The following is a 110,000-nucleotide window of genomic DNA, read 5'->3' on the forward strand; positions in this document are numbered from 1 at the left end:
CATGCTTTGACGAAGTCGTGGACGAACTTGTTGGTCAGATCATGCTGGCCGTAGACCTCTGCAAGTGCGCGCAGTTGGGAATTCGAACCGAACACCAGATCGACGCGAGTCGCGGTCCACTTCAGGTCGCCGCCCTCACGGGTGCGCCCCTCGAACAGGTTCTCGTCGCCATCGACCGGGTTCCAGACGATGCCCATGTCGAGCAGGTTCTTGAAGAAGTCGTTGGTCAGAGTACCCACGCTTTCAGTCAGCACACCCTTGGTCGTTTGACCGTGGTTGGCATCCAGCACGCGGAGGCCACCAACAAGCACGGTCATCTCTGGTGCCGAAAGCCCCAGAAGCTGGGCGCGATCCACAAGCAATTCCTCAGCCGAGACGCGGAAGTCAGCGGCAAGGTAGTTGCGGAAACCATCAGCCTTCGGCTCGAGCGGTTCGAACGACTCGGCGTCGGTCTGCTCCTGCGTCGCATCGGTGCGACCAACCGAAACCGGAACGGTCACATCAACGCCTGCCGCTTTCGCAGCCTGTTCGACAGCGGCAGCACCACCCAGAACGATCAGGTCGGCAATCGATACCTTCTTGTCGCCCTTCGCGTTGAACGCGGACTGCACGCTTTCGAGCGCCTTCAGAACACTGCCCAGTTGTTCGGGCTCGTTCACTTCCCAACCCTTCTGCGGTTCAAGACGGATACGGGCACCATTGGCACCGCCGCGCTTGTCCGAGTTGCGGAAGGTCGAGGCCGAGGACCAAGCGGTATAGATGAGTTCGCGCTGCGAAACGCCCGATGCGAGAATCTGCGCCTTGAGGTCAGCCACATCCGAATCGTCAATCGTCGGCGCGTCAGCTGCGGGTACCGGATCCTGCCAGATCAGGTCTTCGCTCGGCACTTCTTTACCCAGATAGCGCACCTTCGGCCCCATATCGCGGTGGGTCAGCTTGAACCAAGCACGAGCGAAGGCATCTGCGAACTCGTCCGGGTTCTCGGCAAAGCGGCGAGCGATCGGTTCGTAGATCGGGTCATAACGCATCGCGAGGTCGGCGGTGGTCATCATCGGCGCGTGCTTCTTCGACGGATCATGCGCGTCCTCGACCATGTCTTCGGGCTCGACATCTTTGGCGCGCCACTGCTTTGCGCCGGCGGGCGACTCGGTCAGTTCCCAATCGTATTTAAAGAGAACCTTCAGGTAACCCATGTCCCATGTGGTCGGGTTCGGCTTCCAAGCGCCTTCGATACCGGAGCCGGTCGCATGTGCGCCGACGCCGGTGCCGAAGCCGTTCGACCAGCCAAGGCCCATATGCTCCATAGGCGAACCTTCGGGGTCCGGTCCGATCAGTGCGGCGTCACCGGCACCGTGGGCTTTACCGAATGTGTGACCACCAGCGACCAGCGCGACGGTTTCTTCGTCGTTCATCGCCATGCGGCCAAAGGTGTCGCGTATATCACGGCCGGAAGCGACCGCATCGGGATTGCCGTCCGGACCTTCGGGGTTCACGTAGATCAGGCCCATCTGCACAGCGGCCAGCGGATTTTCCAGAACGCGCTCGCCCGAGTAGCGGCTGTTCTCGTTCTCGCTCAGCGCCAGCCACTCGGTTTCCGAACCCCAATAGATGTCTTCTTCCGGCTCGAAGATGTCTTCGCGTCCACCACCAAAGCCGAAGGTTTTGAAGCCCATCGATTCCAGCGCGACGTTGCCGGTCAGGATCATCAGGTCGGCCCAGCTGATTGCGTTGCCGTACTTCTGCTTGATCGGCCACAAAAGGCGGCGTGCCTTATCGAGGTTCACGTTATCCGGCCACGAGTTCAGCGGCGCGAAACGCTGGGTGCCCGAGGTCGAACCGCCGCGACCGTCACCGGTGCGGTAGGTGCCTGCGCTGTGCCACGCCATACGGATAAAGAGCGGGCCGTAGTGACCGTAGTCGGCAGGCCACCAATCTTTCGAATCCGTCATCAGATCATGGAGGTCTTTTTTCAGCGCATCGTAGTCGAGTGCGTTGAAGGCTTCTGCATAATCGAAATCGGCCAGCGGGTCGGACGCGGGCGCGTTCTGGTGCAGGATTTTCAGATTGAGCTGGTTCGGCCACCAATCACGGTTCGAACGACCGGAATGACGGGTGTGCTTTGCGCCGTGCATGACGGGGCAGCCTGCGGGGGTATCGTTACCGTCCATTTTGTCCTCCCAAGGGATCATCAATTCAAAATCTAGGATGACGGTAGCCGAGTCGCTCCATAATGATAATTTTGAAGTTCTATGCGCAGCGATTAGTAAAACTTATGGGTGGACAGAAACGGAAAAGCGGCACCGTTTCCGGCGCCGCTTGTCTCATCAATACCATTTTGCCATCGGAGGCAGGCTCATCAGAACCGCGTTGGCATCATGCCCCGTGGCGAGGCCGAATTTGGTGCCGCGGTCATAGACAAGGTTGTACTCGGCATAGAGCCCGCGGTGCTGAAGCTGGGTTTCCTTGTCCGCATCATCCCAAGGCGTATTCCGGCGCTTTTCGGTCACGGGAACAAAGGCAGGCAGGAATGCTTTGCCGATGTCTTGCGTCAGGGCAAAGTCGGCCTGCCAGTCGCCCGAGTTCTGGTCATCCATAAAGATGCCACCGACGCCGCGCGCGCGATTGCGGTGGGGAATATAGAAGTACTCGTCCGCCCACTCTTTCAGACGCGGATAGAGGTCTTCTCCATGCGGATCGAGGTGCTGTTTCTGTACTGCATGGAAATGTGCGGTGTCCTCGTCATACTCGATGCACGGATTCAGGTCCGAGCCGCCGCCAAACCACCAAGCGTTCGGGGTCCAGAACATACGCGTGTTCATGTGGACCGCAGGTGTGTGCGGGTTCTGCATGTGCGCAACGAGCGAAATGCCCGAAGCCCAGAAACGCGGATCATCCGCAATTCCCGGAACGCCGCGCGCCGCCATCGAACGCTGAGCCGCAGGGCCGAGGGTACCGAACACTTCGGAAATATTGACGCCGACTTTCTCGAAAACGCGGCCTCCACGCATGACGCTCATCAGGCCGCCACCAGCGTCGGAGCCGTCATCGGCGGAGCGCTTGGTCTCTGTCACTTCAAAACGTCCGGCGGGCTGATCCGCGAATAGGCCGGTCTCTTGCGTGTCTTCAAGATTTTCGAACGCAGCTACGATCTGGTCACGAAGGGTCCGGAACCATGCCGCTGCGGTCGCTTTTTCCTGCTCCATCATGTCGGTCATCGCCTCATTCTCCGTTCGATATTGAATATCAACGGCCCATATCAATTAAAACGTATGTCGACTACTGCTATGGAGTTCCATCATGAAGCGCTTACTGCTTCTCATCCCCCTCGGTCTCGCCGCATGCGCCAGCCCGCAAGAACGCTGCATCAGCCAAGCGCAGCGCAACCTCAACGTCGTGAACAATCTGATTACCGTCACGCGTGGCAATATCGAACGCGGCTACGCTATCGAGGAACGTCAGGAAGTGCGCACCGTGAATCGCGTCTGTTCGGACGAACTGGATAGCGGCGAGGTCGTGCGCGTACCGTGTCAGCAGGTCATCACCGAGGACGTCAACGTGCCGGTTGCGATCGACCTGAATGCCGAAACGGCCAAGCTGGAATCGCTGATCGACCGCCGCGACGCGCTACAGGCCAGCGTGGGTAGCGCCATCGCGCAATGTCAGGCGCAGTATCCCGAAACCTGATTAGTGGGCGGGACAGCCCACTGCGTCGATCAGGGTGCGCCCGCCATCTACGGTGATAATCTGGCCGGTGACAAAATCGGATGCGTCGCAGGCCAGATATTGCACCGCCTCGCAAACCTCGAGCGGGCTCGCGATCCGCTGGAGCGGGGTGTGGCGCAGGATGTCTTCGCGATAATCGTCGTGCTCTTTGAGCTTTCCCTTGAGGCTGGCGCTCATGACGCTGCCGAAGGCAACGGCGTTCACGCGCACACGGTTCGGCGCGAGTGCTACCGCCAGCGATCGGGTCATCTGGTCAGAGGCAGCCGCCGAAATCGAATAGGCCATCAGATCAGGGTGCGTACGGCGCGCGGCAATCGACGACAGGTTGATAATCGTGCCGACGGTCTCATCCTCGCGGTCTTCCGACAGCTTGATCATCTTACGAGCGACAGCCTGGCTCAGCTTCAGCGCGGTCAGCATGTTCTGTTCGAGCAGCATCATGACACTGTCATCATCAGGGCTCAGCGGATCGGTCGGCATCACCTGACGCGATGCGTTCACCAGAATGTCGATGCCGTCGAACGCGTCCATCGTCGCGGACAGCAGGTTCTTTACGTTCAGCTTCTTGCGCAGGTCGCCGGCAAAGATGCGCGCCGGACCATCGGGTTCGAAGTCGGACATAACCTCGCGCTGGAGCGCCTCTTCGTCCATGTCGGCGAACATGACATTCGCGCCCTGCTCGACGAAATGACGGCCGATGGCCAGACCGACGCCGTTGGCGCCACCGGTCACAATCGCGGTCTTACCTGCAAGAGAGAAGGACATCTGAAAACTCCGGTAGCCTGAATAACTTAGCGAATGGGCTTGGATGCAAGGAATAGCTTGAAAGCGCCGTCGCCGCCAATCTCTTCGACGTGACGGAATTTCTCGCGCAGCGTGACTTCGTAAGGAAGGTGACGGTTTGCGACCATCCACAGATTGCCCGACGGCGTGAGGTTACGCGCGGCGGCAGCGATGAACGCTTTGCCAAGTCCCGGATCACCTGCGCGGCCCGTGTGGAACGGCGGGTTCATGACGATGCCTTGGTAGGGCTGGCTCGCGGTCCACTTGGTCGCGTCAGCCCAGTGGAAATTCGCGCGGGCATCGGTGACGTTCATTTCGGCGCAATTCAACGACAGCGCTTCCGCTTCGATCAGGTCGAGCGACTGGACGTTCGGGCTCTTCAGCACTTCGCCAGAGAGATAGCCCCAGCCCGCACCGAAATCGGCCATGCGCGACGGCAGCTTTTCGGGCAGTGCCTTGGCCAGCAGCGCCGAACCACGATCAATCGCGCCATCAGAGAACGCACCCGCAGTGGTCCAGAACCCATGCTCGCCCTGCTGCGCGCCGGTGTCGACCCAGTCGGCGAACGCATCAGTGCCCTCGAACCAGAACATGCGGCCGTGTGCCTTGGTCACTGTCGGCAAATCGCCGAGGCGCTTGCGGCACTCTTTATATATGCTGTCGATACCATCGGTCTTTTGGCCGTCGACAATCACTAGGCCCGACTTCGAAGCCTCGGCAATCATCGCGCGGGCAAGGCCCTTTGCGCGCGGCACCACAACGATCGTCGTAGCGGCAGCACCATCACCGAGCTTGTAGCCCGCAGTTTCCCACGCTTCGGCGGCAGGTTTGAAACCGGTGTCGATGAACACGCGTTCGCGGGGCAGCTCGGCCACTTCATAGTCGACGTCAGGGCGCATGATTTTGATGTCGCCTTCCAGCAACGACAGAAGGCCCTCGGTCAGGGCCGTGGACAAACGGGAGCGGGACATATCGTCAGGACCTTACGGGACGCGAAGGCGTCACTCTTTTTCCATGGTGCATTGCAGCGGGTGCTGGTGCCGTTGGGCAAAATCCATCACCTGAGCAACTTTGGTTTCGGCAATCTCGTGCGAGAAGACACCGGCAACGGCGACGCCTTTCTTGTGCACGGTCAGCATCAGCTCGAACGCTTGGGCATGGGTCATGCCGAAGAAACGCTCGAGCACATGAACAACGAACTCCATCGGAGTATAGTCGTCGTTCAGGATCAGAACCTTGTAGAGCGGTGGACGCTTCGTCTTGGGGCGCACGTCAAGTTTGACGCCGAAATCGCCGTCGTCATCATCGCCATTCTGCGCCATCATCAAGATGTCAGCTGTCATGTTCTACCGTTATCTGGTGGGGCCATTGCGGATGTATATAGTCAGACATACCCATAAGAAAACCCCGCAGTTATTCAGGACACTTTCAAATGGCGCACAGATGGACAATCGCTTTCGATGCTGACGACACGCTCTGGCACAATGAGCGGTTCTTCAAACTCAGCCAGAAGAAGTTTGCTGACCTGCTTTCCGATTATGTGGAGCCGGACCACCTGCATGACAGGCTGCTCGCGGCGGAGCGCAAGAACATCGCGTTCTACGGTTTCGGGATCAAAGGCTTCACCCTGTCCATGATCGAAACTGCGCTCGAAGTGACGGAAGGCCGCGTTTCACAACACGTTATTCAGCAGCTTCTTGATAACGGACGTGAAATGCTGCGCCACCCGATCGAACTGCTTGAAGGCGTCGGAGAGACGATTCCCCGACTCGCTGCGGACTACGATCTGCTGGTCATCACTAAGGGCGACCTGCTCGATCAGGAAAGGAAGGTGGCCCAATCCGGCCTCGGAGACCACTTTTCTGCCGTCGAAATCGTCAGCGACAAAACTGCAGAGGTCTATCAGCGGATTTTTGCTCGTCATGACACCGCCCGCGTGATGATGGTCGGCAATTCGCTGAAATCGGATGTGATTCCAGCCATCGAGGCGGGCGCTTGGGGCGTCTATGTGCCCCATGAATTAACGTGGGAATACGAAAAAGCGGACGAACCCGACCACGCCCGATTCTGCAAAATCAGAAGCCTAAACGACCTACCCGATCTGATAGCCAAGCTCGGATAGATTGCAGACGCGATTTCGCCGCTTTGTCACATCTTGTGCCAATAGCTAACAAAACAACGAGATTTACGATTCTGCTACAATTGCGCCGTGCAGGCCGCTGAAAAAGGGGAGTTTGCGCAATCAGATCGCTGTGTTACGCTCACTGTTAATTACAGAGGTGCCACCAAAAATTCGGCACCCAGAGGCAGTAAAAAATGGTGAGCGACGTGGCAGGTCGTCCGAATATCCGGACCCTAATTGGGGTATTATTCCTTGGTGCATTGTGGCTTTTGTCCTTTGCGCCCCAACAGGCGAGTGCGGTTCCTAGCGCGCACTATGTAATCGACGCCCGCACGGGCGAGGTTTTCCAAACCTACAACTCCGATACGCGGCTTCATCCGGCGTCTCTGACGAAGATGATGACACTCTACCTCGCGTTTCAGGCGATGGAGCGTGGTGAGATTACGGCGGATACGCCGGTGACCATCACCAGCGCCGCGTCATCGGAGCCGCCGAGCAAGCTTGGCCTGCGTACGGGGCAGCAAATTCGCTTCCGTTACCTTGTACGCGCTGCGGCCGTGAAGTCGGCCAATGACGCTGCCACCGCGATCGGGATCGCGCTTGAGGGCTCCGAAGAAGCCTTCGCCGCCCGTATGAACCGCATGGCGCAGTCGATGGGCATGACCCGCACGACCTTCCGCAATGCAAACGGCCTCACGCAGTCCGGCCACCTGTCGACCGCTCGCGATATGTCTGTACTGGGGCGTCACGTCGTCTACGACTTCCCGCAGTATTACAACATCTTCTCTCGCACCTCGACCGACGCGGGCATGGCGACCGTTTACAACACGAACCGCCGCTTCCTTGGTGCGTATCGCGGTGCTGACGGCATCAAGACCGGCTTTACCAACGCTGCAGGTTACAACCTTGTCGCTTCGGCGCAGCGCGGTAACGTCCGCATCATCGCTGTTGTCATGGGCTCGACCTCGACTCCGGCCCGTAACGCCAAAGCAGCCGAGTTGCTGGATATCGGTTTTGCCCGTGCGCCAAGCAATGCTCGCATCGCGCGTCCGCCCCTGCCCGCCTATTCGCCGGGTAATGGTTCGGCCCCGATCGTGACGGCGAATGCCGCTGAAGCCGTCAACGTTCCGGCCGGCAAAATCATCCGCACCACCGGCGCAGTGCTTGTCAGCGCAAGGCCGGTTGGACGCGCAATGCCGAACACGCCGATGGATCCAGACGAGGCCCAAGCCGTCGCCCAAGCGCTCGCCGCTGCGATGGCCGTAACTGCAGAAGTCGCAGCGCCGACAGAAGTTGCCGAAGCTGTCGTCGAGCCTGTGCTCGAGCCGGTCATCGAAGCCGTCGTTGCTGGTCTGGAAGAAGCGCCAATGCCGCGTATTCGCCCTGCGCAGATCGTTCCGGCCGAGGAGCTGGTTCAGGTCGCTGCGGTCGAACCCGATGTTGCTACTGATCCGGCCGATATCGCCGCCGCCGTTGCTCAAGCGACCACCGTCGCCGCTGAAGAGCCGGTCGTCGTGACCCGCGTTTCGACGTCGGGTGGTCAGCACTGGGGCATCAACGTGGGCCGCTACAACTCGCGCTATGAGGCCGAGCGCATTCTGGTGCGTGTTGCTCTGAACGAGATGAGCAGCCTTGACGGTACGGTGCGCCGCGTCGTGCAAAGCCCGCGCGGCTTCGACGCGAACTTCATGGGCATGACCCGTGAACGCGCCGAACTGGCCTGTCGCCGCCTTCAGGCGCGCGACCAGACCTGCTTCATGGTTGGTCAGGCAGAATAAGAAGCGGCACGGCCGTCAAAGGCCGCCGCCATCAATTCGCGGGTGTAGTCGGTTTGCGGATTATCGAATACCGCATCCACTTCACCCGCTTCCACAACATCACCGTTACGCATGACCATAATCCGGTGCGAGAGCGCGCGGACGACGGTCAAATCGTGCGAAATGAACAGATACGCCAGTCCGTGCTTGCGCTGTAGATCGCGGAGTAGATCGACGATCTGCACCTGAACCGTGCGATCGAGCGCCGAAGTTGGTTCGTCCAGAACCACAAGCTTCGGACGCAGAACCATCGCACGCGCAATCGCAATACGCTGGCGCTGACCACCCGAGAATTCATGCGGGTAACGGTTCATCATCGCGGGGTCGAGGCCGACCTCCGTCATAATTTCCGCCACCATATCGTGCCGGCTGCGGGTCGGGTCGATTTTGTGGATGCCCAGTCCCTCGGCAATGATCTGTTCGACCGTCATACGAGGTGACAGCGAGCCGTAGGGGTCTTGGAATACGATCTGCATATCTGCGCGGAGCGGGCGCAGTTCGCGCTGACTGAGGCCATTCGTATCCTTGCCGATGAACGCGATGCGCCCCTTCGACTGGATCAAGCGCATGACAGCGAGCGCGAGGGTCGTCTTGCCCGAACCGGATTCGCCGACGATGCCGAGCGTTTCCCCTGCCCTCACGGTCAGTGATGCACTGTTCACCGCTTTGACGTAGCCAGCAGTGCGGCGAAACAGGCCACGTCGGATGGGGAACCAGATACGCAGTTCGTCAGTCTCTGCGATGACGGGCGCATTCTCCGGCACCGGTACAGGACGCCCCTGCGCTTCGGCAGCGAGGAGCATCTGCGTATAAGGGTGTTGCGGATTGCCGAAGACCTCTGCGGTCGTTCCGTGCTCCACGATCTCGCCGTCTTTCATCACGCAGACGCGGTCAGCTATTTTGCGAACGATGGTAAGGTCGTGCGTGATGAAGAGCATCGCCATGCCCTCCTCGCGCTTGAGCTCGTCCATAAGTTCAAGGATTTGCGCCTGAATAGTCACATCCAGCGCGGTCGTCGGCTCATCCGCGATCAGCAGGTCGGGTCCATTCGCCAGTGCCATCGCGATCATTACACGCTGACGCTGACCGCCCGACAGTTCGTGGGGGAAGCTTTTCAGACGAGACTCGGCATCTCGGATACCGACGCGGGTGAGCAGTTCGATGATGCGTTCACGAACCGCTCCGCCGCGCTTCCCTTGGTGAAGCTCGATCACCTCGCGCAGCTGCTTTTCGATGGTGTGCAGCGGGTTGAGCGAGGTCATCGGCTCTTGGAAGATGAAGCTGATGTCGTTGCCACGCACAGACTGCAGGGTCTTCTCGTCCGCCTTCGCCAGCTCCGTATCCTTGTACAGGATCGAGCCTTCGATCTCTGCGTTGTCAGGGAGCAGATCGACGGTCGACAGCGCGGTCACCGATTTGCCCGAACCGGATTCGCCTACAAGAGCGACAGTCTCACCCCGCTGGATATCGAACGACACGCCATGCACGGCGGGACGCAATTCGCCGTCCTGACGGAAGGCGATCTTGAGGTCGGAAACTCGAAGCAGCGGGGTCATTTGAATGTCTTTCGCGGGTCGAACGCATCGCGGACGCCTTCGAAGATGAAGACCAGAAGCGACAGCATGAATGCGAAGGTGAAGAAGGCGGTAAAGCCAAGCCAAGGCGCCCACGGGTACCGCTTGGCCTGAACCGTGAGGTGACCGAGCGATGGGGCCGAGCTGGGAAGGCCGAAGCCGAGGAAGTCGAGCGTCGCCAGCGTCGCGATCGCGCCGGTCAGCAGGAACGGCAGCATGGTGAGCGTCGCAACCATCGCGTTCGGCAGGACATGGCGGATCATGATCGTCCGGTCACGCACGCCAAGCGCGCGGGCGGCCCGCACATATTCGAGGTTCCGCGCGCGCAGGAACTCAGCGCGCACGACACCAACCAAGGCAGGCCAACTGAACAGCACGGTAATCACCACGAGCAGCCAGAACGATTTCCCTAGGATCGCAACAAGGATCATCATCACATAGAGCGACGGCATCCCACCCCAGATTTCGATAAAGCGCTGGAAGGTCAGGTCGAGCCAACCGCCGAAATAGCCCTGCACAGCACCGGCCAGAACACCGACAACGGACGAGATCGACACAACAACAAGCGCAAAGCTGATTGACAGGCGGAAACCGTAGATGACACGGGCCAGCACGTCGCGCTTCGTGTCGTCGGTTCCCAACAGGTTGTCCTTGCTCGGCGGAGCCGGAGCGACGCCTTGGGTATCCACGATGGTGTCGTACTTGTACGGAATAGGCGGCCAGATCATCCAACCCTTGGAGAAGTCAGTGACGTCCGGCGTGCCGCCTGCTTCGACCTCTTCATAGATACCTTCGGGATCGTCGAAACATTCATCGGCGCCGCCGGTCACGATCAGGCACTTTACTTCGGGGGACGAATAGACAGCCTCGGTCGGGAAATCGCCGTTGAAATCACGTTCCGAATAGAAGGTCAGCACGGGGCTGCGAAGCTCGCCGCGATAGGACACGAGGATCGGTTTGTCGTTGGCCAGAAACTCGGCGAACAGGCTGATGAAGAATAGTGTGCCGAGGATGATCAGCGACCATAGGGCACGGCGGTTGCGCTTGAAGTTGCGCAAGCGCCGTTGGTTCAGAGGAGAAAGACGCATGCGTTAGCCCCTCGACTCGAAGTCGATCCGCGGATCGATGAAGATGTAAGTGATGTCAGTGATAATCCCGACGAGCAGGCCCATCAGCGAGAACACGTAGAGCGTTGCGAACACCACCGGATAGTCACGGTTCAGCGTGGCCTCATAGCCCATGCGCCCAAGCCCATCGAGGCTGAAAAGCGTCTCGATAATCAGCGAGCCACCGAAAAACACCGAGATGAACAGCGCCGGAAAGCCGGAGATCACGATGAGCATCGCGTTTCGGAAAACGTGCCCGTAGAGCACCCGTCGCTCGCCAAGGCCCTTGGCCCGCGCCGTTACGACGTACTGCTTCTTGATCTCGTCAAGGAAGCTGTTCTTGGTCAGCAGGCTGAGCGTCGCAAACGCGGAAATCGTCGAGGCCAGAACTGGCAGCGTGATGTGCCATAGGTAATCGAGAGCCTTCCCAATCGGGCTCAGCTCTTCCCAATTGGAACTGGTGAGGCCCCGCAATGGGAAAATGCTGAAATACGAGCCACCGGCAAATAGAACGATCAAAAGGATCGCGAACAGGAACCCCGGCACCGCGTAGGCGACGATGATCATGCCCGACGTCCAGGTATCGAACGACGTTCCATCACGCACCGCTTTCTTGATCCCGAGCGGAATGGAAATGCAGTAGGCAATCAGAGTCGACCACAAGCCGAGCGTGATGGACACAGGCATTTTCTCCAGCACCAGATCGACGACCGAGATTTTGCGCGACCAGCTCTCGCCGAAATCGAAGCGGATGTAATCCCACATCATGATGAGAAACCGTTCGAGCGGCGGCTTGTCGAACCCGTAGCGGATTTCGAGCTCTTCGATGTACTTGGGGTCGATACCCTGTGCGCCAGGATAGGCGCTCGTCGCGGCCGTACCCGTTGCCTCGATCTCGAAATCGGCGGACCCGCCGGAAATATTGGCGAACGCATCGCCCATACCTTCAAGCTCGGCCAGCTTTTGTTCGATCGGACCACCCGGAAGGAACTGAATGACGGCGAAGTTGAGTACCATGATCCCGAGCAACGTCGGGATCATCAGCAAAAGCCGTCGGAAAATATATGCGCCCATTGATCTGCCTTACAGGCCGTTCCGCAGTGCGCCTGCCTCTTTTAGCGCTTGGCCTTTGTCAGCGTTGTACCACCAGAAGTCGAGATAGCCCAGATCGTAAGGCGGCAGCGGATCGGGGTGCTCGTACATGTCGTAGTAGGCGACCCAATAGTTCGGCAGGTACCAAACCGGCACGATATAAAGGTCCTTGCGCATGATCCGGTCGATTGCACGCACACCAGCGGTCATTTCATCGTAGCTGTCGGCGTTCTTCACGATTTCGATGATCTGGTCGACGGCCGGATTGCTGTAGTGCGCGGGGTTGAAGACATCGCCCGCGCCGTCGCTCCCGAAGCGCTGGCCAAGGCTCTCGCCTTCGATCAGGCCGACATTGTAACCGTCCAGTGTCATGTCGAAGTCGAAGCCACGGGTCCGCTCCATATACTGAACCGAGTCGATCTGGTTCCATTCGGCATCCACACCTAGGCGGCGCAGGTTGTCGATAAACGGCGCCACAACGCGTTCAATGGTCGGCGCGTAGCCGAGGAATTCAAGAGTGAGCGGTTGGCCGTCTTTTTCTAGCATACCGTTCGGGCCAGGTACGTAGCCTGCCTCCTCCATCAGCGCGAGCGCTTGACGCAGGTTGCGGCGGTCAAGTTGACTGTCGCCAGAAGTATGCGGCGTGGTGACTTCATCCGTGAGGATCGACGGGTCGATCAGGTCGGAAACCGACTCGAGGATTTCCAACTCGCGGCCTTCCGGCACGCCGTTGGCCTGAAGGTCGGTGCCTTGCCAGAAACTTTCACGCTGCGAAAACAGCCCGTACTGAAGGTTGTCGTTGGTCCAAGTGAAGTTGAACATCAGCGAAATCGCTTCGCGGACTTTCGGGTCCTGGAACTTCTCTTTGGTCAGGTTGAACACGAAACCGGTCGCGCTCGGGACGTTGCCCTTATCCAGCGCTTCCTTTTTCACCCAGCCGTTGTTGATGGCGGGGAAGTCGTAAGCCGTCGCCCATGAGAGCGACGAATTCTCCTGACGGAAGGTGAATTCACCTGCCTTGAACGCTTCAAAGGCAACGTTGGTATCGGCGAAGTACTCGACCCGGATACTGTCGAAGTTGTTGCGACCGATGTTCAGCGGCACGTCCTCGCCCCAGAAATCGGGGTTCCGCTCGTAGATGATCTGGTGGTTCACCTCGTAGCTGCCGACCGTGTACGGGCCGGTGCCGGGGCTGGTTTCAAAACGGGCCTCGTCGAGGCGGGCGCCGGTTTCCTCGTACCACTTCTTCGAGAAGATCGACGTCGCACCCATCTGTTCGATCAGACCGTTGCGCGGAGCGTCGGGGTTGAAGGTGAACTTGATCGTGCGATCGTCGATGACTTCGACAGTGTCGATCATCTTGCTGACGCCGAAACGATAGGATTCGGTGCCCTGCTCCAGCAGCAGGTTGAAGCTGAACTCGATATCCGCAGCAGTCAGCGGCGTACCGTCCGAGAATTCGACATCGTCGCGCAGGTGGAAGATCACCCAGTCCTTGCTCTCGGGGTACTCCATCGTGGTGCAGAGGTAACAGTACGCACCATCCGGATCGTCCGCAGTGCCAACCAACATGCTCTCGTACATCATCGACGACAGATAGCCGGGGGTGCCCTCTTGGGTCGCGTAGGGGTTCATGTTATCGAAACCGCCGGTCATCCAGACCGAGATTTCGCCGCCTTTGGGCGCATCGGGGTTTACGTAGTCGAGGTGTTCGAAACTCGGATCATCATAGACGAGATTGCCGTAGGTCGAGATGCCGTGCGTGGTGATGAGGTTGTCATCCTGCGCAAAGGCTTGGCTTGCGAAGGCGCCTGCGGCAAGCACGACGCCGCCAAGAAGCATGAGATGTCCGCTCTGCGTTGGTTTGGCGAGTGCAATCGAACTAGCGGCGCGGCGATGCTTCATAAACGTAATCCCTTGAAGAGTGGCGTTTGTCTGAGGCTACGGTCCGTCACACATCTGTTTCAAGCGATGATTACTGTTTGACACCTTGGATGAATGGAATTTGACCAATTCGTGATCCACGCAAAGCAAAAGGCCGCCCCGAAGGACGGCCTTTGTAAATTCTGTCAGCAGTAAAGCTTACTGGCCGATGGTCGACAGGTACGCGATCAGGTCGGCGCGGTCCTGGATTTTCGGCAGACCGGCGAAGCCCATTGCGGTGCCCGGTGCGAAGCCGCGCGGGTTCTCGATGAAGTGGCTCAGGTTTTCCGGGGTCCAGACGTCGACGACCTCTTCCAGCGCGCCCGAATAGGCGAAACCTTCGATGCTGTCGACCGGACGGCCAACAACGCCGTAGAGGCTCGGGCCGGTGCCGTTCACGCCTTCTTCGAGCTTGTGGCACGATGCGCACTTGCGGAAAACTTTTTCGCCAGCAGCAGCGTCGGCGCTTGCGAAGACTTCTTCAAACGACGGACCTTCTTCAGCCGGCTCATCCGAAGCACCGGTGTCGATCACATACGCTTGCGCGTGATCGCCATGGCCACCTTCGTTGGCGGTGTAGATTTCCTCAGCGGCCCAGCCGCCCAGCAGAAAAACAAGCCAGGCGCCACATACACCGCCCAGAACTTTGGTCATCGTCATTGTGTCGAACATGTCGCGTTCCATTCTGTTCGCAGTTTCGGGGCTATCTACATGGTTCCTGTCCACTCTTGCAAGCAATAGAACCGCGACTTATTGCCCAAAAAACAATATTGAGGGGCTGAGGAGGTGCACAAATGACCGGACGTATCGCATTTCAGGGTGAACTGGGCGCCTATGGCCATCAGGCCTGCGTCGAGACTCGTCCCGATTTTGAACCTTTTCCATGCACTTCGTTCGAGGACACCATCGAATCCGTCCGCAAAGGCGAGGCTGAACTCGGCATGGTCGCGGTCGAGAATTCGACCTATGGCCGCGTCGCTGACGTGCACCATCTGCTGCCGAAAAGCGGCCTGCATATCATCGATGAAGCCTTCGTCCGCGTTCATGTGAACCTGCTCGGAGTCAAAGGTGCCAAGGTCGAAGACGTGCGCGAGGCCCACGGTCACACGGTCATCCTTCCGCAATGCGCAGGCTTCCTGCGTGAACACGGTATCAAGCCCGTTGCCAGCAGCGACAATGCCCGCGCAGCTCGCGAAGTTGCGGAACTTGGCGATGTGAGCCGCGGTGCGCTCGCCAGCGAACTGGCAGCAGATATCTACGGTTTGAATGTTCTTGCGCGTCACATCGAGGATCAGGCCAACAACACCACCCGCTTCCTGATCATGGCGCGTGACGCCGATTTCCGCCGTCGTGGTAAGTTCGGAATGATGACCAGCTTTGTCTTCCGCGTCCGCAACATCCCCGCAGCTTTGTACAAGGCGATGGGCGGTTTCGCGACCAATGGCGTCAACATGACCAAGCTGGAAAGCTACATGGTCGACGGCCATTTCACCGCGACGCAATTCTATGCAGAGATCGAAGGCCACCCCGACGATCGCAATGTACAACTTGCGATGGAAGAGCTCGACTACTTCACCGACTACATCAAACTGATGGGTGTGTTCCCCGCCGCCGCGCGTAGATACGAGCGCAGCTAAGGGTTAGATGCCGGTGTAGGCCGTTTCGATGTCCTCGGCCACATCGGCAACCTTACTCTTGAAGCGGTGGGTCAGGTTGCCCTTCGCCAGCTTGAGCGACTGGAGCAAAAGACGCGCTGCCAGCGTGCGCGGAGACAGATCAACAACCAGCATCATACGGGTGCGCGACGGCGACAACGGCACCAGCTCCAACGTCGTCTGCCCATCAATCCCGCCGGATTCGAACTTGGCCGACATATGTGACGGCGCATCAAGGCGAGTCATCTCGATATGGGCGGAGCGTTCCTTGCTACGATAGCGGAAGTTCACGTCCCAAGCGGTGCCGACGTGCACGGTTTCACTGTCGTCGTTGCGGCGCAGATCAATTCCCCGACGCAGGATAGAACGCTCGAACATCCGGAAATCGGTGACACGTTCATAGACGTGCGCGATCGGAGCTTCGATGTCTTCTTTGGTCGAGAAACGCACCCTAGACCCTCTCTATAGGACTGAAAGATTTCGCGCAGATTGTGCTTAATCGTCGGTGGCCGCAAGCCAATTTGCCAGCAATCGACCTGCGATAGGCCCCTTGCGCGGAGGAGCAACCTCAGGGTGCTCCCCAGAGAACACCGATGCTAGTTCTTCGCGCGTTAACCACTTGGCATCAGCCAGTTCTTCGGGATCGATTCTGATATCGTCACTTGTCGCAACAGCCGTGCAGCCGATCATCAACGATGACGGGAATGGCCACGACTGGCTCGCGGCGTAATGGACTTCGCCGACCGTAATGCTGGTCTCTTCGAACACCTCACGGCGGACCGCCGCTTCGATGGTTTCGCCAGGCTCAACAAAGCCCGCGAGGACCGAGTACATCCTCTCGGGCCACGTCGCGCCGCGCCCCACAAGCACACGATCATTGCGTTCGACCATCATGATGACCACGGGATCGGTGCGCGGGAAATGTTGGGCACCGCAGGCGCTACAACTGCGCTGCCAACCACCCTTAACGGCTTCGGTCTTGTGGCCACACTTGGCGCAATACCCGTGGCTCCGCTGCCATTCGAGAACTGCCTTGGCGGTCGCCGCAACATCGGCCTCGAACGGATCGAGCACGGTGAGCATCGCCCGCATGTCGATAAATCCCTGCTCACTTGGGAGCAGCGGGTGGATCTGCCGCGAGTCATCAAGGAACGCGCCAAGCGCAGCATCTTCGATATCCGCAGGTTCCCACTTAGAGATATCAGTCGCGAACAGCGGCTGGCCTTCGGGGCGGCCCAGATAGATACAGTCCCCTTTGTCCTCGAAAATCTCGTGATCGACGGGCAAACGGACCAGCCTGCCCCCTTCTACGAGCGGCTTTCCACGCCACAAGGCGATGCTGCGCGCTTCGGCTTGAGTATAAATCACATCGGCCTGTTCGCGCTCTTCGGCAGAGCGGTCGAAGCCGTCACCGGCAAAGGAGAGAGGGTACATCATGGGAAATCTCTGCCACGGCGATTTGCCCAACTCAACGCCATTGTGCTCGCGTCAAGCTCAATTGCCCGTTCACTGCTCATCTGCGCTGTACCCACACTGCACAAAATTAGAGCGCAATGACGAGAATCAGCCTAGCATCAGTGCACAAGGCTCGAATTGTACCATCCGTTCAAATCTGAGCGTCGGCATGTGTGCAAACAAAAAGACTAGGCTGAGCCATCACGTCCAACAGCGGAGATTCCTGTGTTTCAGAAATCAATCATCTCACTCGCCGCGCTGACTGCCATGGCTGCTCCGGCGTTCGCGGAAACCAACATTCCTTTTGCGCTCGACTGGAAATTCGAAGGCCCGTCCGCACCCTATTTCCTCGCAGTCGACAATGGCACCTTTGCTGAAAAGGACCTGTCGGTGGAAATCTCCGAAGGCGCAGGTTCGCTTGACGCGATCCCGAAAGTTGCCACCGGTGCGTTCCCGCTCGGCTTTGCCGATATCAACTCGCTGATGCGTTTCCTTGACCAGAACCCCGGCGCGCCTGTCACCGCGATCATGATGATCTACGACGCGCCGCCGTTTGCAGTCGTTGGCCGCAAGTCGCTCGGCATCGAAGAGCCCGCCGACCTTGAGGGCAAAGTTCTTGGCGCTCCGCCGCCCGATGGTGCATGGGCACAGTTCCCGATCTTCGCCGCGCAGACCGGCCTCGACATGGACGCGATCACTGTGGAGCCGGTGGGCTTCCCGACCCGCGAGCCGATGCTGGCCGCTGGCGAAGTCGCCGCCGTTACTGGCTTCTCGTTCTCGTCGACGCTGAACCTCAAGCGCCTCGGTGTGGAAGAGGACGACCTGTCAGTGCTGCTGATGACCGACTACGGCGTGGACCTCTACGGCAACGCGATCATCGTGAACACCGACTTCGCTTCGGAAAACCCCGAGGTTGTGACCGCCTTCCTCGAAGCGATCGGTGAAGGCTGGAAGGACGCGATCGCCGACCCCGACGCGGCCATCGACGCTCTGATCGCCCGCAACCCTGCAGCAGACGCGGGCATTGAAAAAGAGCGCCTCGAAATGGCGATCTCGGACAACGTGAACACCGCCTACGTGCAGGAAAATGGCTTCGGCGGCATTGATGACGAGCGCATGGCGAACGCCATCGAACAGACCAAGACCGTCTACGAGTTCACCAACGCACCCGACGCGTCGCTCTATTTCGACAGCAGCTACCTGCCCGAGGGCGGGTTCTCGCTCGAATAAGATGGTTGCCCCCGTCCACGCGGCGGGGGCCTCCCCTGAATGACCAATCTCATTGAAATCAAAGACGTCCGTCACGCCTACCAAACGGCGAATGGACCGCTCCCCGTGCTTGACGGCCTCGATCTGTCGGTGCCCGAAGGCGAATTCTGCGCCGTTGTCGGTCCGTCCGGCTGCGGCAAATCCACGTTGACCCGACTGGTTACGGGGCTGATGAAGCCTGACAGCGGCGAGGTCTGGCTCCACGGCGAACTGGTAAAGTCCCCGCGTAAAACAGTTGGTATGGCGTTCCAGAACCCCGTCATGCTGGAGTGGCGGACGATCATGCAGAATGTCATGCTGCCGCTCGAAATCGTGGCGCCGTCCATGTCCAAAGCCGACCGCGAAAAACGCGCGATGGAACTACTGGAGCTCGTCGGCCTCGCCGGTTTCGAGCACAAACGCCCCAGCGAATTGTCAGGCGGGATGCGCCAACGCGCCTCGCTCTGCCGCGCCATCGTTCATAAGCCTGAAGTGCTCATCATGGACGAACCCTTCGGCGCGCTCGACAACTTCACCCGCGAAGACCTCTGGCAAACGATGCGCGACCTGCGCGCCAAGGAGCCCTTCACATGCGTGCTCATCACCCACGACCTGCGGGAAAGCGTGTTCCTCGGCGATCAGGTCGTCGTGCTATCAGGCCGCCCCGCCCGCACCCAGTACGTGCTGGATGTGACACTGCCTGCGGACCGGACCATCGACGTGCTCTATGAACCAAAATCGGGCCAGATGCTGCATACGCTCCGCGACCAGATCCGCATCGCACAGGGGCGGGAGGAAACACATGCGTAAGGTCCTCACACCGCTCATTGCGATCGTTGTTTTTCTACTGCTTTGGGAGTTCATCGTCTGGGTCAATGGCTGGCCGAACTACGTCATGGCCTCGCCCTCGGACCTGCCCGAAGCTTACGCCCGCTTCTGGAAGCTATTCCTAATTATGGGCTGGCAGACGCTCTGGCGGACGGTAGTCGGACTGCTGATCGCGGTTGTCGTCGGCACGCTGATCGGCATGATTATGGGCTTCTCGCGGATCGCTCGCGATGCGCTGTATCCGTTGCTCGTCGGCTTCAACGCGGTGCCCAAGGCGACGCTCGTGCCCGTGATCGCGCTGATTTTCATTGGCCAGCACGATTTCAACACGGTGTTGATGGCGTTCCTGATCAGCTTCTTCCCGATCGCCGTCTCGGTGGGCATTGGCCTTTCGACGCTGGAACCGGAGTACCGCGACATCCTGAGAGCGCTCGGCGCGTCGAAGATGACGATCTTCTGGAAAATCGCGCTGCCGAAAACGCTGCCGGAGTTCTTCGGCGCTTTGAAAGTCGCCGTCACACTGGCCTTCATCGGCACCAATCTGGTGGAGATCGTATCGCCCCACGGGCGTGGCCTCGGTGCTCTGTTCAAGTCGGGAGAGACCAACGCCAACTACCCGTTGATGTTCGCGGTCCTGATCGCCTTGGCGGTACTCGGCATCCTGCTTTATTACGCAGTTGTCGCGCTAGAGAAGATATTCGCCGGATGGGCCGAACGGCCCCAGTCCTAACGAAAAAGGGCGGCTCGAGAAGCCGCCCTTTCCATTCTTAGCCGCGGAGCGTCCCGCCCGTGGCCTTGGTCACTTTCTCGATGATCTTGGCACCAACGGCCTCGATATCCTTGTCCTTCAGCGTCGCATCCTTGGGCTGGAGGCGGACAGTAATCGCGAGCGATTTCTTACCTTCACCTAGGCTGCCACCGATGAATTCGTCGAACACGCGAACTTCTTCGATCAGCGCCTTGTCGGCACCTGCAGCGGCGTTGACCAGCGTCAGAGCCTCGACATCCGCGTCGACGATGAACGCAAAATCACGCTCGACCGCTTGCAGTTCGGAGATATCCATTGCCGGACGGCTGGAGGTCGCGTTCTTCGGCAGCGGGATATCCTGCGGGAAGATCGTGAAGGCCACGACCGGCCCTTTGAGGTCAAACTCGCTGATGATTTTCGGGTGAAGTTCACCGAAGACGCCGAGCGTCTTCTTCGGTCCGAGGCAGAAGCGACCATGACGACTGGGGTGGAACCAATCCGGACCGCCGCGCATGATCTGCATCTTTGCCGGAGCACCGATCGCCGCGAGGATCGCCTCTGCATCGGCCTTGGCATCATAAAGATCGACCGGACGCGATGCGCCGTGGACATCCTTCGGACCAGTCCGACCAACGAGGATACCCGCGATTTGCAGGTTCTGCTGGTTCGGCTCTACGCCGTGGAAGACATGACCGACTTCGAACAGCGCGAGGTCAGCGATGCCGCGCGCCTGATTGCGAGCGGCTGCACGCAGCAGGCCCGGCAGCAGGTCCGAACGCATGTGGCTCATGTCGGACGAAATCGGGTTCTCCAAACGGGTCACATCGGTGCCACCGCCAAACAGCTTGTCGGCCGCTTCGTCGATGAACGAATAGGTGACGCACTCGTTGTAACCGAGCGACGCAGCGGTGCGGCGGCCAGTCGAGGTGCGCACCTGCATCGGGGTAAGAACCGGCTTCGGTACGCCAGCCGAGGCACGCGAAAGCGGCTTGCCTTCAAGCTTGGTCAGCGATGCGATGCGGGCGACTTCTTCGACGAGGTCAGCTTCGCCCTGAACGTCCGGACGCCACGACGGAACGTGCGCCATATCCTTTTCCATGCGGAAACCGAGCGCGGTCAGCGTCTGGCGCTGTTCGCTTTCGGGGATATCCATGCCAACGAGGCTTTGAACGCGCTTCGAATCCAGCTTGTAAGCACGGCTGTGATCCGGAACGGCACCGGCTTGAACCAGCTCGGACGCTTCACCACCAGCGATGTCGACGATCATGCGCACGGCATGTTCGAGGCCCTCGGGCGTGAACTCCGGATCGACTCCGCGTTCAAAACGGTAGCGTGCATCGGAGTTGATCTTGAGCGCACGGCCCGCATAGGCGATCTGGATCGGATCCCACCACGCGCTTTCGACGAAGACATTGACGGTCTCGTCGGTGCAGCCGGTGACTTCACCACCCATGATACCCGCGATGCTCTCGACACCGGTGTCATCCGAGATGATCATGGTGCCGGCGGGGATGGTGTAGCTCTTTTCGTCGAGGGCAACGATCTCTTCACCACCCGCAGCGCGGTGAACGCGCAGGTTTCCGTTAACCTTGTCCGCGTCAAAGACGTGCAGCGGGCGGTTCAGGTCGTAGGTGTAGAAGTTCGTCACGTCCACGAGGAACGAGATCGGGCGCAGGCCGATAGCGGTCAGACGGTCCTGAAGCCACTGCGGCGACGGGCCGTTCTTCACGCCTTTGATCAGGCGACCACAGAACAGCGGGCAGCCGTCCAGCGTGTCGTCGTCAATGGTGACGTCGATGTCCGACTTGAATGAAGCCTCAACCGACTCAACTGAGAGCGGCTTGAGCTTGCCCAGACCACGCGCAGCAAGGTCGCGCGCAATGCCGCGAACCCCCAGAGCGTCACCGCGGTTCGGCGTGATCGCAATCTCGATGACCGGTTCGATCTTCGACGGGTCGTTCTGCGCGAGCCAGTCGACAAAGGTCTGGCCGACTTCGCCCGAGGGAAGTTCGATAATGCCGTTGTGCTCGTCCGACAGTTCCAGCTCGCGCTCGGAACACATCATACCGCGGCTTTCAACGCCGCGGATGTTGCCCACGCTCAGCGTCACGTCGATCCCCGGCACGTAGTCGCCCGGCTTGGCCAGAACGACGGTGATGCCTTCGCGCGCGTTCGGTGCGCCGCAAACGATCTGCACTTCGCCTTCGTCCGAAGCGACCTTGCAGACGCGCAGACGGTCTGCATCGGGATGCTGCTCGGCGCTGGTGACCTTAGCGATGGTGAACGACTTCAGCGCATCGGCGGGGTTCTCGACGCCTTCGACTTCAAGACCGAGGTCGGTCAGCGCTTCTTCGATTTCAGTCAGCGACGCATCGGTATCGAGGTGCTGCTTGAGCCAGGAAAGAGTGAATTTCATCGTAATATCTCCTTAGCGGCTCAGACCGCCGTGCAGGGTCGGCACGTCGAGGGCAGAGAAACCGTAGTGGCGCAGCCAGCGCAGATCGCTGTCGAAGAAGGCGCGCAGGTCGGGGATGCCGTATTTCAGCATGGCGATACGGTCGATGCCGATACCGAAGGCAAAACCCTGCCATTCGTTCGGATCGACGCCTGCGGCTTCCAGAACCTTCGGGTGCACCATGCCGGAGCCGAGGATTTCGAGCCAGTCGTCGCCCTCACCCACGGTGACCTTGCCGTCTTCCCACTTGCACTGGACGTCAACCTCAGCCGACGGCTCGGTGAACGGGAAGTGCGAGGCGCGGAAACGGGTCTTCACGCGCTTACCGAAGAAGGCAGAGAGGAATTCCTCAAGCACCCACTTCAGGTTCGCCATGCTGATGTCTTTGCCGATGGCGAGGCCCTCGACCTGATTGAACATCGGGGTGTGGGTCTGGTCGTAGTCGGCGCGATACACGCGGCCCGGTGCGATCACGCGGATCGGGGCGCCGTTCTTTTCAAGCGCACGGATCTGCACCGGCGAGGTGTGAGTGCGGAGCACCGGCGGTGCGTCGTTCGAACCTTCCGGCGTCTTCATATAGAAGGTGTCCATCTCGGCGCGGGCCGAGTGGTGGCTGGGGATGTTCAGGGCGTCGAAGTTGTACCAGTCGCTTTCGATCTGGGGGCCTTCGGCCACGGTGAAGCCCATATCAGCGAAGATCGCCATGACCTCTTCAGTCACTTGGCTGATCGGGTGGACCGTGCCTTGACGTGCGTGGCGCGACGGCAGCGTGACGTCGAGCCATTCGGACTTCAGGCGCTCTTCGAGCGCGGCATCGGCCAGTGCGGTTTTCTTTGCGGCCAGCGCGGCGTTGATCTCGTCCTTCAGCGCGTTCAGAGCGGGACCGGCAACCTGCCGCTCTTCGGGCGTCATCTTGCCCAGCTCACGCATCTTGAGGCTTACTTCACCCTTCTTGCCAACGGCGGCAAGACGGACTTCTTCGATGGCCGCCTCGTCCGAGGCATTGGCAATCAGGTCCAGATATTTGGCTTTCAGGTCGTCCATGACATGCCCTTTGCAACTTGCTTGGCTTGCAATTACCCCGCCTACCCCGAAGGCACAAGCATTGCGCCTTAAGCTGGGATGCGGACAAAGAAAAAGGCCGCCCCGCAGGACGGCCTTTTCAATCGTGTGCTAACGCGAGTGATTAGGCGGCCAGAGCGGCACGTGCCTTTTCAGCGATTGCGTTAAATGCTTCCGGCTCGTGGACGGCCAGATCAGCAAGAACCTTACGGTCAACTTCGATACCGGCTTTGGCCAGACCGTTGATGAACTTCGAGTAGGTCAGCGATTCGTCATATGCACGGACAGCAGCGTTGATACGCTGGATCCACAGAGCGCGGAAATTACGCTTGCGGGTCTTACGGTCGCGGGTCGCATATTGGTTGGCCTTGTCTACGGCCTGACGAGCGACTTTGAAGGTGCGGGAGCGGCGGTCATAATAACCTTTGGCCGCGTCAAGGACCTTCTTGTGACGACGATGAGTGACGGTACCACCTTTGGTGCGCGACATGGTTCAGGCCTCCTTAGCGGTCGTAGGGCATGTAGGACTTGACGATCTTCGCATCGGGTGCGGAGAGCGTCGTGGTGCCACGAGCGTCACGGATGAACTTCGTGGTGCGTTTGATCATGCCGTGGCGCTTGCCAGCCTGACCAGCTTTGACCTTGCCGGACGCGGTCACTTTGAAGCGCTTTTTGGCGCTCGATTTAGTCTTCATTTTGGGCATTTCCGTCTCCTTCGGAAGGTGCGGTTTACGCGCGACTCGGCATGCCACATAAGCCGGTCACACGGTTAGAGCGCGCCGTATAGGGCCGCTCGGCGAATTTAGCAAGAGCGTTAGTGGAGGAAACGCGCCACGACCCGCATAAAAGCTTCGGGCACTTCGTCCAACGTGTAGGTGTGGTTGTTCAGGGCGAGAACGACCAACGATCCTCCGGCGAACACCATGATCGATGCAGCTTTCGGAGCTCTTCCTTCGGAAAGCGCCCCCACAATGGGTGGGAGCGCGAGGCCTAACAAAATCAGGCCGACAACTAGTAATAAATCTGTGTCCATATCCACATTACCTAATGAATAAGGATACCTTATTCACTATCGGCGTTGTGGATCAAACGTTCTTCGCAAGGAGCAACGCGCAGGATGTTGGTCGAACCCGGCGTGTTGAACGGAACACCGGCGGTGACGATGATCTTGTCCGACTCTTCAGCGAAGCCTTCAGCCTTGGCTGCACGGATCGCACCGATGACGGCCGACTTGAAGCGGTCAACGCTGTCGGTCATCGCGGTGTTCACGCCCCAGCTCAGGCACAGACGGCGCGCCGTGCGCTCGAACGTGGTGAGGGCGATGATCGGAACGCGCGGACGTTCCCGCGACACGAGCAGAGCCGTGGTGCCCGACTGCGAGAAGCAGCAGATCGCGGCGATCTTGGTCTTTTCCGCGATTTCGCGAGCCGCCGAAACGATGCCGTCAGCAACGGTCTCGTGGGCGATGCGGCGCTGGGATTCAATGATCTCGATGTAGGTCGGATCCGATTCCACTTCGTTAGCGACGTTGTTCATGGTGGTCACAGCTTCGACCGGGAACTGACCAGCGGCCGATTCTGCCGAAAGCATGATCGCGTCTGCGCCTTCGTAGATCGCGGTCGCAACGTCCGAAACTTCCGCGCGGGTCGGCATCGGGCTTTCGATCATCGATTCGAGCATCTGGGTCGCAACGATAACCGGCTTGGCAGCAGCGCGGCATTTACGGATCAGGCGCTTCTGGATCGGCGGAACGTTGGCGACGGGCAGTTCAACGCCGAGGTCACCACGGGCAACCATGATACCGTCGGAAACCGCGAGGATGTCGTCGAATGCTTTGACGGCAGCCGGCTTCTCGATCTTGGCGAGGATAGCAGCGCGGCCATTGCAGAGCTGGCGTGCTTCTTCGACGTCCGACGGACGCTGAACAAACGACAGAGCCAGCCAATCAACGCCGAGGCTACAGACGAACTCGAGGTCCTTGCGGTCTTTCTCGGACAGCGCCGGAACCGGCAGCACGACGTCAGGAACGTTCACGCCCTTACGGTTCGAGATCATGCCGCCAACGGTGACTTCACAGTCAGCGAAATCACGGCCGCAGTCTTTGACCTTGAGGCGGATTTTACCGTCGTTCACCAGCAGGTTGGCACCAGGCTCGAGAGCGTCGAAGATTTCCTTGTGCGGAAGCTTCACGCGGGTGCTGTCGCCTTCTTCGTCCTTAAGGTCGAGGCGGAAGTCCTGACCGACTTCGAGCATTTCTTCGCCGTTCTTGAAAACACCGACGCGCAGTTTCGGGCCCTGAAGGTCGGCGAGAATACCGATCGCGCCGCCACAGTCTTTCTCGACCTGGCGGATGATATCGTAGCGCGCTTGGATCTCGCTGTGGTCACCGTGGCTCATATTCAGGCGGAACACGTCGGCTCCTGCCTCATGAAGTGCGCGGATCATTTCGTAGCTGCTGGAAGCCGGGCCCAGCGTAGCAACGATCTTTACGTTGCGGTGACGTTTCATCCCAAAGTCCTCGTATCTGCCGTGTGATAAGGTCCGTTAACGCTAACGCACCATTTGCGCCCCTTATTGCGCAAAAGCTGTTCGGCCTCAACTAGACTATTCGAACCTACGAAAATATGACACCACCCGCCTAGAGATGTGACCTCAAATCCCTACCTTACAGAGTGTCACGAACGTTATCCTTAAGCGGCAGTCCGCCAAAAGGCATCTCAGGAGGAGTTATCATGGACGACCAGACGCGCATCGAACTCGAAGCCGCAGCATTCCGCGCCCTGCGCGATCACCTGATGGAAAAGCGCACCGATGTGCAGAACATCGACATGATGAACCTCGCAGGCTTCTGCCGTAACTGTCTGTCGCGCTGGTACCAAGAGGCCGCAAACGAGCGTGGCATCGAAATGGACAAAGCCCAAGCGCGAGAAATCTTCTACGGGATGCCGTTCGAGGAATGGCGCGACCAGCACCAGACCGAAGCCGACGCAGGCAAACAAGCCGAATTCAAAGAGGCTTTCGCTCGCAACGTCGGTGACACGGCAAAATAGTTTAGCATTTTAGGTCAGGACGGATAGTTCTGGCCCTCTTTTTGCATAAGTGGACTCAAATGGGTCATTGAGCCGCCGTTACCGTTGCCAGAATAGATATATGGTAACGAACGATGCTGCTCACGTTGTTATTGGCTTCACTTGGCGTTGCGCTCTTCTCGAGCGCAATGGTCTTGGATTCCACGTCCGATGATAGCACGGACGACGGCGACGATGGTGACGGTTCGACCGAAACCGGAAATAACGAAGGTGACGACAACTATGTCGGCACCTCGCTTGCGGACAGCTTCTTCCTTGGCAATGGCGACGACACTGCGACGGGCGGTGACGGCGACGATATGCTTGCCGGCGGAAACGGGAACGACACGCTTTACGGCGGCACCGGCGAAGACACGATCAGCGGCGGCGCCGATGAAGATGTGGTCGCAGGGGATGGCGGCGACGATATCATCGCAGGTGACGGCGGGGATGACATCATCTCCGGCGGTGACGGCAATGACTTTATCGAAGGCGGCACAGATGCCGACACCGTCCACGGTGATAACGGTGACGACATCATCTACGGCGGTAGTGGCTACGACTGGCTGTACGGCGATGATGGTGACGACCGGATTTTCGACGTGTTCGGGCGCAATCACCTGTTTGGCGGCAACGGCGATGACGTGCTGCGTGGTGGACTGATGTCCACTCTGAACGGTGGCGCAGGCGACGACGTTCTGCACCTGATGGGTGCCATCGGCATCGGCGGCGAAGGCGCCGATGTGTTCTGCGTCGAGGACGTCCACGATGATCCGGCTTGGATCAAGGATTTTGTCCCGGCCGAGGACACCCTTATGATCGAGATGGAATCGCCCGAAACCGCCGACATCCGCCTCGTGACCGAAGGAGCGGCGACCGTCGTCTACAACGGCGATCAGATCCTCGCCGCGATCGAGGGTGGCGTCATCACCTTGGACCACATCACCCTCGTGGCCTTCAAATAAAAGGCCGCCCGAAGGCGGCCTCTCGATTATTTGGCGGTCTTGAGGCTTTCCTCAATGTAAATCTCGCGCAGGCGCAATGACACATCACCGGGTTTGCCTGTGCCGATGGCCGCGCCGTCAATCTCCACCACCGGCTGCACGAAGGTGGTGGCCGAGGTGATGAACGCCTCATCGGCTTCCTGCGCTTCGGCAATGCTGAAATCGCGCTCTTCGACTTTGAACTGGGCTTCTTCGGCGAAACGCAGAACAGCGGCACGTGTGATGCCGTGCAGGATGTCGTTCGACAGGGCGCGGGTGATGATGGTGTTGCCTTTGACGATGTAGGCGTTGTTCGAAGTGCCTTCGGTCACGACGCCTTCTTCGACCATCCACGCATCGTCGCAGCCCTTCTTCTTGGCCATCATCTTGCCCCACGACGGGTAGAGCAGCTGGGTCGTCTTGATATCGCGGCGCGACCAGCGCTCGTCGGGGATCGAGATGACTTTGATGCCGGTCTTGATCGACGGCATTTCAACGAGCTTCTTGGCGAAGGTGAACAGGACAATGCCCGACGGTACTTCGTCCGGATCCGGCCATGCGAAATCACGGTCAGCCGGTGCGCCGCGGGTGATCTGAAGATAGATGCCGCCCTCTTCGAGGTCGTTGCGCTTGACCAGCTCGCGGTGGATTTCCAGCAGTTCGTCCATGGTGACGGGGTTGCGCATTTCCAGTTCGGAAAGCGAACGCTCCAGACGTTTGGCGTGGCCGTCGAAATCAACAAGCTTGCCGTCGATGACGGAGGTTACTTCATAGACGCCATCCGCCATGAGAAACGCTCGGTCAAAGATCGATACTTTGGCTTCGGTTTCGGGCACATACTCGCCATTGACGTAGACGGTGCGGGTCATGGGATCCTCCGATAAAAGTGACGCCTAGCGTCATCGGGCAACCCTGACCCACCGTCAAGCCCCGTCAGGCGGCAACACCGAATAGACTGAGGTTTCGGTGACAATCTTGCGGGCGTCCTGTGCCAGCAGCGCGACCTGCGAATAGTAGTCGATCATCTCGCCTGCCATCTTCGCAATCTTCAGCAAGCTGGACTTTTCGGCGTCCGATAGCGGTCCGGCCTTTTCGCTATCCGCGACAACGAGGTTCCCGAGCTTCACGCCCTCATGCATGACGCCAACCAGCGTCAGACCTTTCGTGGTGGAGTAATTCCCGTTCACGCTATCCAGATCGTCCAGCACAAGCATGGCATCGGCAATGTCGAAGAACTCCGCATCGTGGATATGCGGCGGTAGCTCGCGCTCCCAGTGTTCCTTCACGATATCCCCATGCGCGCCGATCACGAACTCGACCGAACGAAGGTTCAAATAGAACGCCGCCCGCGACCGCCCCGTGGCGCGGCATGCAAGCGATGCCAGACGGTCAAAGGTTGCACGGCGGCCGAGGTTCAGTCCCTGCGGAACGCGAACCGAGTCGGTGGCTTTTAGAATGTTTCTGATAACAATCGATGGCATCTGCTCACCTACTCGCCAATGAAAACACGTCTTTGAGCATCAGCTTGAGGCTCGCCTTGGACAGAACAACTTCCGCCGCGATCCCAGCGAAATCGGTCAGCGTCAGTTGCAGGTCGCGATCGCCGAGGGCCTGCGGTCTGTTGTGATAGAGAAAGAACCCGCCGATCATCTCGCCCTCGACCATCACCCGGGCGCGGGCGGTGTAAGTGAAGCGCGCGATTTCGCCATTGAACAGCGGCGCGTTCGGGAAAACCTTCAGTGGCTCGTTCGTTTCGATGAAATTCTTGTACTGGACCGAATTGTAAATCGACCGCCTAAAGTTTGCAGCGGGCATCTTGTGCTGCCCGATCACGACGATGTCTTTGTCGTGCACCATCGCAACAGCGGCGGCGTCCATGCCGGTCAGATCACAAGCGAGGGCACATAAGTCATCGAGAACCTCGCTGGGCCCGAGATCGAGTTTCTCCAGCAGCGTCGGACCATCGATCCGGGTCAACAACTCGCGAAAAGTAGTACTCATAGCACTTATATTTCTAGCACATCTAAGGTTACAAAAATATCGGCATTAATATTTCACTGGTATAATAAGTTTCCTATTGCCAGAAAGTCGCGATATTAACGTTTTCCACATATCGAAAGTATCGACGCCTAGCCGATTGGAACTTTCGTCTCGTTCCCATGCTGCAATTGCAAAATGAACTTGCGCATGGCGCAGCAATTTAATAACCAAAATTTAAATGCCCACGCAACTTCATTACTTGGAGGAATTGATGTCGTTCCGAATTCAGCCCGCTGCTCCCGCTCGCCCGAACCGCTGCCAGCTCTTCGGACCAGCATCCAACACCAAGCTGTTCGCCAAAATGGCTGCGAGCGCGGCTGACATCATCAACATCGACCTCGAAGACTCGGTTGCGCCGTCTGACAAAGACATGGCCCGCGCCAACGCTATCGAAGCGATCAACACCGTCGATTGGGGCAACAAGTACCTGTCCGTCCGCATCAACGGCCTCGACACGCCCTATTGGTACCGCGACGTGGTCGATCTGATGGAGCAGGCAGGCGACCGCCTCGACCAGATCATGATCCCCAAAGTCGGATGTGCGGCCGATGTCTACGCCGTCGATGCCCTCGTGACCGCCATCGAGCGCGCCAAGGGCCGTACCAAGCCGATCAGCTTTGAGGTCATCATCGAATCCGCCGCCGGCATCGCCCACGTCGAAGAAATCGCCGCCTCATCGCCCCGCCTACAGGCCATGAGCCTCGGCGCTGCGGACTTTGCCGCGTCGATGGGTATGCAGACCACCGGCATCGGCGGCACGCAGGAGAACTATTACATGCAGCACGGTGAAAGCCGCCACTTCTCGGACCCGTGGCACTGGGCTCAGGCTGCAATCGTTGCCGCTTGCCGCACCCATGGCGTTCTGCCGGTCGACGGTCCGTTCGGTGATTTCTCAGACGACGAAGGCTACCGCGCTCAGGCCCGCCGCTCGGCCACGCTCGGCATGGTCGGCAAATGGGCGATCCACCCCAAGCAGATCGCACTGGCTAACGAAGTCTTCACGCCATCGGAAGAGGCCGTCACAGAGGCCCGCGAAATCCTTGCGGCGATGGAAGACGCCAAGGCGCGCGGTGAAGGTGCGACCGTCTACAAAGGTCGCCTCGTCGACATCGCGTCAATCAAGCAGGCCGAAGTCATCGTCCGTCAGTCGGAGATGATCGCCGCTCAGTAATTGCGAAGGGACACCGTCCCGAACACGCAAGCCCGCTGGCAGTCGGTCGCGTCGTGACCAATCGTGTCCGATACGACCGACATTGCCTCGCTCAGCCCCTCGAACCGTGGGTCGTCGCACTGGCTGTCAAAGGGGTACTCCCCTTCGTCGTCACCGAAATCGATCGCATCACAGCTGGTCGCCCGCATTGACCGCTCTGCATTCCAAAGCTCCAGATTGCCGTCGACATAGGCGTTGAGGCAGTCCGTGCGGTCCATGCCGACATTGCTCCAGTCCAGAACAGCAGCCATGCCGCGCCCGAAGAAGCGGCGGTCGTCGCACTCGCCATCCTTGGCCCACTCGCTTGTATCGTCGCCGAAGATGATGCCGTCGATCATCTCGAAAGCAGCAAGATCGTCAGTGCCAGGATCGGGCTTCATGGTAATGGTGCCAGCGTTGAACGCGTTCCGGCAATCGGTCGCGTCCGCCATGATGTCGTCATCAAGCAAAGGCGTCGCCGTCATGCCCGTGCCTTCGAAGCGGGGATCGTCACATTCGCCATCGTTCGCGAACATGCTCGAGTCACTGCCGAAGGCGACCTTGCCCTGCGCCCAAACAGGCGATGCGAGCATAAGCGAGCATATCGCGCCGGTAATGATACGTTTCATGACGTCCTCCCTTGCCGTATGGTGAAAGCCTGCCAAATTGCCTCTACGGGAACAACTTGTTCCTCGGCTTTATGCCCATTATCGGTAGCCGAGTTGCAAACCCCACCGATGCACCATTATATCGAACGCATTATAGCAGTCCGGAAGGCACCCGATGACCATCTACCTCGAGTTTGAAAAACCGCTCGCCGAAATCGAAGGCAAGGCCGAAGAACTCCGCGCACTGGCGCGCAATAATCCCGAGATGGATGTCGAAAAAGAAGCCGCCGGCTTGGACAAGAAAGCGTCCGACCTGCTTGCACAGCTTTATGGCTCGCTCACCCCTTGGCGCAAATGTCAGGTTGCGCGTCACCCCGAGCGCCCGCACTGCCGCGACTACATCGACGCGCTGTTCGACGAATACACCCCGCTCGCAGGTGACCGTAACTTTGCCGACGACCTTGCCGTCATGGGCGGCCTCGCGCGCTTTAACGGCCAGCCTGTCGTCGTCATCGGCCACGAAAAAGGCCACGACACCAAGAGCCGCATTGAGCACAACTTCGGCATGGCCCGCCCCGAAGGATACCGTAAGGCGATCCGCCTGATGGACCTCGCGGACCGTTTCGGTCTGCCAGTCATCACGCTCGTCGACACTGCTGGCGCATATCCGGGCAAAGGCGCTGAAGAGCGCGGCCAGTCCGAAGCTATCGCCCGCTCGACTGAAAAGTGCCTGTCGATCAAGGTTCCGATGATCTCGATCATCATCGGTGAAGGTGGTTCGGGTGGCGCTGTTGCTTTCGCGACCGCTAACCGCGTCGCGATGCTGGAGCACGCGATCTACTCGGTCATTTCGCCGGAAGGCTGCGCATCGATCCTCTGGAAAGATTCGGACAAGATGCGCGAAGCTGCCGAGGCGCTGCGCCTGACCGCCCAGAACCTCAACGAACTGGGCATCATCGATCGCATCATCAAAGAGCCGCTCGGCGGCGCGCACCGCGACGCGGACGCTGCTATTAACGCGGTTAAAGATACCATCGCGTCGATGCTGAAAGACATGAACGGCAAAGATGGCACCGAGATCCGCGATGCCCGCCGCAAGAAGTTCCTGAACATGGGTGCCAAGGGCCTCGCCGCCTAAGCAACCCGCAAACACGAAAAAGCCGCGCGATCCGAAAGGGCCACGCGGCTTTTTTGTTTTCAAGCAGAGCTTAGCGCGAAAGCTGGGTCCGCGCTTCAGCCATCAGTTTTTCAGAGTGCGTCTCGATCGTTTCTTCGAGCGTTGCCATGAATTCCTTCGTACCCAGACCCGGCTTGATGACCGGCAGGAATTCGACCACCGCCGTGCCCTTGCGGCGCATGATGCCGTGGGCGGGCCAGAACATGCCGACGTTGCAGGCCACAGGCACACAGTCAGTGCCCATTTCGCCGTAGAGCACCGCAGAACCAATCTTGTACGGCTTCTTGTCACCAGGCTCGACGCGGGTGCCTTGCGGGAAAATGATGAGCTGACCAGGATCGCGACGACCGGCATTGACCTCTGCCACCATTTTTCTGATTGCCGCGCCGCGCTTACCGCGATCAACAGCAATACAGCCCATCATCTTGCCGTACTGACCGACGATAGGCGCCCAGATCAGTTCCTTTTTCATGATGAACTTGCCGCGCGGAACGGCCGAGTAGATCAGGATGATATCGAGGAACGATTGATGCTTGCCGACGATGAGCACTTCTCCGGTCGGCGGGGTGCCACGGATTTCGGTGTTGAGACCGACCATCCACCGCGCGGACCAACGCACCCATTTGCACCATGCGTGGGCAGCAGCGAATGCGCCACGACGGTCAAAAAGCGCCCACGGCAGGAACACGATCGCGATGACCAACATCAGGAAATAGGAGATCACGATGAAAATGAGGGACCGAACCCACTGGATCGCGTTACTCATGAAAGTGCCCTCAACGTACGGAGCGCCGCCGAACGGGTCGCGAGAAACGCGACGACCGCAGCCAGCAGCGGAATGGAGGCAGGCGCGAACCACGACGCACCGCTGAAACTTAGTCCCGTCAGGAAACCGCCCGCGACATCACTGCTCGGGAGCAGCAGAACGGCCAGCGTCCCCGCAAGCGCGCCGATGGCAGAGCCGCCGAACGCGCGGATGGTAAAGCGGCGCACAAACGCACCTGCGATGTAAATGTCACGCGCACCGACGAGGCGCATCACCTTGATGACCTGGGCATTCGCGGCCAGCGCGGCATTCGCAGCAAGCGTAATCATCGCAGCCGTCGCCGTGGCGATGAGCGCAATCGACAGAATGGACAGCAGACGCAGGCGGTCGGCAGCAGCCACCAGCGGCTCACGCCAACGGGTGTGATCGTCAAGGATCGCGCCCGGCACCTCGGCTTGAAGTCGCGCACGGAGGCCGGTTGCGTCATAGCCCGCGCCCTCCTCCACAACTTCGATCAGACGGGGGATCGGCAAGGTGTCGATTGGCAGATCGGGACCAAACCACGGTTCCAGCAACGCCTGTTGCTCGGCGACATCCAACGCACGGGCACTTGCCACGCCGGGAGTTGTTTCGAGCAGGTTCACAGCCGCAGCGACCTGCGCGTCAAGTTGATCGGCAGGCGCCGAGATACGGAGCGTCGAGGTGCGCGCGAGCTCGGATGCCCAGCGGTCGGCCAACTGGCCAGCGGCCAGTCCGAGAGCCAGCGCAAACACGGCAAGGAACGCCATCGCACCCGAGGTGAAAACGGTCAGGTTCGCAGTGAAACCGGTCGGCGGGACCGAGCGGTCAGCCAGCGGATCACCTGCAAGCATCGAGAAATAGCGGCGGATCACTGCGATCATAGATCGACCCCCGCCACATGCAGACGCTGGTTCATCAGTCGCAGAACGCGGGCCTGCACCTGCATCTTGGACGCCTGACGGATCAGGTTCAGATCGTGCGTCGCGAGCAGGATCGTCTTGCCCATGCGGTTCAGCTCGACCAGCAGCTTCAGCAGACGCTGGGACATTTCCCAGTCGATGTTGCCGGTCGGCTCGTCCGCAATGATGACGTCCGGCGAAATGATGACCGCGCGCGCCAATGCGGCACGCTGACGTTCACCTCCGGACAGCTCTGGCGGGCGCTGACCTGCTTGGTTGCGCAGACCAACCCAGCTCAGCAGATCCTCAAGGTATTCACCCGCCTCATCCGCTCGTCCTGCAACAGTCAGCGGCAGAGCGACGTTCTCGGCCACGCTCAGGTGATCGAGGAACTGGCAGTCCTGATGGACCACACCAATGTTCCGGCGCGAGAGCGCGATGTCGTCACGCTGCAATTCGCGCACGTTCTTGCCGAACAGACGAACATGACCAGCGGTCGCGACCAGCTCGCCGTAGCAGAGCTTCAGCAACGTGGTCTTGCCCGCGCCAGACGGGCCGGTGAGGAATTGGAATGAGCCGGGGGCAAGTGTGAGCGACACGTTCGAAAACAGTTCAGCCCCGCCGTAAGAGTATGCGACTCGGTCGAGTTCTATCAAAGATTGGTCCTTTCGCCCCGGTGCCTGTGTCTTCTGCCTAAAAGATCGGCCGAATTCAATTGTCCCGACATCGGTTGGGCGTGGTTTTGCTTTTGTCCGCGCTTTGTGGTTGTTAGTAATGGAAGGAATTCAAGACCGTCCGCGTTCTCGCGGCAGATTGGGAAACTATAATGCGTCTGATTTGCCCGAATTGCGGAGCACAATACGAAGTACCCGATGACGTGATCCCTGACGGGGGCCGCGACGTCCAGTGTTCGAACTGTGCTCACACCTGGTTTGAGAAGCCGGGCGACTCTGAAACGTTCGAATTGTCCGAAGTTGGCATTTCGATCCCCGAGGTCGAGGTCGAAGAACCCGTGGCTCCCCCGCCGCCCGTTCCACCCCGTGCGACCGAGCGTCCTGTACCAGCTGCGCCGCCGGTGGCTCCGGAATACGATGATTATGAGGACGAGGATGAGGACGACGATTTCGTAGCGCCCTCCGGTCCGCGCCGTTCCATCGACCCAGATGTTGCCGAAATTCTGAAGGCTGAGGCAGAGCGCGAAGCGGAACGCCGCGCCGCCAGTCCCGAACCCGACGATTTCTTTGAAACCCAGACCGAGCTTGGCCTCGAAGAGCCGTCCTCGCTCGAAGAGCGCCGCGCTGCCGAAGCGCGCGCGAGAATGGCGCGTCTTCGCGGTGAGCAGCCCGTTGATGCAGACACGCCACGCCGTGACTTGCTGCCGGATATCGAAGAGATCAATTCGACCCTTCGCCCCGCAAGTGACCGCGCAGAGAACGAGCCTTCACCCACCGAAGCCGTTCAGGATCGCCGTCGTGGTTTCCGCACCGGTTTCTTCGGTATGATCCTGATCGCTGCTGTCGCGGTGACTGTTTACGTGCTGGCTGCGCAGATCGCGTTGTCGCTGCCAGTGGCTGAGCCTTACCTCGACAGCTACGTTGTGTGGGTCGACGGCCTGCGCAATGCGCTTGATGTCTGGGTTCAAGGGCTTCTTGCCGAAGCCGCCTGATCAGAATTGATCGAGTAGTCGCTGCAGATAGCTGCGTTCATCTTCCGAACGATTAAGCTCGCCTGCGCGGCGGCGGATTTCATCGAGGAGCTCGCCCGCACGGCGGTAGACATCCTCGTCCTGAAGCATTCCGCGATCCGTGTCCGAACGGCCCGACTGACCAAGCTGGCGACCCAACGGATCAGTGTTCTGAGCTTGCTGGTCACTGCCGCGCGTCGCACCTGCGCGGTCATTGCCTGAGCCCTCTTCACGCTCGCGGTTGTTGGTCAGCGCCTGACCAAGATTACGCATACCTTCGCGCAGACTATCGAGCGCTTCGGCCTGACGGTCCAGCGCTTCGGCCATGTCGTTGTCGCGGAGCGCCTGTTCTGCCTCGTCCATCGCACGGTCTGCATTTTCGAGCGAGCGGCGCATAATCTCGGCCTCTTCGCCGGTCAGCGCGGGCAGATTGCGGCGTTGGCGTTCGAGCATGTTGCGCAGGGCCTGCTGGCGATCCGCAAGGCTCTGCTCGCCTTGGCCTTCGCCCTGCTCGCCACCATCCTCATCCTGACCGAACTGCGGCTCGCCGTCCTGTGTCATTCCTGGATTGAACTGTTCTTGCAGATCGCGGAACGCGTCGTCGGACAACTCCTGCTGTTCCTGTAAGGTATCGCCAAGTTCTTCCATCGACCGCTCACCCTGCGTGCGCGGGCCGTCCTGACCTTCGCCCTGCTGGACCTGCATGTTGTCGATGAGGTCGTTGAGTTGCTGCATCAACTCCTGCGCTTCGGCCATCTTGCCTTCGGACATCAGCTCTTGGATGCGGTCCATGAGGGCGTTGATTTCGTCCTGCGTGAACGACATCGAATTGCCCTGCCCCTGATCTGGACTGTCGGTCTGATCCTCGGGGGTGCCTGCCTGCTCGGCCAGCATCTGCGTATAGGCTTCGGTTGCCTCGCGCAGTTCATCCATGAGTTCCTGAATTTCCTCGGGGCTGGCGCCATTGCGCATCGCTTCATTCAAACGCTCGCGGGCACGGTTCAGACGTTCCAGCGCATTCGCCAGAGAGCCCTCCTCCAGATCGACAGCAATGGCCCAAAGCTGAGCGGCCACGTCGTTCTGAACTTCATCGTTGAGGCCGCTTTCGATCCCGTTTTCGAGCATCACGATGGTATCGCGGATGGCGACGTAAGGCTCCATATCGGTGAACAGCTCCTCGGGCTTGGCCGATACAGCCCGCAGGATCTGAGCGACGCGCGGAGCATTTGCCTTGGACCAAAGCAGATCGCGGCGCATCTCGATCACTGACTTGGCGACAGGTTCAAAGAAGCGGCGCCCGGGGAGGATGATTTCTTGGGGCTCGGTCGTCGCGACGTTGCCAGCCGCATCCTCGGCCGCGATTTGCATGACCACGGGGAGGTTGGCGAACGGCTCTTCGCTGAAATCCTCGACCAGCGAAGCGTCGAAATCGCTGCGGTCGCCCGTGATCGGAAGCGGAATATCGACAATCAGCGGCTCACGCGGATCGGGATCGGTCAGCAAGCCGTGGTGGCGATCAAGACGGGACAGATCGAGCGTGAACGTCGCCGTCCCGCCGACCACACCGTAGTCGTCACCGGCATGAAACGGCTGGGTCATGACGCCCTTCGCGTCGACCTCCATCTCTCCATCCAGCACCACAGACGGAGCATTGTCGGGCAGAAGCGTCACATCCCAACTGCGGCCACCCTGCCCCGTGATATCAATCTTCCCGCCCTGCTGGACGTTGAACGACTGCTGTTGTTGCGATGCGGGCGGAACGTCGGACCCTGCGCGAGCAGAGACAGTTTCGGCCAGCGTCAGGTCGCCGATGTCGCCGTAGAATCTCACGGTGATTTTCGAACCCGCGAGTACTTCAATCCGGTCGCTCGTCAGGTCGGGCAGATAGAGCGTCGGCATTCCGGTATATGCAGGCGGCTCGATCCAACCCTCCCACGTCGGCCCCATCACGGCAGCGGTCGGCGTGCCGTTCTGCGCGATCTCGGCCACGGTGCCGATGCGCCAGACCGAACCGAACATCACGGCCACGAGGAAAAACAGCAGCGCCATGTAGCGCACGCCGAACGGATCACGCTCCGATACGCGCAGATCCGGCGACACAGGACGTGCCTCGCGGGTGCGGCGGAGCATACGTTCGAGGTGCACGGCCCAGACGGCTTTGGACGCTTCATCGGTGCTGCCGATGGCCTGCGCGTCACTCAGTGCAGAAATCGGGCGGCCTTCGAGCGCGCCGTCGACGCGGGCGATGGCTTCGGCCTCGGTCGGGAAATGGAACTTACGCCAACCAAGGTAGAGCGTCACTCCGAGCGCAACGATGCCCGTCGCGATGATGGCCCAGAAAGCCTCAAGTGGCAGAAAATCCTGCCAGCCGAACATCAGCGGCGCGAGAAGGAAGAAAGCCACCGTCCAGACCGGCCAGTACGAACGCACGATGCGCTCGGCCAAAAGGCCGATGCGGGTTGCGAGTACTGGCAAACGCAAGTGCGATAGACTGCGTGTTGGATCGGTCAGTGTGCTTACTCCGGTCGGTTCGCTCCGACCTTTAACACGTCAGAGCCACTCGGGAACGATATCGCGAGCGATCATCTCTTCATAGGTGGGGCGTCGGCGGATAACTGCAAATTTATCGCCGTCAACCAGCACCTCGGGGATCAGCGGACGCGAGTTATATTCGCTCGCCATCACTGCGCCATACGCACCGGCAGAGCGGAATGCGATCAGATCACCAGGGTTGAGGTCAGTCATCTCACGGCCCTTGGCAAAGGTATCGCCGGACTCGCAGATCGGGCCGACCACGTCGAAGTTGGTCTTCTCGGCGCCCGCAGCAGGCTCGATGACCGGCTCGATGTCGTGATGCGCGTCATACATCGCAGGGCGCAGCAGATCGTTCATCGCAGCGTCCACGATAAGGAAACGGCGGTCCTCGCCTTCTTTCACGTAGATGACTTCGGAGACCAGAAGACCCGAGTTGCCAGCGATCAGACGACCGGGTTCGATCTCGACCTCGCAGCCGAGGTGACCAACTTCCTCGCGGATGACCTGACCGAGGTCCATCGGCAGCGGCGGAACCTCGTTCGAACGGGTGTAGGGAATGCCCAGACCGCCGCCCAGATCGAGGCGGGTGATCTGGTGACCGTCGGCGCGGAGCGTTTCGGTCAGCTCCGCGACCTTGCGGTAGGCCAGACGGAACGGTTCGAGGTCGGTAAGCTGAGAGCCGATGTGCACGTCGATACCGACGACCTTCAGGCCCTCAAGTTCAGCAGCGCGGGCGTAGACTTCGCGGGCGCGGCTGATCGGGATGCCGAACTTGTTCTCTTTCTTGCCAGTCGCGATCTTGGCGTGGGTCTTGGCGTCGACATCGGGGTTCACGCGGATGGTGATCGGAGCGACCGTACCCAGCGACACCGCAACTTCGGACAGCGCCTCCATCTCCGGCTCGGATTCGACGTTGAACTGGCGAATGCCGCCTTCGATGGCGATGCGCATTTCTTCGCGGGTTTTGCCGACGCCGGAGAAAACGATCTTGTCGCCCGAAATACCAGCGGCCTTTGCGCGGAGGTATTCACCGATCGACACGACGTCGATGCCTGCACCTGCTTGGCCGAGCAGCTTCAGCACTGCGATGTTCGACAGCGACTTCATAGCGAAACAGACGAGGTGCTCCATGCCTTCGAGCGATTCATCGAAAACCTGAAAGTGACGCAGAAGGGTGGCCTTGGAATAGACGTAGAACGGCGTTCCGACCTCTTTGGCGATGTCGGTGATGGCAACGTCTTCGGCGTGCAGCACGCCATTCTGGTAGATAAAATGATCCATGAGACCCTCCGCGCTTCGGGACGTCTCATATCAAATCAGGCGGAAACCCCAAGCCCTTAGTTTACAGGGCGTGTCCGCATGAAAAGGTAGAGCGGCAGGCCGCAGCTCACACCGATGCAGAAGGTCGCGGGGATCGCGATCAGCGCGGACCAGTTGCGACGCACCGAGACCTCGGCCAGCACCCAGACCGTCAGGGCAATCGCGGCAATCGTCAGATCCCATGTGAGGCCCGTCGTCGCCTCGTTCACATACCACGCGTCGATCAGACCGCCGAGGCCCGTCTGGTTTTCGCGCATGTAGGTGATGAAGTGCTGCATGGGACGCACCGCGCCCCACACAGCCAAGACGATATAGACGCCGCGCAGCAGGGACATCAGCAGGCCACGTTCACCGAAACGGTGCCGTTGGTTCCGCCGACGTTGCAGGACGTGGCCAGCTGTCCGTTCTGGTTCACCGTGAGCCCGAGGTTCGCCACAGGGCGGATCGGGGCACCATCAGCACCGCAACCGGCGAGGGCGACAAGGGTCAGGACAGCGATAACGGTTTTCATCCAAGCAACTCTTTCCAGCGTGCGATCTGTTTCTTCACCTGAACGGGCGAAGTACCACCGTAGCTTTGACGCGACATGACCGATGCTTCAACGGTCAAAACGTCAAAGACGCCTTCGTTGATGTTATCGTGAACGGACTTCATGTCCTCAAGCGTCAGGTCAGGCAGGTCGCAGCCCTTGCCCTCGGCCATCGCCACAAGCGCGCCGGTGACGTGGTGAGCATCGCGGAACGGCATTCCCAGTTCGCGCACCAGCCAGTCGGCAAGGTCGGTCGCGGTCGAGAAGCCCGAAGCTGCCGACTTGCGCAGATTTTCACGCTGCGGCGCCATGGTTTCGACCATGCCAGTCATCGCAGCGAGCGACAGCATCAGGTTGTCGGCAGCGTCGAAGACCTGCTCTTTGTCTTCCTGCATGTCCTTGGAATAAGTCAGCGGAAGGCCTTTCATCACGGTCATCAGCGCAACGTTCGCACCGAAGATACGGCCGATTTTGGCGCGGATCAGTTCGGCGGCATCAGGGTTTTTCTTCTGCGGCATGATCGACGAACCGGTCGACCACTGGTCCGACATGACGACAAAGCGGAACTGGGCGGAGGACCAGATGACCAGCTCTTCAGCGAAGCGGCTGAGGTGCATCGCGCAGATCGAAGCGGCGGCGAGGAATTCGAGCGCGAAGTCGCGGTCAGACGTCGAATCGAGCGAGTTGGCCGACGGACGGTCGAAGCCCAGCGCCTCTGCGGTCATGTGGCGGTCAATGTTGAAGCCAGTGCCAGCCAGCGCAGCGCCGCCCAGCGGGCTTTCGTTCATGCGCTTGCGGGCATCGGCGAAACGCGAGCGGTCGCGGTTCAGCATTTCGACATAGGCAAGCATATGGTGGCCCCACGTCACGGGCTGAGCGGTTTGCAGGTGGGTAAAGCCCGGCATGACCCAGTCAGCACCGGCTTCGGCTTGGCCGATGAGTGCCTTCATCAGGGCTTCGAGCGCGCCATCGACAGCATCGCACTGGTCGCGAACCCAAAGGCGGAAGTCGACGGCGACTTGGTCATTACGGCTACGCGCGGTGTGCAGGCGGCCAGCAGGCTCGCCGATGACCTCTTTTAGACGCGCTTCGACATTCATGTGGATGTCTTCGAGAGCCTTCGAAAACTGGAAATCGCCTGCTTCAATCTCTGACAATACGGTGAGCAGGCCTTCCCGAATGGCTTCGGCATCTTTATCGGTAATGATGCCCTGCGCGGCGAGCATCGCGGCGTGGGCGCGGGAACCCTCGATGTCCTGTCGTGCCAGACGCTTGTCAAAATCGATGGAAGCGTTGATCGCCTCCATGATGGCGTCCGGTCCGGCGGAGAAACGCCCGCCCCACATCGCGTTCGAAGTCTTGGTCATAATCGGAGGTCCCATGCGGAAACTTGTGTCTGCGCTGCTTTATACGTCACTCGCGCTTGTTGCAAACGGCGCGCTGGCAGAAAGCACACCGCCAGTCGAACTCACTGGTGAGATGAGCGCGCTGAACTGGCACAGCGAGCCGCGTGAGCTCAGCGATGTGGCCTTCCAGAGCCGCGACGGTGCAGAGACTACTTTCGCCGATCACGAAGGCAAGGTGCTCGTCGTGAATTTCTGGGCTACGTGGTGCGCACCGTGCCGTGAAGAAATGCCGTCGCTGGCCGCGCTTCAGGACGAGATGGGCAGCGACGATTTCGAAGTCATCACCATCGCGACCGGACGCAACCCGCCCGCCGCCGTTGACCGTTTCTTCGAAGAGATCGGCGTCGATAGTCTGCCGATCTACATGGACAATTCGATGAAGGTTGCCCGTTCGATGGCCGTGCTCGGCCTGCCCGTGACGATTGTTGTCGACAAAGATGGCAATGAGGTCGCCCGCCTGACCGGTGGTGCGGACTGGAATAGCGCAGAGGCCAAGGCGCTCATTCAGGCGATGATCGACTGATTAGGCGTGACCCGCTTCGCTGGAAAGCGTGAGCGGGTTGATCCCCATGTGCTTAAGTGCGGCGCTCCATTTCAGGTCGTTCGCACGTCCGAAAACGATGTCGTCGCGCGCATCGCAGGTCAGCCAGCCGTTCTGGCCGATCTCTTCCTCAAGCTGGAGCGGTCCCCAACCGGAATATCCCAAAGCCAGCAGCGATGCCTTCGGCCCGTTGCCATGCGCCAGTTCGCGCAGAACGTCGGTCGTGCCGGTCATAGAAGTGTTTTCGTCCACCTCCAGCGTTCCGTGCTCCGAATGATAATCGGACGAGTGCAGAACGAATCCCCGACCATGCTCGACGGGCCCACCGATATGGACGCGCAGATCACGCGGCGCTTCGGCCTCGATCTGCAATTGCCCGAGAAGGTCTTTGAAACGGATTTCAGGCGCGGGCTTATTCACCACAAGTCCCATCGCGCCCTCTTCCGTATGGGCACACACATATACCACAGCGTTTTCAAAACGCGGATCACCCATGCCAGGCATGGCTACGAGAAGTTTCCCCGAAAGGTTTGTCGAAGCAAATTCCATACCCTGATGATGTGGTGCGAAAGGGCCACGATCAAGGGCGGCCTGTAATTAGTCTCGCTGCAACGTGACTTTCCATGCACGCTTCGCCGCGTAAATTGCATCTCATGAGAAACGCTGCTCTTTCCTTCATCACTTCTGTTCTGCTCGCGACGTCTGCCCATGCGGACGACCCGATTGCGCATATCGAAGTGCTGCCCGGCTGGACGACTCCAACCGGCACCTACATGACCGGTATCCGGATCAATCTTCAGCAGGGTTGGAAAACCTACTGGCGTGCGCCAGGGGATGCGGGCATTCCGCCGCTGTTCTCTTGGGCGGGGTCGGAGAATTTCGACAGCGTTTCGATCCATTGGCCCACGCCGGATGTGTTCGACTCGAACGGAATGCAGACCATCGGCTACCACGATTCGGTCGTCATCCCGCTGGAACTGGGCGCAACCGGTGGTCAGGTTCACCTCAAGGGACAGGTCGAGCTTGGCGTCTGTGATGACATCTGTATGCCCGTGCAGCTCAGCTTCGATGCGCTTCTGCCTGACGGCAACCGGCCCACGCCCGCGATCGCCGGTGCGCTGATGGATCGGCCCATGCCTGCACAGCGGGCGAACGTCGGTCTCGTGGAATGCGAGGCCGAGCCTAGCGAGGACGGCATCACCGTTACCGCGCACATCCCGATGCCCTCCGCTGGTGGCGAAGAAGTCGTGGTCATTGAAACACCCGATCCGCAGCTTTGGGTTTCGGAGACCGAAAGCTGGCGTGAAGGCCAAACCCTTGTCGCAGAAGCCGACATTGTCGCGCCGCGCGGACAACCGATTGCACTCGACCGTTCACGCCTGCGGTTCACCGTTCTTGGCAGTGACCGCGCTGTGGACATCAAAGGCTGCGCGGGAGTGGGCGGTTAAGCCCTCCTCCCTAGCGCAACGGCAGAGATGGCGTAGATCGCCAGCAGGCCGACACCCAAAATCGCAGCAAACAGTCCGAAGGCAGCCGCCGCACTCGCAGGCAGGCCAGCCAGTGGTGCACCCAACATTGCCGGAACAACGACCGCACCAAGCGCACCAAGCATCAGCAGGACTCCCAGAACCGTCGGCACCCAGATCCGCCGCGGTGCGCGGAGCGCATGGCGGAAGGATGATATCTGCCGCGAGATATCGGCTTGGATCGCCATGAGCGACGGCACGACAAGCAGCACCATCACCAACCCGAAGCTCAGGCCATAGACCAACGTGATCACCGTAGGCTTCAGGAACTGCGCATCGCTCGACCGTTCATAGAGCAGTGGCGCAAGGCCGAGTACCGTGGTCGCCGTTGTCAGCAGCACGGCTCGCAAACGATCCGACACACCGTCGATGATGGCAGGGAACAGGCCCCTCTCTTCGGCGTATTCATCGACAGTCGTCACCAGCACGATGGAGTCGTTAATCACAATCCCCACCATCCCGAGCAGGCCGACGACCGTGAACATGCTCATCGGTTCGGACCAGTGGTTATGTCCCCAGATCGTACCAACCAGAGCAAACGGGATAACCGACATCACGACGAGCGGACGGGTCCAGCTTGCGAAAATCCACGACAGGGTCAGGTAAATGCCCGTGAGGACAAAGATCAGACCGAGCCGCGCGTCGTTAAGGAACCGGTTTTCCTGCTCGCTCAGACCGCCGAGTGTCGCGGTGACGCCGTAGTTTGTCTCCAGTTTGGGCAGGATATCCTCGTTCATCGACAGTTTGACCTCGACCGCGCGGTCCGGATTTTCGTCGTCCAGATCGCCGGTGACAGAGATCAGCATGATCCCGTCTTCACGCTGCACCGTGCTGAACCCCGTTTCGCGACTGACCGTGACGATATCCGCAAGCGGAACGTAGTCACCCGACGATGCACGCATCATCATCCGGTCAAGGAAGTCTGCCGTCAGTTCATCTTCGGGCAATTGCACCGTGATCTGCGCACTGCGTGTCCCGTCCGGATATGTCGCTGCGGTGATACCCGACAGACGACGGCGCAATTCAGCCCCCAACTGGTCAATCGTAAAGCCCAGCGCCTGCCCCTGCGGGGTCAGCGTCAGGACCAGTTCTTCCTTGTCGTAGGACAGCGAATCCTCGAGCCCCGAGACTTCGGGGATCTGCCCCAGTTCGGTCTTCAGTGCCTCGGCAGCAGCCTTGAGCGTGTCGGCATCCGCGCCACCCAGTTCGACCTCGAGCGAGTTCCCACCCGGCCCTGCACCCCACGACCGGAAGCTGAGCGTTTCGGTCATCGGGCTCGTCTGCACCTCGGCCTGCAAAGCGGCAACGAACTCGCTGGACGACATTGGGCGTTCATCCTGACCAATCAGCTCGATGGTGATCGCGCCAAGCTGCCAGGTTTCCTTGTCCTCGGCCCCCGACAGACCACGACCGGAGTTCCCGCCGACCTCGGCTATGACGTATTTGATCGGGTTTACCCCGGTGTCAGCCTCATAGGTCTCCGCTACGGTATCGGTCGCGCGTTGAAGCTCGGCAATCATATCAAGCGTATCTTCACGCGTCGCACCGGCGAGCATGGCGATGTTGCCGCTGACCTGCCCCTGCTCTGGCGAGGAGAAGAACCGCCACTGCACGTCGCCGCGCACGAACACCGCAATCTGCGTGGCGAGCAGGAAAATCGCACCCGCAATAACAGCGTAGCGTGCCGTGATGACGGCAGTGATGATGCGGCGGAACACGTTGTCACGGAACCAGCCAAAGCCCGCATTCACCCATTTCGACGGCAGATCGTAATACCGCTCGCGCCCGCCGACGCTGTGCGACAGATGGTGCGGTAGGACGACGAAACATTCGAACAAGCTCGCGGTCAGAACGGCGACCACTGTGAACGGAATGTCGGAAATCAGGTCTCCGAACCGGCCGCTGATGATCATCAAACCGAAGAACGCAATGTTGGTCGTGATCGTCGCGGAGAACACAGGACTGAACATGCGGCGCGCAGCGTTCTCGGCGGCCACGACTGGCGGCTCGCCCAAACGGCGCGCACGGAAATCGGCGTGCTCGCCAACGACAATTGCGTCATCCACGATAATGCCGAGCGTGATAATCAGCGCGAAGAGCGAGATCATGTTGATCGTCAGCCCGCCCACATACATCAGCGCAATCGCAGCCAGCATCGACACCGGTATACCCATCGCGACCCAGATCGCGGTGCGGGCGTTCAGGAAAAGGAACAGCAGCAGGATCACGAGCGCGAGGCCCTCGGCACCGTTCACGAGCAGAATATCGAGGCGGGACGTAATCTGCTCCGCCCGCGTGTTCACCAAATCAATGCTGACACCCGCGGGAAGGGTTGGACGCATCGCTTCGGCCACATCCTCGACCGAGTGTTGCAGGCCGATGGCATCGCCTTGGGCGGTGCGCACTACGCCAATCTCGATCGCGGGATTATCACCGACATAGTAGGCGCGGTCGCGGTCAGGGCCTTGGACGGTGATCGTCGCAACATCCCCGATGGTGAGCTCGCTGTTGTCGTCTTCGGAGCGCAAAACGATGCCCGAAATGGCCTCGGCACTGCGTTTCTCAACACCTGTCCGGACACGACTGGCACCGGCGACATCACCAACAGGCGAGGCGTTCACCTCTGCCGCGATGGCGCTGGAAATCTCGCTCAGCGTCACGTCGTGCTGCATGAGCGATAGCGACGTGACCTCGATCACCGTCTCGGGTGCCGCGACACCTTGGATGGTGGTGCGGGTCACACCAGCCGCGAAGAGACGCGTGACCATTTCGTCCGCGAGCCGAGACAGCTGGTCGACACCGACAGGGCCGGTGATGATCACGTCGGTGACGCTGTCACGCCACGCCGATTGAGAAATTGTCGGATCTTCGGCCTCGTCGGGCAGGTTCGAAACCGAACTCAGCGCCGCTTCGACATCTTTCTCAGCCTGGTCCAGATCGTAACCCGGCTCGAATTCCATCGTGATGCGGGCAGACCCTTCCGAGGACCGCGAGCTCGTGCCGCTCACCCCGTCGACAGCAAGCAGGACGGGGTCGAGAACCTGAACAATGGCGCGGTCGACGTCTTCGGCCCCCGCACCGTCCCATTGGACCGACACGCGGATAGATTCGGTGACAACGTCAGGAAAAAACTGCGCGCGCAGGTTCGGGTAGGAGAACGCACCCGCCACGACCATGAGCACCATCAACAGGTTGGCAGCAGTCCGGTGGCGCGTGAAATAAGACAGGATACCGCCGGCACCCCGTCCCAAGATATCGGAACCCTTGGCCATCTCAGCCTCCCATCCGGCTTTCGAGCCGCTCTATGGTGGCGGCGGGGACGGACGGTTGTTCAAGCTGCGCGAGGATACCCGACTTCATCTCGTCCGGCATCTGGCTGGCGGTCACGAAGGCGACAAGCTTTGCGCGGCGCTCGTCATCGAGGTCGATCATCTCGGGCGCTTCGGCGGTTTCCTCGGCTGTGCCGCCAACCGGCTCCACCTTGATACCAGAGCCAAGGAGCGGCGAGCGGGTGGCAACAATCTGGCGACCCGCGAGGTCGATAGCCTCGATGATCACATCGTCGCCCTGACGGCGGAGCAGTTCGATAGCCACGAACTCCAGACGGTTTTCTTCGCCCAGCGCCAAAACACCACCATCCGAACCAACGGCCGTCGACGGGACGCTAGCCACATTGGTCAGATCGGGTTCGGTGATTTTGACGGAAACAAAGTCACCCGGACGCAGGCCCGGCGCGGGATCAAGCTGCGCGTAAAGCAATCGGCCAGTCTGGCCGTCGCCGACAGTGGCGCTTTCGCGTGTGATCCGACCAGTGGTTTCGAGCGAGAAGCCGGAGACCTCAAGCGCGACAGTCACCGACAGATCGAGCAGATCGCCATCGTCGCCTAGCAAACGGACGTATTGGGCGGTCGAAACACGGAAAGCGACCTCCAAAGCGGACGGGTCGATGAGTTCGGCAATCTGTTCGTTGGCTGTGACACGACCGCCTTGCAGCGCAGAAACACCCGAAAGCGTGCCGTCGAAATTCGCAGTGATGTCTGTGTCGGCGACGGTGCGCTCGGCCTCTGCGACAGTCAGCTTCACACGATCGAGCGAGGTCATCGCCTGATCCACGCGCGCCTCGGCTTGAGCGACGGAGTTGCGCTGGGACAAAACGGAGGATTGAGCGGAGGCAACGGCCAGTTCGGCAGTTTCCACATCGGCGGCGGTTGCGGTGCCGCGCTCCCGCAGCGCCTTGGCACGGTCCAGCGCGGCTTGACGAAGGTCGGCTTGGCCCTGCGCTTCGGTCAGGCTATCGCGGGCGATTTCCAGCGCGCTCTGGGCGTCGCGCAGTTCGGCCTCGGCGTCACGCTGATCGGCTTCGGCGCGGAACAGGTCAGACTCGGCATCGGTTGGGTCGATCTTGACCAGCAACTGGTCCGCCTCGACGCTTCCGCCTTCGACAAACGCCGGATCGGTCTCAATCACTGTGCCTGCGACGGGGCTCCGCAAAAGAAGCGTCCGCAGCGCACGAATTTCGCCGAAGACCGTCATTTCAGGAGCAATTGTTTCAGGCGTCACGGTCACGACATCGACCGAAGCGACCCTTTCGCGTTGACCGAACGATCGCGGTTCCTGCGCCATTTTCTCAGCCACGGCGAGCCGCAGCGTGTTGCCTGCCAAGACCAATAGGGCAAGCGTTAATCCCAATAAAAATAAGCCTGTAAGGCTCCTGCGTAGAAATCGCATATGTAGTGTTCCCGTCACTGACGTCGGCGGGACCGTGACAGGTCACCGGCCGAGCTCAAGTCTACATACGCGGGTTTACGTTATTTCCGTCGCATATGTTCATCGAGGCGCGGCATGATCTCGACAAAGTTACAGGGGCGGTGTCTGAAATCGAGCTGTTTGACCAAGATTTCATCCCAAGCATCGCGGCAGGCACCTGGACTGCCCGGCAATGCAAACAGGTAGGTGCCCTGCGCCACACCAGCAGTCGCACGGCTCTGGACGGCGCTGGTGCCGATTTTCTGCATAGAGACGATGGTGAACACCGTCCCGAAGGCGTCGATCTCTTTCTCGTAAACATCGCGGTGCGCTTCGACCGTCACATCGCGGCCCGTCAGCCCCGTGCCGCCGGTCGAAATGACGACGTCGATACCGTCGTCCACGCACCACGCTCGGAGTTGCGAGGCGATGGCGTCGCGTTCATCAGGCAGGATTTTGCGTGCGGCGAGAATATGGCCTGCCTCTGCAATGCGCTCCACCAGCGTATCACCCGAACGGTCATCGGCGAGCGAGCGGGTATCGCTGACGGTCAGCACCGCAATCCGCACCGGAATGAACTCTTTGGATTCGTCGATGCGGCTCATAGTCAGTCTTCCAGTCTTGCACTCAAATCGAGGAGGTCCGCCCAAGCTTCGCGTTTCGCGAGCGGTTGGCGGAGCAGATAAGCGGGGTGGAACATCGGCAGCACGGGTTTACCCAGCGCCTCGGTCCAATTGCCGCGAATTCGGGTGATCCCGCCTTTACCGAGCAGCGCCTGACAAGGCGTGTTGCCCATCAAGACGATGAAGTCGGGCGACACCAGTTCGACGTGCCGTTTCAGGAACGGCAGCATCATCGCAATTTCCTTGGCATCAGGCGTGCGGTTCGCAGGCGGGCGCCATGGCATCACATTGGTGATGTAAATCGACTTGGCCGGATCGGGCGAATTACGGGTCAGGCCGATGCACCCGAACATCTTGTCCAGCAGATGACCCGCGCGGCCCACGAACGGTTTGCCAGCGAGGTCCTCTTCGCGGCCCGGCGCTTCACCGATGATCATCACGCGGGCATCGGGATTGCCGTCGCAAAAAACAAAGTTTTTCGCGCCCAGCTTCAGTTCGCAATGCTCGAACGCCTGCATCGCATCGCCCAGTGCCTCGCGGGACACGGCAGCGGAAGCGGCAGCGGTGGCTTCCTGAGCGGGATCGACCTCCACGGGCTGCGGCGGAACTGGCGGACCCTTGGGCTTGGTCTCGACGACAGCCGGCTCTTCGACCTTTTCGAAACGATCAACGGGCGTGTCGAGAATAGCCTCGTCCACGCCAAGCTCGACCTGCCATTCCAGCAGGGCACGCGCTGTCCAGTAATCAACCGCAGAATCCATAGCGGCGACACTATTCTGTTTTTGAACCGATGTGCAGAGGCAAACGCGCCCGCGCCGCTTGCCGCCGCGTGGACCTGTTCCTATAAGCAGGCAGCCGCGCCATCGGAGGACAAAATGACTTTCAACGCTGCCCACCTTCTGGGAATCGAACACCTCCACCCGACGGAAATCACGACTTTGCTCGATCTGGCGGACACTTACGCCAACGACAACCGCGCGGGCGTCGCGCACAAGGACGTGCTCGCGGGCCTGACCCAAGTGAACATGTTCTTCGAGAATTCGACCCGCACCCAGTCGAGCTTCGAACTTGCGGGCAAGCGCCTTGGAGCGGACGTGATGAACATGTCGATGGCGACCTCTTCGGTCAAAAAGGGCGAGACGCTGATCGATACCGCGCTGACGCTGAACGCGATGCATCCCGACCTGCTGGTGGTGCGTCACGGCTCTTCGGGTGCTGTCGACCTGCTGGCGCAGAAGGTGAACTGCGCCGTGCTGAACGCCGGTGATGGTCGCCACGAGCACCCGACCCAGGCGCTGCTCGACGCGCTCACCATCCGCCGCGCCAAAGGCCGCCTCCACCGTCTGAACATCGCGATTTGCGGCGACATTGCCCACAGCCGCGTGGCGCGTTCCAACATCCTGCTGCTCGGCAAGATGGAGAACCGCATCCGCCTGATCGCTCCGCCGACACTGATGCCTTCCGGCGTACAGGAATTCGGCGTCGAGGTTTACGACGACATGCGCGAAGGTCTGAAGGACGTCGATGTCGTCATGATGCTGCGCCTTCAGAAAGAACGCATGGACGGCGGTTTCATCCCGTCCGAGCGCGAGTATTTCCACCGCTTCGGCCTTGATGCCGAGAAATTTGCCTACGCCAAGGAAGACGCTATCGTCATGCACCCGGGGCCGATGAACCGCGGTGTGGAAATCGACGGCACGATTGCCGACGACATCAACCACTCCGTGATCCAGACGCAGGTCGAAATGGGCGTTGCCGTCCGCATGGCCGCCATGGATCTGCTGGCTCGCAACCTCCGCGCCCGCCGCGCGGCAGAGCAACAGGACACGATGGTATGACCGACAACCCGCTCCATATCCCGAATGGCCACATCGGAACCGCTTGGGTTTTCACGGCCGACATTCCGGAGAGCGAGTTCGACGCATTCAAAGCCAATGGCATCGACGCGGCCACCGGCCAGATCATCGACACGGACTTTATCGAGCTGTTCGATCCCGCGAACCTCGCAGGCTACAGCTTGAGCCGCTATCTGTCCGAGGCGAACGGCCTGCACCACGAACAGGTTGCCGCTGATGCCGCGAAACTGGACGCCATCACCAAGCCTGTGCTGATCATCTACTCGTCGTCGCTCCGCGATGGCCCGCTGGATTTCGATCCGAAAGCACCGGTCGAGTTCGTGGGCCGCTACGACAACCAGCCGACCAAGCCCGTTCAGGCATCGATCACCGGCCAGCACGATACCGAAGGGTTCGGTGTCAGCGCGCCCGAAACTACCAAGAAGCCGAAATCCGATGCGCGGATAGGCGGAATGGTCGCAATGGCGGCGCTTGCCGTCATGGCTCTGCTGGTTATCCTGATGGTGTTCATCGCAGGATAAAACATGGCCCGGCGTCAGCACCACCAACACAATGCGGTTCTGGGCATGAACCGCACTTTCGCTCCGACGCTCCCGCTCGAAGATGGCGAAGTCGAGCTTGCACGCTATCAGGCTGACACAATGACCTTCTGGCGGTCGCAGGCGTGGATCGCGCTGTTCTTTTCGATACTCGCGGCTGGCATTCTGATCGGCATCGGCAATGCGTACTGGTGGACGGGCGTCGTTGGCGCGATGGCGGCAATCGGTGTGCGGACGCTCTACCTCGGTCCGGACGAGCGTAAGGACGTCTGGGTTCTCACGAACCGCCGCCTAATGGGGCCGATGAACCGCAGCACAACGCTCTCCAATATCAGCGCGGTCAACGTCATCTGGACCGCAGTGCAGGTCGTGACGATCACCGGCGACAAAATCCTGATCCGTTACCGCCCCGATCCGGCAGAGACCAAAGCCGAAATCGAGCGCGCTGCATCCTGACGCGGTGCCTCTGCGACCTTTTCACTGCCGCCGATAAGCGTTAGACCCCGCCTAACGGGCCGCCTGCCCGAGGGGTTGGACATGAACGATATTCTCTTCAAGAACGCACGCCTCATCGATCCGGTCACTCTCACCGACGAGAGCGGTTCGATTGCGGTCAGGAACGGAAAAATTTCCGGCGTCTATCGCGGAAACGAGGCAGACGATGTGACCGCTGCCGAAGTCATCGACTGCGGCGGCATGTGCCTCGCTCCCGGCATCGTGGATATGGGCGTGAAGGTTTGCGAACCTGGTGAACGCCACAAGGAATCCTACCGCTCCGCCGGACGTGCAGCGGCTGCGGGCGGTGTGACGACCATCGTGACGCGCCCAGACACGTCGCAACCCATCGACAACCCAGAGACACTCGAATTCGTCGCCCGCCGTGCGCAGCAGGACTGCAAGGTCAACGTGCTCCACATGGCGGCGCTGACCAAAGGTCGCGCTGGCGGCGAGATGACCGAAATCGGCTTCCTTCTGGATGGCGGCGCTGTTGCGTTCACTGACGTGGACAATGTCACGACCGACACCAAGGTTCTGACCCGCGCCCTGACCTATGCCCGCAGCCTCGGCGCGCTGGTCGTCGGCCACCCGCAGGAGCCGGTGCTGTCGAAGGGCGCTGCTGTGACGTCGGGCAAGTTCGCATCGCTCCGCGGCCTGCCTGCCGTATCCCCGATGGCAGAGCGCATGGGCCTCGACCGCGACATTTCCCTGCTGGAGATGACCGGCGCGCGCTATCACGCCGACCAGATCACCACTGCCCGCGCGCTGCCCGCGCTGGAGCGGGCAAAGCGCAACGGCCTCGATATCACCGCCGGTGTCAGCATCCATCACCTGACGCTCAACGAATTCGACGTGGCCGATTATCGGACGTTCTTCAAACTGACGCCGCCGCTGCGGAGCGAGGATGACCGTCAGGCAGTCATCGACGCTGTGGATAGCGGCCTGATCGACATCATTTGCTCTATGCACTCCCCGCAAGACGAAGAGTCCAAGCGTCTGCCATTCGAGGATGCCGCTTCGGGTGCCGTGGGTCTTGAGACGCTGCTCCCTGCCGCGCTGCGCCTCTACCACAACGAACAACTGACCCTGCCGAAGCTGTTCCGCGCCCTGTCGCTGAACCCTGCTCGCCGCCTTGGTCTGGCCTGTGGCCGCCTGCTCGAAGACGCGCCCGCCGACCTCGTGCTGTTTGATCCGGATGCACCGTTTATCCTCGACCGTGCGAACCTGAAATCCAAATCCAAAAACACACCGTTTGACGGCGCTCGGATGCAGGGTACTGTCGCCGGAACATGGGTTGCGGGTCGCCGCATCGTCGAGGAGTAAACAATGCCCACCTTCACCGAAGCGCCGCTCGTTCTGCTCCTCTGGGCTATTGTCGGCTACCTTCTGGGGTCCATCCCCTTCGGGATGATCCTGTCCAAGCTGATGAACCTCGGAGATCTGCGGAGCATCGGGTCGGGCAACATCGGCGCGACCAACGTCCTGCGCACCGGCAACAAGAAAGCCGCCTTTGCGACGCTGATCCTTGATGGCGGCAAAGGTGCGGTTGCCGTGCTTCTGGCGCGCGAACTGGCGGGTGACGGCGCTGCACAGATCGCAGCCTTCGCATCATTCCTCGGTCACTGCTTCCCGATTTACATCGGCTTCAAGGGCGGTAAGGGCGTCGCGACCTTCATCGGCATCGCTCTCGCGATTGCATGGCCCGTCGGTCTGCTGGTCTGTCTGACTTGGCTCGTTGTGGCCGTCGTGACCCGCTACTCGTCGCTTTCGGCTCTGACCGCTGCCACGCTTGCACCGTTCTTCGCTTACTTCCTCGGCTTCGGTCAGATGGTGCTGCTGTTCATCCTGCTCGCGCTCGTGATTTACGTGCGGCACAAGACGAACATCGAACGGCTCATGTCTGGTCAGGAAAGCAAGATCGGCAGCAAAGGCTAAACGAAAGGGCACCCGAAGGTGCCCTTTTTCATTAGTAGCGGTAGGCTTCGTAGATCTTCGTCAGATCGCCGCCCCAGTCACCGTTGTAGTGGTCGAGCAACTCGTCCGCCGGTGTCTTGCCGCTCTCCACGCTTTCTTTCAGCGCATTGAGGAAGTGGGTCTCGTCAGGGATCATGCCGTTCGCACCAGCACGGGCGCGGGCCTTCAGGCCACCTTCGGCGATCGAAACGACTTCGCGGGCTAGCTCATGCATGTTGATGTCGCCGACCTGCGCCTGAAGGCCCTGTTCGGACGCCGCAACGCGCAGAGTCTCGCGGGTCTCGGCATCCCAGCCTTTGACGATATCCCAAGCGGCATCCATCGCGGACTGATCGTACAGTAGACCGACCCAGAACGCGGGCAGCGCGCAGAGCCGACGCCACGGGCCACCATCGGCGCCGCGCATTTCGATGAACTTCTTCAGACGCACCTCGGGGAAGACGGTCGTCAGGTGGTCCGCCCAGTCCGACATCGTCGGCTTTTCACCCGGCAATGCGGGAAGCTCGCCCTTGAGGAAGTCGCGGAACGACTGGCCCAGCGCGTCGATGTATTTGCCGTCGCGGTAGACAAAGTACATCGGCACATCGAGCACGTATTCGACATAACGCTCGAAGCCGAAGTCCTCTTCGAACACGAACGGCAGCATCCCCGTGCGGGAATCGTCGAGGCCCCGCCAAACACGGCTACGCCACGACTTGTGTCCGTTCACCTTACCGTCGAGGAACGGCGAATTTGCAAAGAGCGCAGTTGCGAGCGGCTGGAGAGCCAGCGACACGCGCATCTTCTGGATCATGTCCGCCTCGGACGAGAAGTCGAGGTTCACCTGAACCGTGCTGGTCCGGTACATCATCTGTTTGCCGTGAGTACCGACGCGATCCATGTAATCGGTCATCAAGGCATAGCGGCCCTTGGGCATACGCGGCATATCATCATGCGACCAGATCGGCGCAGCGCCGAGGCCGATGAACTCCACACCGATTTCGTCCGCGATGCTTTTGACCTCGCGCAGGTGGGTGTTCACCTCGTCGCAAGTCTGGTGGATGTTTTCGAGCGGCGCGCCCGACAGTTCCAGCTGACCACCAGGTTCGAGGCTGACGTTCGCACCGTCCTTGGTCAGGCCGATAATGTTGTCGCCTTCAAAAACCGGATCCCAGCTATTGCGGGACTGAAGAGCCTCAAGCACGGCCTTGATCGAGCGCGGGCCGTCGTAAGGCAGCGGGCGCAGGTTGTCTTTGCAATAGCCGAACTTCTCGTGCTCGGTCCCGATTCGCCAGTCGGACTTGGGCTTGCAGCCGGATGCAAGGTACTCAGCGAGGTCTTCGTGACGCTCGATGAGGCCGCCGCCGGATTGGGGAATAGACATGGAAAGCCTCGATCGTTGGCTGTGTCGGGAACAAACAGGTGTAGTCAAACGGTGGCCAAGTCAACCCGACCGCCAGCCTTAATCGAGCTGCCTTTGCCGCGAACGCCACAGGTGAAAACGCCCCGCTTCGTCAGAAGACATAGCACGCAGGGCCGCGTCGTAGTCGAGCCCCTTGAGAGCGGAGAGCACATCAACGATCTTTTCGGCGCCCTTCGCGCTGGCCGGAACCACTAGACGCTCCCCGTCAGTCTGCAGGAAAACCCAGAGCGCTTCGCCTTCGGGCGTGACCTGAATGTCCACCGTAGCAAGGGCGTCCATCGCGATGGAGCCGCCGAAATGGCCGGACATCCATGTGATACGCCGTTCGTCGATTTCGACGATGCCAGGTCCCGAACCATTCGACTTGCTCGTGAGCCGCGCACGGCGGAGGCCCTCGACCAGCAGCCCGAGACCAGCCACCACGATCGCCACGCCAAGCCCCCGCATGATGCCGAAGCTGATCGTGATCCACCACACGCCGAACAGCACGATCGCGCAGCCGAACAATGCCTGTGCATATCGAGCGAGAAAGACGCGGACTTCGGGGCGCAGAAACTCAGACAATTTGCGGCTCTTTCATGATGAAGAGCGTGAAATCCCCGATACGCTCGAATCCGATGGCAATGTAAGCACGTGCTGCCGACTCATTGGCGGCAAACAGCGTTCCTTGGCGGACACCTTCGTTGCGGGCCCGCTCCATCAGAAGGGCCGTCACGCGCTTGGCATAGCCGCGACCACGATAGGCGTGCGGCGTGAACACACCGCCGACCTTCACGATATCGGTCAGCCGTGCGTTGAGGTTCGCCATTGCAACGGGCGTTTCGCCGTCCATGAGCACGATGTAGTCGCGGCCCGAAAGCGCCTTGAGGTAGGTCTGCCGCCCCTCCGCCATCGCATCGACCGGATCGCGACCTAGGACCTCTTGCATGTAAAGCGGGAACCAGTCCGCGACTTCGCTCGGCGCTTCGCTGATGTGGACCACGTGCGTGTCGCCATCGGGGATGACTACCTTGTCGAGGTCCAGAAGGAAGTGCGGCTCGTCGCGACTGACCAGCGTCGGTGCGTTCAGCCCGAGCGCGCCGATCAGCGGGCGGGCTTCATCGGTCGGGGCAAGAACGCCTTTGACCGTTTTACCGGCGAGCAGTTCGGGCTTCGGACCCGTCGGGCAACACGGCATCGCGTTACCTTCGTTCGACAGTGCGATGAGGTCGGTGATCTCACCGTTGGAACCCCGCACCAGATAGCAGTGCGTGCCATATGGCCCATCGGCACCGATCCCGTCATTGATCAGGTTCGCGAGCGGGAACATCGCACGGTGGGGCGCTTGGCTCAGGAACGCGACAATCTCCGGCACATCAGCTTCGGTCGCCTTCATTCCCAATCACCAAGGTGCTGTTGCCAAACGGTCAGCGCTGCCACTGCAGCAGTATCGGCACGCAGGATACGCGGGCCGAGGCTGACGGAATGCGCATAGGGCTGACGCTTCAGTCTTTCACGTTCAGCCTCGGAGAACCCGCCTTCCGGTCCGATGAGTATCGCCCAAGGACCACGCGGCACGTTGCCCAGCGCCTCCTTGGCACCGACCAGCGTTTCGTCACAGAACATCAGCTGTCGGCTCGCATCCCAGTGATCGAGCACTTTGGGCAGCTTTTGCAACTCCATCACCTCGGGCACGAAAGTCCCGCCGCATTGTTCGGCGGCTTCCAAGGCGTGTGCTTGCAGTCGTTCCTGATTGATGCGGGCAGAATTGGTGAACTCGGTCTGAACGGGAATGATCTTTGCCGCGCCCATCTCTGCCGCTTTTTCGACGATGAAGTCGGTGCGGTCCTTCTTGATCGGCGCAAAATAGAACCACAGGTCCGGCGGCATTTGCAGCGGCTTGGTCTGCACTACGCAGCGCAGCTTGCCGTTCTTCTTGCCAGCCTCGACGACCTCGGCATCCCATTCGCCATCCTTGCCGTTGAACAGCGAAATCACCGTCCCGGCATCGAGGCGCATGACGCCGAAAAGGTAATGCGCCTGCTCTTTCGCAAGCGGAACATCCAGGCCCTCAGCCAGAGGGCAATCGACAAAGAGACGTACTTTCGAAGCCATAGCTGGACAATATGTTTGCCCCTCCCCGATTGCCAGAGGCCAATGACAGCGCATTGACGATTTGCTCTTCACGGCGGGGTTGCTCTACATAGGACCGAATTTCGCAGTCACGGGGCAATCCAGATGTCGGAACAGAGCCAATCGCCGCAAGGCACGGTCGCGGACGCGGTCAAGGGAAACTGGGTCGATACCATCGCTCCGGCGTGGAGCCGCCCTTACCTCCGCCTCTCCCGTGCCGACCGCCCGATCGGGACGTGGCTGCTGCTTTTGCCGTGCTGGTGGAGCCTGCTGCTCGCCATGCTCAGCACCGATACGGCGAGCTGGTACGACCTCTGGATCGCTGTTGGCTGCGCTGCCGGCGCGTTCCTGATGCGCGGCGCGGGCTGTACGTGGAATGACATCACCGACCGCAAGATCGACGCGCAGGTCGCACGGACCCGTTCGCGGCCGATCCCCTCGGGACAGGTCACAACGAAGCAGGCGGCGGCATGGATGGCGATCCAGTCGCTGGTGTCGCTCGGCATTCTGCTGACCTTCCCGCCCTTCGCCATCGCGCTCGGCGTCCTGTCGCTCGGCCCTGTCGCGATCTATCCGTTCGCCAAGCGGTTCACTTGGTGGCCGCAGGTTTTCCTCGGCATCGCGTTCAACTGGGGCGCTCTCGTCGGATGGGCGGCGCATACGGGCAGCCTGAGCGCCGCGCCTGTGATCCTCTATTTCGCTGGCATCTGGTGGACGCTGTTCTACGACACCATCTATGCGCACCAAGACACCGAGGACGACGCGCTGATCGGCGTGAAGTCTACGGCACGTCTGTTCGGCGAACAGTCCGCACAATGGCTCCGCCGCTTCCTCGTTCTCACGGTGCTTTTCGCGATGGCCGCGACGATCCTCGCCACGCTTGATCGGAACCCGCTTTCGCTGGTGATCGCGCTCTGCGGTGTGTGGGCACTGGGGTGGCACCTGATGTGGCAGCTCACGCGCTTCGATCCCGAAGATAACGACCGTCTGCTCATGCTTTTCCGCTCAAATCGGAATGCGGGACTGATCCCTGTGCTGTTTTTCGCCTGCGCACTGCTCATTTGATTGAACTACCGCCTGTTGCGTCCTACACACCTTGCGGGACACTCAAGAACGGCAATTCATGCGGCTTTCTTCTATTCTCATCCGCGTCGCAACCTTCGGTGCAGCGGCACTCGTCGCCTATGTAGGCTCGAGCACCTCTGTCAGTTTGCTTGAAAAACGATCCGGCATGGCGGTGCAGGAAGCGCTGATCGACGCGAACATGGCGTGGTCGCGCGTCATTGCGGACGGCCTCCAGATCGTCATCGAGGGCGAAGCGCCGACCGAAGTCGCACGCCTCCGCGCTGTGACCGTTGCGGGCGGGGTCGTCGATGCGAGCCGCGTGATCAACAACGCCAGCGTTAAAGACACCAGCCGCGCCGTAGCGCCTGACTTCGCGATCGAGATGCTCCGTAACGAAAGCGGTGTGTCCCTAATCGGCCTCATTCCGGCTGATACCGATCGTGAGAGCCTGACCGACGACCTGCAAGACATGGCCGAAGGCGATCCGGTGACCGACCTGCTGGAAACGGCGGATTACCCAGTTCCGTCCAGTTGGCGCGCGTCGATGCACTTTGGCGTCCGCGCGATGGATATCCTGCCCCGCTCGAAGATTTCGGTGTCGGCTGGTCTGGTCCAGATCACCGCTAGCTCTGACAGCCCCGAACAACGTGCCCAGCTGGAACGCCGGATTCGTGCGATGAAGCCCGAGGGCGTCGCGATGCAGTTGAACATCACAGCGCCGCGTCCCGTGGTCAGCCCGTTCATCACCCGCTTTATCCTCGACACCAACGGCGCCCGCTTTGAAGCGTGCACCGCTGACACCGCCGAAGCGCAAGACATGATCCTGCAAGCCGCAGCCAACGCCGGTTTCGAAGGCCGAAGCGGGTGTACGCTCGGCCTTGGTTCGCCCTCGCGCCAGTGGGGCAATGTGGTATCCCAGTCGATCGAGGCGATTGCGTCGCTCGGCGGCGGCACCCTGACGGTGAGCGATGCCGATGTGACCATCGAAGCGCTGATCGACACCCCGCAGGACACCTTTGACGAAATCGTTGGCCGCCTCGAAAACCGCCTTCCCGAAGTGTTCGCGCTCAGCGCCACGCTGCCCGAGCCGGAAGTCGAATCCGAGACCGGTCCGCCGCAGTTCATTGCCGCGCTCACTGACGATGATGGTGTCACGCTCACCGGACGCCTGCCGAACGATCTGACCACGACGCTGGTGGAGAACTTCGCACAAGCCCGCTTCCCCGGCAGTGAGGTCGAGATGGGCACACTGACCGACGAAAACCTGCCGACCGACTGGCAGGTCCGCATTCTGGCCGGCCTCGAAGCTCTCTCGCGCCTGAAAGAAGGTTCGCTGACCGTCGAGCCGGATAGCATTGTTGTGTCGGGCACCACCGGCAACGAAGAGGCATCCGCCGATATCTCCGGCCTTCTCGTGAACAAGCTCGGACCGGACGCGGATTTCAGCATCAATGTCGAATATCTGCCGGAGCTTGATCTGGTCGTCGCCGGCCCTTCGCCAGAGCAATGCGTCCGCCAGATCAATATCGTGACTGCGAATCGCAAGATTACTTTTGATCCGGGCTCGGCCACGCTAACCGCCGAAGCGGGCGCGACGATGAACGATATCGCCGAGATTCTCAGCCAATGCATCGACCTCAGCATCGAGATCGCAGGCTACACCGACAGCCAAGGCCGCGAAGAAATGAACCTCGCGCTGTCGCAAGAGCGCGCCGAAGCCGTTCTGTCCGCTCTGCGCGCCCGCCGCGTGCCGACCTCTAGCTTCAATGCAATCGGTTACGGCGAGGCCGATCCGATTGCCGACAATGGCACCGAAGAAGGCCGCGAAGCGAACCGCCGCATCGAATTCCGCCTCGTGACCGAAGAAGAGGCCGAGGCCGCCGAAGACGGTGAAGCCACAGCCGAAGACAGCGCGGACGAAACCGCCGAAGAAACACCAGCCGAGCCCGAAGCGGCTGCAGAATAAAGGACGATCGCTGTGAACAGAACAGAACTCATTCTCGCAACCGCCATCATCCTTTTCGTGGCATTCGCTCTTGGCTGGTTCGCAAGCTGGCTGGTCAACCGCTTCACCCGCGTGACCCGTGCGGACATCGGCGAACTCGACCGCATGGCGCAGGCCCTGCACGAAGCCGAAGAGACCCGCGATCAGGCGATCACCTACATGCAGCAGCGTGAAGCGGACATGACGAACCAATTGGCGCAGACCGAGGCAGAGCTTCGTGCGGCGATGGAAGGTCTTCGCGATGCACGTCAGGAAGCTGCGGAACTACGTCAGCGCCACGAACAGGACTGATTAGCGCGGCGCAGCAGCGCGGCGCAGACGGTCGTTGATCGCTTGCCCTAGACCCCTTTCGGGAATGGGCGACACTGCGATGTTTTCAGCGTTCATCGCGTCCAGCTGATGCAGGCAGGCGAAGAGGTTCGCCGCGGCCTCAACAAGATCACCCGAGGGTGACAGGTTCAGGTCGGCGCCGGCAACGTCCCCGAACGCGAGCAGCGTTTCGCCGTCGCGTTTATCCGTTGCGTTGAGCCGCACAGCACCTTGCGGCGCGTAGTGTGACGCCAATTGTCCCGGCGCTACTATAGCTTCGCCCGCCACGCCCAGCTTGCGGCCAAGGCAGTCCTCGATCACTTCAACAGGTGTTCCGCCAGCGCGGAGTAAAGTCGGCTCGCCCACGCATCCGATGATCGTTGATTCGACGCCGACAGCGCAGGTGCCGCCGTCCACAACTGCTTCGATACGCCCCGAAAGTCCAGAAATCACATGTTGCGCAGATGTCGGACTGACGCGCCCCGACGGGTTCGCCGAAGGACCGGAGAGCGGCAGGCCACTTTCGCGCAGGACAGCTTGCGCGGCATCTCCATGAGGCACACGCACCGCCAAGGTCGACAGCCCCGCCGTTACCAGCTTGGAAATGCCTGCTTCGGCCTTTAGCGGCAGCACCAGCGTAATCGCGCCCGGCCAGAAGGCCGCCGCCAGACGCTCTGCATCCTCGTTGAATTCGACGTATTTCTTGGCCGCATCAACATCCGGCACATGGACGATCAATGGATTGAAAGACGGGCGCCCCTTTGCCTCGTAGATCCGCGCCACGGCGGTATCGTCGGTCGCATTGGCGAAAAGGCCGTAGACCGTCTCCGTCGGGAAAGACACCAGCCCGCCGTCCGCAAGGATACGGGCAGCTTCACTAATACCTTCGGAGTGTGGTGATAGGACGCGGGTATTGATCGAATTCATGACGTGGCGTTTCAGTTGCGAGGTCAGGGGGCTTGGATACCCTGTCGCGGCGTAAAGTGAAATAGACGTGACGCTGCCCCGTGGCGTCACCCCATCAGGACCGTCCGTCATGCCATACCGTAGCCCTGTCGCCGATTTCCGCTTCATCCTCGAAAACGTCGTGGACTACGCCAAGGTCAGCGAGACCGAAGCCTTTGCCGAAGCAACGAAGGACACGGTGGATGCGATTCTGGATGAGGCCGGAAAGCTCTGCGACAACGAGATCGCTCCGCTGAACCGGAACGGCGATCTGCACCCCGCCAAGCTGGAAAACGGCATCGTCCGCACGTCCCCCGGTTTCGCGCAGGGCTATCAGGCCATTGCCGAAGGCGGCTGGATCGGCATTTGTGCGTCCGAAGAAGAAGGCGGCATGGGTCTGCCCCTGACTATCGCGACCGCCGTCAACGACATGATGTCGGGCGCCTGCCTCGCGCTGCAGCTGAACCCACTGATGAGCCAAGGGCAGATCGAAGCGCTCGAAGCACACGCCAGCGAAGAGATCAAAGCGACCTATCTGCCGAAACTGATTTCGGGCGAGTGGACCGGCACCATGAACCTGACCGAACCGCAGGCCGGTTCGGACGTCGGTGCGCTATCGACCAAGGCAGAGCCGAACGGCGACGGCAGCTTCGCGATCACGGGCCAGAAAATCTACATCACTTGGGCCGACAACGACTTTGCAGAAAATATCTGCCACCTCGTCCTCGCCCGCCTCCCTGACGGGGTTCCGGGCACGAAAGGCATCAGCCTATTCATGGTCCCCAAGTTTATTCCGAACGAGGATGGCACGCTGGGCGAACGCAATTCGCTGCGCGTGGTGAGCCTTGAGCACAAGCTCGGCCTCCACGGATCGCCAACGGCTGTCATGAGCTACGAAGGCGCGACCGGCTGGCTCGTCGGGCCGGAGCATGGCGGTATGGCCGCGATGTTCACCATGATGAACAACGCCCGCCTCGGCGTCGGCACCCAAGGCATCGGCGCGGCGGAAGGTGCGTATCAAGCCGCCTATGCCTACGCGATGGAGCGCAAGCAGGGCCGCGTTGGCGGCACCGGCACGATCATCGAACATGCGGATGTACGCCGCATGTTGGCGACAATGAAGGCCGATATTTTTGTGGCCCGCTCGATTGCTCTGGCTTGCGGCGTTGCTATCGACATGGGCAACGCGACCGGCAGCGAGAAATGGAAAGCGCGCGCGGCGCTGCTCACCCCGATTGCCAAGGCGTTCGGCACTGATACCGGCATCGAAGTTGCCACCACGGGCATTCAGGTGCACGGCGGCATGGGCTTTATCGAAGAAACCGGCGCTGCGCAGTACCTCCGCGATGTGCGCGTGACCGCGATTTACGAAGGCACCAACGGCATTCAGGCGATGGACCTCGTGGGCCGCAAGATGATGGATGGCGGCGAGGCTGCGTTCCGACTGCTCGACGAGATCGAAGCGGGCGCGGACGAGGCCAAGGCCAATATGCCGGAAATGGCCGAGGCTGTGTGGCAGTCCGCTGAGGACCTGCGCGAAACAATCGAGTGGCTCGTAGCTCAGGATGTCGCCGACCGCTTTGCAGTAGCCGTGCCGTTCCTCAAAGGTTTTGCCCGCGTGCTGGGTGGCCACTACCACCTGACCGCCGCACTGGCCGGAGACCACGCACGCAAGCGTCTCGCTTCGTTCTACATCAAACGGATGCTGCCCGAGCACGTCGGCCTATTTGCCCACGTCCGCGAAGGCGCTTCGGATCTGATGGCGATCACGCCTGACGAGCTGGCCGTTTGATGCGGGATCACGCTCCCATCCGTTACCCGCACGAAGTACCTCCCGCTCCGGGCGAATGCGTCGAAGTCGCCGAGGGCGTTCTGTGGTTCCGCATTCCGCTGCCGATGGCGCTGGACCATGTGAACGTCTACGCGCTGGATGACGGGGACGGGTGGACGGTGATCGACACCGGCCTCGATACGCGCAAAACGCGGGGCATTTGGGACTCGATCCTGAAGGGCCCGCTGGCCGGAAAGCCCGTGCACAGGCTCGTCGTCACCCACCACCATCCCGATCACGTTGGTCTGGCTGGCTGGTTCGTGGAGCAAGGCGCCGAACTCGCGATGCCGCGCGTGGCTTGGCTGACCGCACGAATGCTGACGCTCGACGAGCAGCCCACCTACCCTGCCCGTACGCTGGATTTCTACAAGCGCAACGGGATGGACGAAGAGGTGCTGGCGAAACGCTCGGCTGAACGTCCTTTCAACTTTGCCGATGCCGTCACGCCTCTGCCACTCGGGTTCACCCGCTTGTCCGAAGGCGACACCATCACGATGGGAGGCCGGACGTGGGATATTCGCATGGGCAACGGTCACGCGCCCGAACACGCGACCTTCTGGAGCCGTGACGACAACATCGTCATCGGCGGCGACCAACTCCTCCCGTCGATCAGCCCAAATATCGGTGTCTACCCGACCGAACCCGATGCCGACCCATTGGGCGAATGGATCGAAAGCTGCGAACGACTCGGCCAGTCCGCGACTGATGACCAACTGATCCTCGGCGGGCACAAACTGCCCTACACCGGCCTGCCGCTGCGCCTCATCCAGATGGAAGAAAACCATCACAGTGCGCTGGACCGCTTGGTCAAGCACCTCGCCGAACCGCGTAAGGGTGGCGACTGCTTCGCGCCGCTGTTCAAGCGCACGATCAGTCCGGAGACCTATGGACTGGCCTTTGTTGAGGCCGTTGCCCACCTGAACCACCTGCTGTTTCAGGGCCGCGCGACGCGCCAAATGGATGACAACGGTGTCTGGTGGTGGAGTGCTGTCTAGCTTTCGCGGGACAGCGCGCTATCGTCTTGCGCATGAATGATCCCATGACCGATATCGACACCTCTGCCGAAATTGCCGAAAACGCATTTCTGCCGACCCTCTACGAAGTGCACGCGGGCGAGACCAAATCGGTCACGACCGCCGACGTGCCCGCCAATATGGGCCAAGGCGAGGCCAAGAGCCCTGCCCGTTGGGCCTACGAACGCCTCGCGCTCTACATCAAGAAGTTCGAGGAAACGCTGAACGCCGACCAAGAGATCGCGATGGGCTTTGCCGGATCGGACGCTGGCGTCCTACGGATCGAAGGCATGGGCTATTTCGACCCCGACATCCTGACCTTCTACGGCGAGACGTCGGACGGTGCGCGCACGCAGCTTGTCCAGCACGTCAGCCAGCTGAGCATGATGCTCAAAGCCATGCCGAAACAGAGCGAGAAAGAAGAGCCGACACGTATTGGGTTCGAGTTGATGAAATCCATCACAACAAGCAGCTAATGCGGCAATCGTACGGGATGACAGGTTCAATTGAATCGTCTATTGACCGCAAGCGAACAGAATTCAGGGATAGGAATCCGATCATGGCCGAACACGAACATGGCACCATGGACTACAGCGCTCAGGAAAAAACCTACAACGGTTTCATCAAATTCGCGACCCGCACCGGCATCGTGATCATCGTCGCGCTGATCGTGCTGACGCTGGTTAACGGCTGATCTTTTCAGAGGCAGGGGGCGCCTCAATGCACAGACGCTTTTTCGTACTTGGTGCGCCGCTGGCGCTCGCTGCTTGCGCAGCTGAACCTGTCTGGGCACCGGACGATCTTGTGCAGCGCATGCGCTACCGTCACGACGGTCCGCCCCGCCTCACGCTATTGACGATGCGCAACGTGGGCTCCGGCAAAGGTGCCCACTCCGCGCTGATGATCAACGCGCACGAACGGGTCATCTGGGACCCTGCAGGCTCGTTCAAGCATCCCTCGATCCCAGAGCGTAATGACGTCATCATCGGCGTCACCCCGCAGATCGAACAATATTACATCTCGTACCATTCGCGCGAGACGTTCTACACCCAGATTCAAGAAGTCGACGTGCCGCTCGAAGTCGCCGAAAAGGCGCTCCAGCTGGCCTATGCTTATGGCGCCGTGCCGAAAACCCAGTGTTCGACTGCGACAGGCCGGATTCTTCAACAGCTTCCCGGTTTCGAGTTCATCCGCCCCGTGATGTTCCCCGAAAAGCTGGCAGCGCAGTTTGCCGAAGTGCCGGGCGTGCGCACTCGCGAATATCGCGAGAGCGACTCGGACAACAACAGCGGCGTCCTGAACGAAATCGTGGTCAATCCCCAGCGTTAAAGCAGGTGGAGCCCCAGCTCGAACACCACAGCACCGACTACCAGTGACAGGATCACTTTACGCGTTGTGAGACCCACAACGACCGTGACCAATGCTGCGATCAGGCGCACGGGCTCTGTCTGCCCGCCTGTTGCTGATGGCCACAAAACGAGCGGTGCCACCATCGCAGGCAGGATCGCCACTGGTGTGAAGCGGAGCAGACGCGTGATGAACGGCGGGATCGGGCGATCACCAATCAGGCCGAGGAACGAAAAGCGGATAAGGTAGGTCCCGACGCCCAGAAGCGCGATGATCAGCCAGATTTTTGCGGGATCGTTCATCATGCTGCGCGGCGCTCCATCGCCATTTCACTAAGTGCGCCGACAAACATCGCGATGATGCCTGCGAGCAGAAGCCCCGTGCCCGACGGGAGGCCGCTGAAAACCAGACCGAAGATCACGGATGTCAGCGCGGTCAAGACCTGCGGCAGGGTCCGAAGCATCGGGCCGATCAGCGAAATAAAGGTGATCGGCAGCATGAAATCGAGGCCCCAGTCCGCGGGAATGCCTGAACCGATCAGTGCGCCGACGAGCGAGGCTGCGCCCCATGCGGGGATGATCGGAGTGGCCACACCAAGGAAGAACGCGGACTTTTCACGCGGGGTCCAGTCGGGGCGTTCTTCGTACTTTGCGATCGATACGGCGTAGGTCTGGTCGAAGTTGCCATAAGACACCAAAGCCCGCTGCCAGAGTGGCGCAGCGCCAAGGTGCGGAACCAGCGCCGCCGAATACATCGCCATGCGCAGGTTCACTGCCAGCGCAGCGGAGACGACCAGCGCAACACCTGCGTTGTCCGCCATCATGTGCAGCGCCGCGAATTGCGATGCACCGGCGATCACCAGCATCGTCATCGCCATCGCCTGCCCGAGCGCCATGCCCGCATCCAATGCGACGACGCCAAAGAGCATCCCAAACGGAATGATGACGAGGAAGAACGGGATGCCGCTTCGAAATCCTTCGAAGTAGGCCGCGCGGATCGGGGGTGTCATGGAGTGCCTGCTGGTTCGAAATTCCGGCAGACATTTGCGCGGTGCGCGGCCATTGGCAACCCCGCGTCAGCGCACAAATCAGTCGAACGAACCCGAGACGCGACCGAGCAGCATGAACGCCCTCGCTGTGCGGGTTTCGGTGAGTGACGCGATTTCCTGATCGGTCGCGGTTTCTTCGAAGCTTTGGAGCAGCTGGTCGAAGCGGCGCAGGAAGTGATGCGCCGTATCTCGGAAGATCGCATCGTTACGCATACGGGCCGATGTCAGCGCAAGCGACGAGCGATCACGAATACCGCCCAGCGCGGCGATGGTCTTTCCGCGCTCGCCCTTGGCAAAACGGCGCCACAGTTCGGGCCGTGCGCGGTCGGGGCGCATGTCATCCATGTATATGCCGTCGTGCGACAGAAGCGTGAGGATATCCTGGCTCGCGTGGACAACCTGACGGGCCTGACGGTCCTTCAGCGCGGCTCGCATCGCGGCGATGCCTTCTTTGTCGGCGTCGCTCTCGGGGAAGTTCAGCGCGCGAATGAGGTCTTTGTTCGAAATTGGCGGGTGCAGGTCGTCGATAGGCGTACCCAGCGCGAGCAGCGGCTGCGCTTCTTCGAGCGCGCCTTTGGCCAGCGGCAGGATCGGAGCGCCCGACGCACGGGCCGAGGTGAAGGTCGCGCGAACCGTCTCTTCCGTCTTCTGCGTCGCCTTCATCAGCGCATCGAGTTTCTTGTCGATATCGGGCTGTTTGATCTTCGTGCGGGCGTCGCGGTCCGTGACAAGTTCCTTGCGCAGGCCATCAACCGATTGGCGCAGAGCAGCGGCTTCGGATCGATAGATGCGGGCCGAACGCGCGGAGGCGAGGCCGACAAAGAGCGCGGCAAGCGGGGTGAGCAGCGTGACCGCGGTCAGCAAAAACTCTGCGCGATCAAACCCTTCGCCGCCATCAGGACCGAACACCAGAAAGGCACCCGCACCGATAAACCATAAAGCGCCGATCGCTATGGCAAAGCGTTCGGCGCCGGAAGTGTTGGGGGACTCGCCCGCGACAGGGAGCGAGTGATCTTTATCGGATAGCATCGCACCCTCCGCGCAGGCGGACCTTAGATGAAGGAGACTTTGAGAATCTCGTAGCTGCGATCACCGCCCGGAGTACGGACTTCGACGCTATCGCCTTCGTCCTTGCCGATGAGGGCGCGGGCGAGCGGCGATTTGATGTTCAGACGACCGTTTTCGATGTCGGCTTCGTATTCGCCAACGATCTGGTAGGTCTTCTCTTCATCGGTGTCTTCGTCGACCAGTTCGACGGTCGCGCCGAATTTGATGGTGCCGTTCAGCTTCTTGGGGTCGATGACCTCTGCCAGCGAAAGCACGCCTTCGAGTTCCTTGATGCGGCCCTCGATGAACGACTGCTTTTCCTTGGCCGAGTGATATTCGGCGTTTTCCGAAAGGTCACCGAGCGCGCGAGCTTCGGCAATCGCCTGAATGATCGCAGGGCGCTCGACGGATTTCAGGTTTTTCAGCTCTGCATCGATCTTGTCGAAACCGGCCCGAGTCAGCGGGATCTTTTCCATTGGGACCTCCGTCGTTTTTCTTGTGTAGTCCGCGTCATAACGTATTCGGGGAATAAAAAGTCAATAGCCCCCAAATGTACAGTGGTTTGGATCGGTTAAACGGGGCGACTAAAGTTTTGGCGGAAAACCGTACGTCGCGTTCAAGTGAACTGTTCCTATGTCGCATTGCAGCGATATTACGCCGTGTCGTGATTGCTTGAACGTTCGTCATGTAATAACTCCGAACGCAAGATTGTTACAAACAAACGGCCAGACGCGAATAAAGGGAACGGACATGACCGACATCGAACGCGAAACAATGGAATACGACGTTGTTATCGTCGGTGCCGGCCCTGCGGGGCTTTCGGCGGCGATCCGTCTGAAGCAACTCGACGCCGACCTGAACGTCGTTGTGCTTGAAAAAGGCTCGGAAGTTGGCGCGCACATCTTGTCGGGTGCTGTGCTGGACACCAGCGGCCTTGATCGCCTGCTTCCGGAATGGAAGTCGATGGGCGCGCCCATCACCACCGAGGTGAAGGAAGATAATTTCTATATGCTCGGCGAAGGTGGCGGCATCCGCATTCCGAACTTCGTCATGCCCCCGCTGATGAACAACCACGGCAAGTACATCGTCTCGATGGCGAACGTCTGCCGCTGGATGGCCGAACAGGCCGAAGAACTCGGCGTCGAAATCTTCCCGGGCATGTCGGTGTCCGAACTGGTTTACGGTGAAAACGGCGAAGTCAAAGGTGTCGTCGCAGGCGTCTTCGGCCTCGAAGCCGATGGCTCTTACGGTCCCGACACCGAGCCGGGCATGGAGCTGCACGGCAAATACGTGTTCCTGTCGGAAGGCGTCCGAGGTTCGCTGTCGAAAGAAGTCATGGCGAAGTACGAACTGTCGAAGGGCCACTGCCCGCAGAAGTTTGGCCTCGGCATGAAAGAAATCTGGGAAATCGATCCCGAGAAGCACAAAGAAGGCACCGTCACCCACACAATGGGTTGGCCGCTGGGCAAGCAGGCCGGTGGTGGCGCGTTCATCTACCACCTCGACAACAATCAGGTCTTCGTCGGCTTCGTGGTTCACCTGAACTACAAGAACCCGCACCTGTATCCGTACATGGAATTCCAGCGCTTCAAGCATCACCCGATGATTGCCGACCTGCTCAAGGGCGGTAAGCGCGTCGCTTACGGTGCGCGTGCTATTTCCGAAGGCGGTTTCCAGTCGATCCCGCAGACCGCATTCCCTGGCGGTGCGCTGCTCGGCTGCTCCGCCGGCCTCGTGAACGTGCCGCGCATCAAGGGCAACCACAACGCCATGCACTCGGGCATCGAAGCGGCCGAAAGCGCGTTCGCTGCGATCCAGTCGGGCCGTTCGGGCGATGTGCTTCAGGACTACGACACCCGCATCCGCGAAGGCGTTATCGGTCAGGACCTCAAGCCTGTGCGCAACGTCAAGCCGATGTGGTCGAAGTACGGCCTCCTCGGCGGTCTGGGCCTTGGCGGTCTGGATATGTGGACCAACAATCTGTTCGGCAAATCGTTCTTCGGCACCCTGAGCCACGGTAAAACCGACGCGGCGAGCACCGAAGAGGCCAGCAAGCACCAGCCAATCGACTACCCCAAGCCCGATGGTAAGCTGTCGTTCGACCGTCTGACCAACGTGTCTTACAGCTTCACCAACCACGAAGAATCGCAGCCCTGTCACCTCAAGCTCAAGGACCCGTCGGTTCCGATCGACGTGAACCTGCCGAAGTTCAACGAACCGGCGCAGCGTTACTGTCCGGCGGGCGTGTACGAAGTGCTCGAAGGCGAGAACGGACCGAAGTTCCAGATCAACTTCCAGAACTGCGTCCACTGCAAGACCTGCGACATCAAGGACCCGAGCCAGAACATCAACTGGACCGTCCCGCAGGGTGGCGACGGCCCGAACTATCCGAACATGTAAGGCGGGTCTCCGCCTTCACGATTGCGGGAAACCGCGTAGAGGACCCGTCGTCTGATTGCAGGCGGCGGGTCCTTTTACTAGGGTGCGGGCAAAGCCCACATTCGGATCAATGCATTGAACTTCCAGTATCTCCGCACCTCAGCTCTGGTCAGCGCCCTTGCCCTTCTCACTCCGGGTCTTGTGTCCGCGCAATCGGGCGAGCCTCTCGCTGGATTGGAAGTAAACGCGGGCGCTTACCTCGCAGCACGCGAAGCCGGCCTGAATGGTGACTTCGTCAGCGCGGCGGAGTTCTACCAGCGCACGTTGGAAACCGACCCCGATAACATCGCCCTGATGGAAAACGCACTTGCGAGCCTCGTCGGCGCGGGCCAATGGGATGCAGCAGCACCGCTTGCCGACAAGATGATCGGCGAAAACGATCCGAGCCAGATTTCGACCGTCGTATTTGTGGTCAACGCCATCAAGAACGGTGAGTGGGAAAAGATTACCGCGGCGCTCGACGACGGCATGACACTCAGCCCGCTGCTCGACGGCGCGCTAGAGGCATGGGCCGCCGTTGATCGCGGTCAGATGACCGATGCCATCGCCGTTTTCGACGAAATGTCGGACGACGGCAGCCTTGGGAGCTTTGGCAACTATCAGAAGGCCATGGCCCTCGCGATGGTCGGCGACTTTGAAGGTGCCGATGCCGTCCTGTCGGACGAAGCGAATGCCGATATCATGCGCAACGGCAGCGCGGTTCTGGCGCGGGCCCAGATCCTGAGCCAGCTTGGACGCGACCACGAAGCGGTGGCCATGCTGCGCAGCTGGGACCCCGCACAGATCGACGCCGAGGTTCAATCGCTCCTCGGCCGCCTCAATGCAGGCGAGACCCTGACGTTCGACCGCGTGACCTCGCCCGAAGATGCGATGTCCGAAGTGTTCCTGACGATCGGCTACTTGATCGAAGATCAAGGCAGCCCGACCCTGACGCTGATCTATTCGCGTGCGGCGCAAGAGCTGGCGCCTGGCAATACAGAAGCCATCCTGCTCACCGCGCGTCTGTTTGAATCGATGGGACAGCACGCGATTGCGACGCAGGTCTACAGCGAAGTGCCCGCGCAAAGCGCCGACTTCATGACTGCCGAACTGGGCCGCGCGGAGTCGCTCCGTGCTGCAGGCCGTCTTGAGACGGCAATCGAGGTGCTTCAGGCTCTGTCGCGCCACTTCCCCGAAGAGCCCTACCCAGCGACGATCCTTGGCGACTACTTGCGTGCAGGCAGTAAGTACGCCGAAGCGGAAGCTGCCTACACCAAAGCGCTCGACCTCTATGGTGAGACGCCTCTGAACCTGTGGTTCGTCTATTTCGCCCGCGGCATCGTGCTGGAACGGCAAGACAAGTGGGACGAGGCCGAAGCCGATTTCCGCACCGCGCTGGCCCAAGATCCGAACCAGCCGTCGCTGCTGAATTACCTCGGCTATTCGCTGGTCGAGAAGGGCATGAAGCTGGACGAAGCGCTCGATCTGATCGAACGCGCGGCAGCGATGCAGCCTTCTAACGGTGCAATCATTGACAGTCTTGGCTGGGCGCTGTTCCGCCTCGGCAAATACGAGGATGCTGCGCAGTATCTCGAACGTGCAACCGAACTCGAAGCGACCGATCCGGTCGTGACCGATCACCTTGGCGATGCGCTCTGGGCTATTGGCCGCAAGGTCGAAGCCCGTTTCCAATGGCAGCGCGCCCTATCTTTCAGCCCTGAAGAAGAGGAAGCAGAGCGTATCCGCCTGAAGTTGGAGCTTGGCCTTGATGCCGTGCTCGAGCAGGAAGGTGCAGCGCCGCTTCATGGCAATAGTGACAACAATTAAAACAACCGCCCCCGCGAAGATCAACCTGACCCTCCATGTGACGGGGCAGCGCGATGACGGCTATCATGAACTCGATTCGCTCGTGGTCTTTGCCGAGGTCGGTGACAACATCACCGCAACCCGCGCCGTGGACATGCGCCTGACGGTATCCGGCCCGTTTGCTGTTGGCGTTCCGACCGATAGCAGCAACCTGATGATGAAGGCTGCCGAGACGCTCCGCGAGGTTCGCGGCGTCAAGATGGGAGCGCATCTGCATCTCGAAAAGAACCTACCCCACGCGGCGGGCATAGGTGGCGGCTCGTCCGACGCTGCGGCTACGCTGAAACTGCTGGCGGAGCTTTGGGACGTGGAGCCGCTGGCGCCGGATCATCCCGCAGTCATTGCCCTTGGTGCCGACGTTCCGGTTTGCGCCCGCGCGCCGCAGCCGATCCGTATGCGCGGTATCGGCGACGACCTGCAGGACGGCCCGAAACTGCCCCGTGCTGCGATGGTTCTGGTCAATCCGGGCGTCGAAGTCCCGACCCCTCAAGCCTTTGCCGGACTGGAGCAGCGGAGCAACGCGCCGATGGCCGATATGCCGGATACGTATCTGCTGCCCGAGTTCCTCGAGTGGCTGAAAGGTCAGCGCAATGACCTGCAAGCGCCGGCCGAAAAGGTCGCACCTGAGATTACGCACGCGCTGAAGATGCTGAACCAGCAGCTCACCGTGCAGTGGGCAGGCATGTCGGGATCGGGCGCAACTTGCGTTGCACTGGTCAAGGATATGGGCGTCGCGCGTCAGGTCGCGCGCGCCATTCAGATCAGGGAGCAAAGCTGGTGGGTCGTCCCCACCCCGCTGCTTAGCTGATACGCGCGACCACGTAGTCTGCGAGGTCCGAGAGCATATCGCGGATCTCGTGCTCCGGCAGGTCGGACAGATGGCTTTTGGCCTTCTCCACCCATGCCAGCGCTTCGTCACGCACCGCATCAAGCGCGCCGTGCTTGCGCATGATGTCGAGCGCGATTTGCAGGTCTTCGTCCCGCTGCTTGCCCTTGGCAATCGTACGGGTCCAGAACGCCATTTCTTCAACGTCTGACTTAGCGACGGCTTTGATTAGCGGCAGCGAGAGTTTGCGTTCGCGGAAGTCGTCACCGATGTTCTTGCCAATGGCTTCGGTGCCGCCGTAGTCGAGCAGATCATCGACCATCTGGAACGCGATACCAAGCGCGTCGCCATAGGCGTATAGCGCATTCTCGACCTTCTCCTCGACGCCCGCAATCACGCCGCCCACTTGCGTCGCGGCAGAGAACAGCGCGGCGGTCTTGCCGCGAATGACCTTCAGGTAGGTGTCTTCCGAGGTGCTGAGGTCACGCGCAGCCGTCAGCTGGAGGACTTCGCCCTCTGCAATTGTCGCGGACGCATCAGCCAGAATACCGAGCACGCGGATCGAACCGGTTTCGACCATGATCTGGAACGAGCGAGAGAACAGGTAGTCCCCCACCAGAACCGACGACTGGTTGTCCCAAAGCAGATTGGCAGTCGGACGGCCACGACGCTGTTCGCTCTCGTCAACGACGTCATCGTGCAGCAGCGTGGCGGTGTGGATGAACTCCACCGTCGTCGCGAGATGGATATGGTACGGACCCTCGTAACCGCAGAGCTTCGCAGCGGCGAGCGTCAACATCGGACGCAGGCGCTTGCCACCCGCTTCGATGAGGTGAGCGGTCACTTCGGGGATGCGCGGCGCGTGTTCCGAGGACATGCGGTCGCGGATCATCACATTGACCGCGTCCATCTCTGCGGACAGTGCCTTAGCGAGACGCTCGTGCGGTTTGGTCGCGGTCACATCAAGGCTCATGCCGGGCTCCGTTGAGTCTATTGGCAAAGACGCGGAACGGCCTTACCTGTTGGATATGAAAGAGCTTCTTCGCACCACCGACCCGACGGTCATCGCTTATGCAAAAATGCTCCTCGCCGGCGAGGATATAACTTGCTTCGAGTTCGACGTAAATATGAGCGTCCTCGATGGAGGCGTTGGCATATTGCCGCGCCGCCTGATGGTGGCAGATGCCGATCATTTCATCGCAACTGCCATTCTTCGCGACAATGAGGTGGAACCGGGTTTGTGAGTTTCCCCGACGATCAGCTGACTTGTGACGATTTCCTCGGCGGCCGCGTACGTTTGTACCAGCCGAAACACGGGTATCGTGCAGGCGTTGATCCGGTGCTTCTGGCTGCTGCCGTTCCGGCAATTTCTGGCCAGCGCGTGCTAGAGTTCGGATGCGGATCAGGCCCCGCCTCGCTGTGCCTCGGCGCGCGGGTTGCAGGACTGTCGCTCGCTGGCGTTGAGTTGCAGGCAGAATATGCAGAGTTGGCCCAAAGGAACGCGGCCAACAATGACACTGCGTTCGAGGTCGTCAACGCTGACCTCCGCGCCCTGCCCGCCGATATCCGCAATCGGCAGTTCGACCATGTCATTATGAACCCGCCCTACTATGATCGCAGCGCCTCGTCGAAAGCGCTGGACGATGGACGGGACACAGGTCGTGGCGGTGATACGCCGCTCGCCGATTGGATTACGATCGGCGCCAAACGGCTCGCGCCCAAAGGATACCTGACCATGATCCAGCGGATTGACCGCCTCCCCGAGTCGCTCGCCGCTGCGCATCAATGCCTTGGCTCTCTTGTGGTCCGTCCGATCGCCGCACGCCTCAATCGTGAACCGTCACTGTTCATTCTCCAAGCACGCAAGAACGGCCGTGCAGCATTCCGCCTTTCCCCGCCATTCATTATGCACGACGGCCTTGAACACAGCAGTGATCGTGACGACTATAATAATATGGCAACGGAAATCCTACGGTTTTCCGGCACACTTCCCGTTACAATTTAAGATAGTTTCTCCGCATCGGTCAAAAATTGCCGAATGTTGCGAGATGTACGGTTTTCCGTGACAGATTTGTAAAACTGTGCTGCACTACCTCTGTCATATTCATTCAGAGGAGAAGACTATGAGCCTGACTTCGCACATCGCCGAACTGCGGAAAAAGCACCAGACTCTCTCGCAAGCTGTCGAGGATGCACAACGCAATCCGGCTGTTGATGCTCTCGAAATAAGTCGAATGAAAAAGCAAAAACTTGTCCTGAAACAGGAAATTTCGCGCCTCGGCGCCCACTGACTTCAAGTAGCGCTGGCTCTTGCCGCCAGCGCGGCCCCCGACGTGATGAGAATCGCAGCAACCAGAAGGGTCCACGAGGGGGCCGCTATCCCAGCCAGAATCAGTACAGCCGTCGAAAGGACCGGCGCAGCGTAGGAGGCGACACCAAGCAGTTGGATGTCGCCTTTTTTGACGCCCACATCCCAGACGAAGAAAGCGATTCCCACAGGGCCTATCCCCAGCAACGCGATGGACGCCCAAGTGATCGTGTCGGCAGGCCAGACAGTCTGCTCCAGCAAGAGGTGCAGCGGCACCGACAGGATGGATGTCGCGAGGCAGAATACGACGACGGATGCCGTGGGGATTTTGCCGAAGCTGCGGGAAATCACCGAATAGCCTGACCAGAACAACCCCGCGATGAAAGCGAGCCCGTATCCGGGAAGTGCCGCGCTATCAAAGGACGTCGCGCCGCTCGCGATGATCGTCGCCGCCCCTGCGAACCCCATGATCGCGCCCAGAATGTGCATCGGGCGCAGTTTTTCTCCCGGCAACATGCCCGAAAACAAGACGATCAGGAGCGGCCAGAGGTACGCGATCAGCCCCGCCTCCGCCGCAGGTGCCATGCGTAGGGCCGAGAAATATAGGAAATGGTACCCCGCCAGACCGACCGTTCCGATAGCGTAGACGTGGAACGGCACGGATCTGAGTTGCCCGACCGATCCCGTTGCGAGTAGCCACACCACACCGATCAGGCCGCCAACGGCAAACGTCATCGCGTTGAGCTGGATTGGCGGGACGGGCGATGAGCCGACCGTGAACAACGCCAGCAGCGCCCACAGCAGGACCGCGATGAAACCGATGGACGTGTAGGTGCGTTTGGACATGAAAAGGGCCGGTCAGTTGACCGGCCCAATGTGCCTAATTGCGGCGAATACTCAAGCGATCAGACGAAGAACTGGGCGCCGTTGGCCGAGATCGTCGAACCGGTGATGAAGCCAGCGTTGTCATCAGCAAGGAACACAACGCAGCGCGCAATTTCTTCCGGCTCGCCGAGGCGGCCAACGGGGATTTGCGGGATGATGCGTTCGTTCAGAACCTTTTCGTCGATCGCGCGAACCATTTCGGTGCCGATGTAGCCCGGGCAGATCGCGTTCACGGTGATACCGGCGCGAGCACCTTCCTGTGCCAGCGACTTGGTGAAACCGAGATCACCGGCCTTGGCCGACGAGTAGTTCGCCTGACCAGCTTGGCCCTTCTGACCGTTGATCGACGAGATGTTGATCACGCGGCCAAATTTGCGGTTGCGCATTCCCGGCCAGACCGGATGGGTCATGTTGAACAGGCCGGTCAGGTTGGTGTCCATGACTTCCTGCCACTGCTCACGGGTCATCTTGTGGAACATTGCATCGCGGGTAATACCGGCGTTGTTCACGAGCACATCGACCGGACCCAGATCAGCTTCGACCTTGGCGATACCCTCAGCGCAAGCGTCATAGTCTGCGACCGACCACTTGTAGGTCGGAATGCCGGTTTCTTCGGTGAATGCAGCTGCTGCGGTGTCGTTACCGGCGTAATTCGCCGCAACGGTGTAACCTGCCTCTTTCAGTGCTTTCGAAATTGCTGCGCCGATTCCGCGGGAACCACCAGTGACCAATGCAACGCGCGACATAGATATCTCCTTCCATCAATTCGTAATCTTGTTACTCGATACCACATCAGTTAGCAATAATATTGCGCCGCGATGCCGCATCAAAAAAGGGGCCCGGAAGTCCGAGCCCCTTTCGCGATTTAGTAGAACGAATTTGTTACAGCCGTTCAACACACATAGCGACGCCCATACCGCCACCAATGCAAAGAGTAGCGAGTCCACGCTTACCGCCGCGGCGTTTCAGTTCAAAAAGCAGCGTATTGAGAACACGGCAGCCCGACGCACCGATCGGGTGCCCAATGGCGATAGCACCGCCGTTGACGTTCACGATGTCAGGGTTCCAGCCCATTTCCTTATTCACGGCACAAGCCTGAGCAGCAAAAGCTTCGTTAGCTTCAACGAGGTCGAGGTCATCGACGGTCCAACCGGCTTTCTCGAGCGCCTTGCGCGAGGCCGGGATCGGACCGCAGCCCATGATGGTCGGGTCGAGGCCAGCGGTCGCGTAGGACACGATTCGGGCGAGCGGCTCGATGCCGCGCTTTTCGGCGTTGTCGGCCGACATCAGCAGGGTCGCAGCAGCACCGTCGTTCAGACCCGAAGCGTTTGCAGCTGTGACGGTGCCGTCCTTGGTAAAGGCCGGACGCAGCTTCTGCATCGACTCGATGCTCGCGCCATGACGGATATATTCGTCAGCGTCGACGACGATCTCGCCCTTACGAGTCACAATGGTGAACGGTGCGATTTCGTCGACAAACTTGCCTGCCTTCTGCGCGGCTTCGGCTTTGTTCTGCGAGGCGACGGCGAATTCGTCCTGCATCTCGCGGGTGATTTCCCACTTGGCGGCGACGTTCTCTGCGGTCTGACCCATGTGGTAGCCGTTGAACGCGTCCCAGAGGCCGTCCTTAATCATTGTATCGATCAGCTTCATGTCGCCCATCTTCTGACCCGAACGCAGGTTCTGGCAGTGAGTCGACATCGACATGTTTTCCTGACCGCCGGCGACGACGATCTCTGCATCGCCAAGCTGGATGTGCTGTGCACCAAGCGCAACGGCGCGAAGGCCCGAACCACACACTTGGTTGATACCCCAAGCGGCGCTCTCAATCGGAAGACCGGCGTTAATGTGTGCCTGACGGGCGGGGTTCTGACCCTGACCTGCGGTCAGAACCTGACCGAGGATCGTTTCGCTGACGTCGGCCTTGTCGATACCGGCACGTGCGACGACGGCCTCGATAACGGCCTTGCCCAGATCATGGGCGGGGGTGTTCGCAAACGAACCAAGAAAGCTGCCGACAGGCGTACGGGCAGCCGAGGCGATAACGACGTTGGTCATAGGAATTCCTCTCTTTTAACGGTCTGGGGCGGAGCGCCAGCCGGCGGCTCCTCCTCCGCTCGTCCGAAGTGTTAAAGTTCGGCGGTCGAGTAAGCAACAAAATTTCGCTGCACCGCAGCTTTGCGCCGCACGTCGACTGTCAGAGCTTTAGCCGCGGTACACCAAACAGATACCCTTGCAGGCAATCTACGCCAACAGATTGTAGAAACTGCGCTTCACTTTTGCTCTCAACCCCTTCGGCCACTGCCACCATATCGAACTGGTGCGCCACCGAAACCAGCGCTTTAACAAACGATTGATTGTCGGCGGAATTATGTACGTCACGGATGAAGCACTTATCGATCTTCACCATGTCGAAGTGGAAATCCTTGAGCCTGCGGAACGCGATCTCTCCAGCGCCGAAGTCGTCGAGGGAAAAGCAGACCCCATATGGCCGACATTCCTCAATGAAGCGGACCACGTTTTCGTGGAGCGACATGGCGGAGCTCTCGCTGATTTCGAGAATCAGGCGGCGACCGACTTTGTGAGCCTGAAGCCCATGAACAAGGATGTTACGCCATTTGCCGTCCGCGAGCGAACGGGCCGACATGTTGATGGCGATTTGCGTTGTCGGATTCTGCCTGAGCATTTCGATCCCGAGGCGAAGGGATGCGCAGTCGATGTCCCTCCCCAGTGCGGTTTCTTCGATGTCGGTCATAAAGTGACGCGCGGGGATCATGTGCCCGTGCCCGTCTTTGATCCGAATGAGCCCTTCGAAAAACGCGGTTACGCCCGTGTTATGCGCTGGCACGATCCGCTGGAACGCAAGCTGCGCCCTGTTTTCCGCCAAAGCAGAACGAACCATCGACGGGATATCCCGTTCCCACTCTGCCTTGACATATTCGAGCGGGTTTTGCGGCTGGCGGCTTTGGAATGACATCACTGGGTCCTCTGGATTGAGGGCAGGATGACGGGCGCGGCCTAACGGGCGGTAAATATCGGCGGGGTGCCTAAAATGCGAAGTACTTTACCAGCGGCCCAGCGCGTCTTCGTCTTCGTCGCGGGCCTCGACCCACGACTCGCCGTCTTTGGTGAGCTCTTTCTTCCAGAAGGGCGCACGGGATTTAAGGTAATCCATCAGGAACTCGGCAGCCTGAAATGCATCAACGCGGTGGCGCGAGGCCGTGGCGACCATCATGATCTGCGCTCCGGTTTCGAGACGACCGTAGCGGTGAATGACTAGCGCATCAGCGAGGTTCCAACGGCTTTGCGCTTCCTTGACGATTTTGGCGATCGCGCTTTCGGTCATCGCCGGATAGTGCTCGATCTCCATCGCTGTGAGACCGCCATCCACGTCGCGAACAACACCCGTGAAGCTGACAATCGCGCCAGCGCCTGCGACCTCGGCGGTGAAGGCGTTCAGTTCAGCGCCAGCGTCGAATTCATCGGATTGCACGCGAACGGTCATTAGCCACCTGTCATCGGCGGAAAGAACGCGACTTCCCTTGCGCCGGCGAGTGGCGCGTCAAATTCGGTTAGCTCTTGGTCGACAGCGACGCGCAGCGCGCGGAGGTCAGAAAACGCTAGCGCATACCGCTCTTCGCGCTGGCGAAGTTCATCGACCAGTTCGGCTACGGTCGTCGCATTCGTCTCGATTTGCTCTTTCGGCAGACCGATGCGTTCACGGACCCATGCGAAGTAAAGGACATCAATCATGGGGTCACTTTAGATACGGCATGGCTTTGCGGAAATAGTCCATTCCGGTCACAAAAGTGAGCGCAGCGGCAATCCACAGCAGCACAACGCCGATCCACCACGACGCGCTGGCGTAGGTCTCGAATGCCGGAGCCTCGATCGCGTGGTAGCGCAATGCACCGGTCGAAAAGAGGATCGCGATCGCGAACATTTGCGCGGTGGTCTTCCACTTCGCCAACTTGGTCACCTTCAACAGACCTGCAGTATCGCCGAGATATTCCCGCAGGCCGGAGACAAAAACTTCGCGGAACATGATGACCGTCGCGGGCAGAAGGAACCACGGGTCCATGCCGGAAAAGCCGGTGATGACCATCAGCGCGATCACAACCATCGCCTTGTCGGCAATCGGATCGAGCATCGCGCCGATCTTGCTTTCCTGCTTCCATGCGCGCGCCAGATAGCCGTCGAAAAAGTCGGTCACGGCCGCCACTACGAACAGCACGAGCGCGAACCAGTCCGCGAGCGGGCGGACGAAATACAGGAACATGATCGCAACGCCGGGGGCGGCGATCAGGCGCAATACAGTGAGAATATTCGGTAATGTCCAAGTCATAATGAAACCTTTAGCGCCTTGCCTGTGGCAGCGCCACAAGTTGCTGCACTGTAATCTAGCGCCCTTCGTGGAAATGCCCGTAAATCGTTTCTGCCATCGCGGCAGAGATGCCATCAACCGCTTTCAGGTCGGCAAGATTGGCACGGCTCACAGCCTTCGCACTGCCGAAGTGGGCGAGCAGAGCGCGTTTGCGCGTCGGCCCGATGCCCGCGATCTCGTCCAGCGGATTGGCTACAAAGCTCTTGGCCCGCTTGGCACGGTGCGTGCCGATAGCAAAACGGTGGGCTTCGTCCCTCAGACGCTGGATGAAATAGAGTACGGGGTCGTTGCGCTGCAGGGCGAACGGCTTTTCGCCGGTACGGTAGAACTCTTCCTTACCGTGGTCGCGGAATTCACCCTTCGCGACGCCGACCATATCGACGCCCTCGACGCCAAGCTCATCAAGGATTTCCTGAACGGCAGAGACCTGACCCGCGCCACCGTCGATCAGTAGCAGGTCGGGCCAAGTGCCGGACGTCCGCTCGGGATCTTCTTTAAGCAGACGGCTAAAGCGGCGGGTCAGCACTTCTTTCATCATGCCGAAGTCATCCCCTGGCGTTAGCGCATCGCCCTTGATGTTGAACTTGCGATACTGCGATTTCATCAGGCCTTCGGCACCGGCGACGATCATCGCGCCGACGGCGTTGGTGCCTTGGATGTGCGAGTTATCGTAAACTTCGATCCGCTGCGGGGCCTCATCAAGGTCGAATGCCTCCGCGATACCGCGCAGCAGTTTGGCCTGTGTTGCGCTTTCCGACATGCGGCGGGCGAGCGATTCTTTGGCGTTGCGCAGCGCGCCTTCCACCAGTTCCGCCTTCTCCCCGCGCTGCGGCACGACGACCTCGACCTTGCGCTTTGCCTTCTCGCACAGCGCCTCTGCCATCAGGTCGGGGTTATCGAGGCCGTGCGACAGGATGATCTGACGGGGCGGCTCGCGGTCGGAATAGAACTGGCCGACGAAAGCTTCCATGACCTCGGACGCGTCTTCTTCCCCGCTGATGCGCGGGTAGAAATCGTGGTTGCCCCAGTTCTGGTTCGCGCGAACAAAGAACACCTGCACGCACGCCTGACCGTTTTCAATGTGCAGGCCGATAACGTCGGCTTCCGCCACTGTGCGCGGGTTGATGCCTTGCGCGGTCTGGACCTGCGTCAGTGCTTTAATGCGGTCACGCATTGCAGCGGCGCGTTCGAATTCCATCGCTTCGGACGCTTCCATCATCTGCTCGGCCAGCGACTCCTGAATTTCCTTGGTCTTGCCCGACAAGAAGTTAGCGGCGTCCTTCACCGACTTGGCGTAGTCCGCCTCGCTGATGTAACCGACGCACGGCGCAGTGCAGCGTTTGATCTGATACTGCAGACAAGGACGCGTGCGCGCCTCGAACACGCTGTCGGTACAGTTGCGCAGCAAGAACACCCGCTGAAGCTGGCTGAGCGTCCGGTTCACCGCACCTGCACTGGCGAAGGGGCCGAAGTATTCACCTTTTTCCTTCTTCGCGCCGCGGTGCTTTTTGACCATCGGATAGGGGTGGTCGGTCACCAGCACGTTCGGAAACGACTTATCGTCGCGTAGCAGCACGTTGTAGCGCGGCTTGAGCTGTTTGATAAGGTTCTGTTCAAGCAGCAGCGCTTCGGTTTCCGTCCGCGTGGTGAGGAACATCATCGACGCCGTCTCGGAAATCATCCGCGCGATGCGTCCCGAATGGTTACCAGGACGCGAATAATTGGACACGCGGTTGCGCAGGTTCCGTGCCTTGCCGACGTAAAGAACACGGCTTTCCGCATCGAGCATCCGGTACACGCCGGGCGATGAATCAAGCAGTTTCAGGTATGCCGCGATCCGCTCGTAGCCTGTCAGTTGTTCTGTTTGCTCTTCACTCAAAACCGGACCTTTGATTCTGCGTTGGCGCTGCCACGTCCACAACTTCCCTTCAAGGGATATTACATCCACGGAATCTGTGGATAAGCCTGTGTGTTATCTATGGGCATCTGCAAAAAATCCTTGTTTTACTGATACCTCAGCGATTTGCCCAATAATTGGGCACCAAACTAAGGCACTGTTTTTAAATAAAAAATTTATTACAACAATGTAAACGTCTGGTTTTCCACGCCTTTGCACTCTTGCGAGTGTCAAGATGTCGACACGGTGCACAAGTTGTCACATATCCGTCTGGAATTGTCACTCGACGCCTTGGATATCAGGCGTTTTCCACCCGAGGTGCTGGCCCCCATCGACGCACAGCAGCTGGCCGGTATAGGCCTTGCAATCGATCAGAAATCCGAGCGCTGCAACGATATCCTCGGGGTCCGATCCACGCTCCAGAACAGTATTGCCGCGCTGGTTGCGGAAGTGGTCTTCGGACTGACGCGCGCCCTTCAACGTCGGACCCGGCCCGATCGCGTTTACGCGAATTTTCGGCGCGAGCCCTTGTGCTGCTGTTTGCGTCAAAGTCCACAGACCCATCTTGGCCAGCGTGTAGGTCGAGAACTCCGGCGTGAGCTTCTCAACGCGCTGGTCGACCATGTTTACCACCAAGCCTTTGGCAACGGGTTCGCCGTTCGCGTCAATTTCGGGATCGGGGATTTGCTTCGCCATCGCCTGAATGAGGATGAACGGCGCACGCAGGTTCGAGCCCATGTGGCGGTCCCAATGTTCGCGGGTCGCGGTATAGATATTGTCGTACTCGAAGATCGACGCGTTGTTGATCAGGCAGGTGATCGGACCGCCCAGCGCCTCTGCCGCGCGGGGCAGCAGCGACGCGGTTGCGTCCTCATCGAGCAGGTCGGCTTGGAGCGTGACAGCATTGCGGCCCTCGGCTCGGATGGCGTCAGCCGTCTCCTCGGCACCGTCGGAACTTGAGGCGTAATGCACAGCCACATCGTAGCCGCGCTTGGCCAGATAAATCGCCATTGCCTGCCCCAGACGGGCACCGGCACCGGTAACGAGAGCTCGCGTCATTGTTCCAACCTCTTTTTAAAGCAGAACCCAGATGTAGGTCACGTAGAGCGCCGTCAACACCGCGCCCCAGACCCTTCCGATATCTACGCGCATGAACACGAACGGGATCAGAACAAGCGAAGCCGCCAACATGACCCACAGGTCGAAGTCCAAGAACTCCCTGGCCACAGGGATATTGCCCGTCATCGCAGTGATGCCGAGGATCGCGCCGATGTTGAACATGTTAGAGCCGATGACGTTCCCGATGGCGACGTCTGCCTGCTTGCGGATAGCTGCCATGACGGTCGTTGCAAGCTCAGGCAGGGATGTGCCCAGCGCGACCAGCGTGAGGCCGATGACTGCGTCCGGTACGCCGAACTGCTCTGCCACCGCGATTGCGCCGTTGATCAGCAACTGCGCACCGATGGGAAGACCGACGATACCAGCGACGAGGAAGAACGCGATCTTGGCCCACGACATCTTGTCATCAGCGCCTTCGACCTCTTCGTCGTCGCGGTTATGCCGCGAACGGCGGGCGACACGGATCGAGTGCAGGATCGACACAAGCATGAGCACCGCGAGGATCACACCGTCCAGAAGGTTCAGCATACCGTCCCAGCACAGCGCGATGAAAATCACCGACATGCCGAGCATCTGGAGATAGCTGTTCCGCGTCCGCACTTCGCTGGTGTGCATCACGCTGATTAGCGCAGGCACACCAAGGATCAGCAGGACGTTCGCCACGTTCGAGCCGACGACGTTGCCAAGCGCAAGCTCGGGCACACCGGCGAACATGGATTGCAAAGACACCAAAAGCTCCGGCGCCGAGGTGCCGAAGCCAACGATGGTCAGTGAAACAATAAGCGGCGGGATACCAAGGCGAAGCGATGTATTGACCGCACCCTTGACCAAGGCGTCACCGGCAAAAACCAAAAGGATCAGGCCGGCGATCGTCATTATCCAGATCATATTATCCTCGTTTGCAGGGACAGGGTCCCTTGCCGATGCGGTAGCGCCCGCACGAGCGGCATTTCATGGATTCAAGTTTTCGCTGGCCCGGAAATTTCCATTTTCCGAACATCGACAGGACGATCATCCCGACGAGGAAGAGGGCCACGACTTTCAGCAGCATCAGAGGCCAAAGCGGGCGTAGGCGGCCCGCTCCTCGATGCCGCCGATAGCGTCAAAGGCGATTTCAGCTCCGAAGCGGCGAAGTATGGATTTCTTCTGCGAGTACCGACGGAATTTCACCTTGTCGCCAAAGCGCTGTTTCATCTCGGGCACGAGATGGCCAATGCCATCGACGAGGCCCTTTTCCACAGCGCGGTCGCCGATCCAGATCTCTCCGGTGAACAGGTCTTCATCAGGAAGCTTGCTGCCACGGCGCGATTTGACCCAGTCGATGAAAAACGCGTGGAGGTCCGTGAGCCAGCCTTCGAGGCGTTCGACGTCCTCGGGCTTTTCGGGCTTGAACGGATCAAGCTGGGATTTGGACTGTCCGGCCGTGTGCACGCGGCGCTCGACGCCGTGACGGCTGATGAAGTCAGACAGGCCAAAGCCGCTGGAGATCACGCCGATAGAGCCAACGATCGATCCACGGTCGATCAGAATCTCGTCCGCAGCGCACGCGAGCCAATAGCCGCCAGAGGCAGCCACATCTTCGACGAACGCATAAACGGGAATGTTCTTTTCTTCGGCCAACCGGCGGATGCGCGCAGCGATCAGCGAAGACTGCACGGGCGATCCGCCCGGCGAGTTGATTTGCAGAGCCACCGCAACGGGTTTGCCGCTGAACGCCTTTTCGATGATCGACGCCAGAGAAGCATCGTTCAGGCTGCGGCCCGAGGTGGCAATGGTGCCCTGTAGCCGCACGACGGCGACTACAGGATCTTTGTTCATAAACGGTATCCAGCGTCTCATGTTATCTGAGATAGGTGGACCCGCGAGGGCGGACAAGCGGCGTTATTGCCTAATCCGCCAACCCGTCCGGAAAATCCACGCAATTGCCGCGAGGCAAAGACCTGTGAACACCGCAATGGCCGCGAGCGAGATACCGACCGGCACGTCCGCTTGTTCGAAGAACGCCCAGCGGAAGCCCGAAATCAGGTAGTGGACCGGATTGAGCATGGTGATCGCCTGCCAGACCGGCGGCAGCATCGAGGTGGAGTAGAAGCTCCCGCCGAGGAACACGAGCGGCGTGATAATCAGCATCGGGATCAGGTTGAGCTGCTCGAAGTTGCCCGCCCAGATACCGATGATGAAACCGAGCAGCGCAAACGACAGACAGGTCAGCAGCAGGAACGCCACCATTGCAAACGGGTGCGCGATGGTTAGATCGACGAAGAAATATGACGTACCGAGGATGATCAGACCAATGATCAGCGCCTTGGTCGCCGCTGCGCCGACATAGCCCACGGTGGCCTCGAAGAAGTTAACTGGCGCCGATAAGAGCTCGTATATCGACCCTGTAAACTTGGGGAAATATATCCCGAACGAGGCGTTCGAGGTCGACTGCGTCATCACGCTGAGCATAATGAGGCCGGGCACGATGAACGCGCCGTAGGGCACGCCTTCGACCGAGTTGATACGGCTGCCGATGGCTGCGCCGAAGACCACGAAGTAGAGCGAGGTCGAAATGACGGGCGCTAAAAGGCTCTGACGGTAAGTCCGGAAGAACCTGGCCATTTCAAAGAAGTAGATAGAACGGATCGCCTGATAGTTCATGCGGCGTCTCCTTCGATGAGGCCGACAAAGATCTCTTCGAGACTGCTTTGACGGGTTTCGATATCGGACATTTGCAGTCCGGCAGTTTGCAGATCGTTCAGCAGCGAGGTGATCCCCGTCCGCTCTGCCCGCACGTCGTAAACGTAGCGCAGCGCGTTGCCGTCATTCGCCAGTTCGACATTGTAATGGGCGAGCGATGCAGGCACCTCGGCGATCGGAGCCGTCAGGTGGATGATCGCCTCTTTCTTGCCGAGGTGGGCCATCAGTTCGGCCTTTTCCTGAACCAGACGGATCTGGCCCTTTTCGATCACCGCGATACGGTCGGCCATCGCTTCGGCTTCTTCGATGTAGTGGGTGGTCAGGATGATCGTCACGCCTGTTTTGCGCAGCTCATCCACGACGCGCCACATATCCTTGCGCAGTTCCACGTCCACACCGGCGGTCGGCTCGTCTAGGAACAGCACACGCGGCTCGTGGGCGAGCGCCTTGGCGATGAGGACACGGCGCTTCATACCGCCCGAAAGCGCCATGATTTTCGTGTCTTTCTTGTCATGCAGACCAAGCTGGCGGAGCAGCTTTTCCACCAGCGCGTCGTCGTTCGGCTTACCAAACAGACCACGCGAGAAGCGGACTGCGTTCATGACGGTCTCGAACTGTTCGAGCGAGAGTTCTTGCGGGACCAGACCGATCTGCGAACGCGCCTGGCGGTAATCTTTGATGATGTCGTGACCACTGACGGTGACAGTGCCCGAGGTGGGACGCGTGATACCGCAGATGGTGGAAATAAGAGTGGTTTTACCCGCGCCGTTCGGCCCGAGCAGGGCGATAATCTCGCCTTCTTCAATATCGAGAGTTACGCCTTTGAGGGCTTCGAACCCAGAGTCGTAGCTTTTGCGAAGGTCGTTGACCTTAACAATCGGTGCCATTGATACAGCCCTTTCAGTTAGGCGCAGCAAAATAGCCCACGGAATGACCGCGGGCTACTGGCAGAATTGTGCGCTCTCGCGCAGAATGGTAGCTGAAGTTTACGACTTCTTCGCCTTGCGCACACCAGCAGCAAGATCGGCGACCATATGATTGACCGAAGTCGCGGTCGCGTCAGTGGCCTTGTTGCCGTCCGCAAAGGTCGAAGCGATCTGGTTCACAAGCGCGGTGCCGACCACAACGCCGTCAGCGTGTTCGCCCAGCGCGGCTGCGTGTTCGCCGGTTTTTACGCCGAAGCCGACAACGATGGGCAGGTCGGTGTATTTGCGGATACGGGCCAGTGCGTTCGACACGACCGAGTAGTCCGGCGTGGCCGAACCGGTGATGCCGTTGATCGACACGTGGTAAACGAAGCCCGAGGAGTTCTTGAGGATGACAGGTAGGCGCTCGTCATCGGCGGTCGGCGGAACGAGGCGGATGAAAGCAAGGCCGGCTTCCATTGCGGGAAGGCACAGTTCGTCATCTTCTTCGGCCGGAACGTCGACCACGATGAAACCGTCGACGCCTGCGTCCTTGGCATCGGCCACGAACTTGACGGGGCCGTAGCTGTAGATCGGGTTGTAATAGCCCATCAGGATGACCGGAGTGTCGGGGCATTCCTTGCGGAATTCCTTGACCAGTTCGAGCGTTTTTCTCGCGGTCTGACCGGCGTCGATCGCGCGGAGGCCCGCAGCCTGAATGGCGGGACCGTCAGCGACCGGATCGGTGAACGGAAGGCCGAATTCGACGATGTCGGCACCCGATGCAACGATGTTCTTGAGAACCGCCAGCGAGGTTTCCGCATCCGGATCACCTGCCATCGTGTAAGTCACCAGAACAGGACGATTTTCGGCGCGGGCCTTTTCAAAACAGGCGTCAATGCGGGTCGTCATAGCGGTCTCCATTCCCTCGGTCCCGAACGGCATTAGCAGGTTCGGGACGCAAAGGGAACGGGGTCAGAAGAACGCCTGCAAACCTGTCTGCGCACGGCCCAAAATAAGGGCATGAACGTCGTGTGCGCCCTCATATGTGTTCACCGTTTCAAGGTTCACCATGTGGCGCATGACGGGGAACGAATCCGAGATGCCGTTGCCGCCGTGCATGTCGCGCGACATCCGCGCAATATCGAGAGCCTTGCCGCAGTTGTTGCGCTTGATGAGGCTGATCATTTCGGGCGCCATCTGGCCTGCATCGAACAGCTGACCGACGCGCAGCGCGGCCTGCAAGCCGAGGGTGATTTCGGTCTGCATATCCGCGAGCTTCTTTTGATAGAGCTGCGTGTTCGCCAGCGGGCGACCGAACTGCTTGCGATCGAGGCCGTACTGACGCGCAGCGTGCCAGCACGCCTCTGCTGCGCCCATCACGCCCCAAGCGATACCGTAGCGCGCACGGTTCAAACAGCCGAACGGACCCGAGAGTCCCTCGGCGTTCGGCAGCAGTGCGTCCTCGCCAACCTCGACGTTATCCATGACGATCTCGCCGGTGATCGACGCGCGGAGCGACAGCTTGCCTTCGATCTTGGGAGCGGAGAGACCCTTCATGCCTTTTTCCAGCACAAAGCCTCGGATCTTGCCATCATGGGCATCGGACTTGGCCCAGACCACGAAGACGTCCGCGATGGGACTGTTGGAAATCCACATCTTCGCGCCGTTCAGCACGTAACCGCCGTCAGTCTTGGTCGCGCGGGTCTTCATGCCGCCCGGGTCGGAACCGGCGTCGGGCTCGGTCAGGCCGAAGCAGCCGATATATTCGCCGGTCGCGAGCTTCGGCAGATACTTCTGGCGCTGCTCCTCCGAACCGTATGCGTGGATCGGATACATCACGAGCGACGACTGCACCGACATCATTGACCGATAGCCGGAATCGACGCGCTCGACCTCGCGAGCCACAAGACCATAGGCGGTGTAAGAGGCCCCTGCCCCGCCGTATTCCTCGGGGATCGTCAGTCCGAGCAGGCCAAGTTCACCCATTTCGGTGAAGATCGCAGGATCGGTCGACTCGTTGCGGTACGCGTCTCGGACGCGCGGAGCGAGGTTATCCTGACAGTAAGCATGCGCGGTATCGCGGATCATCCGCTCTTCGTCGCCGAGCTGCTGGTCCAGAAGAAACGGATCACTCCACTCGAAACGATTGCTGTCCTTAACGCTTGCCATGATCACTCCTCCGACAATTTGATCAAACTTTTATCGGAGGAGTGTTTCTCTTTCAATCGTGCCGAACGGTTAGGCCGATTTGACGCGGCGCCGTGCGGCGTGGAGCAGCGGTTCGGTATAGCCTGACGGCTGCGCTTCGCCTTTGAAGATCAGATCACGGGCAGCATTGAAGGCCTCGCCATCGAACGACGGCGCCATCGGCGTGTAAGCGGCATCGCCTTCGTTCTGCGCATCCACCTTCGGAGCCATACGGCGCAGCGAATCCTCGACCTGCTCGGCGGTACAGATGCCATGCTTGAGCCAGTTGGCGAGGTACTGCGACGAAATCCGCAAGGTCGCGCGGTCTTCCATCAGGCCCACATCGTTGATGTCCGGCACCTTGGAGCAACCGATACCCTGATCGACCCAGCGCACAACGTAGCCAAGGATCGACTGACAGGCATTGTCCAGCTCGCGCACGACCTCATCGTCCGACAAGTTGCGACCCGACATGATCGGCGGTGTCAGCAGTTCGGCCTTGCTCGCCTTTTCGCGGCTGCGCAGTTCATCCTGCACTTTGAACACATCGACCACGTGGTAGTGCGTGGCGTGGAGCGTTGCGGCGGTCGGCGACGGCACCCAAGCGGTGTTCGCGCCCGACTTCGGATGGCCGATCTTCACCTCCAGCATCTCGGCCATGGCGTCGGGTTTCGCCCACATGCCCTTGCCGATCTGCGCCTGACCGGACAGGCCAGCTGCGAGGCCGGTATCGACGTTGCCCGCCTCGTAAGCCTTGAGCCACGGGGTAGCCGCCATCTCGCCACGCGGAATAACCGGACCAGCGGCCATGGACGTGTGGATTTCATCGCCGGTGCGATCAAGGAAGCCGGTGTTGATGAACACGCAGCGGTTCTTCACCTGCTCCAGACACGCGGCGAGGTTTGCCGAGGTGCGGCGCTCTTCGTCCATCACGCCCAGTTTGACGGTGTAACGCGGCAGACCGAGGATATCTTCGACGCGGCCATAAAGTTCGTTGGCAAACGCGACTTCCTCTGGGCCGTGCATCTTCGGCTTCACGACGTAGACGGAACCGGCCGGCGAATTCTTCGGGCCTTCGGATTTTTGCAGATCGTGCATGGCGCCGGCAACGGTTACCAGCGCGTCCATGATGCCTTCGGGCGTTTCCTTGCCGTCCAGCATGACCGCATCGGTGGTCATCAGGTGGCCCACGTTACGGACGAGCAAGAGCGAGCGACCCCGGACATTGAAGGTGCTGCCATCAGGCGCGGTGAAGGTGCGGTCGTCGTCCATCTTGCGGGTCATGGTCTGCCCGCCCTTCTGGAACGTCGCCTCAAGGTCACCTTTCATCAGGCCGAGCCAGTTGGAATAGGCCAGCACCTTGTCCTCGGCATCGACGCAAGCGACCGAGTCCTCACAGTCCATGATCGCGGTCAGCGCGGACTCCAGACGGACGTCCGAAATGCCCGCAGGATCATTCTTACCGATAGGTGAGATTCGATCCCGCTTGATCTCGATGAGCAGGCCGTTGGCTTTCAGCAACACCGAGCCTTCGGTGTGTCCGGCGAACTGCAACGGGTCGGCAAGACCGGTTTCATCGCCGCCAGTGGTGATCGAGAGCATCTCGCCGCGCACTTCCATCGCCTCGACGTCGGCCCACGAACCGCCAGCGAGCGGAACAACCTTGTCGAGGTGCTTGCGCGCCCAGGCGATGACCTTGGCGCCGCGCTCTTCGTCGTAGCCCTTGCCGGATGCCGCGCCCGGAATGGCGTCGGTGCCGTAAAGCGCATCATATAGCGACCCCCAGCGCGCATTCGCGGCATTGAGCGCGAAACGAGCGTTGGTGATCGGAACGACCAGCTGCGGACCAGCGAGCTTCGCGATTTCGGGGTCAACGTTGGTAACGTCGATCTCGACAGCATCCGGCTCCGCGACCAGATAGCCGATGTCGGTCAGAAACGCCTGGTAGGCGTCAGCGTCGAACGGATTGGCCTTGTGCCACTCGTCAATCTTGGCCTGAAGCGCATCACGCTGTGCCAAAAGGGCTTCGTTTTGCGGCATCAGATCGCGGAGCATCGCAGCATAGCCGCCCCAGAAGTCGTCGGCGGACACACCAGCCAACACTTTGTTTTCGATCAGTTCTGCAAGCGGCGCGGCAACAGAAAGGCCAGCGCGATCAACATATTCGGTCATGACGAACCTCCATCTTTGCCGCAGATGTAGCGCAGCGGGTGACAAAGGGGCACAAATCGAATTTAGTTTTCCACGATGTGGAAAAGTTATGCGATGGCGGAAAAAACCGGAGTGCAGGCAGTCGGGCGCGCGCTCGATCTTTTGAAGCGGCTCGGACAATCGGACGAGGGGCTACGTGTGTCTGATTTGTCACGGCAGTCGGGGCTGGCGGTATCGACGACCCACAGGTTGCTCACCACCTTGGAACTGCATGGCTTCGCCCAGTTCAACAGTGCCACGTCCCTTTGGCATGTCGGGCGTGAGGCTTTTGCGGTGGGCGCGGCGTTTGGAATGCGGAAGAATTACATCGCGCCCGCCCTGCCGTTCCTGCGGCGGCTGAGAGATCAGACAAAGGAAACCGCCAACCTCGGTATCCTCGACCACGACGAGTTGGTGACCGTGAGTCAGGTCGAAAGCCGCGAAATCACCCGCGCGATCTCCGCACCAGGTGGGAGGGTGCCAGTTTTCTGCTCTGGCATGGGAAAAGCCATACTTTCCACATGGGAAGATTCAGACATTGTTGCGCTTGCAAAGCGTGTCGGATTCCGCCCCATGACCGCCCGCAGTTTGCGCACCATCGAGGCAGCCTTGGAAGACATCCAGCAGGTGCGCAACAAGGGGTTCGCCTACGACGATGAGGAGCATGTGACCGGCCTTCGTTGCGTCGCAGCTGTGGTGTGGTCCCCTCAAGGTGAAGCCGCTTGTGCCATATCTATCAGTGGCTTGGCGGCGAGGATGAGCGACGAGCGGATGGAACAATTCGGCAAAATCGTTGCGAGCTCAGCTGCGGATCTCTCGCGGAGCCTTGGCGGCGTATCTTCAGGCGAAACACCTTAGTTACCATTGAGTAACTATATTGATTACCCATGAGTAATTAATGTGTTGAGAGGATGTTTTGGATGAGCTTGTGAAAGCACGCCCTCCCTGATCGCGCAGAGCCGAGTCCACGCTGAGATTATATCGAATTTCATCGCTGGATTGCGACAAAAATCGCCGCACAACGGGCCAATTCTCACGTAATTATCGAAGAGCCAAACGGTCCATCCGGCCGCGTCGCACGAAGTTATCCGCTTCGTCAAACCGTGCGACAACGCAGTGCCCCGCCTGCTGGAATGTGATACAAACAACCCGTGGGCATTATAGACAGCATTTCTATTAAATTTAAAATTGTCTCACGAACGGGTTGCAACTTGCCGCGCATCTCTAGAATTTGACCTGCAGAGCGGTCGACATAGAACGCGCAGTTATAGAAACTCTTTCTCATCGTGAAACGAAGACACATTTGATTGTTGTCAAGTAAGGTATTTTAGACCACAGCGAGACGGATTGACCGAGGAATGCGTGAATGACGGGGAAATTCACCAAAGATAAGTTGCAGCGGACCGATGTTCAGCGGACGCTGCCTATGGCGTTACTTCGCGCTCGCGAAGCCGTTATGGAGCGCTTTCGCCCGGTGTTAGTCGAATCCGACGTCACCGAGCAACAATGGCGCGTGATGCGCGTCCTTAACGAGACGGGCGAAACCGATGCGTCGGATCTTGCAGCGCGTGCGTGTCTGCTGGCGCCTTCGCTGACGCGCATCATGAAGACGCTCGACTCCAAGGGCTACATTACCACCCGCCGCGATCCGAGCGATGGTCGTCGCGCGCTCGTGAAGCTCACCGCCGATGGTCTGCACTTCGTTCAGAATGTCGATCCGATCAGCAACGCGGTCTATGAGGAGATCGAGGACATCCTCGGTGAGACGCGTTTGGGTACTTTGCTCGATGAGTTGGAGAGCGTCTGGCTCTCACTCAACAAGAAGCAGGACGACTAAGTCAGCACAGCTATAAGTTTATCGTCGATTGCATCCCGCCCTTCTGGCGGGATTTTTCATTTTGAAATCGACCGCTTATCCAAGTCAAGCATTGTAAAATTGCATCATGGCTGGCGTCCTCCCTTTGCAAAGCTATCTCTGCAAAAGCCGTATAATTTGTGGCGATTTTGTAATCTGAGCGTGATGTGGTATAAGCATTACGAAAGTTTAATATACCCAAAAACAATGGCTGTTACTGTTTACAGCCAATTTTCGCTATGTTCAGTTTACGACAATGGTCCGCGCACTATGTCGTTTTTCGACTACACGCGATCTTGAGCCCCGCGTGAGTGGGGACAAAAACAACAGGGAGACGATCAAGTGAAATTCAAGAAAATTGGTGTTTTCGCCGCTCTGGCAATGACAACTGGCCTCGCAGGTGCTGCAAGCGCTCAGGAATGTGGCTCGCTCACGATGGCTGAAATGAACTGGGCTTCGGCCGAGCTTATGGCGAACGTTGATGCGATCATTCTCGAAGAAGGCTACGGCTGCGATGTCGAACTGATCCCCGGCGCAACGACCACCACCTTCGCTTCGATGAACGAAAAAGCCGAGCCTGACGTTGCTGGCGAGCTTTGGATCAATGCTGTTCGTGAGCCGCTCGAAAAAGCAATGGACGAAGGTCGCCTGCATTCGGTCATCGCGGGCCCGATCACTGACCTCGGCGAAGGCTGGTGGGTCACCCGCAAGTTCGCGGAAGATCACCCCGATCTCGACACAGTTGAAAAGCTGATCGAGCATCCGGAAATGTTCCCCTATGTCGAAGACGAATCCAAAGGCGCCTTCATGGGCTGTCCGGCGGGCTGGGGCTGTCAGCTGACCAACGCCAACCTCTTCCGCGCATTCGACATGGAAGAAAAAGGCTGGGTTCTGGTTGATCCGGGTTCGGCTGCCGGTCTTGACGGCGCAATCGCGAAAGCGTCCGAGCGTGACGAAGCATGGTTCGGCTACTACTGGGCTCCGACTGCACTGATCGGCAAGTACGACCTTGAACTGCTCGAGTGGGAAACCGAATGGGGCGGCTCGGAAAACTGGGATGGCTGTATCGCACTGGCCGAGCAGGACTGCCTTGACCCGCAGCCGACCTCGTACACCGAATCCGAAGTTCACACGGTCATCACCGATCGTCTGATGAACGAAGGTGGCGTTGCTGTTGAATACCTCGGCAACCGCGTATTCCCGGGTTCGATCATGAACACGATGCTCGTGTACATGAACGACCAGCAGGCAACCGGTGAAGATGCTGCATGGTACTTCCTCGAAACCTACCCGGAAATCTGGACCGAGTGGGTATCGGACGAAGCTGCAGAAGCCATCAACGGCGAACTGTAAGAGTTCGATCGACTCAATGTTACGGGGGGCCGTTTGCGCCCCCCGTTTCACATAGGCCGCACGGTCACTATGAACGGAAAATGAATGGAAATGTTTGAAGAATTTCCCGCGCTTGGGCGCCGCCCTCTCAGCGAATTTAAGCAAACGATCGACGAAGCCTTCAAAGGCTTCTCTCGCGCCTACGGTGAGGCACTCGAAAACTTCTTTGACCCGCTGCTCAAGTTTCTGGTCTGGTTCGAGAAGCTTCTGATTGCCACCCCGTGGCCGATTATTCTTATCATTGTCGGTGGTCTGGCGTGGCTCGGCTCGCGTTCGGTCAAGATCACTGTTGGTTCTGTTCTCGCTTTCATCGCCATCGGCTACCTCGGTATGTGGGAAGACACGATGGCAACGCTCGCGATTATCTCTGTCGCGACACTACTTTGTATCGTTTTGGGCATTCCGATCGGGATCTTCATGTCCCGCTCCGACCGCGCACAGGCCATCATTACGCCCGTGCTCGACGTCATGCAGACGATCCCGTCCTTCGTTTACCTGATCCCTGTCGTCATGCTGCTGGGTATCGGTAAAGTCCCCGGCCTGCTGGCTGTCTGCATCTATGCGATCCCGCCGATCGTGCGCCTGACGAACCTTGGCATTCGCCTCGTCGACAAGGATATCCTCGAAGCGGCCGATGCATTTGGTGCGAGCCCGAAGCAGAAGATGCTCGGCGTTCAGATCCCGCTGGCACTGCCGAACATCTTTGCGGGTATAAACCAGACCATCATGATGGCTCTGTCGATGGTCGTGATCGCGTCGATGATCGGCGTGAAGGGCCTCGGTGTGCCGGTGCTGCGCGCGATTTCGAACCAGTACCTCGCGCTTGGTCTGATGAACGGTCTCGCTATTGTGGCGCTCGCCATCATCTTCGACCGCGTATCGCAAACTTACGGCAAGCGCCTGCAAGCCTATCGCAAAGGGCACGGCAATGACTGACGCTAAGGTACAAATCAAAAACCTCTACAAGATCTTCGGCAAGAACCCGCAAAAGGTTCTGCCGCTAGTCAAGAACGGCATGTCGAAGCCCGATCTTCTGGATCAACACGGGCATGTTCTGGGGATCGAGAATGTATCGCTCGATATCCCTGAAAAGCAGATCCAAGTGGTAATGGGCCTGTCGGGCTCGGGCAAATCGACCCTGATCCGTCACATCAACCGCCTGATCGAGCCGACTGACGGCGAAATCCTGATCGACGGCGAAAACGTCCTGAACATGGATGAAAAGCAACTTCGTCAGGTGCGCCGCACCAAGACCGCGATGGTGTTCCAGAAGTTCGGCCTGCTGCCGCACCGCCGTGTGCACGAGAATGTCGCCTACGGTCTGACAATTCAGGGCGTTGACGATGCGAAAGCACGCGAGCGTGCGAACTACTGGATCGACCGGGTGGGTCTGTCCGGCTACGAAGAGCACTATCCGGGTCAGCTTTCAGGCGGGATGCAGCAGCGTGTGGGCCTTGCCCGTGCACTCGCGACCGACCCTGAAATCCTGTTGATGGACGAGGCGTTCTCGGCACTCGACCCGCTGATCCGTTTCGACATGCAGTCGATCCTGCTTCAGCTTCAGGACGAGTTGAACAAGACGATCATCTTCATCACGCACGACCTCGACGAGGCACTGCGCCTTGGCGACAACATCGCGATCCTTCGCGACGGTGCGATGATCCAGCAGGGCGACGCCCAGCAGATTGTGATGCAGCCTGCCGACGACTACATCGCCGACTTCACCAAGGACATTAACCGCGCCAAGGTCATCGAACTGCGCGCGCTGGCCCGTCCGGTCGAATCCTTTGCAGGGCCGACACTCGACGGTGAAACGGTGCTTGAAGACGCGCTAAAGCCGCTCGCCCAAGCGCCCGACCAGACGGTCGGCGTGACAAAGCGGGACGGCAGCCTCGCCGGCGTGGTCAAATTGACCGAAGCCATCGAAGCACTCCACGGATAACGAAAAGGGCGCTGCGAGCGCCCTTTTTCATGCCCGCTTCTGACTGCGGAGCGGATGGACCAGATCGACCTTTTCCCGCTTGCGGTACTTCATCGGACTGACGCCATAAGTCTGACGGAAAAGGCGATAGAAATGGCTGAGGTCCTCGATCCCGCAGGCCAGCGCGACCTCAGGAATTTGCCAATCCTCACTGACGAGCATCCGCGCAGCCAGCTCCATCCGCAACCCGTTGACCCAAGACGACGGCGTCTGACCGAAGACGCGTTTGAACGTGCGGGACACATGCTCGTGGCTCCGCCCCGTCCGCTCGATCAGCAGCGGAACGCCTTCGCGCAGCGCATCTGGATCGCGCATCCCCTCGCAAGCACGTGCGAGCCACTGCGGCGTCGCGGAGGGCACATTGTTTTCAGTCGGCAGCAAGCCGGTCGTCAAATTCAGCAAAAAACCTTCGATCCGCGCGAGTGACCGCGCGCCTTGGTCGAGCGCCGCCTCCAGCCGTGCTAATTCGTCCAGCCCCTGCTGGTTCAGCGAGACAGAGACTGGCATTTCGGCATTGGACCAGAAGTACCGCCCCGCGAACTCCGCCCCGTATCGCTCAAGCAAATGATCGGCAGTTTGGCTCGAAAAGGCCACATTGATCATCCGGCAGGGCGTTTTTTCGCGATTTTGGAAGGCGTGGACGTCATCAGGCCGGATGAACACCAATTCTCCGGCAGACAGATCAACGCGTTGATTGTTGATGAAGTGAAGGCAACAGCCCGTCGCGATCCAGAACACCTCGTAGAATTCGTGCTTGTGCGGCAGCGCGGGCGGCGAGCTTTTCACGAGCGGGCGGCTGATGTGGAACGAATTGTACGGTCCCATCTCCGCTTCGAGCGTCACGACAGGAATCTCAGGCAGATCAAATAAACCCATAAACGTATCAACCCCTCCCAAGACACGTCATGAAGAGCGTGCATATCCTGATTGAGCAATGTCAAGCGAAGCATCCCCTTGATTGAAGGGTGGCGTGGAGGCGCCAGTCGTTTGGCATCATTCAAGGGAGGAATATCATGAAGACCAAATTGATGGTCAGTGCGATTGCACTGGCATCCTTCGGTGCAACCAACGTCTGGGCGGACACCGTCCGTATCGCCGAGCACCGACAGGCCCGCATCGACGCGCTCAACGCAGTTGTGCCGATGATCGAAGAGCAGACCGGCATCGATATCGAAGTCATTGAATACCCCGGCCCTGACAAAGAATACATTTCCAAACTGCTGACCGAACTGCGCGCTGGCACCGGTCCTGATGTCTTCTCTCTGCCTTCATCGGGCGAGATCGTGGACTTCTCGACCGCTGGCTATCTGGTTGATGTCACGGCAGAGGTGAAAGGCTCCGACGCGTGGGACAACATGTTCCCGATCGCTCGCGAACTGGCCGAGACCGACGGCGTTATTTACACGATGCCGACTATGCTTGCGATGCAGCAGTTCTACTTCCGCAATGACGTGCTGAGCGAAGCCGGCGTTTCGACCGAGCAGCCCGCCGACTGGAATGCCCTGCTGGACCGCGCGATCGAGGCCAAGGAAAAGACCGGCGAATATTCCCTGCTCATGCCGATGGGCGTGACGTGGGGCGGCGGCACCTATATCGAAAGCTTCCGTCTACTGCTCGCCAACAGCTCGACCCCCGAACTGGTCACAGACAGTGGCACGTTCAACCTGACCAGCGACGGCGTTCGCGAAGTCTTCGAGTTCTATCAGAAAATGATCGAAGCCGAAGTCGTGCCGGTCGACCCGCTGCTCGGCCCCGATCCGTGGGTCATCCCCAAGTACGAGATGTTCCCCGCTGGCGAGTTGCTTATGACCACCTGCGGTTCGTGGTGCTACATCTTCGATTGGGGTCCCGAGTCCAAGAACCCGATCCCGAACATCGAGAGCGCAGTCGGCACGTGGAAAGTCCCGAACGTGAACGGCGATGCGCCGTCTGTTCTGGTGAACCTGAACCACCCGTGGATGGTCAGTTCTTCGGCGGTCGACATCGAAGCGTCCAAGAAAGTGCTCGCAGCGATGGGTTCGGTCGAACTGATGACCAGCTACGCGCAAAAGTCAGGCAACCTGCCTTCGCGTGCTGACGCCATCGAGTCCGACGGCTTCCAGCAACTGACCGCCCTCGTTCCGCTGCTCGACCAGCTCGAAGACGGCCGTTCAGTCGCGACCGCGCCTGGATTCTCGACAGTGATGGAAGGTATCGGGCGCGGCTCCGAAGCGCTCCTGCTCGGCAATGCCGATGCGGCAGGCGCACAGCAGATCCTCGTTGACTATGTGAGCAACATTCTCGGCGAGGACATGGTCGAGTAACGACCCCTCCCACTCGCAAGCAACAGAGCGGCGCCGCGTGCGCCGCTCCCCCTTCTCCGCTCGCAGGGACTTCCCAAGAATGCCTTCGACTTACCAACGTCGGGAGATGCTGAGGAACCGCATGCTCGTGCTTCCCTCGGCGATCCTACTCTTTGCCTTCGTCCTTTATCCGTCAGGCGTCGCGATCTACACGAGCATGACGAACCTGTCGCTCACCGGTCCGGCCGCGCTCAACCCGCGCTTCATCGGCTTCGACAATTACACCAAGCTTTTCTCCGACCACACGTTCTGGCGCTCGCTCGTCATTACCTTCTGGTTCGTGCTCTTCTCGGCTATCATTGGCCAGCTCGTGCTGGGCCTTTTGTCGGCCATCTTGCTGAAACGGCAGTTCGCCCTTCGTCCCTTCTTCAATGCGATCATCCTGATGCCGAACGCCGTTCCGGGTGTTGTCGCGGCGCTGATGTGGTCGTCGATGTTGGCGACGGGAGAATACGGCACGCTCAACAAGATCGTCGGTTGGTTCGGTGTCGATCCGCAGCGTTGGCTTGTCACGTTCCCATTGTCGATGATCATCGTGGTTAACATCTGGCGCGGCATCGGCTTTGCCATGATCCTGATGACCTCGGGCCTGTCGGCGATTTCTGAGGAGCTTTACGAGGCAGCCCGCATGGACGGCGCGACCACATGGCAAGCGTTCCGCAAGATCACGCTGCCGCTGCTGGTCCCGACGATCTTCCTCTACCTGCTGGTATCGACCGTCACGACCATCGCAATTTTCTCGTTGATCTATGCGCTGACCCGCGGTGGCCCCGCAGGCGCGACCGAGATCGTCGGCATCTACATCTATAACCAGTCGTTCGGCTCGTATCAGCTCGGCTACGGCTCCGCGATTGCGGTGGTGCTGCTGATCTTCTCTCTCATCATCGGCACATTCTACGTCCGCGCATTGAAGGTGGAGGTCTGATGGCACTCTCGAAAACATCCACCAAGGCAGAGGCCGGCCGCTACGGCGTTCTGATCGTCCTGTCGATCTACTGCTTGATGCCGTTCGTCTGGCTTCTTGTCGCCGCATTCGACACTAACGCAGGGCTTTTCCTCGAAACGCCTGACAGCGTGTCGCTCAACAACTTCTACCGCGTCTTCGCCGAAGAAGACGGACTGCGCTGGCTGATCAACTCGCTGATCGTCTGCGGTGGCGCGACACTGATCGTGATGCTGCTCTCCGGCTTCGGGGGCTACGCCCTGTCGCGAACAAACGCATGGTGGAAGCGGCCCTTCCTTTACTCGATCATCCTGATCCGCGTCATCCCACCGCCCGCACTGATCGTGCCGCTGTATCAGGTCATGCTCGCGCTCAATAACGGAATGCGCTGGCTGGTGCTTCAGGTCGTTCCGCGAGAGCATATGCGCGACGTGATGCAGATCGTCGGCTTTATTGACGGGTATCTAGGACTCATCCTGCTGCTTGCCACGATGCACCTGCCGCTCGCGCTTTGGATCATGAAGACCTACTTCGACAGCGTATCGCGCGAATATGAAGAGGCCGCCGTCATGGATGGTGCCACCTTCGGTCAGCGCTTGCGCCGCGTGCTTCTGCCGCTTGCCATGCCTGGTCTGGCAGCATCGGGGCTCTTTGCTTTCATCGCCTGCTGGGACGACTTCCTCGTTCCCCTCACCTTCGTTTCTTCGCCCGAACTGCGGATGCTCCCGATTGGCATCTTCAGCGCATTCCTTCGGGCAAACGAGATCGACTACGGCCTCTTGGCCGCCATCGCCATCGTCTACACCGCGCCCGCCATCATCGCTTTCGTGCTCGCGCGCCGGTTCCTCGTCCAGACGTTCGGCGGCGGTTTGAAAGGATAAATCATGGGCACAATCGTACTCAATCAGGTCCGCAAGTCCTTTGGTGGCCACGAGGTCATCAAGGGCGCGGACATCCGGATCGAAGACGGCCAATTCGCTGTTTTCGTTGGTCCTTCGGGCTGCGGGAAGTCCACCCTCCTGCGCATGATCGCAGGGCTAGAGGACATCTCGGGCGGCGAGTTCCTGCTCGACGGGAAGGTCATGAACGACGTCTCACCGGAGCAGCGGAACATCGCGATGGTGTTCCAGTCCTACGCGCTCTACCCGCACATGACTGTGGCAGAGAACATCGGCTTCTCGCTCGATCTGAAAAAGACGCCGAAGGCCGAGATCAAGCGCCGCGTCGGTGAGATCGCCGAGCGCCTTCAACTGACGCCCTACCTGAACCGCAAGCCTAGCGCGCTGTCTGGCGGTCAGCGCCAGCGTGTCGCCATTGGCCGCGCGATCATTAAGGAGCCTTCGGTCATCCTGTTCGACGAACCGCTGTCGAACCTCGACGCGGCGCTGCGTGTGCAGATGCGCGCCGAGCTTCAGGAGCTTCACCGTTCGACTGGCGCGACAATCATCTATGTGACCCACGATCAGGTGGAGGCCATGACGCTCGCCGATCAGATCGTCGTTCTCAAAGACGGTCAGGTCATGCAGACCAACGATCCCATCGGCCTCTACAAAAAGCCGGAGAATACGTTTGTCGCGCAGTTCATCGGCTCTCCGAAGATGAACCTGTTCCCCGCGAAAGTCGAAAGCGTCGCGGGTGATGTTGTCCGCATTCGCACCGATGCAGGCTGGCCAATTGATCTACCCGCGATCGGAGGCATTCAGGCCGGCCCCGTTCAGCTCGGCATCCGCCCCGAAAGCCTCACCCTCGCCGAGCCGCATGAACCGGCCGAGATCGAAACCCGCACCGTCCTGTCCGAACGGCTCGGAATGGAGACGTACATCTCGTTCGAAACGGGCGGCGAGCCCGGCATTGCCCGCGTTCCGGGGGACCATTCGCTGCCCTCAGGTACGCCCATCCGTTTGGCCGTGGACCCTTCGGCCTGCCACATTTTCGATAACGAAGGCAGGGCGATCCGTTCGCAAACCGCCTGACATACTGAAAGGAAAACCATGTCCATTAGACTTGGTATAATCGGCTGCGGTCTCAAAGCCGCCAGCTATGCCCGCACGTGGACGGGTAGCGCCGACGCGCCGCAGATCGTGGCCCTTACCGACACAAGTGGAGCGTCAATCAAGCGCTACAGCGATATCGTCGTGCAGTCCGGCGCGGACGCACCGAAGGCCTATGAAACCGCCGAGGCGCTGCTGGCCACCGAGAAAGACAACATTGACGCGGTCTATATTTCGACCCCGCACATCTACCACCAGACCTACGCCAAGGCGGCGCTTGCGGCTGGCCTCCACGTCCTGTTGGAAAAGCCAATGGCGCTGACTGCCGACGAGGCCCGTGAAATTCTCGCCGCCCGAGATGCGGCAGGCCGGACCGTCGTCGTGGCCTATCAGTCCTCGCTCTCGCCGCTCATCGACAGCTACCGGCAGCGCATTGCGGCGGGGGATTTCGGCGAACTGCTCGCCGTCAGCGGCGAGGTCTGGGAGCACTGGCAGGAGCGCTACGTCGGCAACTGGAAGCAGGTGCCGGAACTGTCCGGCGGCGGGTTCATCTGTGACACCGGCTCGCACCTCTTCAACGCCGTTCTTCAGGCGACGGGCCGAAGCTATACGCAAGTGGCTGCCAACCTCGGCAATCGCGGAAAGAATTACGAACTCGTCGGCGGCGTTCTAGCCCGCCTCGACGGCGATATTCCCGTGACGCTCAGCTTCTGCGGCGAGACGACCCAAGGCTGCGAGTCCGCGCTGACGCTCTATTTCGAGAACGCCATCGTGAAACTCGACATTTGGGGCAAGTGGGCCGAGCTGCGCCAAGGCAACCAGACTATCCGCAATGCCGGCGGTGAGGCCGACGGCGCGGTGCTCGACACATTTGTCAAAGTGATCGGCGGCGCACCTAACCCGTCGTCTGCCGAACAGAGCCTGCACCTCGCCGAGCTTTGGGACCTCGCCAAACAATCCAGCGAACAGAACAGCGCAGCATTGGCGCTGGCCACAAGCATTTAAGGGACGAAAATGTCTGACAAAATCCGCATTACCATCTGGAACGAAGGCCATCACGAACGCGAACATCCGCACATCCGCGAGGTCTACCCGACGGGCATTCATAAGGTGATTGCCGACGGGATTGAAAACGACGACTTCGAAATCCGCACTGCGACTTTCTACGATGATGACGACCACGGCCTCGGTGGCGACATCCTCGACAACACCGACGTGCTGTTCTGGTGGGGCCACTGCATTCACAAACTGGTACCCGACGAGCTGGTCGACCGTATCCAAGCGCGTGTGCTCGACGGAATGGGGCTGGTTGTCCTGCACTCGGGCCACCACTCCAAGATTTTCAAGCGCCTGATGGGCACCAATGCCAACCTGTCGTGGCGCGAACATCCGGGCGGTGAACGCGAGCGCATCTGGGCCATCGATCCCGCCCATCCGATTGCGCAAGGCGTGCCGTCGTCGATCCTCATTCCCCAGTCGGAAATGTACGGCGAGCCGTTCGACATCCCGCAGCCCGACCATCTGGTCTTTGTCAGCTGGTTCGAGGGCGGTGAAGTCTTCCGCTCGGGCTGTTGTTATCATCGTGGACGGGGGCGCATCTTCTACTTCGGCTCGGGACATGAGGCATTCCCGATCTACTACATGCCCGAAGTCCGGCAAGTGCTGGCAAACGCCGCACGCTGGTGCGTCACCCGTCATGAGGATGGTGTCAGGCTGGTGAACCGCCACATCGAAGAGCCGCTCGAAACCATCGCGCCCCAGAGCTAAGAGGCGAGCGTGCGTCCGAATATCATCCTGCTCATCGCCGACGATCACAGGTTCGAAACGCTCGGCATCAACGGCTGCGAAGGCATCGCGACGCCGCATCTTGATGCCTTGGCAGTTGGAGGTGCGAACTTCACGCGCGCGCATTGTCAGGGCGGGATGCATCCGGCGGTGTGTTCGCCGTCACGGGCATCGCTTCTGACCGGACGCAACATCTTTGCCGCGTCCCAAGATCCGAGCGGTCTGGACTTCGGCGGCAAAGCATTCGCGATATCCGAGGATATGCCAACCGTGCCGCAGCTGTTGCGGCAAGCAGGCTACCGGACGCACGCTATCGGTAAATGGCATAACGATCGCGCGACATTCGCGCGGTCGTTTTCCTCGGCTTCGCGGGTCATGTTCGGCGGCATGAGCGACCATGATCGCGTACCGCTGCATGGCTTCGACTCCACAGGTGAATACAACGAGAATAACGCGGTCGTAGGCAAAGGTTTCTCGACCAACCTGTTCCGCGAGGCTGCTCAGGAGTTCCTGTGCGGAGCCATCACAGCTCAACCGTTTTTCATGCAAGTCGCTTTCACAGCGCCGCACGATCCACGCACACCGCCGCCCGAGTTTGCGGTATCGCCCGAAGCCGTTTCACTGCCCGCCAACTTCGCCCCTTCTCACCTCTTCGATAACGGAGAGATGCTGGTCCGCGACGAGTCGCTTGAGGCGCTGCCGCGAACCCCTGAAGCGATCCGCCGGCACATCGCCGACTACTACGGCATGGTTCAGCACCTTGATGATGCGATCGGCCAAATTATCCGTACGCTTGATGAGACGGGTCAGCGAGAGAACACTCTGGTCTTCTATACAGCTGACCACGGCATCGCGCTTGGCCAGCACGGGCTGATGGGCAAGCAGAACCTGTATCAGCACTCGGTTCAGGTCCCGTTGATTATCAATGGTCGCGGGTTTGAGCCGACTGTCCGAGAAGACCTCGTCTGGCACGCGGATACCGCCGCGACGATCCTCGACATCGCAGGAGTGCCGTCCGAGTACGCAGCTGATGGCACGAGCCTCCTTGGCCCCAAACGCACCGAACATCTTTTCGGCGTCCATGGGGTCAGCCAGCGATCTGTCCGCGCCGAGCGCTGGAAATACATCGTTTATCTGCCAAACCCCGAGCCAATCATGGGGCCCTCTGAGAACGGACGGACGAGCCGCGGCTGCTTTGCCGAGCAGCTGTTCGACCTCGATACCGATCCATGTGAGATGACGAACCTTATCGCACAGCCGGATCTGCAAAGCGTTCGTGCAGACCTCATTGAAAGCCTTCTCGCCTGGCAGCGTTCCGTGAGCGACCCATTGGCGGAGCGAACCCACGAAGTCCTGAAAGGTGCCGCAGAATGACGAAAGACGCCCGCCCCAACATTCTCTTTATCATGTCCGATGATCACTCGGCCGGTGCGATTTCGGCCTATAGTTCGAAAGTCGCGCGCACGCCGAATATCGACCGGATCGCCAATGAGGGGATGCGCCTCGACCGGTGCTACGTCACAAATTCGATCTGCACGCCGAGCCGCGCTTCGATCCTGACGGGAACGTATAACCATGTGAACTGCGTCACGACACTGGACACGCACCTCGATAACCGCCTGCCGAATGTCGCCAAACATTTGCAGGCATCGGGCTATCAGACCGCCATTTTCGGCAAGTGGCATCTGGGCGAAGGCAAAGCGCACGAACCAACCGGTTTTGACGAATGGTCAGTCGTACCGGGTCAAGGCGACTACTTCGATCCGCGTTTCATTGGTCCGGAAGGCCCGTCCGTCGAAACAGGTTATGTCACCGATTTGATCGCCGACAAATGTATCGACTTCCTTGAGCGCCGCGATGCCGAGCGGCCGTTTTTCCTGATGTGCCATCATAAGGCGCCTCATCGCCCCTTCGGTCCGCATCCGCGATATGATGACCTCTACACCGACCCGCTGCCGGTCCCCGACACCTATGATGACGACTACAAGAACCGCGCCGCTGCCGCATCTGCTGCCAATATGAAAGTGCGGGCGGATATGTTTTACGAAGACCTCGGCCTCGTGCAGCCAGAAGGTGGCGAGAACATCGGCGATCGCGTCTGGCCCGATCAGGAAATCCGGAAGGTTCCGCATGATTACAACGGCTTGGTGCTGATTGACCGCGCGACGGGAGAGCGCTTTACCTTCGACAGCCAACGGGAACTCGACCTATTCAAATACCAGCGCTACATGCAGCGGTATCTGCGATCTATCGCGGGGATCGACGATAACGTCGGTCGGCTGCTGGACTGGCTGGATACCGAAGGGCTGACGGACAACACCATAGTCATTTACACGTCGGATCAGGGGTTCTTTCTTGGGGACCATGGTTGGTTCGACAAACGGTTCATGTACGAAGAATCGCTTCAGATGCCATTTCTTGTGCGGTTCCCGAAGGGTATTGCGGCTGGCTCGACTTCGAACCGTATTGCAATGAACGTGGATTTCGCGCCGTCGTTTCTAGACTTCGCAGGCATTCAGATCCCGTCGTACATGCAGGGCACCTCTTTGCGCCCACTGTTCGAGGGCACTGCCAAGGACTGGCAGACCGTGGCGTATCACCGCTATTGGATGCACAAAGACGAAGTACACAACGCATTTGCCCATTACGGCATCCGTACTGAACGGTGGAAGCTCATCTACTGGTACAACGAAGCGCTAGGCCAACTTGGTGCGAACGATGGCGATGAGCCACCAGAGTGGGAACTCTTCGACTGCGAGAACGACCCGCATGAACTGACCAATCAGGCAAACAACCCTGCATTCAGCGAAGTTTTGACTGATATGAAGGCCCTGCTCGATACGAAAATGGCAGAGATCGGCGATCTTCCACGCCACTGATGGTATCGGTCTTCCGCGCGACCGATACTTTTGGATCGCTACCGCGCTTCATCATTCGCTTGCCAGCTTTCTATCCGACGTGTCTTGCTGTTTTTGACAGCAGAGATAGCGATCATGTGCACCGTTTTGGGAAGATGCCCCGGCCACCCGCACGCGAAGGTCCACGAATGGTGGCCTCCGCCCAAATCCGAATGAAGTCATCCCACGACAACGACTTTTTTCGGAGCACACATGCAGCCCACACTGACCACTCTTAATGATGGCCTTCAGATTCGCTGGCCTGATGCAATACTTGGCGAATTTCCATACATCTGGCTTTGCGACACCGATCCGAGCGGGTTTCATCCGCAGACTGGGGAGCGGACGTTTGACCTAACATCCGTTTCGCTCGACATCACACCAGAGCAGGCCGCTATCCAGGGTGAAGACCTAGTCCTGAAATGGAATGAGCAGGAGATCAGCACGATTTCGCTCGAATGGCTGAAAGCGCATAGACCCGGTCAACGGCGCGCCGATCCCGCAGCCATTGCACCTTTGCCATGGCGCGCTGAACTGACCGGCGGCGGTGTGCCGCGTCACTCGGCAGCTGCGATCACGTCGGATCGTGAAGCATTCTTTGCGTGGCTGACCGATACGAAGCGCTATGGCGTATCCATCGTGACCAGTCTGGCTAACAACGTCGAGGCTGGCATGGACGTCGCCCGCAAGGTCGGTCATCTGCGTGAGACCAATTTCGGCGTAAATTTCGAGGTCGTTTCGAAGCCCGATCCGAACAACCTCGCCTACACGTCGTTGGCGCTACCGCTCCACACCGACCTCACCAATCAGGAATTACCACCCGGCTACCAGTTCCTACATTGCTTGGCCAATGAAGCGACTGGCGGCGGATCGACATTCTGTGACGGAGTAGCGGTCGCGAATGACTTGAAGTTGGCAGATCCTGACGTGTTCGATGTTCTGGCTACGGTAAAGGTGCCTTTCCGCTTCCATGACCGCTGCACCGACATCCGTTCGCGTAAAGCCGTGATTACTCTCGACGACGCGGGCGATATATCGGAGATCTGCTTCAACGCTCACCTCGCCGACATTGTTGATCTGGAACCGCGTCAGCTTCGCTCGTTCTATCGAGCCTACCGCAGGTTCATGTCGATGTTGCGCGATTCCTCCTATGGAATTTCGCTGCGGCTCGCGAAAGGCGAGATGGTCGTCTTCGACAACAGAAGGGTTCTTCATGGCCGCGAAGCGTTTGATCCCGCGACTGGGCTGCGCCATCTCAATGGTTGCTACGTGGACCGTGGCGAATGGGATAGCCGGATCAGAGTCTTAGCGCGTTAGACCCTCGGTTTTCACAAGGGCCATCGACACAAATGCATAGAGCCAAAGCGATTATCATTGCTTTGGCGTTCTGTTGCTAATGCATGTGTTAGACATTGGTTGCGGGGGTAGGATTTGAACCTACGACCTTCAGGTTATGAGCCTGACGAGCTACCGGGCTGCTCCACCCCGCGTTGGGTGTGTAAACACTTATCCCTTTTTTAGCGAAGCTGCTTATGGGGATATTAGATTGATATGTTTAGAGAGAATTTGGTTCTTACTAGGTCTGGCGGTGACTTACTCTCCCACGTCTTAAGACGCAGTACCATCAGCGCAACGGCACTTAACGGCCGGGTTCGGAAAGGGACCGGGTGTTTTGCTCGTGCTATAGCCACCAGACCGAGAAAGAACCAAGATTTCCAAGTGAAGTACGTTTTTAGTATGTTTCTGAAGCGTTGCTGTTTCTGGAACAGATCAAGCCTATCGGACGATTAGTACCGGTCAACTGAATGCATTGCTGCACTTACATCTCCGGCCTATTGACGTGGTGGTCTACCACGGTCCTCAGGGATACCTTGTTTTGAGGGGGGCTTCCCGCTTAGATGCCTTCAGCGGTTATCCTGTCCGATCATAGCTACCCAGCACTGCCGTTGGCACGACAACTGGTCCACCAGTGGATCGTTCACCCCGGTCCTCTCGTACTAGGGGCAACTCCTCTCAAGTATCCTACACCCACGGAAGATAGGGACCGAACTGTCTCACGACGTTCTAAACCCAGCTCACGTACCTCTTTAAATGGCGAACAGCCATACCCTTGGGACCTGCTCCAGCCCCAGGATGAGATGAGCCGACATCGAGGTGCCAAACGATGCCGTCGATATGGACTCTTGGGCATCATCAGCCTGTTATCCCCAGCGTACCTTTTATCCGTTGAGCGATGGCCCTTCCACTCGGGACCACCGGATCACTATGGCCGACTTTCGTCTCTGCTCGACTTGTCAGTCTTGCAGTCAGGCTGGCTTATGCCATTGCACTCAACGAGCGATTTCCGACCGCTCTGAGCCAACCTTCGCGCGCCTCCGTTACTGTTTGGGAGGCGACCGCCCCAGTCAAACTACCCACCACGCAGGGTCCCGGACCCGGATAACGGGCCGCGGTTAGACATCAAGCAAAGCAAGGGTGGTATCTCAAGGAAGGCTCCACACGGACTGGCGTCCGTGCTTCAAAGCCTACCACCTATCCTGCACATGCTGTACCTGATGCCAGTGCGAAGCTATAGTAAAGGTGCATGGGGTCTTTCCGTCTAACCGCGGGTAGCCTGCATCTTGACAGGCAATTCAATTTCGCTGAGTCGACGTTGGAGACAGCGGGGAGGTCGTTACGCCATTCGTGCAGGTCGGAACTTACCCGACAAGGAATTTCGCTACCTTAGGACCGTTATAGTTACGGCCGCCGTTTACCGGGGCTTCAATTCGGAGCTTGCACTCCTCCTTTTAACCTTCCGGCACCGGGCAGGCGTCAGACCCTATACGTCGTCTTACGACTTCGCAGAGCCCTATGTTTTAAGTAAACAGTCGCCACCCCCTGGTTTGTGCCCCCGGCCCA

The 110,000-nt window shown here is 59.7% G+C and carries 109 protein-coding genes, 1 tRNA gene and 2 rRNA genes (2 of these 112 cut by a window edge); 47 read left to right on the forward strand and 65 right to left on the reverse strand.

The window, feature by feature from the left end; genetic code table 11:
* Positions 1-2,168, reverse strand: partial view of a catalase/peroxidase HPI gene (gene katG / locus IF204_RS11930; protein ID WP_194097249.1) — the 5' portion only. The gene continues 40 nt to the left of window position 1, outside the view; 2,168 of the gene's 2,208 nt are visible here — the first part of the coding sequence; the start codon lies at positions 2,166-2,168; the stop codon falls past the left edge of the window.
* A gap of 156 nt (positions 2,169-2,324) precedes the next feature.
* Positions 2,325-3,215 (reverse strand): oxygen-dependent coproporphyrinogen oxidase, encoded by an 891-nt coding sequence (gene hemF, locus IF204_RS11935; protein WP_194097251.1) that lies wholly within the window; start codon positions 3,213-3,215, stop codon positions 2,325-2,327.
* A gap of 82 nt (positions 3,216-3,297) precedes the next feature.
* Between hemF and IF204_RS11940 the strand changes: the two genes are divergently transcribed.
* Positions 3,298-3,684 (forward strand): hypothetical protein, encoded by a 387-nt coding sequence (locus IF204_RS11940; protein ID WP_228069175.1) that lies wholly within the window; start codon positions 3,298-3,300, stop codon positions 3,682-3,684.
* Here the strand turns inward: IF204_RS11940 and IF204_RS11945 are convergent, their stop codons facing one another.
* The 3 genes from IF204_RS11945 to clpS are packed head-to-tail and all read right to left on the reverse strand — an operon-like array spanning position 3,685 to position 5,849.
* Entirely contained in the window at positions 3,685-4,488 is an 804-nt protein-coding gene (locus IF204_RS11945) for an SDR family NAD(P)-dependent oxidoreductase (protein WP_167639008.1), read from the reverse strand.
* A gap of 26 nt (positions 4,489-4,514) precedes the next feature.
* Positions 4,515-5,477: a class I SAM-dependent methyltransferase gene (locus tag IF204_RS11950; protein ID WP_194097253.1), complete on the reverse strand. Its 963-nt coding sequence runs from the start codon at positions 5,475-5,477 to the stop codon at positions 4,515-4,517.
* A gap of 30 nt (positions 5,478-5,507) precedes the next feature.
* Positions 5,508-5,849 carry an ATP-dependent Clp protease adapter ClpS gene (gene clpS / locus IF204_RS11955; RefSeq protein WP_167639006.1) on the reverse strand — a complete coding sequence of 114 codons (342 nt, stop codon included), beginning with the start codon at positions 5,847-5,849 and terminating at the stop codon, positions 5,508-5,510.
* 89 nt (positions 5,850-5,938) lie between these two features.
* Between clpS and IF204_RS11960 the strand changes: the two genes are divergently transcribed.
* On the forward strand, positions 5,939-6,628 hold the full coding sequence (locus IF204_RS11960; RefSeq protein ID WP_194097255.1) for an HAD family hydrolase: 690 nt from the start codon (positions 5,939-5,941) through the stop codon (positions 6,626-6,628).
* Positions 6,629-6,822: 194 nt separating this feature from the next.
* On the forward strand, positions 6,823-8,406 hold the full coding sequence (locus tag IF204_RS11965) for a D-alanyl-D-alanine carboxypeptidase family protein (RefSeq protein ID WP_194097257.1): 1,584 nt from the start codon (positions 6,823-6,825) through the stop codon (positions 8,404-8,406).
* Here the strand turns inward: IF204_RS11965 and IF204_RS11970 are convergent.
* The 5 genes from IF204_RS11970 to IF204_RS11990 form a co-directional block, all read right to left on the reverse strand.
* The gene (locus tag IF204_RS11970) at positions 8,394-10,001 is read right to left on the reverse strand and encodes an ABC transporter ATP-binding protein (RefSeq protein ID WP_194097259.1); all 1,608 of its coding nucleotides are present in this window, start codon (positions 9,999-10,001) and stop codon (positions 8,394-8,396) included. The two genes, IF204_RS11965 and IF204_RS11970, sit on opposite strands and share 13 nt — an antisense overlap.
* A complete protein-coding gene (locus IF204_RS11975) occupies positions 9,998-11,107 on the reverse strand; it encodes an ABC transporter permease (protein ID WP_194097261.1) in 1,110 nt (369 codons plus the stop codon). The genes IF204_RS11970 and IF204_RS11975 overlap by 4 nt, the downstream gene beginning before the upstream one ends.
* A 3-nt stretch (positions 11,108-11,110) precedes the next feature.
* Positions 11,111-12,199, reverse strand: a complete 1,089-nt coding sequence (locus IF204_RS11980; RefSeq protein ID WP_194097263.1) for a microcin C ABC transporter permease YejB — start codon at positions 12,197-12,199, stop codon at positions 11,111-11,113.
* Positions 12,200-12,208: 9 nt separating this feature from the next.
* Complete coding sequence (locus IF204_RS11985; protein ID WP_194097265.1) at positions 12,209-14,122, reverse strand: extracellular solute-binding protein; 1,914 nt, start codon at positions 14,120-14,122, stop codon at positions 12,209-12,211.
* 177 nt (positions 14,123-14,299) lie between these two features.
* A complete protein-coding gene (locus tag IF204_RS11990) occupies positions 14,300-14,812 on the reverse strand; it encodes a c-type cytochrome (RefSeq protein ID WP_194097267.1) in 513 nt (170 codons plus the stop codon).
* A gap of 122 nt (positions 14,813-14,934) precedes the next feature.
* On the opposite strand from IF204_RS11990, the gene IF204_RS11995 reads away from it, so the two are divergent.
* Positions 14,935-15,777: a prephenate dehydratase gene (locus IF204_RS11995; RefSeq protein WP_194097269.1), complete on the forward strand. Its 843-nt coding sequence runs from the start codon at positions 14,935-14,937 to the stop codon at positions 15,775-15,777.
* Positions 15,778-15,780: 3 nt separating this feature from the next.
* Here the strand turns inward: IF204_RS11995 and IF204_RS12000 are convergent, their stop codons facing one another.
* Together IF204_RS12000 and nudC are read right to left on the reverse strand one after the other, a co-directional pair.
* Positions 15,781-16,245, reverse strand: coding sequence for an SRPBCC family protein (locus tag IF204_RS12000; RefSeq protein WP_194097271.1), 465 nt, complete (start codon positions 16,243-16,245; stop codon positions 15,781-15,783).
* 45 nt (positions 16,246-16,290) lie between these two features.
* The gene (gene nudC, locus IF204_RS12005; protein WP_194097273.1) at positions 16,291-17,232 is read right to left on the reverse strand and encodes an NAD(+) diphosphatase; all 942 of its coding nucleotides are present in this window, start codon (positions 17,230-17,232) and stop codon (positions 16,291-16,293) included.
* Between the two features lie 243 nt (positions 17,233-17,475).
* Here nudC and IF204_RS12010 point away from each other — a divergent pair, with 243 nt between their 5' ends.
* From IF204_RS12010 to IF204_RS12020, 3 genes are read left to right on the forward strand one after another with little or no spacing between them, the layout of a single operon-like run.
* Positions 17,476-18,480, forward strand: a complete 1,005-nt coding sequence (locus IF204_RS12010; protein ID WP_407658921.1) for an ABC transporter substrate-binding protein — start codon at positions 17,476-17,478, stop codon at positions 18,478-18,480.
* A 39-nt stretch (positions 18,481-18,519) separates the two neighbouring features.
* Positions 18,520-19,308 carry an ABC transporter ATP-binding protein gene (locus tag IF204_RS12015; RefSeq protein WP_194097275.1) on the forward strand — a complete coding sequence of 263 codons (789 nt, stop codon included), beginning with the start codon at positions 18,520-18,522 and terminating at the stop codon, positions 19,306-19,308.
* On the forward strand, positions 19,301-20,056 hold the full coding sequence (locus IF204_RS12020; protein WP_194097277.1) for an ABC transporter permease: 756 nt from the start codon (positions 19,301-19,303) through the stop codon (positions 20,054-20,056). The genes IF204_RS12015 and IF204_RS12020 overlap by 8 nt, the downstream gene beginning before the upstream one ends.
* A gap of 37 nt (positions 20,057-20,093) precedes the next feature.
* Here IF204_RS12020 and pheT read toward each other — a convergent pair whose 3' ends face one another.
* The 6 genes from pheT to pyk all read right to left on the reverse strand — a co-directional run bounded on the left by pheT (position 20,094) and on the right by pyk (position 26,099).
* Positions 20,094-22,490 (reverse strand): phenylalanine--tRNA ligase subunit beta, encoded by a 2,397-nt coding sequence (gene pheT, locus IF204_RS12025; RefSeq protein ID WP_194097279.1) that lies wholly within the window; start codon positions 22,488-22,490, stop codon positions 20,094-20,096.
* 12 nt (positions 22,491-22,502) lie between these two features.
* Positions 22,503-23,573 carry a phenylalanine--tRNA ligase subunit alpha gene (gene pheS / locus IF204_RS12030; RefSeq protein WP_194097280.1) on the reverse strand — a complete coding sequence of 357 codons (1,071 nt, stop codon included), beginning with the start codon at positions 23,571-23,573 and terminating at the stop codon, positions 22,503-22,505.
* Positions 23,574-23,715: 142 nt separating this feature from the next.
* A complete protein-coding gene (gene rplT, locus IF204_RS12035) occupies positions 23,716-24,081 on the reverse strand; it encodes a 50S ribosomal protein L20 (RefSeq protein ID WP_167638991.1) in 366 nt (121 codons plus the stop codon).
* Positions 24,082-24,094: 13 nt separating this feature from the next.
* Positions 24,095-24,295 carry a 50S ribosomal protein L35 gene (gene rpmI / locus IF204_RS12040; RefSeq protein ID WP_167638990.1) on the reverse strand — a complete coding sequence of 67 codons (201 nt, stop codon included), beginning with the start codon at positions 24,293-24,295 and terminating at the stop codon, positions 24,095-24,097.
* A gap of 110 nt (positions 24,296-24,405) precedes the next feature.
* Positions 24,406-24,624 carry a hypothetical protein gene (locus IF204_RS12045; RefSeq protein WP_194097281.1) on the reverse strand — a complete coding sequence of 73 codons (219 nt, stop codon included), beginning with the start codon at positions 24,622-24,624 and terminating at the stop codon, positions 24,406-24,408.
* Positions 24,625-24,653: 29 nt separating this feature from the next.
* Positions 24,654-26,099: a pyruvate kinase gene (pyk, locus tag IF204_RS12050; RefSeq protein WP_194097282.1), complete on the reverse strand. Its 1,446-nt coding sequence runs from the start codon at positions 26,097-26,099 to the stop codon at positions 24,654-24,656.
* A gap of 224 nt (positions 26,100-26,323) precedes the next feature.
* Between pyk and IF204_RS12055 the strand changes: the two genes are divergently transcribed.
* A complete protein-coding gene (locus IF204_RS12055; protein ID WP_194097283.1) occupies positions 26,324-26,641 on the forward strand; it encodes a DUF1244 domain-containing protein in 318 nt (105 codons plus the stop codon).
* A 173-nt stretch (positions 26,642-26,814) separates the two neighbouring features.
* Entirely contained in the window at positions 26,815-27,624 is an 810-nt protein-coding gene (locus IF204_RS12060) for a calcium-binding protein (protein WP_194097284.1), read from the forward strand.
* A gap of 26 nt (positions 27,625-27,650) precedes the next feature.
* On the opposite strand, the gene IF204_RS12065 is transcribed toward IF204_RS12060, so the two are convergent.
* Genes IF204_RS12065 through IF204_RS12075 form a run of 3 tightly spaced genes read right to left on the reverse strand, consistent with a single transcriptional unit; the run spans position 27,651 to position 29,643 of the window.
* Positions 27,651-28,511: a D-amino-acid transaminase gene (locus IF204_RS12065; RefSeq protein ID WP_194097285.1), complete on the reverse strand. Its 861-nt coding sequence runs from the start codon at positions 28,509-28,511 to the stop codon at positions 27,651-27,653.
* A 54-nt stretch (positions 28,512-28,565) separates the two neighbouring features.
* Entirely contained in the window at positions 28,566-29,123 is a 558-nt protein-coding gene (locus IF204_RS12070) for a hypothetical protein (RefSeq protein WP_194097286.1), read from the reverse strand.
* Between the two features lie 4 nt (positions 29,124-29,127).
* On the reverse strand, positions 29,128-29,643 hold the full coding sequence (locus IF204_RS12075) for a GAF domain-containing protein (protein WP_194097288.1): 516 nt from the start codon (positions 29,641-29,643) through the stop codon (positions 29,128-29,130).
* 250 nt (positions 29,644-29,893) lie between these two features.
* Between IF204_RS12075 and IF204_RS12080 the strand changes: the two genes are divergently transcribed.
* Positions 29,894-30,853, forward strand: coding sequence for an L-malyl-CoA/beta-methylmalyl-CoA lyase (locus tag IF204_RS12080; RefSeq protein ID WP_194097290.1), 960 nt, complete (start codon positions 29,894-29,896; stop codon positions 30,851-30,853).
* Here the strand turns inward: IF204_RS12080 and IF204_RS12085 are convergent.
* Positions 30,847-31,500 carry a hypothetical protein gene (locus IF204_RS12085; RefSeq protein ID WP_228069176.1) on the reverse strand — a complete coding sequence of 218 codons (654 nt, stop codon included), beginning with the start codon at positions 31,498-31,500 and terminating at the stop codon, positions 30,847-30,849. The two genes, IF204_RS12080 and IF204_RS12085, sit on opposite strands and share 7 nt — an antisense overlap.
* A gap of 154 nt (positions 31,501-31,654) precedes the next feature.
* Between IF204_RS12085 and IF204_RS12090 the strand changes: the two genes are divergently transcribed.
* Positions 31,655-32,617 carry an acetyl-CoA carboxylase carboxyltransferase subunit alpha gene (locus IF204_RS12090; protein ID WP_167638980.1) on the forward strand — a complete coding sequence of 321 codons (963 nt, stop codon included), beginning with the start codon at positions 31,655-31,657 and terminating at the stop codon, positions 32,615-32,617.
* 70 nt (positions 32,618-32,687) lie between these two features.
* On the opposite strand, the gene IF204_RS12095 is transcribed toward IF204_RS12090, so the two are convergent.
* The 3 genes from IF204_RS12095 to IF204_RS12105 are packed head-to-tail and all read right to left on the reverse strand — an operon-like array spanning position 32,688 to position 34,998.
* Positions 32,688-33,422 (reverse strand): lysophospholipid acyltransferase family protein, encoded by a 735-nt coding sequence (locus tag IF204_RS12095; protein WP_194097292.1) that lies wholly within the window; start codon positions 33,420-33,422, stop codon positions 32,688-32,690.
* Complete coding sequence (locus tag IF204_RS12100) at positions 33,419-34,324, reverse strand: cell division protein FtsX (RefSeq protein ID WP_194097294.1); 906 nt, start codon at positions 34,322-34,324, stop codon at positions 33,419-33,421. The genes IF204_RS12095 and IF204_RS12100 overlap by 4 nt, the downstream gene beginning before the upstream one ends.
* Positions 34,321-34,998 carry a cell division ATP-binding protein FtsE gene (locus IF204_RS12105; protein WP_194097296.1) on the reverse strand — a complete coding sequence of 226 codons (678 nt, stop codon included), beginning with the start codon at positions 34,996-34,998 and terminating at the stop codon, positions 34,321-34,323. The genes IF204_RS12100 and IF204_RS12105 overlap by 4 nt, the downstream gene beginning before the upstream one ends.
* A gap of 170 nt (positions 34,999-35,168) precedes the next feature.
* Here IF204_RS12105 and IF204_RS12110 point away from each other — a divergent pair, with 170 nt between their 5' ends.
* Positions 35,169-36,008 carry a zinc-ribbon domain-containing protein gene (locus IF204_RS12110; RefSeq protein ID WP_194097298.1) on the forward strand — a complete coding sequence of 280 codons (840 nt, stop codon included), beginning with the start codon at positions 35,169-35,171 and terminating at the stop codon, positions 36,006-36,008.
* On the opposite strand, the gene IF204_RS12115 is transcribed toward IF204_RS12110, so the two are convergent.
* From IF204_RS12115 to argH, 5 genes are all read right to left on the reverse strand, one after another.
* Entirely contained in the window at positions 36,009-38,501 is a 2,493-nt protein-coding gene (locus IF204_RS12115) for a DUF4175 domain-containing protein (protein WP_194097300.1), read from the reverse strand.
* 75 nt (positions 38,502-38,576) lie between these two features.
* A complete protein-coding gene (lysA, locus tag IF204_RS12120; RefSeq protein WP_194097302.1) occupies positions 38,577-39,842 on the reverse strand; it encodes a diaminopimelate decarboxylase in 1,266 nt (421 codons plus the stop codon).
* A gap of 56 nt (positions 39,843-39,898) precedes the next feature.
* The gene (locus IF204_RS12125) at positions 39,899-40,216 is read right to left on the reverse strand and encodes a DUF2834 domain-containing protein (RefSeq protein WP_194097303.1); all 318 of its coding nucleotides are present in this window, start codon (positions 40,214-40,216) and stop codon (positions 39,899-39,901) included.
* Positions 40,216-40,392, reverse strand: coding sequence for a hypothetical protein (locus IF204_RS12130; protein ID WP_194097305.1), 177 nt, complete (start codon positions 40,390-40,392; stop codon positions 40,216-40,218). The genes IF204_RS12125 and IF204_RS12130 overlap by 1 nt, the downstream gene beginning before the upstream one ends.
* Positions 40,389-41,777: an argininosuccinate lyase gene (argH, locus tag IF204_RS12135; protein WP_194097307.1), complete on the reverse strand. Its 1,389-nt coding sequence runs from the start codon at positions 41,775-41,777 to the stop codon at positions 40,389-40,391. Before argH ends, IF204_RS12130 begins: the two co-directional genes overlap by 4 nt.
* A 13-nt stretch (positions 41,778-41,790) precedes the next feature.
* Here argH and IF204_RS12140 point away from each other — a divergent pair, with 13 nt between their 5' ends.
* Entirely contained in the window at positions 41,791-42,339 is a 549-nt protein-coding gene (locus IF204_RS12140) for a TlpA disulfide reductase family protein (protein ID WP_194097309.1), read from the forward strand.
* On the opposite strand, the gene IF204_RS12145 is transcribed toward IF204_RS12140, so the two are convergent.
* Complete coding sequence (locus IF204_RS12145) at positions 42,340-42,906, reverse strand: YqgE/AlgH family protein (RefSeq protein ID WP_194097311.1); 567 nt, start codon at positions 42,904-42,906, stop codon at positions 42,340-42,342.
* A gap of 104 nt (positions 42,907-43,010) precedes the next feature.
* Between IF204_RS12145 and IF204_RS12150 the strand changes: the two genes are divergently transcribed.
* Positions 43,011-43,805, forward strand: coding sequence for a protein-disulfide reductase DsbD domain-containing protein (locus IF204_RS12150; protein WP_228069177.1), 795 nt, complete (start codon positions 43,011-43,013; stop codon positions 43,803-43,805).
* Here the strand turns inward: IF204_RS12150 and IF204_RS12155 are convergent.
* The 4 genes from IF204_RS12155 to IF204_RS12170 all read right to left on the reverse strand — a co-directional run bounded on the left by IF204_RS12155 (position 43,802) and on the right by IF204_RS12170 (position 50,013).
* Entirely contained in the window at positions 43,802-47,155 is a 3,354-nt protein-coding gene (locus IF204_RS12155; protein WP_194097313.1) for an efflux RND transporter permease subunit, read from the reverse strand. The two genes, IF204_RS12150 and IF204_RS12155, sit on opposite strands and share 4 nt — an antisense overlap.
* 1 nt (position 47,156) lies before the next feature.
* The gene (locus tag IF204_RS12160; protein ID WP_322743281.1) at positions 47,157-48,506 is read right to left on the reverse strand and encodes an efflux RND transporter periplasmic adaptor subunit; all 1,350 of its coding nucleotides are present in this window, start codon (positions 48,504-48,506) and stop codon (positions 47,157-47,159) included.
* A 185-nt stretch (positions 48,507-48,691) separates the two neighbouring features.
* Positions 48,692-49,234, reverse strand: a complete 543-nt coding sequence (moaB, locus tag IF204_RS12165; RefSeq protein ID WP_194097317.1) for a molybdenum cofactor biosynthesis protein B — start codon at positions 49,232-49,234, stop codon at positions 48,692-48,694.
* A gap of 2 nt (positions 49,235-49,236) precedes the next feature.
* Entirely contained in the window at positions 49,237-50,013 is a 777-nt protein-coding gene (locus tag IF204_RS12170; RefSeq protein ID WP_194097319.1) for a uracil-DNA glycosylase, read from the reverse strand.
* A gap of 114 nt (positions 50,014-50,127) precedes the next feature.
* Here IF204_RS12170 and IF204_RS12175 point away from each other — a divergent pair, with 114 nt between their 5' ends.
* From IF204_RS12175 to plsY, 5 genes are all read left to right on the forward strand, one after another.
* The gene (locus IF204_RS12175; RefSeq protein WP_194097321.1) at positions 50,128-51,090 is read left to right on the forward strand and encodes an aspartate carbamoyltransferase catalytic subunit; all 963 of its coding nucleotides are present in this window, start codon (positions 50,128-50,130) and stop codon (positions 51,088-51,090) included.
* Positions 51,087-51,629 carry a hypothetical protein gene (locus tag IF204_RS12180; RefSeq protein WP_194097322.1) on the forward strand — a complete coding sequence of 181 codons (543 nt, stop codon included), beginning with the start codon at positions 51,087-51,089 and terminating at the stop codon, positions 51,627-51,629. Before IF204_RS12175 ends, IF204_RS12180 begins: the two co-directional genes overlap by 4 nt.
* Positions 51,630-51,632: 3 nt before the next feature.
* On the forward strand, positions 51,633-52,103 hold the full coding sequence (locus IF204_RS12185; protein WP_194097324.1) for a hypothetical protein: 471 nt from the start codon (positions 51,633-51,635) through the stop codon (positions 52,101-52,103).
* An 81-nt stretch (positions 52,104-52,184) separates the two neighbouring features.
* Positions 52,185-53,468, forward strand: a complete 1,284-nt coding sequence (pyrC, locus tag IF204_RS12190; protein WP_194097326.1) for a dihydroorotase — start codon at positions 52,185-52,187, stop codon at positions 53,466-53,468.
* 3 nt (positions 53,469-53,471) lie between these two features.
* Entirely contained in the window at positions 53,472-54,080 is a 609-nt protein-coding gene (plsY, locus tag IF204_RS12195) for a glycerol-3-phosphate 1-O-acyltransferase PlsY (RefSeq protein WP_194097328.1), read from the forward strand.
* Between the two features lie 31 nt (positions 54,081-54,111).
* On the opposite strand, the gene IF204_RS12200 is transcribed toward plsY, so the two are convergent.
* From IF204_RS12200 to IF204_RS12215, 4 genes are all read right to left on the reverse strand, one after another.
* A complete protein-coding gene (locus tag IF204_RS12200) occupies positions 54,112-55,482 on the reverse strand; it encodes a glutamate--cysteine ligase (RefSeq protein WP_194097330.1) in 1,371 nt (456 codons plus the stop codon).
* Positions 55,483-55,560: 78 nt separating this feature from the next.
* Positions 55,561-56,085 carry a hypothetical protein gene (locus IF204_RS12205; protein WP_194097332.1) on the reverse strand — a complete coding sequence of 175 codons (525 nt, stop codon included), beginning with the start codon at positions 56,083-56,085 and terminating at the stop codon, positions 55,561-55,563.
* Entirely contained in the window at positions 56,078-56,896 is an 819-nt protein-coding gene (locus tag IF204_RS12210) for a GNAT family N-acetyltransferase (RefSeq protein ID WP_194097334.1), read from the reverse strand. Before IF204_RS12210 ends, IF204_RS12205 begins: the two co-directional genes overlap by 8 nt.
* A complete protein-coding gene (locus IF204_RS12215; RefSeq protein ID WP_194097335.1) occupies positions 56,893-57,615 on the reverse strand; it encodes a 16S rRNA (uracil(1498)-N(3))-methyltransferase in 723 nt (240 codons plus the stop codon). Before IF204_RS12215 ends, IF204_RS12210 begins: the two co-directional genes overlap by 4 nt.
* Positions 57,616-57,738: 123 nt before the next feature.
* On the opposite strand from IF204_RS12215, the gene ubiA reads away from it, so the two are divergent.
* From ubiA to IF204_RS12230, 3 genes are read left to right on the forward strand one after another with little or no spacing between them, the layout of a single operon-like run.
* Positions 57,739-58,698, forward strand: a complete 960-nt coding sequence (gene ubiA / locus IF204_RS12220; protein WP_194097337.1) for a 4-hydroxybenzoate octaprenyltransferase — start codon at positions 57,739-57,741, stop codon at positions 58,696-58,698.
* A gap of 58 nt (positions 58,699-58,756) precedes the next feature.
* Positions 58,757-60,664 carry an OmpA family protein gene (locus IF204_RS12225; protein WP_194097339.1) on the forward strand — a complete coding sequence of 636 codons (1,908 nt, stop codon included), beginning with the start codon at positions 58,757-58,759 and terminating at the stop codon, positions 60,662-60,664.
* Positions 60,665-60,676: 12 nt separating this feature from the next.
* Positions 60,677-60,994 (forward strand): hypothetical protein, encoded by a 318-nt coding sequence (locus tag IF204_RS12230; protein WP_167638953.1) that lies wholly within the window; start codon positions 60,677-60,679, stop codon positions 60,992-60,994.
* Here the strand turns inward: IF204_RS12230 and IF204_RS12235 are convergent, their stop codons facing one another.
* The gene (locus IF204_RS12235; protein WP_194097341.1) at positions 60,995-61,939 is read right to left on the reverse strand and encodes an L-threonylcarbamoyladenylate synthase; all 945 of its coding nucleotides are present in this window, start codon (positions 61,937-61,939) and stop codon (positions 60,995-60,997) included.
* Positions 61,940-62,048: 109 nt separating this feature from the next.
* Here IF204_RS12235 and IF204_RS12240 point away from each other — a divergent pair, with 109 nt between their 5' ends.
* The 5 genes from IF204_RS12240 to IF204_RS12260 all read left to right on the forward strand — a co-directional run bounded on the left by IF204_RS12240 (position 62,049) and on the right by IF204_RS12260 (position 66,130).
* Positions 62,049-63,749: an acyl-CoA dehydrogenase gene (locus IF204_RS12240; protein ID WP_194097343.1), complete on the forward strand. Its 1,701-nt coding sequence runs from the start codon at positions 62,049-62,051 to the stop codon at positions 63,747-63,749.
* A complete protein-coding gene (locus IF204_RS12245; RefSeq protein ID WP_194097345.1) occupies positions 63,749-64,783 on the forward strand; it encodes an MBL fold metallo-hydrolase in 1,035 nt (344 codons plus the stop codon). The genes IF204_RS12240 and IF204_RS12245 overlap by 1 nt, the downstream gene beginning before the upstream one ends.
* 44 nt (positions 64,784-64,827) lie before the next feature.
* Positions 64,828-65,277, forward strand: a complete 450-nt coding sequence (locus IF204_RS12250) for a DUF6173 family protein (protein WP_228069179.1) — start codon at positions 64,828-64,830, stop codon at positions 65,275-65,277.
* A gap of 83 nt (positions 65,278-65,360) precedes the next feature.
* Positions 65,361-65,495 carry an aa3-type cytochrome c oxidase subunit IV gene (locus tag IF204_RS12255; RefSeq protein ID WP_194097349.1) on the forward strand — a complete coding sequence of 45 codons (135 nt, stop codon included), beginning with the start codon at positions 65,361-65,363 and terminating at the stop codon, positions 65,493-65,495.
* 26 nt (positions 65,496-65,521) lie between these two features.
* A complete protein-coding gene (locus IF204_RS12260) occupies positions 65,522-66,130 on the forward strand; it encodes a hypothetical protein (protein ID WP_194097351.1) in 609 nt (202 codons plus the stop codon).
* Here IF204_RS12260 and IF204_RS12265 read toward each other — a convergent pair.
* From IF204_RS12265 to greA, 4 genes are all read right to left on the reverse strand, one after another.
* Positions 66,127-66,453, reverse strand: coding sequence for an AzlD domain-containing protein (locus tag IF204_RS12265; RefSeq protein ID WP_194097353.1), 327 nt, complete (start codon positions 66,451-66,453; stop codon positions 66,127-66,129). The two genes, IF204_RS12260 and IF204_RS12265, sit on opposite strands and share 4 nt — an antisense overlap.
* A complete protein-coding gene (locus IF204_RS12270; RefSeq protein WP_194097355.1) occupies positions 66,450-67,157 on the reverse strand; it encodes an AzlC family ABC transporter permease in 708 nt (235 codons plus the stop codon). Before IF204_RS12270 ends, IF204_RS12265 begins: the two co-directional genes overlap by 4 nt.
* A 78-nt stretch (positions 67,158-67,235) precedes the next feature.
* Positions 67,236-68,225 (reverse strand): hypothetical protein, encoded by a 990-nt coding sequence (locus tag IF204_RS12275; RefSeq protein WP_194097357.1) that lies wholly within the window; start codon positions 68,223-68,225, stop codon positions 67,236-67,238.
* Positions 68,226-68,248: 23 nt separating this feature from the next.
* A complete protein-coding gene (gene greA / locus IF204_RS12280) occupies positions 68,249-68,719 on the reverse strand; it encodes a transcription elongation factor GreA (protein WP_194097359.1) in 471 nt (156 codons plus the stop codon).
* Between the two features lie 274 nt (positions 68,720-68,993).
* Here greA and IF204_RS12285 point away from each other — a divergent pair, with 274 nt between their 5' ends.
* The 3 genes from IF204_RS12285 (at position 68,994) to IF204_RS12295 (ending at position 73,335) form a co-directional block, all read left to right on the forward strand.
* Positions 68,994-70,643: an electron transfer flavoprotein-ubiquinone oxidoreductase gene (locus IF204_RS12285; protein ID WP_194097361.1), complete on the forward strand. Its 1,650-nt coding sequence runs from the start codon at positions 68,994-68,996 to the stop codon at positions 70,641-70,643.
* Between the two features lie 114 nt (positions 70,644-70,757).
* Entirely contained in the window at positions 70,758-72,488 is a 1,731-nt protein-coding gene (locus tag IF204_RS12290; protein WP_194097363.1) for a tetratricopeptide repeat protein, read from the forward strand.
* Positions 72,466-73,335 (forward strand): 4-(cytidine 5'-diphospho)-2-C-methyl-D-erythritol kinase, encoded by an 870-nt coding sequence (locus IF204_RS12295; RefSeq protein WP_194097365.1) that lies wholly within the window; start codon positions 72,466-72,468, stop codon positions 73,333-73,335. Before IF204_RS12290 ends, IF204_RS12295 begins: the two co-directional genes overlap by 23 nt.
* On the opposite strand, the gene IF204_RS12300 is transcribed toward IF204_RS12295, so the two are convergent.
* Positions 73,328-74,326: a polyprenyl synthetase family protein gene (locus tag IF204_RS12300; RefSeq protein ID WP_194097366.1), complete on the reverse strand. Its 999-nt coding sequence runs from the start codon at positions 74,324-74,326 to the stop codon at positions 73,328-73,330. The two genes, IF204_RS12295 and IF204_RS12300, sit on opposite strands and share 8 nt — an antisense overlap.
* Positions 74,327-74,381: 55 nt before the next feature.
* Between IF204_RS12300 and IF204_RS12305 the strand changes: the two genes are divergently transcribed.
* From IF204_RS12305 to IF204_RS12315, 3 genes are all read left to right on the forward strand, one after another.
* Complete coding sequence (locus IF204_RS12305; protein ID WP_167639013.1) at positions 74,382-74,597, forward strand: putative signal transducing protein; 216 nt, start codon at positions 74,382-74,384, stop codon at positions 74,595-74,597.
* Positions 74,594-75,358, forward strand: coding sequence for a tRNA1(Val) (adenine(37)-N6)-methyltransferase (locus tag IF204_RS12310; RefSeq protein WP_194097368.1), 765 nt, complete (start codon positions 74,594-74,596; stop codon positions 75,356-75,358). Before IF204_RS12305 ends, IF204_RS12310 begins: the two co-directional genes overlap by 4 nt.
* A gap of 118 nt (positions 75,359-75,476) precedes the next feature.
* Positions 75,477-75,644 carry a YdcH family protein gene (locus IF204_RS12315; RefSeq protein WP_167638938.1) on the forward strand — a complete coding sequence of 56 codons (168 nt, stop codon included), beginning with the start codon at positions 75,477-75,479 and terminating at the stop codon, positions 75,642-75,644.
* A gap of 2 nt (positions 75,645-75,646) precedes the next feature.
* Here the strand turns inward: IF204_RS12315 and yddG are convergent, their stop codons facing one another.
* The 16 genes from yddG to IF204_RS12395 form a co-directional block, all read right to left on the reverse strand.
* Positions 75,647-76,507, reverse strand: coding sequence for an aromatic amino acid exporter YddG (gene yddG, locus IF204_RS12320; RefSeq protein WP_194097370.1), 861 nt, complete (start codon positions 76,505-76,507; stop codon positions 75,647-75,649).
* A 59-nt stretch (positions 76,508-76,566) separates the two neighbouring features.
* Positions 76,567-77,292, reverse strand: a complete 726-nt coding sequence (gene phbB, locus IF204_RS12325) for an acetoacetyl-CoA reductase (RefSeq protein ID WP_194097373.1) — start codon at positions 77,290-77,292, stop codon at positions 76,567-76,569.
* Between the two features lie 136 nt (positions 77,293-77,428).
* Positions 77,429-78,604: an acetyl-CoA C-acetyltransferase gene (locus IF204_RS12330; RefSeq protein ID WP_194097375.1), complete on the reverse strand. Its 1,176-nt coding sequence runs from the start codon at positions 78,602-78,604 to the stop codon at positions 77,429-77,431.
* Between the two features lie 139 nt (positions 78,605-78,743).
* Entirely contained in the window at positions 78,744-79,523 is a 780-nt protein-coding gene (locus IF204_RS12335; RefSeq protein WP_194097377.1) for an EAL domain-containing protein, read from the reverse strand.
* 87 nt (positions 79,524-79,610) lie between these two features.
* Positions 79,611-80,051: a molybdenum cofactor biosynthesis protein MoaE gene (locus IF204_RS12340; protein WP_194097379.1), complete on the reverse strand. Its 441-nt coding sequence runs from the start codon at positions 80,049-80,051 to the stop codon at positions 79,611-79,613.
* Positions 80,051-80,299 (reverse strand): molybdopterin converting factor subunit 1, encoded by a 249-nt coding sequence (gene moaD, locus IF204_RS12345; protein ID WP_194097380.1) that lies wholly within the window; start codon positions 80,297-80,299, stop codon positions 80,051-80,053. The genes IF204_RS12340 and moaD overlap by 1 nt, the downstream gene beginning before the upstream one ends.
* A 4-nt stretch (positions 80,300-80,303) precedes the next feature.
* The gene (gene pgsA / locus IF204_RS12350; protein WP_194097382.1) at positions 80,304-80,891 is read right to left on the reverse strand and encodes a CDP-diacylglycerol--glycerol-3-phosphate 3-phosphatidyltransferase; all 588 of its coding nucleotides are present in this window, start codon (positions 80,889-80,891) and stop codon (positions 80,304-80,306) included.
* A 55-nt stretch (positions 80,892-80,946) separates the two neighbouring features.
* Positions 80,947-82,809 (reverse strand): excinuclease ABC subunit UvrC, encoded by a 1,863-nt coding sequence (uvrC, locus tag IF204_RS12355; protein WP_194097384.1) that lies wholly within the window; start codon positions 82,807-82,809, stop codon positions 80,947-80,949.
* Positions 82,810-83,106: 297 nt separating this feature from the next.
* Positions 83,107-83,886 carry an SDR family oxidoreductase gene (locus IF204_RS12360; protein ID WP_194097386.1) on the reverse strand — a complete coding sequence of 260 codons (780 nt, stop codon included), beginning with the start codon at positions 83,884-83,886 and terminating at the stop codon, positions 83,107-83,109.
* A 15-nt stretch (positions 83,887-83,901) separates the two neighbouring features.
* Positions 83,902-84,834 (reverse strand): calcium/sodium antiporter, encoded by a 933-nt coding sequence (locus IF204_RS12365; RefSeq protein ID WP_194097388.1) that lies wholly within the window; start codon positions 84,832-84,834, stop codon positions 83,902-83,904.
* A 162-nt stretch (positions 84,835-84,996) separates the two neighbouring features.
* Positions 84,997-85,785: a S49 family peptidase gene (locus IF204_RS12370; RefSeq protein WP_194097390.1), complete on the reverse strand. Its 789-nt coding sequence runs from the start codon at positions 85,783-85,785 to the stop codon at positions 84,997-84,999.
* Between the two features lie 42 nt (positions 85,786-85,827).
* Positions 85,828-86,589: an ABC transporter permease gene (locus IF204_RS12375; RefSeq protein ID WP_167638926.1), complete on the reverse strand. Its 762-nt coding sequence runs from the start codon at positions 86,587-86,589 to the stop codon at positions 85,828-85,830.
* Positions 86,586-87,515 (reverse strand): ABC transporter ATP-binding protein, encoded by a 930-nt coding sequence (locus tag IF204_RS12380; RefSeq protein WP_194097392.1) that lies wholly within the window; start codon positions 87,513-87,515, stop codon positions 86,586-86,588. The genes IF204_RS12375 and IF204_RS12380 overlap by 4 nt, the downstream gene beginning before the upstream one ends.
* A 99-nt stretch (positions 87,516-87,614) precedes the next feature.
* Positions 87,615-88,445 carry a tryptophan synthase subunit alpha gene (gene trpA / locus IF204_RS12385; RefSeq protein WP_194097394.1) on the reverse strand — a complete coding sequence of 277 codons (831 nt, stop codon included), beginning with the start codon at positions 88,443-88,445 and terminating at the stop codon, positions 87,615-87,617.
* 63 nt (positions 88,446-88,508) lie between these two features.
* Positions 88,509-89,705 (reverse strand): acyl-CoA dehydrogenase, encoded by a 1,197-nt coding sequence (locus IF204_RS12390; RefSeq protein WP_194097396.1) that lies wholly within the window; start codon positions 89,703-89,705, stop codon positions 88,509-88,511.
* Between the two features lie 69 nt (positions 89,706-89,774).
* Positions 89,775-91,895: a malate synthase G gene (locus IF204_RS12395; RefSeq protein WP_194097398.1), complete on the reverse strand. Its 2,121-nt coding sequence runs from the start codon at positions 91,893-91,895 to the stop codon at positions 89,775-89,777.
* Positions 91,896-91,988: 93 nt separating this feature from the next.
* Between IF204_RS12395 and IF204_RS12400 the strand changes: the two genes are divergently transcribed.
* The 5 genes from IF204_RS12400 to IF204_RS12420 all read left to right on the forward strand — a co-directional run bounded on the left by IF204_RS12400 (position 91,989) and on the right by IF204_RS12420 (position 97,102).
* On the forward strand, positions 91,989-92,771 hold the full coding sequence (locus tag IF204_RS12400) for an IclR family transcriptional regulator (RefSeq protein WP_194097400.1): 783 nt from the start codon (positions 91,989-91,991) through the stop codon (positions 92,769-92,771).
* A 508-nt stretch (positions 92,772-93,279) separates the two neighbouring features.
* Positions 93,280-93,750, forward strand: coding sequence for a homoprotocatechuate degradation operon regulator HpaR (gene hpaR / locus IF204_RS12405; protein ID WP_167638920.1), 471 nt, complete (start codon positions 93,280-93,282; stop codon positions 93,748-93,750).
* Positions 93,751-94,110: 360 nt separating this feature from the next.
* A complete protein-coding gene (locus IF204_RS12410; RefSeq protein WP_456085618.1) occupies positions 94,111-95,121 on the forward strand; it encodes a glycine betaine ABC transporter substrate-binding protein in 1,011 nt (336 codons plus the stop codon).
* An 84-nt stretch (positions 95,122-95,205) separates the two neighbouring features.
* Positions 95,206-96,096, forward strand: a complete 891-nt coding sequence (locus IF204_RS12415) for an ABC transporter permease (protein WP_167638919.1) — start codon at positions 95,206-95,208, stop codon at positions 96,094-96,096.
* A complete protein-coding gene (locus IF204_RS12420; RefSeq protein ID WP_194097402.1) occupies positions 96,089-97,102 on the forward strand; it encodes a quaternary amine ABC transporter ATP-binding protein in 1,014 nt (337 codons plus the stop codon). The genes IF204_RS12415 and IF204_RS12420 overlap by 8 nt, the downstream gene beginning before the upstream one ends.
* A 27-nt stretch (positions 97,103-97,129) precedes the next feature.
* Here the strand turns inward: IF204_RS12420 and IF204_RS12425 are convergent, their stop codons facing one another.
* A complete protein-coding gene (locus IF204_RS12425; RefSeq protein WP_194097404.1) occupies positions 97,130-98,017 on the reverse strand; it encodes a helix-turn-helix transcriptional regulator in 888 nt (295 codons plus the stop codon).
* A gap of 137 nt (positions 98,018-98,154) precedes the next feature.
* Here IF204_RS12425 and IF204_RS12430 point away from each other — a divergent pair, with 137 nt between their 5' ends.
* From IF204_RS12430 to IF204_RS12470, 9 genes are all read left to right on the forward strand, one after another.
* Positions 98,155-99,444 (forward strand): ABC transporter substrate-binding protein, encoded by a 1,290-nt coding sequence (locus tag IF204_RS12430; RefSeq protein WP_194097406.1) that lies wholly within the window; start codon positions 98,155-98,157, stop codon positions 99,442-99,444.
* Positions 99,445-99,565: 121 nt separating this feature from the next.
* The gene (locus IF204_RS12435) at positions 99,566-100,408 is read left to right on the forward strand and encodes a carbohydrate ABC transporter permease (protein WP_228069181.1); all 843 of its coding nucleotides are present in this window, start codon (positions 99,566-99,568) and stop codon (positions 100,406-100,408) included.
* Positions 100,408-101,307, forward strand: coding sequence for a carbohydrate ABC transporter permease (locus IF204_RS12440; protein ID WP_194097408.1), 900 nt, complete (start codon positions 100,408-100,410; stop codon positions 101,305-101,307). Before IF204_RS12435 ends, IF204_RS12440 begins: the two co-directional genes overlap by 1 nt.
* A 3-nt stretch (positions 101,308-101,310) precedes the next feature.
* Positions 101,311-102,399 carry an ABC transporter ATP-binding protein gene (locus IF204_RS12445; RefSeq protein WP_194097410.1) on the forward strand — a complete coding sequence of 363 codons (1,089 nt, stop codon included), beginning with the start codon at positions 101,311-101,313 and terminating at the stop codon, positions 102,397-102,399.
* A gap of 18 nt (positions 102,400-102,417) precedes the next feature.
* Positions 102,418-103,422: a Gfo/Idh/MocA family protein gene (locus IF204_RS12450; RefSeq protein ID WP_194097412.1), complete on the forward strand. Its 1,005-nt coding sequence runs from the start codon at positions 102,418-102,420 to the stop codon at positions 103,420-103,422.
* A 9-nt stretch (positions 103,423-103,431) separates the two neighbouring features.
* Positions 103,432-104,184 (forward strand): ThuA domain-containing protein, encoded by a 753-nt coding sequence (locus IF204_RS12455; RefSeq protein ID WP_194097413.1) that lies wholly within the window; start codon positions 103,432-103,434, stop codon positions 104,182-104,184.
* Positions 104,185-104,193: 9 nt separating this feature from the next.
* Entirely contained in the window at positions 104,194-105,576 is a 1,383-nt protein-coding gene (locus IF204_RS12460; RefSeq protein WP_194097415.1) for a sulfatase-like hydrolase/transferase, read from the forward strand.
* Positions 105,573-107,081, forward strand: coding sequence for a sulfatase family protein (locus IF204_RS12465; RefSeq protein ID WP_194097417.1), 1,509 nt, complete (start codon positions 105,573-105,575; stop codon positions 107,079-107,081). Before IF204_RS12460 ends, IF204_RS12465 begins: the two co-directional genes overlap by 4 nt.
* Positions 107,082-107,312: 231 nt before the next feature.
* Entirely contained in the window at positions 107,313-108,416 is a 1,104-nt protein-coding gene (locus IF204_RS12470) for a TauD/TfdA family dioxygenase (protein WP_194097419.1), read from the forward strand.
* Positions 108,417-108,512: 96 nt separating this feature from the next.
* On the opposite strand, the gene IF204_RS12475 is transcribed toward IF204_RS12470, so the two are convergent.
* The 3 genes from IF204_RS12475 to IF204_RS12485 form a co-directional block, all read right to left on the reverse strand.
* Positions 108,513-108,589 (reverse strand) — tRNA-Met (locus tag IF204_RS12475).
* A 90-nt stretch (positions 108,590-108,679) separates the two neighbouring features.
* Positions 108,680-108,794: ribosomal RNA gene (gene rrf / locus IF204_RS12480) — 5S ribosomal RNA — on the reverse strand.
* Positions 108,795-108,865: 71 nt separating this feature from the next.
* Positions 108,866-110,000, reverse strand: a 23S ribosomal RNA gene (locus IF204_RS12485); it runs 1,690 nt beyond the window's last position.

Origin of the sequence: Marivivens aquimaris (genome assembly GCF_015220045.1) — a bacterium.
GTDB lineage: Bacteria > Pseudomonadota > Alphaproteobacteria > Rhodobacterales > Rhodobacteraceae > Marivivens > Marivivens aquimaris.

What these genes read in the sequence shown, in the direction of transcription:
- hemF (WP_194097251.1), bottom strand. Translation starts at nt 3,215, where the DNA reads ATGACCGACATGATGGAGCAGGAAAAAGCGACCGCAGCGGCATGGTTC.
- IF204_RS11940 (WP_228069175.1), top strand. Translation starts at nt 3,298, where the DNA reads ATGAAGCGCTTACTGCTTCTCATCCCCCTCGGTCTCGCCGCATGCGCC.
- IF204_RS11945 (WP_167639008.1), bottom strand. Translation starts at nt 4,488, where the DNA reads ATGTCCTTCTCTCTTGCAGGTAAGACCGCGATTGTGACCGGTGGCGCC.
- IF204_RS11950 (WP_194097253.1), bottom strand. Translation starts at nt 5,477, where the DNA reads ATGTCCCGCTCCCGTTTGTCCACGGCCCTGACCGAGGGCCTTCTGTCG.
- clpS (WP_167639006.1), bottom strand. Translation starts at nt 5,849, where the DNA reads ATGACAGCTGACATCTTGATGATGGCGCAGAATGGCGATGATGACGAC.
- IF204_RS11960 (WP_194097255.1), top strand. Translation starts at nt 5,939, where the DNA reads ATGGCGCACAGATGGACAATCGCTTTCGATGCTGACGACACGCTCTGG.
- IF204_RS11965 (WP_194097257.1), top strand. Translation starts at nt 6,823, where the DNA reads ATGGTGAGCGACGTGGCAGGTCGTCCGAATATCCGGACCCTAATTGGG.
- IF204_RS11970 (WP_194097259.1), bottom strand. Translation starts at nt 10,001, where the DNA reads ATGACCCCGCTGCTTCGAGTTTCCGACCTCAAGATCGCCTTCCGTCAG.
- IF204_RS11975 (WP_194097261.1), bottom strand. Translation starts at nt 11,107, where the DNA reads ATGCGTCTTTCTCCTCTGAACCAACGGCGCTTGCGCAACTTCAAGCGC.
- IF204_RS11980 (WP_194097263.1), bottom strand. Translation starts at nt 12,199, where the DNA reads ATGGGCGCATATATTTTCCGACGGCTTTTGCTGATGATCCCGACGTTG.
- IF204_RS11985 (WP_194097265.1), bottom strand. Translation starts at nt 14,122, where the DNA reads ATGAAGCATCGCCGCGCCGCTAGTTCGATTGCACTCGCCAAACCAACG.
- IF204_RS11990 (WP_194097267.1), bottom strand. Translation starts at nt 14,812, where the DNA reads ATGTTCGACACAATGACGATGACCAAAGTTCTGGGCGGTGTATGTGGC.
- IF204_RS11995 (WP_194097269.1), top strand. Translation starts at nt 14,935, where the DNA reads ATGACCGGACGTATCGCATTTCAGGGTGAACTGGGCGCCTATGGCCAT.
- nudC (WP_194097273.1), bottom strand. Translation starts at nt 17,232, where the DNA reads ATGATGTACCCTCTCTCCTTTGCCGGTGACGGCTTCGACCGCTCTGCC.
- IF204_RS12015 (WP_194097275.1), top strand. Translation starts at nt 18,520, where the DNA reads ATGACCAATCTCATTGAAATCAAAGACGTCCGTCACGCCTACCAAACG.
- IF204_RS12020 (WP_194097277.1), top strand. Translation starts at nt 19,301, where the DNA reads ATGCGTAAGGTCCTCACACCGCTCATTGCGATCGTTGTTTTTCTACTG.
- pheT (WP_194097279.1), bottom strand. Translation starts at nt 22,490, where the DNA reads ATGAAATTCACTCTTTCCTGGCTCAAGCAGCACCTCGATACCGATGCG.
- pheS (WP_194097280.1), bottom strand. Translation starts at nt 23,573, where the DNA reads ATGGACGACCTGAAAGCCAAATATCTGGACCTGATTGCCAATGCCTCG.
- rplT (WP_167638991.1), bottom strand. Translation starts at nt 24,081, where the DNA reads ATGTCGCGCACCAAAGGTGGTACCGTCACTCATCGTCGTCACAAGAAG.
- rpmI (WP_167638990.1), bottom strand. Translation starts at nt 24,295, where the DNA reads ATGCCCAAAATGAAGACTAAATCGAGCGCCAAAAAGCGCTTCAAAGTG.
- IF204_RS12045 (WP_194097281.1), bottom strand. Translation starts at nt 24,624, where the DNA reads ATGGACACAGATTTATTACTAGTTGTCGGCCTGATTTTGTTAGGCCTC.
- pyk (WP_194097282.1), bottom strand. Translation starts at nt 26,099, where the DNA reads ATGAAACGTCACCGCAACGTAAAGATCGTTGCTACGCTGGGCCCGGCT.
- IF204_RS12055 (WP_194097283.1), top strand. Translation starts at nt 26,324, where the DNA reads ATGGACGACCAGACGCGCATCGAACTCGAAGCCGCAGCATTCCGCGCC.
- IF204_RS12065 (WP_194097285.1), bottom strand. Translation starts at nt 28,511, where the DNA reads ATGACCCGCACCGTCTACGTCAATGGCGAGTATGTGCCCGAAACCGAA.
- IF204_RS12070 (WP_194097286.1), bottom strand. Translation starts at nt 29,123, where the DNA reads ATGCCATCGATTGTTATCAGAAACATTCTAAAAGCCACCGACTCGGTT.
- IF204_RS12075 (WP_194097288.1), bottom strand. Translation starts at nt 29,643, where the DNA reads ATGAGTACTACTTTTCGCGAGTTGTTGACCCGGATCGATGGTCCGACG.
- IF204_RS12080 (WP_194097290.1), top strand. Translation starts at nt 29,894, where the DNA reads ATGTCGTTCCGAATTCAGCCCGCTGCTCCCGCTCGCCCGAACCGCTGC.
- IF204_RS12085 (WP_228069176.1), bottom strand. Translation starts at nt 31,500, where the DNA reads ATGAAACGTATCATTACCGGCGCGATATGCTCGCTTATGCTCGCATCG.
- IF204_RS12090 (WP_167638980.1), top strand. Translation starts at nt 31,655, where the DNA reads ATGACCATCTACCTCGAGTTTGAAAAACCGCTCGCCGAAATCGAAGGC.
- IF204_RS12095 (WP_194097292.1), bottom strand. Translation starts at nt 33,422, where the DNA reads ATGAGTAACGCGATCCAGTGGGTTCGGTCCCTCATTTTCATCGTGATC.
- IF204_RS12100 (WP_194097294.1), bottom strand. Translation starts at nt 34,324, where the DNA reads ATGATCGCAGTGATCCGCCGCTATTTCTCGATGCTTGCAGGTGATCCG.
- IF204_RS12110 (WP_194097298.1), top strand. Translation starts at nt 35,169, where the DNA reads ATGCGTCTGATTTGCCCGAATTGCGGAGCACAATACGAAGTACCCGAT.
- lysA (WP_194097302.1), bottom strand. Translation starts at nt 39,842, where the DNA reads ATGGATCATTTTATCTACCAGAATGGCGTGCTGCACGCCGAAGACGTT.
- IF204_RS12125 (WP_194097303.1), bottom strand. Translation starts at nt 40,216, where the DNA reads ATGTCCCTGCTGCGCGGCGTCTATATCGTCTTGGCTGTGTGGGGCGCG.
- IF204_RS12130 (WP_194097305.1), bottom strand. Translation starts at nt 40,392, where the DNA reads ATGAAAACCGTTATCGCTGTCCTGACCCTTGTCGCCCTCGCCGGTTGC.
- argH (WP_194097307.1), bottom strand. Translation starts at nt 41,777, where the DNA reads ATGACCAAGACTTCGAACGCGATGTGGGGCGGGCGTTTCTCCGCCGGA.
- IF204_RS12140 (WP_194097309.1), top strand. Translation starts at nt 41,791, where the DNA reads ATGCGGAAACTTGTGTCTGCGCTGCTTTATACGTCACTCGCGCTTGTT.
- IF204_RS12145 (WP_194097311.1), bottom strand. Translation starts at nt 42,906, where the DNA reads ATGGAATTTGCTTCGACAAACCTTTCGGGGAAACTTCTCGTAGCCATG.
- IF204_RS12150 (WP_228069177.1), top strand. Translation starts at nt 43,011, where the DNA reads ATGAGAAACGCTGCTCTTTCCTTCATCACTTCTGTTCTGCTCGCGACG.
- IF204_RS12155 (WP_194097313.1), bottom strand. Translation starts at nt 47,155, where the DNA reads ATGGCCAAGGGTTCCGATATCTTGGGACGGGGTGCCGGCGGTATCCTG.
- IF204_RS12160 (WP_322743281.1), bottom strand. Translation starts at nt 48,506, where the DNA reads ATGGCGCAGGAACCGCGATCGTTCGGTCAACGCGAAAGGGTCGCTTCG.
- moaB (WP_194097317.1), bottom strand. Translation starts at nt 49,234, where the DNA reads ATGAGCCGCATCGACGAATCCAAAGAGTTCATTCCGGTGCGGATTGCG.
- IF204_RS12170 (WP_194097319.1), bottom strand. Translation starts at nt 50,013, where the DNA reads ATGGATTCTGCGGTTGATTACTGGACAGCGCGTGCCCTGCTGGAATGG.
- IF204_RS12175 (WP_194097321.1), top strand. Translation starts at nt 50,128, where the DNA reads ATGACTTTCAACGCTGCCCACCTTCTGGGAATCGAACACCTCCACCCG.
- IF204_RS12180 (WP_194097322.1), top strand. Translation starts at nt 51,087, where the DNA reads ATGACCGACAACCCGCTCCATATCCCGAATGGCCACATCGGAACCGCT.
- IF204_RS12185 (WP_194097324.1), top strand. Translation starts at nt 51,633, where the DNA reads ATGGCCCGGCGTCAGCACCACCAACACAATGCGGTTCTGGGCATGAAC.
- pyrC (WP_194097326.1), top strand. Translation starts at nt 52,185, where the DNA reads ATGAACGATATTCTCTTCAAGAACGCACGCCTCATCGATCCGGTCACT.
- plsY (WP_194097328.1), top strand. Translation starts at nt 53,472, where the DNA reads ATGCCCACCTTCACCGAAGCGCCGCTCGTTCTGCTCCTCTGGGCTATT.
- IF204_RS12200 (WP_194097330.1), bottom strand. Translation starts at nt 55,482, where the DNA reads ATGTCTATTCCCCAATCCGGCGGCGGCCTCATCGAGCGTCACGAAGAC.
- IF204_RS12210 (WP_194097334.1), bottom strand. Translation starts at nt 56,896, where the DNA reads ATGAAGGCGACCGAAGCTGATGTGCCGGAGATTGTCGCGTTCCTGAGC.
- IF204_RS12215 (WP_194097335.1), bottom strand. Translation starts at nt 57,615, where the DNA reads ATGGCTTCGAAAGTACGTCTCTTTGTCGATTGCCCTCTGGCTGAGGGC.
- ubiA (WP_194097337.1), top strand. Translation starts at nt 57,739, where the DNA reads ATGTCGGAACAGAGCCAATCGCCGCAAGGCACGGTCGCGGACGCGGTC.
- IF204_RS12225 (WP_194097339.1), top strand. Translation starts at nt 58,757, where the DNA reads ATGCGGCTTTCTTCTATTCTCATCCGCGTCGCAACCTTCGGTGCAGCG.
- IF204_RS12235 (WP_194097341.1), bottom strand. Translation starts at nt 61,939, where the DNA reads ATGAATTCGATCAATACCCGCGTCCTATCACCACACTCCGAAGGTATT.
- IF204_RS12240 (WP_194097343.1), top strand. Translation starts at nt 62,049, where the DNA reads ATGCCATACCGTAGCCCTGTCGCCGATTTCCGCTTCATCCTCGAAAAC.
- IF204_RS12245 (WP_194097345.1), top strand. Translation starts at nt 63,749, where the DNA reads ATGCGGGATCACGCTCCCATCCGTTACCCGCACGAAGTACCTCCCGCT.
- IF204_RS12250 (WP_228069179.1), top strand. Translation starts at nt 64,828, where the DNA reads ATGACCGATATCGACACCTCTGCCGAAATTGCCGAAAACGCATTTCTG.
- IF204_RS12255 (WP_194097349.1), top strand. Translation starts at nt 65,361, where the DNA reads ATGGCCGAACACGAACATGGCACCATGGACTACAGCGCTCAGGAAAAA.
- IF204_RS12260 (WP_194097351.1), top strand. Translation starts at nt 65,522, where the DNA reads ATGCACAGACGCTTTTTCGTACTTGGTGCGCCGCTGGCGCTCGCTGCT.
- IF204_RS12265 (WP_194097353.1), bottom strand. Translation starts at nt 66,453, where the DNA reads ATGATGAACGATCCCGCAAAAATCTGGCTGATCATCGCGCTTCTGGGC.
- IF204_RS12270 (WP_194097355.1), bottom strand. Translation starts at nt 67,157, where the DNA reads ATGACACCCCCGATCCGCGCGGCCTACTTCGAAGGATTTCGAAGCGGC.
- IF204_RS12275 (WP_194097357.1), bottom strand. Translation starts at nt 68,225, where the DNA reads ATGCTATCCGATAAAGATCACTCGCTCCCTGTCGCGGGCGAGTCCCCC.
- greA (WP_194097359.1), bottom strand. Translation starts at nt 68,719, where the DNA reads ATGGAAAAGATCCCGCTGACTCGGGCCGGTTTCGACAAGATCGATGCA.
- IF204_RS12285 (WP_194097361.1), top strand. Translation starts at nt 68,994, where the DNA reads ATGACCGACATCGAACGCGAAACAATGGAATACGACGTTGTTATCGTC.
- IF204_RS12295 (WP_194097365.1), top strand. Translation starts at nt 72,466, where the DNA reads ATGGCAATAGTGACAACAATTAAAACAACCGCCCCCGCGAAGATCAAC.
- IF204_RS12300 (WP_194097366.1), bottom strand. Translation starts at nt 74,326, where the DNA reads ATGAGCCTTGATGTGACCGCGACCAAACCGCACGAGCGTCTCGCTAAG.
- IF204_RS12305 (WP_167639013.1), top strand. Translation starts at nt 74,382, where the DNA reads ATGAAAGAGCTTCTTCGCACCACCGACCCGACGGTCATCGCTTATGCA.
- IF204_RS12315 (WP_167638938.1), top strand. Translation starts at nt 75,477, where the DNA reads ATGAGCCTGACTTCGCACATCGCCGAACTGCGGAAAAAGCACCAGACT.
- yddG (WP_194097370.1), bottom strand. Translation starts at nt 76,507, where the DNA reads ATGTCCAAACGCACCTACACGTCCATCGGTTTCATCGCGGTCCTGCTG.
- phbB (WP_194097373.1), bottom strand. Translation starts at nt 77,292, where the DNA reads ATGTCGCGCGTTGCATTGGTCACTGGTGGTTCCCGCGGAATCGGCGCA.
- IF204_RS12330 (WP_194097375.1), bottom strand. Translation starts at nt 78,604, where the DNA reads ATGACCAACGTCGTTATCGCCTCGGCTGCCCGTACGCCTGTCGGCAGC.
- IF204_RS12335 (WP_194097377.1), bottom strand. Translation starts at nt 79,523, where the DNA reads ATGTCATTCCAAAGCCGCCAGCCGCAAAACCCGCTCGAATATGTCAAG.
- IF204_RS12340 (WP_194097379.1), bottom strand. Translation starts at nt 80,051, where the DNA reads ATGACCGTTCGCGTGCAATCCGATGAATTCGACGCTGGCGCTGAACTG.
- moaD (WP_194097380.1), bottom strand. Translation starts at nt 80,299, where the DNA reads ATGATTGATGTCCTTTACTTCGCATGGGTCCGTGAACGCATCGGTCTG.
- pgsA (WP_194097382.1), bottom strand. Translation starts at nt 80,891, where the DNA reads ATGACTTGGACATTACCGAATATTCTCACTGTATTGCGCCTGATCGCC.
- IF204_RS12360 (WP_194097386.1), bottom strand. Translation starts at nt 83,886, where the DNA reads ATGACGCGAGCTCTCGTTACCGGTGCCGGTGCCCGTCTGGGGCAGGCA.
- IF204_RS12365 (WP_194097388.1), bottom strand. Translation starts at nt 84,834, where the DNA reads ATGATCTGGATAATGACGATCGCCGGCCTGATCCTTTTGGTTTTTGCC.
- IF204_RS12370 (WP_194097390.1), bottom strand. Translation starts at nt 85,785, where the DNA reads ATGAGACGCTGGATACCGTTTATGAACAAAGATCCTGTAGTCGCCGTC.
- IF204_RS12375 (WP_167638926.1), bottom strand. Translation starts at nt 86,589, where the DNA reads ATGAACTATCAGGCGATCCGTTCTATCTACTTCTTTGAAATGGCCAGG.
- IF204_RS12380 (WP_194097392.1), bottom strand. Translation starts at nt 87,515, where the DNA reads ATGGCACCGATTGTTAAGGTCAACGACCTTCGCAAAAGCTACGACTCT.
- trpA (WP_194097394.1), bottom strand. Translation starts at nt 88,445, where the DNA reads ATGACGACCCGCATTGACGCCTGTTTTGAAAAGGCCCGCGCCGAAAAT.
- IF204_RS12390 (WP_194097396.1), bottom strand. Translation starts at nt 89,705, where the DNA reads ATGGCAAGCGTTAAGGACAGCAATCGTTTCGAGTGGAGTGATCCGTTT.
- IF204_RS12395 (WP_194097398.1), bottom strand. Translation starts at nt 91,895, where the DNA reads ATGACCGAATATGTTGATCGCGCTGGCCTTTCTGTTGCCGCGCCGCTT.
- IF204_RS12400 (WP_194097400.1), top strand. Translation starts at nt 91,989, where the DNA reads ATGGCGGAAAAAACCGGAGTGCAGGCAGTCGGGCGCGCGCTCGATCTT.
- hpaR (WP_167638920.1), top strand. Translation starts at nt 93,280, where the DNA reads ATGACGGGGAAATTCACCAAAGATAAGTTGCAGCGGACCGATGTTCAG.
- IF204_RS12415 (WP_167638919.1), top strand. Translation starts at nt 95,206, where the DNA reads ATGGAAATGTTTGAAGAATTTCCCGCGCTTGGGCGCCGCCCTCTCAGC.
- IF204_RS12420 (WP_194097402.1), top strand. Translation starts at nt 96,089, where the DNA reads ATGACTGACGCTAAGGTACAAATCAAAAACCTCTACAAGATCTTCGGC.
- IF204_RS12425 (WP_194097404.1), bottom strand. Translation starts at nt 98,017, where the DNA reads ATGGGTTTATTTGATCTGCCTGAGATTCCTGTCGTGACGCTCGAAGCG.
- IF204_RS12430 (WP_194097406.1), top strand. Translation starts at nt 98,155, where the DNA reads ATGAAGACCAAATTGATGGTCAGTGCGATTGCACTGGCATCCTTCGGT.
- IF204_RS12435 (WP_228069181.1), top strand. Translation starts at nt 99,566, where the DNA reads ATGCTCGTGCTTCCCTCGGCGATCCTACTCTTTGCCTTCGTCCTTTAT.
- IF204_RS12440 (WP_194097408.1), top strand. Translation starts at nt 100,408, where the DNA reads ATGGCACTCTCGAAAACATCCACCAAGGCAGAGGCCGGCCGCTACGGC.
- IF204_RS12445 (WP_194097410.1), top strand. Translation starts at nt 101,311, where the DNA reads ATGGGCACAATCGTACTCAATCAGGTCCGCAAGTCCTTTGGTGGCCAC.
- IF204_RS12450 (WP_194097412.1), top strand. Translation starts at nt 102,418, where the DNA reads ATGTCCATTAGACTTGGTATAATCGGCTGCGGTCTCAAAGCCGCCAGC.
- IF204_RS12455 (WP_194097413.1), top strand. Translation starts at nt 103,432, where the DNA reads ATGTCTGACAAAATCCGCATTACCATCTGGAACGAAGGCCATCACGAA.
- IF204_RS12465 (WP_194097417.1), top strand. Translation starts at nt 105,573, where the DNA reads ATGACGAAAGACGCCCGCCCCAACATTCTCTTTATCATGTCCGATGAT.
- IF204_RS12470 (WP_194097419.1), top strand. Translation starts at nt 107,313, where the DNA reads ATGCAGCCCACACTGACCACTCTTAATGATGGCCTTCAGATTCGCTGG.